The organism is Hoeflea sp. YIM 152468 (assembly GCF_029210485.1).
GTDB lineage: Bacteria > Pseudomonadota > Alphaproteobacteria > Rhizobiales > Rhizobiaceae > Hoeflea.
The window spans coordinates 1-110,274 of sequence record NZ_JARGET010000025.1 but is presented as its reverse complement, the minus strand read 5'-3'; the positions used below and the strand labels follow the sequence as shown (position 1 = coordinate 110,274).

116 protein-coding genes, 1 tRNA gene and 1 pseudogene are annotated in these 110,274 nt (G+C 63.4%); 74 read left to right on the top strand and 44 right to left on the bottom strand.

What is annotated here, in order from left to right:
- Positions 1-153: 153 nt before the first annotated feature.
- From PZ897_RS13375 to PZ897_RS13365, 3 genes are all read right to left on the bottom strand, one after another.
- Entirely contained in the window at positions 154-846 is a 693-nt protein-coding gene (locus PZ897_RS13375; protein ID WP_275752858.1) for a GNAT family protein, read from the bottom strand.
- A gap of 129 nt (positions 847-975) precedes the next feature.
- The gene (gene rpmA / locus PZ897_RS13370) at positions 976-1,245 is read right to left on the bottom strand and encodes a 50S ribosomal protein L27 (RefSeq protein ID WP_275752856.1); all 270 of its coding nucleotides are present in this window, start codon (positions 1,243-1,245) and stop codon (positions 976-978) included.
- A gap of 79 nt (positions 1,246-1,324) precedes the next feature.
- Positions 1,325-1,942: a 50S ribosomal protein L21 gene (locus PZ897_RS13365; protein ID WP_275752855.1), complete on the bottom strand. Its 618-nt coding sequence runs from the start codon at positions 1,940-1,942 to the stop codon at positions 1,325-1,327.
- A gap of 323 nt (positions 1,943-2,265) precedes the next feature.
- Here PZ897_RS13365 and PZ897_RS13360 point away from each other — a divergent pair.
- A tRNA-Ser gene (locus tag PZ897_RS13360) sits at positions 2,266-2,355 on the top strand.
- A 309-nt stretch (positions 2,356-2,664) separates the two neighbouring features.
- On the opposite strand, the gene PZ897_RS13355 is transcribed toward PZ897_RS13360, so the two are convergent.
- The 8 genes from PZ897_RS13355 to PZ897_RS13320 all read right to left on the bottom strand — a co-directional run bounded on the left by PZ897_RS13355 (position 2,665) and on the right by PZ897_RS13320 (position 12,380).
- On the bottom strand, positions 2,665-5,766 hold the full coding sequence (locus PZ897_RS13355; RefSeq protein ID WP_275752853.1) for a type I restriction endonuclease subunit R: 3,102 nt from the start codon (positions 5,764-5,766) through the stop codon (positions 2,665-2,667).
- Positions 5,759-6,919 carry an anticodon nuclease gene (locus tag PZ897_RS13350; protein ID WP_275752851.1) on the bottom strand — a complete coding sequence of 387 codons (1,161 nt, stop codon included), beginning with the start codon at positions 6,917-6,919 and terminating at the stop codon, positions 5,759-5,761. Before PZ897_RS13350 ends, PZ897_RS13355 begins: the two co-directional genes overlap by 8 nt.
- Entirely contained in the window at positions 6,920-8,167 is a 1,248-nt protein-coding gene (locus PZ897_RS13345; protein WP_275752849.1) for a restriction endonuclease subunit S, read from the bottom strand.
- On the bottom strand, positions 8,164-9,711 hold the full coding sequence (locus PZ897_RS13340; protein WP_275752847.1) for a type I restriction-modification system subunit M: 1,548 nt from the start codon (positions 9,709-9,711) through the stop codon (positions 8,164-8,166). Before PZ897_RS13340 ends, PZ897_RS13345 begins: the two co-directional genes overlap by 4 nt.
- Positions 9,708-9,899, bottom strand: a complete 192-nt coding sequence (locus tag PZ897_RS13335) for a helix-turn-helix domain-containing protein (protein ID WP_275752845.1) — start codon at positions 9,897-9,899, stop codon at positions 9,708-9,710. The genes PZ897_RS13340 and PZ897_RS13335 overlap by 4 nt, the downstream gene beginning before the upstream one ends.
- 305 nt (positions 9,900-10,204) lie before the next feature.
- Positions 10,205-10,609, bottom strand: a complete 405-nt coding sequence (locus tag PZ897_RS13330; RefSeq protein ID WP_275752843.1) for a hypothetical protein — start codon at positions 10,607-10,609, stop codon at positions 10,205-10,207.
- The gene (locus PZ897_RS13325; protein ID WP_275752841.1) at positions 10,606-11,928 is read right to left on the bottom strand and encodes a recombinase family protein; all 1,323 of its coding nucleotides are present in this window, start codon (positions 11,926-11,928) and stop codon (positions 10,606-10,608) included. The genes PZ897_RS13330 and PZ897_RS13325 overlap by 4 nt, the downstream gene beginning before the upstream one ends.
- Complete coding sequence (locus PZ897_RS13320; protein WP_275752839.1) at positions 11,925-12,380, bottom strand: DUF2924 domain-containing protein; 456 nt, start codon at positions 12,378-12,380, stop codon at positions 11,925-11,927. Before PZ897_RS13320 ends, PZ897_RS13325 begins: the two co-directional genes overlap by 4 nt.
- A gap of 391 nt (positions 12,381-12,771) precedes the next feature.
- Here PZ897_RS13320 and PZ897_RS13315 point away from each other — a divergent pair, with 391 nt between their 5' ends.
- From PZ897_RS13315 to PZ897_RS13230, 18 genes and pseudogenes are all read left to right on the top strand, one after another.
- On the top strand, positions 12,772-14,967 hold the full coding sequence (locus PZ897_RS13315) for a hypothetical protein (protein WP_123644160.1): 2,196 nt from the start codon (positions 12,772-12,774) through the stop codon (positions 14,965-14,967).
- Positions 14,968-15,051: 84 nt separating this feature from the next.
- A complete protein-coding gene (locus tag PZ897_RS13310) occupies positions 15,052-15,297 on the top strand; it encodes a hypothetical protein (RefSeq protein ID WP_123644161.1) in 246 nt (81 codons plus the stop codon).
- Between the two features lie 99 nt (positions 15,298-15,396).
- The gene (locus PZ897_RS13305; protein WP_123644162.1) at positions 15,397-16,119 is read left to right on the top strand and encodes a sigma factor-like helix-turn-helix DNA-binding protein; all 723 of its coding nucleotides are present in this window, start codon (positions 15,397-15,399) and stop codon (positions 16,117-16,119) included.
- 84 nt (positions 16,120-16,203) lie between these two features.
- Complete coding sequence (locus tag PZ897_RS13300) at positions 16,204-16,398, top strand: hypothetical protein (protein ID WP_018303655.1); 195 nt, start codon at positions 16,204-16,206, stop codon at positions 16,396-16,398.
- A gap of 38 nt (positions 16,399-16,436) precedes the next feature.
- Positions 16,437-16,733: a hypothetical protein gene (locus PZ897_RS13295; RefSeq protein WP_123644163.1), complete on the top strand. Its 297-nt coding sequence runs from the start codon at positions 16,437-16,439 to the stop codon at positions 16,731-16,733.
- A complete protein-coding gene (locus tag PZ897_RS13290) occupies positions 16,733-17,608 on the top strand; it encodes an ATP-binding protein (protein ID WP_272857884.1) in 876 nt (291 codons plus the stop codon). Before PZ897_RS13295 ends, PZ897_RS13290 begins: the two co-directional genes overlap by 1 nt.
- 101 nt (positions 17,609-17,709) lie before the next feature.
- Positions 17,710-18,333 (top strand): hypothetical protein, encoded by a 624-nt coding sequence (locus PZ897_RS13285; protein ID WP_123644165.1) that lies wholly within the window; start codon positions 17,710-17,712, stop codon positions 18,331-18,333.
- 13 nt (positions 18,334-18,346) lie between these two features.
- Positions 18,347-20,035, top strand: a complete 1,689-nt coding sequence (locus tag PZ897_RS13280; RefSeq protein WP_123644166.1) for a DEAD/DEAH box helicase — start codon at positions 18,347-18,349, stop codon at positions 20,033-20,035.
- 207 nt (positions 20,036-20,242) lie between these two features.
- Positions 20,243-20,449 carry a DUF6511 domain-containing protein gene (locus tag PZ897_RS13275; protein ID WP_275752826.1) on the top strand — a complete coding sequence of 69 codons (207 nt, stop codon included), beginning with the start codon at positions 20,243-20,245 and terminating at the stop codon, positions 20,447-20,449.
- The gene (locus PZ897_RS13270; RefSeq protein ID WP_123644167.1) at positions 20,446-21,216 is read left to right on the top strand and encodes a hypothetical protein; all 771 of its coding nucleotides are present in this window, start codon (positions 20,446-20,448) and stop codon (positions 21,214-21,216) included. Before PZ897_RS13275 ends, PZ897_RS13270 begins: the two co-directional genes overlap by 4 nt.
- On the top strand, positions 21,213-23,534 hold the full coding sequence (locus PZ897_RS13265; RefSeq protein WP_246003931.1) for an AAA family ATPase: 2,322 nt from the start codon (positions 21,213-21,215) through the stop codon (positions 23,532-23,534). The genes PZ897_RS13270 and PZ897_RS13265 overlap by 4 nt, the downstream gene beginning before the upstream one ends.
- A gap of 340 nt (positions 23,535-23,874) precedes the next feature.
- Positions 23,875-24,414, top strand: a complete 540-nt coding sequence (locus tag PZ897_RS13260; RefSeq protein ID WP_228189155.1) for a hypothetical protein — start codon at positions 23,875-23,877, stop codon at positions 24,412-24,414.
- On the top strand, positions 24,411-24,611 hold the full coding sequence (locus PZ897_RS13255) for a hypothetical protein (RefSeq protein WP_071796301.1): 201 nt from the start codon (positions 24,411-24,413) through the stop codon (positions 24,609-24,611). Before PZ897_RS13260 ends, PZ897_RS13255 begins: the two co-directional genes overlap by 4 nt.
- Positions 24,604-24,984 carry a DUF6362 family protein gene (locus PZ897_RS13250; RefSeq protein WP_275752818.1) on the top strand — a complete coding sequence of 127 codons (381 nt, stop codon included), beginning with the start codon at positions 24,604-24,606 and terminating at the stop codon, positions 24,982-24,984. The genes PZ897_RS13255 and PZ897_RS13250 overlap by 8 nt, the downstream gene beginning before the upstream one ends.
- Positions 24,985-25,400: 416 nt before the next feature.
- Positions 25,401-26,765, top strand: coding sequence for a ParB N-terminal domain-containing protein (locus tag PZ897_RS13245; protein WP_093359550.1), 1,365 nt, complete (start codon positions 25,401-25,403; stop codon positions 26,763-26,765).
- A gap of 1 nt (position 26,766) precedes the next feature.
- A pseudogene (locus PZ897_RS13240) lies at positions 26,767-27,276 on the top strand (DNA cytosine methyltransferase); the annotation flags it as partial.
- A 202-nt stretch (positions 27,277-27,478) separates the two neighbouring features.
- Positions 27,479-27,961: a hypothetical protein gene (locus tag PZ897_RS13235; RefSeq protein WP_275752892.1), complete on the top strand. Its 483-nt coding sequence runs from the start codon at positions 27,479-27,481 to the stop codon at positions 27,959-27,961.
- Positions 27,958-28,182, top strand: a complete 225-nt coding sequence (locus tag PZ897_RS13230) for a hypothetical protein (RefSeq protein WP_028720220.1) — start codon at positions 27,958-27,960, stop codon at positions 28,180-28,182. Before PZ897_RS13235 ends, PZ897_RS13230 begins: the two co-directional genes overlap by 4 nt.
- A gap of 53 nt (positions 28,183-28,235) precedes the next feature.
- On the opposite strand, the gene PZ897_RS13225 is transcribed toward PZ897_RS13230, so the two are convergent.
- Together PZ897_RS13225 and PZ897_RS13220 are read right to left on the bottom strand one after the other, a co-directional pair.
- Positions 28,236-28,808, bottom strand: coding sequence for a DUF3489 domain-containing protein (locus tag PZ897_RS13225; protein ID WP_028720221.1), 573 nt, complete (start codon positions 28,806-28,808; stop codon positions 28,236-28,238).
- A gap of 95 nt (positions 28,809-28,903) precedes the next feature.
- Complete coding sequence (locus PZ897_RS13220) at positions 28,904-29,176, bottom strand: hypothetical protein (protein ID WP_028720222.1); 273 nt, start codon at positions 29,174-29,176, stop codon at positions 28,904-28,906.
- 111 nt (positions 29,177-29,287) lie between these two features.
- Here PZ897_RS13220 and PZ897_RS13215 point away from each other — a divergent pair, with 111 nt between their 5' ends.
- The 8 genes from PZ897_RS13215 (at position 29,288) to PZ897_RS13180 (ending at position 37,031) form a co-directional block, all read left to right on the top strand.
- Positions 29,288-29,884 (top strand): hypothetical protein, encoded by a 597-nt coding sequence (locus tag PZ897_RS13215; RefSeq protein ID WP_028720223.1) that lies wholly within the window; start codon positions 29,288-29,290, stop codon positions 29,882-29,884.
- Positions 29,832-31,835: a phage terminase large subunit family protein gene (locus PZ897_RS13210; protein ID WP_275752812.1), complete on the top strand. Its 2,004-nt coding sequence runs from the start codon at positions 29,832-29,834 to the stop codon at positions 31,833-31,835. Before PZ897_RS13215 ends, PZ897_RS13210 begins: the two co-directional genes overlap by 53 nt.
- Before the next feature lie 2 nt (positions 31,836-31,837).
- Complete coding sequence (locus tag PZ897_RS13205; RefSeq protein ID WP_177208251.1) at positions 31,838-32,047, top strand: hypothetical protein; 210 nt, start codon at positions 31,838-31,840, stop codon at positions 32,045-32,047.
- Positions 32,047-33,615, top strand: coding sequence for a phage portal protein (locus tag PZ897_RS13200; protein ID WP_275752810.1), 1,569 nt, complete (start codon positions 32,047-32,049; stop codon positions 33,613-33,615). Before PZ897_RS13205 ends, PZ897_RS13200 begins: the two co-directional genes overlap by 1 nt.
- Positions 33,616-33,620: 5 nt before the next feature.
- Positions 33,621-35,684, top strand: a complete 2,064-nt coding sequence (locus tag PZ897_RS13195) for a prohead protease/major capsid protein fusion protein (RefSeq protein WP_275752807.1) — start codon at positions 33,621-33,623, stop codon at positions 35,682-35,684.
- Positions 35,685-35,758: 74 nt separating this feature from the next.
- The gene (locus tag PZ897_RS13190; protein WP_062563543.1) at positions 35,759-36,094 is read left to right on the top strand and encodes a DUF2190 family protein; all 336 of its coding nucleotides are present in this window, start codon (positions 35,759-35,761) and stop codon (positions 36,092-36,094) included.
- Positions 36,094-36,405 (top strand): hypothetical protein, encoded by a 312-nt coding sequence (locus PZ897_RS13185; RefSeq protein WP_062563544.1) that lies wholly within the window; start codon positions 36,094-36,096, stop codon positions 36,403-36,405. The genes PZ897_RS13190 and PZ897_RS13185 overlap by 1 nt, the downstream gene beginning before the upstream one ends.
- On the top strand, positions 36,402-37,031 hold the full coding sequence (locus PZ897_RS13180; protein ID WP_062563545.1) for a DUF6441 family protein: 630 nt from the start codon (positions 36,402-36,404) through the stop codon (positions 37,029-37,031). The genes PZ897_RS13185 and PZ897_RS13180 overlap by 4 nt, the downstream gene beginning before the upstream one ends.
- Positions 37,032-37,081: 50 nt before the next feature.
- Here the strand turns inward: PZ897_RS13180 and merA are convergent, their stop codons facing one another.
- The 4 genes from merA to PZ897_RS13160 are packed head-to-tail and all read right to left on the bottom strand — an operon-like array spanning position 37,082 to position 39,462.
- Positions 37,082-38,506, bottom strand: a complete 1,425-nt coding sequence (merA, locus tag PZ897_RS13175) for a mercury(II) reductase (RefSeq protein WP_228189482.1) — start codon at positions 38,504-38,506, stop codon at positions 37,082-37,084.
- A gap of 4 nt (positions 38,507-38,510) precedes the next feature.
- Positions 38,511-38,744, bottom strand: a complete 234-nt coding sequence (gene merF, locus PZ897_RS13170; RefSeq protein WP_275752801.1) for a mercury resistance system transport protein MerF — start codon at positions 38,742-38,744, stop codon at positions 38,511-38,513.
- 4 nt (positions 38,745-38,748) lie between these two features.
- Positions 38,749-39,054 carry a cation transporter gene (locus tag PZ897_RS13165; protein WP_062563548.1) on the bottom strand — a complete coding sequence of 102 codons (306 nt, stop codon included), beginning with the start codon at positions 39,052-39,054 and terminating at the stop codon, positions 38,749-38,751.
- 18 nt (positions 39,055-39,072) lie between these two features.
- Entirely contained in the window at positions 39,073-39,462 is a 390-nt protein-coding gene (locus tag PZ897_RS13160; RefSeq protein ID WP_062563549.1) for a mercuric transporter MerT family protein, read from the bottom strand.
- Positions 39,463-39,538: 76 nt separating this feature from the next.
- Between PZ897_RS13160 and PZ897_RS13155 the strand changes: the two genes are divergently transcribed.
- From PZ897_RS13155 to PZ897_RS13090, 14 genes are all read left to right on the top strand, one after another.
- Positions 39,539-39,964 (top strand): helix-turn-helix domain-containing protein, encoded by a 426-nt coding sequence (locus tag PZ897_RS13155; RefSeq protein ID WP_062563550.1) that lies wholly within the window; start codon positions 39,539-39,541, stop codon positions 39,962-39,964.
- Positions 39,961-40,377 carry an acyl-CoA transferase gene (locus PZ897_RS13150; protein ID WP_083548833.1) on the top strand — a complete coding sequence of 139 codons (417 nt, stop codon included), beginning with the start codon at positions 39,961-39,963 and terminating at the stop codon, positions 40,375-40,377. Before PZ897_RS13155 ends, PZ897_RS13150 begins: the two co-directional genes overlap by 4 nt.
- Positions 40,378-40,401: 24 nt before the next feature.
- The gene (locus tag PZ897_RS13145) at positions 40,402-41,343 is read left to right on the top strand and encodes a phage tail tube protein (protein ID WP_083548834.1); all 942 of its coding nucleotides are present in this window, start codon (positions 40,402-40,404) and stop codon (positions 41,341-41,343) included.
- Positions 41,343-41,798 (top strand): hypothetical protein, encoded by a 456-nt coding sequence (locus PZ897_RS13140; RefSeq protein ID WP_275752798.1) that lies wholly within the window; start codon positions 41,343-41,345, stop codon positions 41,796-41,798. Before PZ897_RS13145 ends, PZ897_RS13140 begins: the two co-directional genes overlap by 1 nt.
- A 68-nt stretch (positions 41,799-41,866) precedes the next feature.
- Complete coding sequence (locus PZ897_RS13135) at positions 41,867-42,025, top strand: hypothetical protein (RefSeq protein WP_275752796.1); 159 nt, start codon at positions 41,867-41,869, stop codon at positions 42,023-42,025.
- Positions 42,018-44,435 (top strand): phage tail tape measure C-terminal domain-containing protein, encoded by a 2,418-nt coding sequence (locus PZ897_RS13130; protein ID WP_275752794.1) that lies wholly within the window; start codon positions 42,018-42,020, stop codon positions 44,433-44,435. Before PZ897_RS13135 ends, PZ897_RS13130 begins: the two co-directional genes overlap by 8 nt.
- Complete coding sequence (locus PZ897_RS13125) at positions 44,435-45,061, top strand: DUF2460 domain-containing protein (RefSeq protein ID WP_275752793.1); 627 nt, start codon at positions 44,435-44,437, stop codon at positions 45,059-45,061. Before PZ897_RS13130 ends, PZ897_RS13125 begins: the two co-directional genes overlap by 1 nt.
- Entirely contained in the window at positions 45,058-45,942 is an 885-nt protein-coding gene (locus tag PZ897_RS13120; protein WP_275752792.1) for a DUF2163 domain-containing protein, read from the top strand. Before PZ897_RS13125 ends, PZ897_RS13120 begins: the two co-directional genes overlap by 4 nt.
- Positions 45,939-46,385, top strand: coding sequence for an NlpC/P60 family protein (locus PZ897_RS13115; RefSeq protein ID WP_275752790.1), 447 nt, complete (start codon positions 45,939-45,941; stop codon positions 46,383-46,385). Before PZ897_RS13120 ends, PZ897_RS13115 begins: the two co-directional genes overlap by 4 nt.
- Positions 46,386-46,394: 9 nt before the next feature.
- Positions 46,395-50,360 carry a glycoside hydrolase TIM-barrel-like domain-containing protein gene (locus tag PZ897_RS13110; protein WP_275752789.1) on the top strand — a complete coding sequence of 1,322 codons (3,966 nt, stop codon included), beginning with the start codon at positions 46,395-46,397 and terminating at the stop codon, positions 50,358-50,360.
- A gap of 10 nt (positions 50,361-50,370) precedes the next feature.
- Complete coding sequence (locus PZ897_RS13105; RefSeq protein ID WP_275752788.1) at positions 50,371-51,447, top strand: DUF2793 domain-containing protein; 1,077 nt, start codon at positions 50,371-50,373, stop codon at positions 51,445-51,447.
- A 19-nt stretch (positions 51,448-51,466) separates the two neighbouring features.
- Positions 51,467-51,754, top strand: coding sequence for a DUF6127 family protein (locus PZ897_RS13100; protein ID WP_075784372.1), 288 nt, complete (start codon positions 51,467-51,469; stop codon positions 51,752-51,754).
- Between the two features lie 75 nt (positions 51,755-51,829).
- Positions 51,830-52,504 (top strand): D-Ala-D-Ala carboxypeptidase family metallohydrolase, encoded by a 675-nt coding sequence (locus tag PZ897_RS13095; RefSeq protein ID WP_062563563.1) that lies wholly within the window; start codon positions 51,830-51,832, stop codon positions 52,502-52,504.
- On the top strand, positions 52,504-52,758 hold the full coding sequence (locus PZ897_RS13090; protein WP_203561091.1) for a hypothetical protein: 255 nt from the start codon (positions 52,504-52,506) through the stop codon (positions 52,756-52,758). The genes PZ897_RS13095 and PZ897_RS13090 overlap by 1 nt, the downstream gene beginning before the upstream one ends.
- A gap of 192 nt (positions 52,759-52,950) precedes the next feature.
- Here PZ897_RS13090 and PZ897_RS13085 read toward each other — a convergent pair whose 3' ends face one another.
- The 8 genes from PZ897_RS13085 to PZ897_RS13050 form a co-directional block, all read right to left on the bottom strand.
- Entirely contained in the window at positions 52,951-53,430 is a 480-nt protein-coding gene (locus PZ897_RS13085) for a DUF411 domain-containing protein (protein ID WP_045685040.1), read from the bottom strand.
- A 39-nt stretch (positions 53,431-53,469) separates the two neighbouring features.
- Positions 53,470-55,803, bottom strand: a complete 2,334-nt coding sequence (locus PZ897_RS13080; protein WP_062563565.1) for a heavy metal translocating P-type ATPase — start codon at positions 55,801-55,803, stop codon at positions 53,470-53,472.
- 67 nt (positions 55,804-55,870) lie between these two features.
- Entirely contained in the window at positions 55,871-57,181 is a 1,311-nt protein-coding gene (locus PZ897_RS13075) for an APC family permease (RefSeq protein ID WP_045681289.1), read from the bottom strand.
- On the bottom strand, positions 57,178-57,852 hold the full coding sequence (locus PZ897_RS13070) for a VTT domain-containing protein (RefSeq protein WP_045681287.1): 675 nt from the start codon (positions 57,850-57,852) through the stop codon (positions 57,178-57,180). The genes PZ897_RS13075 and PZ897_RS13070 overlap by 4 nt, the downstream gene beginning before the upstream one ends.
- 1 nt (position 57,853) lies before the next feature.
- Entirely contained in the window at positions 57,854-58,240 is a 387-nt protein-coding gene (locus PZ897_RS13065) for a DUF302 domain-containing protein (RefSeq protein ID WP_045681285.1), read from the bottom strand.
- Positions 58,241-58,256: 16 nt separating this feature from the next.
- Positions 58,257-58,385: a hypothetical protein gene (locus tag PZ897_RS13060; protein ID WP_264224588.1), complete on the bottom strand. Its 129-nt coding sequence runs from the start codon at positions 58,383-58,385 to the stop codon at positions 58,257-58,259.
- A gap of 120 nt (positions 58,386-58,505) precedes the next feature.
- Positions 58,506-60,059, bottom strand: coding sequence for a multicopper oxidase domain-containing protein (locus tag PZ897_RS13055; protein ID WP_062563567.1), 1,554 nt, complete (start codon positions 60,057-60,059; stop codon positions 58,506-58,508).
- A 72-nt stretch (positions 60,060-60,131) separates the two neighbouring features.
- Positions 60,132-60,530 carry a hypothetical protein gene (locus PZ897_RS13050; protein WP_045681279.1) on the bottom strand — a complete coding sequence of 133 codons (399 nt, stop codon included), beginning with the start codon at positions 60,528-60,530 and terminating at the stop codon, positions 60,132-60,134.
- A gap of 81 nt (positions 60,531-60,611) precedes the next feature.
- On the opposite strand from PZ897_RS13050, the gene PZ897_RS13045 reads away from it, so the two are divergent.
- Positions 60,612-61,073 carry a cytochrome c gene (locus tag PZ897_RS13045; RefSeq protein ID WP_082724933.1) on the top strand — a complete coding sequence of 154 codons (462 nt, stop codon included), beginning with the start codon at positions 60,612-60,614 and terminating at the stop codon, positions 61,071-61,073.
- Positions 61,074-61,126: 53 nt separating this feature from the next.
- Here the strand turns inward: PZ897_RS13045 and PZ897_RS13040 are convergent, their stop codons facing one another.
- Together PZ897_RS13040 and PZ897_RS13035 are read right to left on the bottom strand one after the other, a co-directional pair.
- Positions 61,127-61,483, bottom strand: a complete 357-nt coding sequence (locus PZ897_RS13040; RefSeq protein WP_208990406.1) for an ion channel — start codon at positions 61,481-61,483, stop codon at positions 61,127-61,129.
- Positions 61,484-61,623: 140 nt separating this feature from the next.
- On the bottom strand, positions 61,624-63,855 hold the full coding sequence (locus PZ897_RS13035) for a heavy metal translocating P-type ATPase (RefSeq protein ID WP_208997431.1): 2,232 nt from the start codon (positions 63,853-63,855) through the stop codon (positions 61,624-61,626).
- A gap of 92 nt (positions 63,856-63,947) precedes the next feature.
- Here PZ897_RS13035 and PZ897_RS13030 point away from each other — a divergent pair, with 92 nt between their 5' ends.
- Both PZ897_RS13030 and PZ897_RS13025 read left to right on the top strand, forming a co-directional pair.
- Positions 63,948-64,388 carry a helix-turn-helix domain-containing protein gene (locus PZ897_RS13030; protein ID WP_045681275.1) on the top strand — a complete coding sequence of 147 codons (441 nt, stop codon included), beginning with the start codon at positions 63,948-63,950 and terminating at the stop codon, positions 64,386-64,388.
- Positions 64,385-64,726, top strand: a complete 342-nt coding sequence (locus tag PZ897_RS13025) for a YnfA family protein (RefSeq protein WP_140197623.1) — start codon at positions 64,385-64,387, stop codon at positions 64,724-64,726. The genes PZ897_RS13030 and PZ897_RS13025 overlap by 4 nt, the downstream gene beginning before the upstream one ends.
- A gap of 258 nt (positions 64,727-64,984) precedes the next feature.
- Here PZ897_RS13025 and PZ897_RS13020 read toward each other — a convergent pair whose 3' ends face one another.
- Positions 64,985-65,983 carry a LacI family DNA-binding transcriptional regulator gene (locus PZ897_RS13020; protein ID WP_275752764.1) on the bottom strand — a complete coding sequence of 333 codons (999 nt, stop codon included), beginning with the start codon at positions 65,981-65,983 and terminating at the stop codon, positions 64,985-64,987.
- A 247-nt stretch (positions 65,984-66,230) separates the two neighbouring features.
- Between PZ897_RS13020 and PZ897_RS13015 the strand changes: the two genes are divergently transcribed.
- The 5 genes from PZ897_RS13015 (at position 66,231) to PZ897_RS12995 (ending at position 71,797) form a co-directional block, all read left to right on the top strand.
- Positions 66,231-67,274, top strand: a complete 1,044-nt coding sequence (locus PZ897_RS13015) for a sugar ABC transporter substrate-binding protein (RefSeq protein ID WP_275752886.1) — start codon at positions 66,231-66,233, stop codon at positions 67,272-67,274.
- Positions 67,275-67,338: 64 nt separating this feature from the next.
- Entirely contained in the window at positions 67,339-68,145 is an 807-nt protein-coding gene (locus tag PZ897_RS13010; RefSeq protein ID WP_275752762.1) for an ATP-binding cassette domain-containing protein, read from the top strand.
- Positions 68,142-69,389 (top strand): sugar ABC transporter permease, encoded by a 1,248-nt coding sequence (locus PZ897_RS13005; protein ID WP_275752760.1) that lies wholly within the window; start codon positions 68,142-68,144, stop codon positions 69,387-69,389. Before PZ897_RS13010 ends, PZ897_RS13005 begins: the two co-directional genes overlap by 4 nt.
- Positions 69,390-69,408: 19 nt before the next feature.
- Positions 69,409-70,137, top strand: coding sequence for an SDR family oxidoreductase (locus PZ897_RS13000; protein WP_275752758.1), 729 nt, complete (start codon positions 69,409-69,411; stop codon positions 70,135-70,137).
- 25 nt (positions 70,138-70,162) lie between these two features.
- Positions 70,163-71,797, top strand: a complete 1,635-nt coding sequence (locus PZ897_RS12995) for an FGGY-family carbohydrate kinase (RefSeq protein ID WP_275752757.1) — start codon at positions 70,163-70,165, stop codon at positions 71,795-71,797.
- A gap of 101 nt (positions 71,798-71,898) precedes the next feature.
- Here PZ897_RS12995 and PZ897_RS12990 read toward each other — a convergent pair whose 3' ends face one another.
- From PZ897_RS12990 to PZ897_RS12960, 7 genes are all read right to left on the bottom strand, one after another.
- Positions 71,899-72,213: an antibiotic biosynthesis monooxygenase gene (locus tag PZ897_RS12990; protein WP_275752756.1), complete on the bottom strand. Its 315-nt coding sequence runs from the start codon at positions 72,211-72,213 to the stop codon at positions 71,899-71,901.
- Positions 72,214-72,324: 111 nt separating this feature from the next.
- On the bottom strand, positions 72,325-73,320 hold the full coding sequence (locus tag PZ897_RS12985) for a TonB family protein (protein ID WP_275752754.1): 996 nt from the start codon (positions 73,318-73,320) through the stop codon (positions 72,325-72,327).
- Positions 73,317-73,724: a biopolymer transporter ExbD gene (locus PZ897_RS12980; protein WP_275752752.1), complete on the bottom strand. Its 408-nt coding sequence runs from the start codon at positions 73,722-73,724 to the stop codon at positions 73,317-73,319. The genes PZ897_RS12985 and PZ897_RS12980 overlap by 4 nt, the downstream gene beginning before the upstream one ends.
- Positions 73,725-73,733: 9 nt before the next feature.
- The gene (locus PZ897_RS12975) at positions 73,734-74,120 is read right to left on the bottom strand and encodes a biopolymer transporter ExbD (protein ID WP_275752751.1); all 387 of its coding nucleotides are present in this window, start codon (positions 74,118-74,120) and stop codon (positions 73,734-73,736) included.
- Complete coding sequence (locus tag PZ897_RS12970; protein ID WP_275752749.1) at positions 74,110-74,826, bottom strand: MotA/TolQ/ExbB proton channel family protein; 717 nt, start codon at positions 74,824-74,826, stop codon at positions 74,110-74,112. The genes PZ897_RS12975 and PZ897_RS12970 overlap by 11 nt, the downstream gene beginning before the upstream one ends.
- On the bottom strand, positions 74,823-75,263 hold the full coding sequence (locus PZ897_RS12965) for a hypothetical protein (RefSeq protein WP_275752748.1): 441 nt from the start codon (positions 75,261-75,263) through the stop codon (positions 74,823-74,825). The genes PZ897_RS12970 and PZ897_RS12965 overlap by 4 nt, the downstream gene beginning before the upstream one ends.
- 17 nt (positions 75,264-75,280) lie before the next feature.
- The gene (locus PZ897_RS12960) at positions 75,281-77,392 is read right to left on the bottom strand and encodes a TonB-dependent hemoglobin/transferrin/lactoferrin family receptor (RefSeq protein WP_275752747.1); all 2,112 of its coding nucleotides are present in this window, start codon (positions 77,390-77,392) and stop codon (positions 75,281-75,283) included.
- 248 nt (positions 77,393-77,640) lie between these two features.
- Between PZ897_RS12960 and PZ897_RS12955 the strand changes: the two genes are divergently transcribed.
- The 12 genes from PZ897_RS12955 to PZ897_RS12900 all read left to right on the top strand — a co-directional run bounded on the left by PZ897_RS12955 (position 77,641) and on the right by PZ897_RS12900 (position 88,397).
- On the top strand, positions 77,641-77,820 hold the full coding sequence (locus PZ897_RS12955; RefSeq protein WP_275752745.1) for a hemin uptake protein HemP: 180 nt from the start codon (positions 77,641-77,643) through the stop codon (positions 77,818-77,820).
- Between the two features lie 8 nt (positions 77,821-77,828).
- Positions 77,829-78,920: a ChuX/HutX family heme-like substrate-binding protein gene (locus tag PZ897_RS12950; RefSeq protein WP_275752743.1), complete on the top strand. Its 1,092-nt coding sequence runs from the start codon at positions 77,829-77,831 to the stop codon at positions 78,918-78,920.
- Positions 78,921-78,967: 47 nt separating this feature from the next.
- On the top strand, positions 78,968-79,834 hold the full coding sequence (locus tag PZ897_RS12945; protein WP_275752742.1) for an ABC transporter substrate-binding protein: 867 nt from the start codon (positions 78,968-78,970) through the stop codon (positions 79,832-79,834).
- Complete coding sequence (locus PZ897_RS12940; RefSeq protein ID WP_275752740.1) at positions 79,815-80,915, top strand: iron ABC transporter permease; 1,101 nt, start codon at positions 79,815-79,817, stop codon at positions 80,913-80,915. Before PZ897_RS12945 ends, PZ897_RS12940 begins: the two co-directional genes overlap by 20 nt.
- Position 80,916: 1 nt before the next feature.
- The gene (locus PZ897_RS12935; protein ID WP_275752738.1) at positions 80,917-81,714 is read left to right on the top strand and encodes a heme ABC transporter ATP-binding protein; all 798 of its coding nucleotides are present in this window, start codon (positions 80,917-80,919) and stop codon (positions 81,712-81,714) included.
- A 136-nt stretch (positions 81,715-81,850) separates the two neighbouring features.
- Complete coding sequence (locus PZ897_RS12930; protein WP_275752737.1) at positions 81,851-82,381, top strand: hypothetical protein; 531 nt, start codon at positions 81,851-81,853, stop codon at positions 82,379-82,381.
- Between the two features lie 83 nt (positions 82,382-82,464).
- Positions 82,465-83,688, top strand: a complete 1,224-nt coding sequence (locus PZ897_RS12925; RefSeq protein WP_275752884.1) for an imelysin family protein — start codon at positions 82,465-82,467, stop codon at positions 83,686-83,688.
- 10 nt (positions 83,689-83,698) lie between these two features.
- Positions 83,699-84,016, top strand: a complete 318-nt coding sequence (locus tag PZ897_RS12920) for a (2Fe-2S)-binding protein (RefSeq protein ID WP_275752736.1) — start codon at positions 83,699-83,701, stop codon at positions 84,014-84,016.
- Positions 84,017-84,062: 46 nt separating this feature from the next.
- Positions 84,063-84,545: a bacterioferritin gene (bfr, locus tag PZ897_RS12915; protein WP_275752734.1), complete on the top strand. Its 483-nt coding sequence runs from the start codon at positions 84,063-84,065 to the stop codon at positions 84,543-84,545.
- A 173-nt stretch (positions 84,546-84,718) separates the two neighbouring features.
- Positions 84,719-86,221 carry a di-heme oxidoredictase family protein gene (locus PZ897_RS12910; RefSeq protein ID WP_343217459.1) on the top strand — a complete coding sequence of 501 codons (1,503 nt, stop codon included), beginning with the start codon at positions 84,719-84,721 and terminating at the stop codon, positions 86,219-86,221.
- Positions 86,218-87,309, top strand: coding sequence for an imelysin family protein (locus PZ897_RS12905; RefSeq protein WP_275752733.1), 1,092 nt, complete (start codon positions 86,218-86,220; stop codon positions 87,307-87,309). The genes PZ897_RS12910 and PZ897_RS12905 overlap by 4 nt, the downstream gene beginning before the upstream one ends.
- Positions 87,306-88,397, top strand: coding sequence for a DUF1513 domain-containing protein (locus PZ897_RS12900; protein ID WP_275752731.1), 1,092 nt, complete (start codon positions 87,306-87,308; stop codon positions 88,395-88,397). Before PZ897_RS12905 ends, PZ897_RS12900 begins: the two co-directional genes overlap by 4 nt.
- Positions 88,398-88,412: 15 nt before the next feature.
- Here PZ897_RS12900 and PZ897_RS12895 read toward each other — a convergent pair whose 3' ends face one another.
- A complete protein-coding gene (locus tag PZ897_RS12895; RefSeq protein ID WP_275752729.1) occupies positions 88,413-89,300 on the bottom strand; it encodes an isocitrate lyase/PEP mutase family protein in 888 nt (295 codons plus the stop codon).
- A 147-nt stretch (positions 89,301-89,447) separates the two neighbouring features.
- Between PZ897_RS12895 and PZ897_RS12890 the strand changes: the two genes are divergently transcribed.
- From PZ897_RS12890 to PZ897_RS12870, 5 genes are all read left to right on the top strand, one after another.
- Complete coding sequence (locus PZ897_RS12890) at positions 89,448-90,869, top strand: dihydroorotase family protein (protein WP_275752728.1); 1,422 nt, start codon at positions 89,448-89,450, stop codon at positions 90,867-90,869.
- A 13-nt stretch (positions 90,870-90,882) separates the two neighbouring features.
- Positions 90,883-91,875, top strand: a complete 993-nt coding sequence (locus tag PZ897_RS12885; protein WP_275752726.1) for a TRAP transporter substrate-binding protein — start codon at positions 90,883-90,885, stop codon at positions 91,873-91,875.
- A 94-nt stretch (positions 91,876-91,969) separates the two neighbouring features.
- Positions 91,970-92,515, top strand: a complete 546-nt coding sequence (locus tag PZ897_RS12880) for a TRAP transporter small permease (RefSeq protein WP_275752725.1) — start codon at positions 91,970-91,972, stop codon at positions 92,513-92,515.
- A 1-nt stretch (position 92,516) separates the two neighbouring features.
- The gene (locus tag PZ897_RS12875; protein WP_275752724.1) at positions 92,517-93,806 is read left to right on the top strand and encodes a TRAP transporter large permease subunit; all 1,290 of its coding nucleotides are present in this window, start codon (positions 92,517-92,519) and stop codon (positions 93,804-93,806) included.
- A 7-nt stretch (positions 93,807-93,813) separates the two neighbouring features.
- A complete protein-coding gene (locus PZ897_RS12870) occupies positions 93,814-94,215 on the top strand; it encodes a nuclear transport factor 2 family protein (protein WP_275752723.1) in 402 nt (133 codons plus the stop codon).
- A gap of 68 nt (positions 94,216-94,283) precedes the next feature.
- On the opposite strand, the gene PZ897_RS12865 is transcribed toward PZ897_RS12870, so the two are convergent.
- From PZ897_RS12865 to kdgD, 5 genes are all read right to left on the bottom strand, one after another.
- Positions 94,284-94,976: an isochorismatase family protein gene (locus tag PZ897_RS12865; RefSeq protein WP_275752722.1), complete on the bottom strand. Its 693-nt coding sequence runs from the start codon at positions 94,974-94,976 to the stop codon at positions 94,284-94,286.
- On the bottom strand, positions 94,973-95,668 hold the full coding sequence (locus PZ897_RS12860; protein ID WP_275752720.1) for a GntR family transcriptional regulator: 696 nt from the start codon (positions 95,666-95,668) through the stop codon (positions 94,973-94,975). The genes PZ897_RS12865 and PZ897_RS12860 overlap by 4 nt, the downstream gene beginning before the upstream one ends.
- A 26-nt stretch (positions 95,669-95,694) precedes the next feature.
- Entirely contained in the window at positions 95,695-96,012 is a 318-nt protein-coding gene (locus PZ897_RS12855; protein WP_275752718.1) for a hypothetical protein, read from the bottom strand.
- Between the two features lie 934 nt (positions 96,013-96,946).
- Positions 96,947-98,506 (bottom strand): aldehyde dehydrogenase (NADP(+)), encoded by a 1,560-nt coding sequence (locus tag PZ897_RS12850; protein WP_275752717.1) that lies wholly within the window; start codon positions 98,504-98,506, stop codon positions 96,947-96,949.
- Positions 98,507-98,576: 70 nt separating this feature from the next.
- On the bottom strand, positions 98,577-99,482 hold the full coding sequence (gene kdgD / locus PZ897_RS12845) for a 5-dehydro-4-deoxyglucarate dehydratase (RefSeq protein WP_275752715.1): 906 nt from the start codon (positions 99,480-99,482) through the stop codon (positions 98,577-98,579).
- 153 nt (positions 99,483-99,635) lie between these two features.
- On the opposite strand from kdgD, the gene PZ897_RS12840 reads away from it, so the two are divergent.
- The 6 genes from PZ897_RS12840 to PZ897_RS12815 all read left to right on the top strand — a co-directional run bounded on the left by PZ897_RS12840 (position 99,636) and on the right by PZ897_RS12815 (position 105,445).
- Positions 99,636-100,340: a FadR/GntR family transcriptional regulator gene (locus PZ897_RS12840; protein WP_275752714.1), complete on the top strand. Its 705-nt coding sequence runs from the start codon at positions 99,636-99,638 to the stop codon at positions 100,338-100,340.
- A 234-nt stretch (positions 100,341-100,574) separates the two neighbouring features.
- Positions 100,575-100,943, top strand: coding sequence for a hypothetical protein (locus PZ897_RS12835; RefSeq protein ID WP_275752712.1), 369 nt, complete (start codon positions 100,575-100,577; stop codon positions 100,941-100,943).
- 59 nt (positions 100,944-101,002) lie between these two features.
- Positions 101,003-102,028: a tripartite tricarboxylate transporter substrate binding protein gene (locus tag PZ897_RS12830; RefSeq protein ID WP_275752710.1), complete on the top strand. Its 1,026-nt coding sequence runs from the start codon at positions 101,003-101,005 to the stop codon at positions 102,026-102,028.
- A 131-nt stretch (positions 102,029-102,159) separates the two neighbouring features.
- The gene (locus PZ897_RS12825) at positions 102,160-102,720 is read left to right on the top strand and encodes a tripartite tricarboxylate transporter TctB family protein (RefSeq protein ID WP_275752708.1); all 561 of its coding nucleotides are present in this window, start codon (positions 102,160-102,162) and stop codon (positions 102,718-102,720) included.
- A gap of 6 nt (positions 102,721-102,726) precedes the next feature.
- Positions 102,727-104,256: a tripartite tricarboxylate transporter permease gene (locus PZ897_RS12820; protein WP_275752706.1), complete on the top strand. Its 1,530-nt coding sequence runs from the start codon at positions 102,727-102,729 to the stop codon at positions 104,254-104,256.
- 238 nt (positions 104,257-104,494) lie between these two features.
- Positions 104,495-105,445 (top strand): 2-hydroxyacid dehydrogenase, encoded by a 951-nt coding sequence (locus PZ897_RS12815; RefSeq protein ID WP_275752705.1) that lies wholly within the window; start codon positions 104,495-104,497, stop codon positions 105,443-105,445.
- A gap of 54 nt (positions 105,446-105,499) precedes the next feature.
- Here PZ897_RS12815 and PZ897_RS12810 read toward each other — a convergent pair whose 3' ends face one another.
- Positions 105,500-106,483: a 2-dehydropantoate 2-reductase gene (locus PZ897_RS12810; protein ID WP_275752703.1), complete on the bottom strand. Its 984-nt coding sequence runs from the start codon at positions 106,481-106,483 to the stop codon at positions 105,500-105,502.
- 54 nt (positions 106,484-106,537) lie between these two features.
- A complete protein-coding gene (locus PZ897_RS12805; RefSeq protein ID WP_275752702.1) occupies positions 106,538-107,284 on the bottom strand; it encodes an SDR family oxidoreductase in 747 nt (248 codons plus the stop codon).
- 445 nt (positions 107,285-107,729) lie between these two features.
- On the opposite strand from PZ897_RS12805, the gene PZ897_RS12800 reads away from it, so the two are divergent.
- Both PZ897_RS12800 and PZ897_RS12795 read left to right on the top strand, forming a co-directional pair.
- On the top strand, positions 107,730-108,575 hold the full coding sequence (locus PZ897_RS12800; protein WP_275752701.1) for a sugar phosphate isomerase/epimerase: 846 nt from the start codon (positions 107,730-107,732) through the stop codon (positions 108,573-108,575).
- 20 nt (positions 108,576-108,595) lie between these two features.
- Positions 108,596-109,027, top strand: a complete 432-nt coding sequence (locus PZ897_RS12795; protein WP_275752700.1) for a heme-binding protein — start codon at positions 108,596-108,598, stop codon at positions 109,025-109,027.
- Between the two features lie 298 nt (positions 109,028-109,325).
- Here the strand turns inward: PZ897_RS12795 and PZ897_RS12790 are convergent, their stop codons facing one another.
- Complete coding sequence (locus PZ897_RS12790) at positions 109,326-110,084, bottom strand: sulfite exporter TauE/SafE family protein (protein WP_275752699.1); 759 nt, start codon at positions 110,082-110,084, stop codon at positions 109,326-109,328.
- Between the last annotated feature and the right edge of the window lie 190 nt (positions 110,085-110,274).

Below are 110,274 nucleotides of genomic sequence, written 5' to 3'. Positions count from 1 at the left end.
CGTCTTGGCGCCGGTCAGCGCCGCGGCAAAACCGACCCCGAACCGGGCAATCGACAGGCGCGCAGAAGGGTCATGAGGCCATCCTGCATGACCCTTCAATGTCGGCCAGGGCCCACCGGAGTGGTGGCTCCGGTGCCTGTGTTTACGACTTGTTTACGACCGGTCCGCCTGGTTGTTCTCGTTCGCCCAACTGATCAGCGAGATCCAGGTCTTGCGGTCGAGCCTGAACCATTCGACAGCCGCAGCGGCGTTGATCGCCAGGATGTTGACCATGCCGCTGCCCTGGAACTGGAAGCCGCTTTTCTGAAGCACCCGGCGGGAGGCCGGGTTGATGACCCGGCAGCTGGCGGTGATGTACTCGATGTCACGGCTGCGGAAGGCCATGTCGACCAGCGCGTGCACCGCTTCGGTGGCAATGCCGCGCCGCCAGAACGGCTCGCCGATCCAATAGCCCAGTTCGAGTGCCTTGCCGCCCTCGGCGCTCTCGAGTGAGCAGCAGCCAAAGAGCTTGCCGGTTTCGGAGTCGGTGATGGCGTAGACGCAATTGCCATTCTCGCGTTTTGACGAGGATCGCACAAAGGTTTCCGCATCGGCGCGACCGTAAGGGTGCGGGATGCGGGACACCATGCTGGCGATCGCCGGATTGTCGGCGAGAATGGCAATTGCGTCGATGTCTTCGGTGTGGGGCGCGCGCAAGACAAGGTTCTTGCTCAGAAGGATGGGGCAGTCATAGCTTGATGCCGTCCGTTCGAAGCTTTCCGCATCCTGTGGTGCTGGACCGCCGCTGAGGCTGTCTCTGGGCGCTCTGGCGCCGAGGCCGGGGCTTGAATCTGGGTCTTGTCTCATGGTCATTCTCCGTTGTGAACAAAAAAAGGGGAGATGGTGTCCCATCTCCCCTTGTCTTTATCCGGTAATCCGGAGGATGCCTGCAAAGGCCGGGTCGATGCGACACCGGCTTGCAAAATGCGATCCGGCTTATTCCGCTGCTTCCGCTTTCGCGATAACGGACACATAGGTTCGGCCGTTGGCTTTCTTGCGGAAGTCAACATTGCCCGGCTGCACGGCAAAAATGGTGTGATCCCTGCCAAGGCCTACGCCGGTGCCTGGATGCCACTTGGTGCCGCGCTGACGCAGAATGATGTTGCCGGAAATGACGGACTCGCCACCGAACTTCTTTACGCCGAGGCGCTTGGATTCGGAATCGCGACCGTTGCGCGTTGAGCCGCCAGCTTTTTTGTGTGCCATGGGTCTGCTCCTGTTCCGCCGCTAGAGGGCGATTGTCTGTTTGCGGCTTTATGCCGCCAGGGCCCGAACGGGCGGTTGATTACTTGGCCACCAGTGCCTTGGCCTGGTCGCGCCAGTCCGAGATCTGGTCGGCGCTGAACGGCATGGCTTCGTCGATGCGGACGATATCCTTGTCGCTGAGCTTGGCGATCTGGGCAAAGGTGGTGATGCCCTGCTCGTTGAGCTGACCGGCAGCGACCGGGCCGATGCCCTTGATCGTGGTCAGGTCATCGGGCTCGCCCTTTGGTGCGGTGAACAGCGACGCGGTCTTGGCCTCAGCCGTCTTGGCTTCCGCCTTGGGAGCGGCGTCCTTCTTCGCGGCAGTCTTCTTGGACGGCTTGGCACCACCCGTCAGAATGTCGGTGATCTTGACGACAGTCTGGTGCTGGCGATGACCGCGAATGCGCTTGGAATTCTGACGGCGGCGCTTCTTGAAGGCCAGAACCTTGCGGGCGCGGCCCTGCTCGACAACTTCGGCAACGACCATGGCGCCCTCGACAAAGGGTGCGCCAACAGTTGCGCCGGCGCCTTCGCCGACCATGAGGATTTCAGCGAACTCGACCGTATCGCCTGCGGCGCCTTCGAGCTTTTCGATCGTCAGGATGTCATTGGCGGCGACGCGGTACTGCTTGCCACCTGTCTTAATGACTGCGAACATCTTTTGTCCTTTCGTGTTCGTCCGGCTCTCACCGTTACAGTGGGCCGTCTTTTTGCCAGTCGGATAAATCGGCCGGTCCGTTGCCGGATGACCGGGTGAAGCCTGGTTGAGGCCCTGTTGTGCGGATACCTCAAGCAAAGGCCAGCGGCGCAGGAACCCCCACGCCGCATTCGGGTCGCGAGATACGTGAGACCGGGCCATGAGTCAAGCCAAATTGGGTGTGCGGGACCCTTCCAGGCCCTGATGGCAAAGTTACCTCTTGTGCAAGCCGCGCTGCGAGGTTATGGAAGCGCCCGCGCACTGATGTTGCGCCGACCAGACGCGGAGAGGTGGCTGAGTGGTCGAAAGTACCGCACTCGAAATGCGGCGTGGGGGCAACTCCACCGTGGGTTCGAATCCCACCCTCTCCGCCACTTGACCCCGCGAAAGCGTTCTCCCGATCCGGCTGAGGCCGAATTTTTTCGTTATATTCAAGGGTTATACGGGAGGGGCTGTTCACCGTCCCCGGAGCGAAGATGGCCCAAAGCGTTCTCTCCAAGCCGATATTCTCCGGACCTGTTGACTGCGCTCAATAGGTACAGTTCTACAAGGTTCTGAAAATTCTACTCTTTTTAGGTCGCTAGAACTGTACCTTTGCCGCGGACAATCGGCATGCGGGCGCGACTCGGATCGAAAACCTCAGCTGGTATGCAGTGGTTCGCGACCATCGATCATGAAAACGCCTAAATTTTTCCGCCAACACCCTTGAACTTTTCAACGAACGCAGAGATGCGTTGGAACACATCTCTTTTTTTGGTCAGGTATTGTGGATTGAGCGGGCTCATTTTTGGAAGGATCGAGTTCAACTCTGTGCCGTTTTCGCTCGCATATTCGCGCTTGATCGACGTCGCGATGTAGCGCTTGGCGGCATCCGCGTTCAATTCTTCATCGGTTATCAGTTCTTCCGCTTCCCGGCGTTGTTCTGCTTGTGCGAAGGCAAAAAATGCCTCAATCACCCCGGCCTTGTCCCCCAGTTCGTCAAGGTTTGTCTGATTGATGAAATCGACGATGAGGCTTTCTTTCGCGCGGTTGCCAATACTGGCGCGAATGGCACGGCGAACTTCGCCAACGAGCTCTGACTTACTCTTCGTTTTTTTGTTGTGCTCGAAGATTAGCTCAAGGATGTAATCCAGATTGATTTCCTGGGACTTCAAGAGGTCGACCTCAAAGACGACATCATCCCAGTCGATCGTTGACTCAACCTGCTCGGCGCTCGCCTTTTCACGGCGAAGCCAATCCCGGATGTCATTGTAGGTCGAACGGTAGTCCTGGACCTTTCGGTCAGCAGGCATCTCGATGCTCTTGAGCTCGTCAACGTCATCATCACTCAAATGATGCCGCTCCTTGAACGCTCTCACCGTTTCGGCGTCACTCTCGTCGATCTCCTGAAGCTCTTTTAGGCTGGAGAACTCATCATAATTCTGAAGGATATTATCAACACGGAGATACTCGCCGAACAGCTTCGCAAAGGCCTTCTTGTCCGCTTCCTTTTCGATGGCGGCGGGGTCCGGGAAACGCTCTTCCAGCTCACGGACGACCTCGATAAAGCCGCGCCGCGCCTCGCCTGTCGTCTGGTCGGTAAAACCTTCCATGTATTCTGAGTAGCTCTTCTCCAGAACGACGTTCTTGGTATTGGCGTTGCCAAAGAGTGTGATCGCCTTGACGGTCGCCTCTTCCAGGTCACGGAAGGTAACGATGTTGCCGAAGGACTTGGTCGCATCATAAATGCGGTTGGTGCGGGAGTAGGCTTGTATAAGGCCGTGAAAACGCAGATTCTTGTCCACGAACAGCGTGTTCAGGGTTGGCGCGTCAAAGCCGGTCAGGAACATGCCAACCACGATGAGCAGGTCGACTTCCTTGGACTTCACCCGTTTCGCCAGATCCCGATAATAATTCTGGAAGCCTTTGCTATCGACGCTGAAATTCGTTCGGAAACAGGCGTTGTAGTCCGCGATGGCGGCGTTCAGGAATTCCTTGGCGCTGCTGTTAAGCGCCGAAACCTCAAAACTCTCGTCAGGAATGTCGCCAATCGCATCCTGTTCTTCGTTGGCTGCGAATGAAAAGATGGTCGCGATCTTCAACGGCTTGTCGCTACCATCCTGCAGCGCATTCAGCTTCTCATAATAGAGCTTGGCTGCATCAACGCTGCTCACCGCGAACATGGCGTTGAAGCCCTTATTGTCTCCATAGAGACGATGCGTCTTGCGGCGGAAGTTATCGAGAATGTACTGGGAAATCTCTGCGATTCGTTCGGGGTGCTGAAGAGCTTGCCGGTTTTCAGCGGCGGTCAGCTTCTTTTCGTCCTGTTCGGTTTCGATCGCTTTGAACTGCGGGCGCACATCGTTGTAATCGACCTTGAACTTCAGCACTTTCTCGTCGCGGATCGCGTCGGTGATCACATAGGAATGAAGTTCGCTCCCGAATACGCTGGCCGTCGTCTCCGCGCCCGAAGCATTTTCCGGAAAGATCGGCGTTCCGGTGAAGCCGAACTGGCAGAATTGTTTGAACTTCCGCTTGAGGTTCTTCTGTGCCTCACCAAACTGGCTGCGATGGCACTCGTCGAAAATGAAGACGACGCGCTGGGTATAGACCGGCAGGTCGCCCTCGCTCTTCATCAGATTGTTGAGCTTCTGGATCGTGGTGACGATGATCTTGTTGTCGTCTTTGGAGAGGTTCCGCTTCAATCCGGCGGTGCTGTCTGATCCATTGACGCTATCGGGCGAGAAGCGCTGATACTCTTTCATCGTCTGGTAATCGAGGTCTTTGCGGTCCACCACGAAGAATACCTTGTCGATGAAATCAAGCTCGGTGGCGAGGCGGGCCGCTTTGAAGCTGGTCAGTGTCTTGCCTGAGCCCGTTGTGTGCCAGATGAAACCACCGCTTTCCGGCTTGCCAAGTGTCTTGGCCTCGAAGGAACTTCTGATCTTCCGCAGAATGCGTTCTGTTGCGGCGATCTGATATGGTCGCATCACAAGCAGCGTGTCGCTGACATCAAAGACGGAAAAATCGAGCAACACCTTCATAAGGGTGCGCTTCTCGAAGAAGGTCGCGGTGAAGTCCTTGAGGTCCCTTATCAGGCTGTTATCCGCCTGCGCCCAATTCATCGTGAAGTCGAAGCTGTGCTTGTCGCGCTTGGTCGTGTTGGCGAAGTAGCGCGTATCCGTGCCGTTCGAGATCACGAAGATCTGGAGGTACTTGAAGAGCGAACTGCCCGAGTTGAAGCTCTCCTTGCTGTAACGGTGGATCTGGTTGAACGCTTCCCGAATGGCGACCCCGCGCTTTTTCAACTCGACCTGCACCAGTGGCAGCCCGTTCACCAGAATGGTCACATCGTAGCGGTTCGCATGAGTGCCCGCTTGCTCGAACTGCTTAATGACCTGAACCTTGTTGCGGCAGACATTGGCCTTATCGACCAGATAGATGTTCTGAATACGGCCATCATCGAAGACGAAGTCAAAAATGTAGTCGTCGTGGATCTTGCGGGTCTTGTCAGTGGCGCTGTCGCTGGGGCGATCCAGATAGGTCTCAACGAACCGCGCCCATTCCTTCTCAGTAAACTGAACATTATTGAGCGCTTGCAGCTGTGTACGCACATTCGCCAGCATGGCGCCCGTTGATTTCAGATCGTCAAGAAACTCATAGCCCTGATTGCGCAGGTCCTGAACAAGCTCGCGCTCCAAGTCGGCCTCAGACTGATAGCTGTCAGCCGCCTCCCAGGCGCGCACGTATTTATCGAGAACGATAAAGCGATTGGTCTCGGCGATCGGGGTCGTCTGCTCAGGCATTCGAGGCGTCCTCCTGCCAATAGCTGTAATTGTTGCGCAGATGATCCAGCAGGAGCTTCACCGTCTGCTTTTCCTGCGGCGAGGGCTCGGCGATGGTCTCACTGGAGAGCGTGCTATGGCTCGTAAACTGAATGATGCGGTTCATGTAAAGTTGTTGGTCGCCCGGCAGCAGCTCTGACCATCGCGGATAGCCCAGAAAGTTCGATGTCTTTTCATAGAGATTTCGCAGCAGGGTGAAGTGATAGCGCTCGATCTTGTCTGCCGCGATTGCCTCCTCCAGCGTCTGCTTGAGGTAAAGGTGATAAGAAAAGCTCTGGTTTGAATCGCCGTTCTTCTCTGTCAGCTCAAACGTTCCATCCTCAAGCCGTTTCAGCATGTAGGAGGTCTTTTTTTTCAGCTCATTGAACAGCACGTTGTAGAAAAGTGGGCTGTGTGTCGTGATGATGAATTTCAGGCCGTTCACCGCATCGCTTCTCTTGATCAGGTCCGCGACGTCGACGGCGAGCTGAATGAGGTGGTTCTCATCAAGCGAACTGACCGGGTCATCAATGAAGACATACTCGAGGTCATTAAACTGATCCGTCTCGCGCTCATCGACTTCAGCTACGTTACGGGTGCTGATGACCTGATCTAGCAGGCAATAAAAAACGCTCCAGATGAAGTTGCTTTCTTCGCCCTTCGATATTTTGAGGCGTTCTGGGTCGGTCTCCGGATCTTGCCCCAGTGTGAAGATCACTTCGGAAAATGCCGGGATGGTAATCTCTTTGTCGTCCTTGTCTTTGGTTTTGTATTCCTCATTGAAGCGGGGCGTAAGATTTGGCTGGGTGTAACGCTGAAACACGGTGATCACATTGAGGTCGAGCCCGAAATCCTCGAAGGCGGATCTGGTGAACGCATTCGGCTGGATACAGAGCTTCCGCTCGGTATCGCCGGTCAGATCATTGTCCCAGTAGAATAGGTCTTCGGTGAAGGCGTTATAGTAGAGCACCTTGGGGCGATAATCGTCGTCCCGTTCCTCGGTCTTCGGGTCGATCAGCTCTCTGAATGCGCGGGACAGCCGCGTCTTGCCGGAGGCGTTGAACGCATAGATCAGCTGCACCTTCTTATCGGCGCTCCGCAGCGTTTCAGCGATTTCGGTCAGCGTCTGTCCCATTTACGCCGCCTCTGCATCAGGCTTGGGAAAGCTCAGCAGCTGATCGCGGTAATAAGCATATTGCTTTTCACGCAGCTCGATTTCGCGGGGCAGGCCTTCGCTGATCGAAGTCGTCAGCGTGTCGAACGTGTCGAGGATTGCGACAATGCGGGCCTGTTCTTCAAGCGATTTTTCGGGGTCGTCGGGATACGGTACAGCAATCAATGTCTTTTTGATGTTGTCATTGTATAGACGCTTGATCACACCACCATCTGAAACGTGCCATTTTGCGATCTGGTAGAAGTAGAAAAGGTACTTGTTCAGAACCTTGCTCTCATCATTTTCGAGCCAAACAATGTTGCTGTCTTGGAAATATGCCTCTTCACCATCAAATATCACTGCTCGACCGATTGTACCGCTGGCAGATATCAAAACGTCGCCAATCTTTGGATAATTATATTTTTTTCTGAACTCCTCGAATAGCTTTCTGGAAATAAAGGCATTTGGCTCTCGACCAAACGTCCCGATTTTGAAGAACGGGATGTCTCCCGCCTCTGATGTTTGGTTCTTCATCACTCGTTTGCACATGCGTACTTCACCAACCCAGCCAAGAGGCTTCCATGCCATTTTCCCAGAAGGGTGGCTTAGAAGCCGGTCGCGGTAGTGGTTGTATTGCTTTTTGCGGGCGGTAAGCTCGGCGGTAAGCTCGGCGGTAAGCTCGTTGAAGCTGTCGAGTATCCGGACAATCTCCCTCTGTATTGCCAGCGACCTCACCGGATCATCCGGGCATGGGATGGGGATTTCAAACGACTTTACCTTGCCGTCTGAGATCGCAGGGTATGCAGCGCCACTCTGGTTCTCTTCGACGTAATTCTTGAACTCTGTTGTACTAAGCCAGTGCAAAATCCACTTGGGTAGAACCTGATTATGCTTTGCTCTGAGCACGCAGTAACCCGTGCTGGCGACGTTTCCGGCCAGTTCCGGGTCGATGAGGCAGTATCGCTGTTGCGCGGGGCGCGTCGTGGCGAAAATGACGTCATTTTCTTCAACGAGTTTCTGCGCTCTGCTTGGCGCCGTCTCGGCTGTAATCTCGCTTGCCTCGGTAACGCGTTTGGCTTTGATGTCGACGGACGTGAGATCGATATATCGGTAAACGCCGTCGGCTTCAGACCATTTGATGTTCGCTGTTGGTTGAGTGACGTCCCCCAGAGGCACCCACTCAACCTCAGCGTCGCCCAGTAGCTTCTCCAGAAAACCCGCCGCGCTCATGCGTTGATCTCCGCAATGATGGCGTCGATGTCGGCGCGCAGCTGATTGATCCGTTCCACAGTGGTGCGGATCTGATCATTCAGCTCTTCAATATTGACGATCTCACGCGTGTCGCGCGGCTCGACATAGGAGCTGACGGAGAGGTTATAGCCCCGCTCCACAATGGTTCCATAGGGCACTGAGGCGGCGACATGTGGCACGTCTTCCTTCGCATCGAAGATGTCCATCACTCGCGCGATGTGATCATCCGTCATCAGATTGGTGTTGGTGGCCTTCTTGAAGAAGTCTTCGCCGGTCGCGTCGATGAACTGGATGGTCGTGTCGGTCTTGTTCTTGGCCAGCACCAGGATCGTAACTGCAATGGTCGTGCCGTAGAAGAGATTGGAGGCGAGCGCGATCACTGTCTCAACATAATTGTTGTCGACCAGATACTGCCTGATCTTCTTCTCTGCCCCGTCGCGATAGAAAATGCCTGGAAAACACACAATCGCCGCGCGGCCCTTGGCCGACAAGTAACTCAGCGCGTGCAGCACAAAGGCGAAATCGGCCTTGGATTTGGGCGCGAGCACGCCCGCCGGAGCAAAGCGATCATCATTGATCAGGGTCGGATCGTCCGAACCGATCCACTTCACCGAATAGGGCGGGTTGGAAACGATGGCATCAAAGGGCTTGTCGTCCTGGAAATGCGGCTGGGTGAGCGTATCGCCGCGCTGGATGTTGAACTTGTCGTAATTGATGTTGTGCAGGAACATGTTCATGCGGGCGAGGTTGTAGGTTGTATGATTGATCTCTTGGCCGAAAAAACCTTCTTCTATGATGTGCGCGTCAAAGTGCTTCTTGGCTTGCAGCAGCAGGGAGCCAGAGCCGCAGGCGGGGTCGTAAATCTTGTTGACCTTTTCCTGCCCATGCATGGCGAGCTGGGCGATAAGCTTCGAGACATGTTGCGGGGTGAAAAATTCCCCGCCGGATTTGCCCGCATTGGCGGCGTAGTTCGAGATCAGGAATTCATAGGCGTCGCCGAAAAGATCAATCTGACTATTGTTGAAGTCTCCGAAATCCAATTCCGCAACACGTTTCAGCACTTTCGCCAAGCGGCTGTTCTTCTCCGTCACCGTATTGCCAAGGCGCGTGCTGGTCGTGTCGAAGTCCGCGAAGAGACCTCTGATGTCCTGCTCGGAGGGGTAGCCGTTGGCGGAGGACTCGATCGCCGCGAAGATCTGCGCCAGACCGGTGTTCAGGCTGTCATTCGTGTTGGCGTCCTTGGCGACATTGGCAAAGAGCTGGCTGGGATAGATGAAATAGCCCTTGGTTTTGATCGCGTCATCCTTGATGTCATCGGTGATGACATCGTCGGGAAGACCAGCGTAGTTGATGCTCTCGTCATCCGCCTCGATATATGCAGCGAAATTCTCGCTGATAAAGCGGTAAAAGAGCGTGCCGAGGACATATTGCTTGAAGTCCCAGCCATCGACCGAGCCGCGCACATCGTTCGCGATGTCCCAGATTTTCCGTTGTAGCGCCGCGCGTTGTTCCTGGCCGGTCATCTCTTTTTGTCCTTCTTCGGGCTGGCTTCACGCTCGATCCAGTCCTCAATATCCACGCGCCGAAACCGCCAGGTGCCGCCAACCTTGAAGCCGGGCAGCTTGCTGTCGGCCGCAAGGCGGTAAGCGGTTTTCTTGTTGATCCTGAGATAGTCGGCGACTTCATCAATGGTCATGATGTCGGTTGCCATGTGAAGTTCTTTCCCAAAATCATCCTTTTTGAGATTTCTATGGAAATTTGCGGATTCCTGCAAGGCGGGAATTCCAAGAAATTTCAGAGTTCTGATGAGATCGGGCTGGCTTTGGGCGTGCCGCTCATTGTATTCAGGTTTTGTCGCTGTCTTCGATGTTCGGGCACCTGAGCCGCGTCACCGCCCAAGTCCTCTAGCTCTGCCCACGGTCCAGTCGATGCTGCCTGCGCGCGCTTTGACGCTTATCTCCGCGCCGCGATACCGCTCTCGCATGCCTCGCGGCCCGGCGCCGGGTGCAACAAAAGTCAGGACTCCAGTGCGTCGCGTCCATTGAATTTGGAAACCTGCGCCGTCCATTCGCCGGGAAAGTGCTGCATTGCGGTCTTTAGGTTCAGGTCTGCGAACTGCGTGCCATCGAGAACCGCCTCGACGATATCCGGTGCCAGCAGGCTGAGACGCAGGACGCGGGTCATGTAGGAAGGGGCAATACGCTCGCGTTCCGCTAATTCTGCGATAGTGGCAAACTCGCCCGACTCCAGCATCCGCTTCCAGCGGAACGCACGAGCCAGCGCCTTGACGAGGGCGCTATCTGTCCGGCGCGGCTGAACAGCACCGTCCGGCATCTGCATCTCCTTGCGCCCACCGCGCTGCACGGCGCGGAACGGGACGTGCAGGGTCACAGTTTCCGGCACTGACTTCGCGCGGGTCATGCTGCCGCCCCAATATCTGTCATCAATTCCTGCGCTAGCGCGGTCAGACCATCCATGCGAATGCGAACATTCAGCCCGTCAATAGCAAGGTCAATCCGTTCGATCACAAGCGCCGCGATGCGGGCCTGCTCGGCGGGGAACAGTTCGTCCCACAGCGGGTCGATCTGCTGCAGGGCCGCTCCGGCGTCGGCTTCGGTGATGTCGTCGGCATGGGGGCGTGCCGCTTTCCATATGCCCGCTACGATTTCGGGTTGGCGAAACACGGTCCGGAGCTGGTCGATGACGGCCGCCTCGATCTCGCCTGCCGGCACGCGGCCGACCGGGCATGATCCGGCGCCATGTTTCAGCACCGTCTGGCTCACGTAGTATCGATATAGCTTGCCCTTCTTGCGCGTGTGCGTCGGCGAGAAGGCCGCCCCGTCGGGGCCGTAGAGCAGACCTTTCAGCAGCGCAGGCGTGTCGGCGCGGGTGCGGGCCGCGCGCTTGCGCGGGCTCTCCTGCAGGATCGCATGGACACGGTCCCAAATCTCGCGGTCGATGATCGCGTCGTGTTCGCCGGGATAGCTGTCGCCCTTATGGACCGCTTCGCCGATGTAAGCGCGGTTCGAGAGCATCCGATAGATGTATTTCTTGTCGATCCTGTTCCCGCGCGGCGTCCGGATGCCGCGCGTGCCGACCTCCCGCGCCAGTTCGGTGCACGACCCGATCTCGAGGAAGCGCTCGAAGATCCAGCGGACATGTGCGGTGGCGTCTTCGTCGACCACCAGCTTCCGGTTCTCGACGCGATAGCCGTAGGGCGGCACCCCGCCCATCCACATGCCCTTCTTTCGGCTGGCGGCGACCTTGTCGCGGATCCTCTCGGCCGTCACCTCGCGCTCGAACTGGGCGAAGGAAAGCAGGATGTTCAGCGTCAGTCGCCCCATGGAGGTGGTGGTGTTGAACGACTGTGTGACCGAGACGAACGTCACGCCGTTCCGGTCGAACACCTCGACCAGCTTGGCGAAGTCGGCGAGCGAGCGGCTGAGGCGGTCGATCTTGTAGACGACGACCACGTCGACCAGCCCGTCCTCGATGTCCTCCAGCAGCCGCTTCAGGCCGGGCCGGTCCAGCGTGCCGCCCGAGATGCCGCCGTCGTCATACTGATCGCGGACCAGCACCCAGCCTTCCGACCGCTGACTAGCGATGTACGCCTCGCAGGCCTCTCGCTGGGCGTGGAGGCTGTTGAACTCCTGCTCCAGCCCTTCCTCGGAGGATTTGCGTGTGTAGACCGCGCACCGCAGCTTGCGGACGACCTTCGACTTCTCGGGCGGCTTCGTCATGGCCGCCCCCTGTGGTTCTTGAGGCCGAAGAAGACCCAACCGTTCCAGCGCGTGCCGGTGATGGCGCGGGCGATGGCGGACAGCGACTTGTAGGGCCGCCCCTGCCATTCGAACCCGTCGGCGGTGACGGTGACGACCTGTTCGACGTCCTGCCATTCGCGCAGAAGGCGCGTACCGGTGATGGGGCGGTCGCGATCGGCGCGGATGCCGCGCTTCCTCTTGTCGCCGCCGTCCAGTTCCTCGCCCAGCCGCTCCAAGCGCCGGATCGTTTCGGGCTTCAGCCCGCCGTAGGCGAGTTCCTGGATGCGGTAAGCCAGGCGGGACTCGAGGTAGCGGCGGTTGAATGGTGGCGGCTCGCTGTCGAACAGGTCGCGCCACTGTTGCTTCAGGTCGGGTGTCGGCGTGCTCTTGAGCGCGGCCAGGCGCGCGGGGATGGGATCGGGCTTGTTCATGCATTTCTCCGGCGAGTTGGAGTTGCATGACGGCATCGGTCGGGCGGATAGTGTAGGCAACGTTCTCCAGTATCGTCAGATACTTCGCCCGTCTCCCGCATCCGCAACCGAAGCAGCCCGAGTGCCAGCAGGCCGCACAGCTCGGCGCGGCGCTCGGCGGCGGTCATCTGGTCGGGCGGGAGCGGATTGGGTCGTTTCATGTCTTGGTAGCCGTGATCGGTGGTGCTGTTACCGATCAAAAGCCACCCGGCCGCCCGGGACGGGACATCTCAGAAGAACGGAATGCAGAAATGCGAACAGGGAGAGAACATCAGGGGTTGCCGATCACGGATATGTCCATGATTATCGTGGGTTGAATCAATCGAGAGCAGTTGTTCATTGAGGTGAGTTCATGGCGCGGAGGAAGAGCGAATTCGGACCGAACCTCGGGAGTATCCTTCAGGGCGCCCCAGCTGCGCTGGTCCGGCAGTTTCTCGCCAGCTTCAAACGGCCCGACGACACTCTTCTCGCTCCGCCGGAAATCATTGATGGCACGACCGATGATCAAGGCAAGGCCGCGCTGAGTGCGTACCTGCGTTCGGAGGACAAGGAAATCATCGGGCTACTTGAGGGCATCGCTGGCGCTCTGCTCGACATGGGCCAGGACAAGGGAGCGACCTCACTCGACACGGTTGCGGGGCAACGGCTGCAGAATGTCGACTACGACCATTATGAGTCCCAGCCTGACCTGCTGTGCAAGAGCATCTGGATGCGCACGGTCTTCCCGATGCACTTTCACGACGCCCAGAGCTTCTATGCCGCGCGGCGCTATCGAGAACGGCGGACGTACTACACATGCTGCGAGGTGGACTTCGACCACGATTCTGTTGCCGACGCAGAGGGAATCCCTGACGAGAAGCTCTGTGACGCTGTTCAGGAAGCTCTGGGACTGAAGGGCAAGGTCACCGCGTCCGTCCTCGAATTGCCCGAGACCGCCAACTACCCGCCGTCCTTCATGGTCGCCCTGCGCCATCCCGGGCCCCTGTCAAGTATCGACAATCATCGCGAGGAAGGGGGCTGGACCGTCCACTACTACAGGCCATCACACGAGGCTGTCCTGATCTACACGCCCAAGCTGAAGAAAATCGAGGTCGCATCAGCCAGCGGCGAGGTTCGCGAAAAAACCTCGAAAGTCTTCGCGGAGGTCGTTCTAGGGCGCCCGCCTTCGGCCAAGCCGCTGACCCGCCGAGAGTTTAACCTCGAACGCTTCAGGTCCTCCTTCGATCTGGATCGCCCGGATTTCGACGATGTCGAGATCACGCTGGCGGCGGTAGTCGAGGCCGAGGTGCGCCTCGGCTCGTGGGGCCGGCGGCTGAACATCAAGGTGACCATAGAAGACACGATGGAGGACGTTGTCCGGAAATACGTCGCCAATTCAGCCACCCTGATCCGGAGTTTCGGCTTCACAAAAATCGCCATCGCAATTGGTTACACCCGTCGATCAGACGGCAAGAAGGGAACCTTCCGGGTCTCGATCTCGAATGGCAGCAGTTCGGACGTGCAGAGCATGCGCGATCCGTTCCTTCGGGACCTTGGGTTCCGACTGCTCGAACACTGGGGTCTTACGCAGAACCTGCGGACGCTCACCGATCAGGAACGGGCGCAGTGGTTCGGCTTTCTTCTGTCGCTGTACGACCTGCCCGGCGACACTGTTGCAGGTGCATTCTTCAACTCCGCGGGCGTCGATCCAGCCCGCTTGGTGAGTGCGAGATTGATTGCCCGCAAAGGGCGGCAGGTGATTGGGCTCGCCGAGGATGACGATGAGGTTGTCGAAGTTGAGCAGGAAACGGGTCCGGAGCCGGGGACGGTTCGACAAACCGGTTCCTTTGGGGAGGCGGACGGATTGCGTCTCGACACCAATGCGATCGAGTACGGGATCGATCGAGCATGGCTCGCCGAAACCATCCACCAGGCGATAGCTGGCTCTCTCGGTATCAGGAACATCGAAACCATCAACGAGTTCCTCGTCTCGCTTGGGCCGATTGCACTGGGTGAGCGAAAGGTCCCGCTTTACCTGGCGCGCCGCCTTGCCGATCTGAAAGCCCGCGAGAATGTCGAGAATGCGCTTCGGTCGCGACATACGGCGGGTCCTGGTCTCGTACTCGCCGTGTCCAATGATCCACCACGATTCCTCGGGCCGAACGTCGTGATCGCGCTACGCGACCTGTTGCTTCAGGACGGAAGCCTCGGCGATCTGGACCAGGAGGAAATGGCTCGGCGATTCGAGGCGAACCGAACGCTGGCGTCCTCCGCGCAAGTCGCCCAAGTTGTACGACACACGCCTCGCTCTGCGACGCTCATCATCCCGGGTCTCGATCCGCTAACGCTTGACGGCGCGGGCCAGATCCAACTCTTCGAAAGCCTTGTTGAAGCGGCGACCGATGGCACAGGCCAGCGGCTGACCAAGGTCCTGATGGACGGGATGGGGTCTGACAATCCCAGACAGCTGTTCTCTTCCGGCGCATGGGCGAAGGCGCATCCGACTTACATCCGGCACGGCTCGAGCAATCGCTATTGGCGTCTCGGCGAGGCGACCGACACCGCGTGATCTAGAGTTCATCTAGGGTTTCGGGCGGGACGGTCTAACAAACCGCTGATTATTGGAAGGGCTCCACATCAGAGGAGCACTTTCATGCCGACTCCCTTCCCCTCGCGCCAGGCAGCCCAGACGAGCTGGTCCGGCGCCGCGAAGACCAAGCCCACCACCTCCAACTCGGAATGGCGCTGCACGCGCTGTGAGAAGCTGCTCGGCGTCTGCCGGGACGGCCGCATGCACCTGCGCTTCGCGCGGGGGCACGAGTATCTCGTGGGCTTTCCGGTTCAGGCCACCTGCCGGGGCTGCGCCACGCTGAATAACGCAACGGCACCCGCGCGCTGACGCGCGCATTCACCCAACCCCCTGAAATCGCAGAGACGCGCGACGTCCTGACCTGGCCACGAGAAGGCGCCGGACGCCTGGCCGCAAGGCAGGCGTCCGATGTCCTTCGCGTGGCACGAGATCCGTGATCACCTCATGCAATCTTCCTCCAATCTTCACTTCCAGCGCAGTTTCGACGCCATCCGGCGCACGCAGGCCGCCCTTGCAGCGTTCCGGGATCCGGCGGCCCTGCTGGACGGGCTGCACCGCACCCCCGGCGATCAGGGCCAGAAGAACCTGATCCTCGCCGCTCTCGTGAGGGCAGCGCAGGGCGACGGGCCCGCGTCCGACAGCGCCCTGACAATGCTGTTGCTGGCGCTCTGGCCCGGCCTCGACGCCATCCGGCGCCGGTCGCTCTGGCGCAGGCTCGGCACCGCTGACGAGGTCGCGTCCGACGTGCTGGCGCGCACTACCGAGGCGGTCCGCGGCCTCGACCTCGGGCGCGTCAACTGGATCGCGGCCACGGTGCTCCGCAACGTCGAGCGCGACATGATCCGCGTGCGCCAGCGCGACACGGCGCGCGAACATCTCGCCAGCGGCGCCGACCCCGACGAGGTGGCGGACAGCGGCGACAGCGGAATCGGCGCGGATGGGTACGCCCGGCTGAACGGCGCCGTGCGGAAGCTGCTCGGCGACGACGCCGTGCTGGTGATCCGCGTGGCGATCGAGGGTTTTTCCCAAGCCGAGGCGGGAGCTGACCTGGGGCTGACCGAGGCCGCCGCCCGCAAGCGGTACCAGCGCGCGATGCGCCGGCTGCACGACGCCCTCGAGGAAATCCCCTGAACCGATGTCCCGATCCGGTCCCGCCGGTGGCTTTTTCCATTCGAGCGCCCCGAGCGCCTTCCCTCAAACCGAAAGCAGACACGCATGAACCGCACTGCCGATCTGTCGCTCGAGGATTTCAGGCGTCTTCCGGGGCTCTATCGCCGCTGGGAGCTGACCGAGGTCTGCGAGCCCAACCGCAACTATCAGATCGAGGACGCCGGCGCCCATGCCGACGGGACGCCGCTGCTGGCGATCTACGTCGCCGAGCCCGCGCCCGACGTCCGCGAGGCCGCGTGATGCGCCTCCTCGATCACATCATCTCACGGAGAACCGCCATGCCGGACCAGTCGGACGCCATCACCCGTCTTCGCAAGGTGAACTACGCCCTCGAAGATCTCCCCGAAACCATCTCCCTCCCGCAGCGTCCCGGAGACGAACCGCGCGAGCCGCTGCCGGTCGTCGAGGCGACCGTCGACGAGATCGCCTTCGCGATCGTGGAAGCGGAGCGCGAGAGCACGGCCGCCTACCGCCGCGCCGACGCGCTGAAGCGCCTCTACAAGCTCGCCCGCGAGGCGGGGTGCATCGGCGCAGATCGCGCCGCCACGGCGGTGATGAAGAAGGAGGGCCAGTGATGGCCCTTCCCATCATCGGCGCCGATGAGCGGCTCGCGCAACGCAAGGGCATCAAGGGCGTCATCTTCGGGCGGTCCGGCATCGGCAAGACCAGCCTGCTCTGGACGCTGAACGCCTCGACCACGCTCTTCCTCGATCTCGAGGCTGGGGATCTGGCGGTCGAGGGGCTGGAGATCGACACGCTCCGGCCCCGCACCTGGAAGGAATGTCGCGACTTCGCGGTGTTCATCGGCGGGCCGAACCCGGCGCTGCGCGAGGACCAGCCCTACAGCCAGGCGCATTTCGACGAGGTCTGCGGCCGCTACGGCGATCCCACGGTGATCGGGAAATACGAGACCGTCTTCATCGACTCGATCACCGTCGCGGGACGGCTCTGCTTCCAGTGGTGCCGTGGGCAGCCCGAAGCGTTCTCCGAGAAGACCGGCAAGCCCGACATCCGCGGCGCCTACGGGCTGCATGGCCGTGAGATGATCGGCTGGCTGACCCACCTGCAGCACACGCGCGGCAAGCACGTCTGGTTCGTCGGCATCCTTGACGAGCGGCTCGACGACTTCAACCGCAAGGTCTTCCAGCCGCAGATCGACGGCTCGAAGACCGGGCTCGAGCTGCCGGGGATCGTCGATCAGGTCATCACCATGGCCGACATCCCGGACCAGGGCGGCCAGCCGCAGCGCGCCTTCGTCTGCCAGACGCTGAACCCCTGGGGTTATCCGGCCAAGGACCGTTCCGGCCGCCTCGACAGGGTCGAGGCCCCGCATCTCGGCCGGCTGATGGAGAAGATCCAGCGTCCCGCGGCGCCAGCCTCCGAACGCCTGACATGGCCGCCGGTGACCCCGGCCGATCCCGCGCCCGCGCAGGAGCCCGGCCATGGCTGAGCGCCTCTCGCCACGCCCGGTGTCCCGATCCGGTCGCTGGGGTGGCTTTTCCCCTCTGACGCCACTGCGCGTCCCATCCTCCAACTGAAAGGAGCCGCGCAATGTCCGGACCCTGGAACGACTTCAACTCCGCCCAATCCAACACCAACGTCATCCCGAAGGGCACGCTCGCCAAGGTGCGGGCCTCACTGCGCCCCGGCGGCTACGACGACCCCTCGCAAGGCTGGACCGGCGGCTGGGCGCGCCGCGCCGCCACCGGCGCCGTCTATCTCGACGTCGAATACACGGTGCTCGAAGGGCCCTATGCCCGGCGCAAAATCTGGTCGCTGATCGGCCTCTACAGCCCCAAGGGTCCAGACTGGGCCAACATGGGGCGCGGCCTGATCCGCGGCATCCTCAACTCGGCGCGCGGCGTGTCGGACAAGGACAACTCGCCGGAGGCGCAGGCCCGCCGCCGCATCAACGGGTTCGGCGATCTCGACGGCGTCGAATTCATCGCCCGCATCGACATCGGCACCGACACCAACGGCGAGGACAAGAACGAGATCCGCAATGCCGTCACGCCCGACCATCGCGACTACGCCGCGCTGATGGGCACGGTCGCGCCGCAGTCCTCTGCTGCCCCGGCGCAGGGCCACGCCCCGCAGCAGCCCACCACGTCCACCCAGCCCAGCCAGCCCGCGTCCGCCCCCGGCGCCGCCGGTCGGCCGAGCTGGGCGCAGTAAGGGGAGACCGGCCATGCGCCTGCGCCCCCGCCAGAAGACCTTCGTCGAGCGCAGCGTGGCTGCGCTCGCTTCCCGCGGCAACACGCTGGGCGTGGCGCCCACCGGCGCGGGCAAGACCATCATGCTCTCGGCGGTCACCGGCGAGATGATCGACGACGGGGCCAAGGCCTGCGTGCTGGCCCATCGCGACGAGCTGACGGCGCAGAACCGCGCCAAGTTTCAGCGCGTGGTGCCAGGCGTCGCTACCTCTGTCATCGACGCAACGGAGAAGTCCTGGGGCGGTCAGGTCGCCTTCGCCATGGTGCCGACGCTGGCGCGCGCCTCGAACCTCGCCGACATGCCGCGCCTCGACCTGCTGGTCGTCGACGAGGCGCACCATGCCGTCGCCGACAGCTACCGCCGCATCATTGACCGGGTGCGCGAGGCCAATCCCGACGCCCGGATCTTCGGGGTCACGGCGACGCCGAACCGGGGCGACAGGAAGGGCCTGCGCGAGGTTTTCGACAACGTCGCCGATCAGGTGCGGCTGGGCGAATTGATCGCCTCGGGCCACCTGGTGCCGCCGCGCACCTTCGTCATCGATGTCGGTGTCCAGGACGAATTGCGGTCCGTCCGCAAGACCATGTCGGATTTCGACATGGCGGAGGTGGCGGGCATCATGGACCGCGCGCCCGTCACCGACGAGGTGATCCGCCACTGGAAGGAAAAGGCGGGCGACCGGCAGACCGTGGTGTTCTGCTCCACCGTCGCGCATGCCGAACACGTCACCGACGCCTTCAGGGCGGCGGGCGTTTCCGCTGCGCTGATCCATGGCGATCTGGCGGCCGAAACGCGCAAGGCAATCCTCGCCGACTACGCCGCGGGCGACATCCGCGTCGTGGTCAACGTGGCGGTTCTGACCGAGGGCTGGGACCATCCGCCCACCTCCTGCGTCGTGCTGCTGCGGCCCAGCTCCTACAAGTCCACGATGATCCAGATGGTCGGGCGCGGGCTGCGCACCGTCGACCCCGAGGAACACCCAGGCATCGTGAAAACCGATTGCGTCGTGCTGGACTTCGGCACCTCCAGCCTGATCCACGGCACGCTGGAACAGGACGTCGATCTCGACGGCAAGACCGAGATCGGCGAGGCGCCGACGAAGACCTGTCCTGCCTGCGAGGCGGAGATCCCGCTGGCCGCCACCGAATGCCCGCTCTGCGGCGAGGCGTTCCCGCGCGAGGATCTGGATGCGGGCGAAGGCGGGGACGCCGCGCCGCTCTCGGGCTTCATGATGACCGAGATCGACCTGCTGAAGCGCTCCAGCTTCGCGTGGGTCGACCTCTACGGTACGGACGACGCGCTGATGGCCACGGGCTTCGCAGCCTGGGGCGGCATCTTCTGGCTGGACGGGGTCTGGTACGCCATCGGCGGCGCGAAGGGCGAACGCCCCCACCTGTTGGGCGTCGGCGAGCGCACCGTCTGCCTCGCGCAGGCCGACGACTGGCTGAACACGCACGAGACCGACGAGAGCGCCTTCAAGACCCGCTCCTGGCTGCGCCAGCCGCCGACCGAGAAGCAGCTGCAGTACCTGCCGCCCGAGTGCCGCCACGACTTCGGCCTGACGCGCTACCGCGCCTCCGCGCTGATGACCTTCGGCTTCAACAAGCGCGCCATCCGCCAGCTGATCGACACGGCGGCCTCTCCCGAACGGAGGGCGGCATGACCCATGGCACCCTCAACCCCCATCACGGCCGAGGACCGGCGGCGACTCTGGCATCCGCGTGGGACGCTTTGTGCTGTCTGCCGGCAACCCACCCGTGGTTTTGGCTGGTTCGATCCGCACCGGTCGAAGCGGCCCCGGCCATCGGTCTGGTTCTGCTCGATGCCCTGCCAGTCCTTCTGGACGCGCTTCGCGCGGGAGCGTTTCGCCATGGTTGACCTGACCGAGGAGGAGCGCGCCGCGATCACCGCCACCATGAAGCGCGTCGCACTGCTGATGGACGAGATCGGCTGGACTACACCGCTCGCCGATCTGACCGAGGCGCAGGTGCGCGCGCTGATCGAGGAGGCCGTCGAGGGCTTCCGCGAGGCCATGTCCGGCATCGCCCGGGCGCAGACGCCGGAGGTGCCGTTTTGACCCTCGATTACAATCACCGGCCGACTTTCGCAGAGCGGGTCAACGCCGCGGTCGATCGGGCGCTGACCGCCGATCAGGCCACGCGGCCGCCCCGCGACTACCTCGGCGGCTCGCGTCTCGGCCATGCCTGCGAGCGCGCCCTGCAGTTCGAGTTCACGGCTGCGCCGAAGGACGAGGGCCAGGACTTCAGCGGCCAGTCGCTGCGCATCTTCGCCATCGGCCATGCGCTCGAGGATCTGGCCGTCGCCTGGCTGCGCGGCGCGGGCTTCGACCTCTACACGCGCAAGGGCAACCGGCCAGATGGCGGCCAGTTCGGGTTCTCCGTTGCGGGCGGGCGCATCCGCGGTCATGTCGACGGCATCATCGCCGCAGGGCCCGAAGGCTTCGAGCTGGCCGTTCCCGCCCTCTGGGAATGCAAGACGATGAACGCGAAGAACTGGCGCGCCTGCGTCAAGGACGGCGTGACGAAGTCGAAGCCGGTCTACGCCGCCCAGATCGCGCTCTACCAGGCCTACATGGAAGGGACGGTTTCCGGCATCTCGGCCGCGCCCGCGCTCTTCACCGCGATCAACAAGGACACCGCTGAGCTTCACCATGAGCTGGTGCCCTTCGACGCCGATCTCGCGCAGCGCATGTCCGACCGGGGCGTGCGGATCCTGCAGGCGACCGATGCGGGCGAGCTTCTGCCGCGCGTCGCCACCACGTCCGATTTCTTCGAGTGCCGCTTCTGCCCGTGGGCCGAGCGCTGCTGGGGGCTGCCGGCATGAGCGACGACGGCATCCTGCATTTCAACCCGTGGATGGATTTCAACGACGGGCCGCCGTCCGAGAACCCGTTCGGCTGCGATCCCGACCCCGAGCAGATCGCCGTGTTCCTCGACACCGTGTTCAGCTGGTGCGAGGGGCTGATCCCGCTCCGGGGCTTCGTCGACAAGGGTCAGGGCCGGGACGGCAAGCCGCACAACATCTGGATCCCCGCCGACGAGACCGCGAACGAGAAGCTCGCGACCTTCGCCGCGTGGGCGAACCGGGAGGGCGCCGCCGTCTACGTCATCCCCGGCACGGTCGAGGAGCAGGGTCAGGCCCGCGCCGCCGATGTGCTGCAGATGCAGGCCATCGTGGTCGATCTCGATGCGGGCGATATCCCGGCCAAGCTCGACCATGTCACGCGCCATCTCGGCCCGCCCACGCTGATCATCGAAAGCGGCGGGCGGACGCCCGAAGGTGCGGCCAAGCTCCATGTCTGGTGGAAGCTGACCGAACCGGCCGAGGGCGAGGACCTGGTGACGCTCTGCCGCCTGCGGGGCGAGATCGCCGTGAAGGTCGGCGGCGACACGCATTTCCGCTCGGCGCATCAGCCGATCCGGGTGCCGGGCACCGTCTATCACAAGCACGGCCACCAGCGCCTCGTGCAGATCCGCGAGCATCGCGACGTCGAGGTCGACTTGGCGGATTTCGCGGAAAAGGTCGCCGAGATGCCGCCGCTGCCAGGCGTAGGCTTCGCCAGCGACGTTGCCGCGCCGACCGCGAAGCCCGGCATCGACGCAGTGCTCACCACGCCGGTGCGCGAAGGCGCGGTTGACGACTGGTCCCGCTTCCAGGGGGCCAGCGCCGCCATCGGCCATTACGTGCGCCTGGTGCACGAGGGCCGCCTCGACCCGTTCGCAGGCTGGGAGGCGATCTGCGGCTACAACGCCGCCATGCTGCGCCCATCCTGGCCGCTCGATCGGCTGATGGCCGAGTCCGAGCGCCTCTGGGCGCTGCATGTGAAGCGCAACGGTCCGCCGCTCCTGCGCGCGGACCACGCCGACGCCCCGGCCAGCCCGCTGCCGACCTTCAGCCTCGGCGCGCTGCTCGAAGACACGAGCCCGATGCCCGAGGACATCATCGGTCCCCGCGTGCTGACGCCGGGCGGGCTCCTGGTGCTTGGCGGCGCGCCCAAGGTCGGCAAGAGCGACTTCCTGATCTGCTGGCTCGTGCATATGGCCGCTGGCGTGCCGTTCCTCGGCTTCACGCCGCCCCGGCCGCTGCGCGTGTTCTACCTGCAGGCCGAGATCCAGTATCACTATCTGCGCGAGCGCATGCAGCAGATCGCGCTGCCCGCCGCCGTGATCGCCGCCGCGCGCGACACCTTCATCGCCACGCCGAAGCTGAAGCTGCTGCTCGACGCGGAAGGCGTCGCCCGCGTGGCCGAGGCGATCCGGGCCGCATTCCCCGACGCGCCGCCCGACATCATCGTCATCGACCCGATCCGCAACCTCTTCGATGGCGGCCCCGAAGGCGGGGGCGAGAACGACAACACAGCCATGATGTTCTTCCTGAAGGACCGGGTGGAGCTTCTCCGCGAGGCGGTCAATCCGGATGCGGGCGTCATCCTCGCCCACCACACCCGCAAGGCCACCAAGCATCAGGTCAAGGACGATCCCTTCCTCGCGCTCTCCGGCGCCAGCGCGCTGCGGGGTTTCTACACCTCCGGGCTGCTCATGCACCGACCCGACGAGGACAGCACCGTCCGCAGGCTGGAGATCGAGCTTCGAAACGGGCCCGCGCTGCCGGGGAAGCTGATCGACAAGGTGAAGGGGGAGTGGGTCGAGCTGAACCCGATGAACGAGCGCCTGGTGCGCAAGGAGGTCGGCGCCAGGCTCGATGCCGAACGGCTGCGCAAACACGATGTCATCCTCGGCATGCTGCTTGATGAGGCGGCGAGCGAGCGCCTCTACACCGCCATGCAGTTCGCCGAGACCTTCGAGAACCGGGGCGGTCTGGGCAGCAAGCACACGATCCGCGAGCGCCTCAGCGTGCTGGCGACCAAGGGCTTCGTGAAGTTCCTGCGCGACCCCTCGGGGTTCGGCTTCCCCGTCACCCGGTCGCGGTTCGGCTATCTCTGCGTCGAGGGCATGCAGTTCGGCGCGCACGTAGAGCATGTCGATCCAGACACCGGCGAGGTCACCACACCCGCCCGTCCGGTCCTGCCCAGCCACTTCAAATGCCCCCAATCCGGGCTCTGCCTGCAGGTCGAAAACCCCGCCGTCTGGGTCTACCCGGAGGGGCTGGAGGACGACCTAACTCATATGAGTGAGGCCTGACTCATATGACAGCGCCAACTGTGCACTCAACGAAATCAACGGGTTACGGGCAAATAAGAGTTAGGTCCCTAACTCATGCCCGAAGACTTCATGAAGTCTTATTCCGCAATGATTTCAGCCACTTGAACGCCTCGGAACAGTTAGGTGTCAAACCCCCATACTACGTATGGGAGGGCTACCCCACAGGGTTGGCCACTCCTCCCATACGTCCGGGTCAGCCGCGCGCGCCGCCGTGACGGTGTGTTGTGCTTTCCGATCCGACGACGCCGGCCCCGTACCGCCAAGCACCAGACCGCCGTCGTCTTCCACCACCACAGGCCACCGGCAAAGGAGACCCATCATGGCTCAGCCGACTCTGATCCCGAATTGCGACGGCGCAAGGTTTGAATCGCTGCCGCTCGACACACCCCGCAACCGCTGCATCCTCGCGCTCGACCTCGGCACCTCGACCGGCTGGGCGATCCGCGGCCATGACGGCCTGATTACCAGCGGGACCGTCTCGCTGCGCCCCGGCCGCTTCGATGGCGGCGGCATGCGCTACCTGCGCTTCACCAACTGGCTGACCGAGATCGACCGGCTGTCCGGGCCCGTCGCCGCCATCTGGTTCGAGGAAGTCCGCCGCCACGCAGGGACCGACGCGAGCCACATCTATGGCGGGCTGATGGCCACGCTGACTGCATGGGCCGAGCTGCGGGGCGTGCCCTATGAGGGCGTCCCGGTCGGTACGATCAAGCGCCACGCCTCGGGCAAGGGCAACGCCGACAAGGCCGCCATGGTCGCCGCCGTCCGCTCCCGCGGCTTCAGCCCCGCTGACGACAACGAGGCCGACGCCATCGCCATCCTGCTCTGGGCGATCGAGACGAAGGGAGGTGTCGCATGAGATGGCACCCCCATGGCTACGGCGGTCGGCGCCGCGATCCCGAGCAGGTCAAGCGTGAGGGCTGGCGGGAACAGGGCGTCCTCGCGGTCTCCGCCGATGACGACCGCCTCACCTGGCCCGAGCGTGAACTGGTCCGCCAGCTGGGCGAGAAGCTCTACGGCCCGCGCCCGTCCGACAGGGAGGCGCGTCATGGCTGATCGGGAATGGACCGCGGACTGCGTCGCCGATCATTTCGAGGAGGCGTTCCGCACCCTGCGCAAGCTGCCGCCGGTGAAGGCGCAGGGCTATTTCAACACCTGGCCCGACATCGTGCGGACCAGCCGCGAGATCGCGGCGATGGAACCCCAGCCGATGCGGGTCTGGCCCTCGGCCGCTGCGATCACCCGGCTCGAGGAGACCTTCGACTGGGTGCTCTGGATCGAGGAGGCGGAGCGCAAGCTGGTCTGGTCGCGTGCGGCCCGGGTGCCGTGGAAGCAGATCAGCGGCGAGCTGGGGTGCGACCGCACGACCGCCTGGCGTCGCTGGCAGCTGGCGCTGACCAAGATCGCTTCGCGCCTGAATGCGCAGTGACTCCAATATGTTGCAACACTTTTTCCTTCGACATCTGCAACATGATCATGCTATTCCGAAGGCAAGATGGGGAGAGTGCGCTGGAAAGCTCGCTCTCCCCTTTGCGTTGACGGGGCTCTTCTGGACCCCGGTATCCAGCGAGGGTCCGGCGGGGGTCCATCCCACGGCAGTTTCCGGTTCCTTCCTGGCGACATTCGTATGCTGGCGGGCGAAGCGCGGAACATCGCCAGCGACAGGGCCGGATTTTTGGGAAGCCACCCGGAAGCCGGAGCCACGCGCGCCCCGCGCAAACACCAATGAACGCTGGCCTTCCGACCGGACACCGCTGGTGGCCGCTGGACCCCGTGTGGAGTCCGGCCCGGCATCCGGAGTCCGGAAGCCACCGGCATCCACCCGACCGAGGAACCGTGCCCATCATGACGTTGAGCTTCGCCCCGGACGCGATCGAGACGTGGCCGCTGTCGCGCCTCCAGCCCTACGCGAAGAACGCGAAGGCGCATGGCGCGGATCAGGTCGCGAAGATCGCCGCCAGCATGGCCGAGTTCGGCTGGACCGTGCCCTGCCTCGTCGGCGAGGACGGCGAACTGATAGCAGGCCACGGGCGCGTGCTGGCCGCGACGCAGCTCGGGCTGACCGAGGCGCCGGTGATCGTGCTCGGGCACCTGACCGAAGCGCAGCGCCGGGCGTACCGGATTGCGGACAACAAGCTGACGGAACTCGGCACCTGGGACGAGGCGCTGCTGTCGGCGGAACTGAACGACCTGCTGGCCGAAGACTTCGACCTGTCGCTGGTCGGGTTTTCCGATGGCGAACTCGACAAGCTGCTGGCCTTCGATCTCGACGGTGGCGGCGAGGAAGAGGGCGCCGGGGGCTCCGTGCCGCCGGTGACCATCCCCGAACCCCCACGCAATCCGGCGTCGCGGACGGGCGATCTCTGGATCCTCGGCGATCACCGGCTGCTCTGCGGCGACAGCACCAGCGCGGCCGATGTGCGCCGCCTGATGAACGGTGAGCGCGCGATCCTTTTCGCGACCGATCCACCGTATCTCGTCGACTACGACGGCTCGAACCATCCGACCCGCAACAAGGACTGGTCGGCGTCCTACGGCACGACTTGGGACGACAGTTCGCAGGGCGCGGAACTCTATGACGGGTTCATCGCTGCAGCCGTGGCGGAAGCCATCGCCGAGGATGCTGCCTGGTACTGCTGGCACGCCTCGCGCCGCCAGGCGATGCTGGAAGCCTGCTGGGAGAAGGCAGGCGCCTTTGTGCATCAGCAAATCATCTGGGTGAAAGACCGGGGCGTCCTGACCCGGTCGCATTACCTCTGGAAGCACGAGCCCTGTTTCATGGGCTGGCGTCGCCCGAACCGCCCGCCGAAGGTGGCCGAGGAAACGCTGCCATCGACATGGGCGCTTCCCAGCTTCGCCAAGGACGACCGGCCTGACCATCCGACGCCGAAGCCGCTCGACGCCTTCGGGATCCCGATGCGCCAGCATGTGGCGCGGGGCGGCCTCTGCTATGAGCCGTTCTCCGGCTCCGGGTCGCAGATCATGGCGGGCGAGGCCAATGGCCGCCGCGTCTTCGCAATGGAGATCAGCGCGGCGTATGTCGATGTCGCCGTGGAGCGTTGGCAGGCCGAAACCGACAAGGACGCGATCCTCGACGGCGACGGCCGGACCTTCGCGCAGGTGAAGGCGGAGCGGCTGGGCGACGTCACCGATACGCCGGACACGGACGCCGAACCCGAACCCGCGCGAAAGCGCCAGACCGCCGCGTGACATGCATGACCTGGCTCTACCTTCCTCCGGAGACGCTTCCGGAGCCGGAGACGCATGTCTGTTCGGCCTCTCCCTCTGCTCCGGCGCGGGCGGTATCGACCTCGGGCTCACCATCGCCATCCCCGGATATCGTGCTGTGGGCCATGTCGAACGGGAAACCTTCGCCGCAGCCACTCTCGTGGCGCGGATGGAAGACGCGTCCCTGGATCAGGCTGTTGTCTGGGACGATGTTGCAACTTTCGACGGCCGCCCGTGGCGCGGCGCGGTGGACATCGTCACTGCGGGCTATCCGTGCCAGCCGTTCTCCGTCGCGGGCAAACGCCGGGGCGCCGACGACCCGCGCCACCTCTGGCCGCATGTCGCCCGCATCATCGGCGAGGTCGAACCGCCCTTCGTCTTCCTCGAGAATGTCGCCCATCATCTCCGCCTCGGCTTCCCCGAAGTCGCCGCAGGACTGGTCGGCATGGGCTACCGCCTTGCGGCAGGCCTCTTCACGGCGGCGGAAGTCGGCGCGCCCCACAAGCGCGAGCGGCTCTTCATCCTCGCCATCCGCGAAGGGGACGAGCTGGCCGACCCCGCGCGCCTGCTCTGGCACCCGGTCGAGTGGCGGGAACCGGACGGAACTGCTGCGGCTCTGGCCGACGCCAAGGGCCAGCGCCAACGAGAACAGGCAGACAATACCGACGCCGTCGCAGAAAGCGGGCCAGCACGGCATGAACCTGGCGACCACGGCTGCGATGTGGCCCACGCCGCAGACCGACAGTTTCCGCAGCCGGGGCGGCGAACGACGAGACGAGAAGGGTCTGGACCGCATGGCGCGGGACTGGCCGACGCCGATGGCGAACGACGGCTGCAAGCCGAGCGCGGGCAACCGCAAGACGGCCGATCTGACCCATGCGGTGGGATTGTGGATGACGCCGACGGCGCGGGATCACAAGGACGGGGCGACGACACTCGCGAACACGCCGGTGAACGGCCTGCTTGGCCGCAAGGTCCTGGTGACGCCGATGGCTGGGAGCGATACCTCCGAGCCGCGCCGGACCTTGAACCCGCTGTTCGTCGAGGCACTGATGGGTTGGCCCACCGGGTGGACCGGCTTCGCCTCTGTGGCAACGGCGTGGTCCCCTTGGTTGCGGCGCATGCGCTGCGAACTCTCGCGGCTGAACTGCTGGCCGATGGATGAGGCAGCGGCATGAAGCAGACCCGCCTCATGTCGCTGGTCGAGTCCGTCGCCAACGTGATCGTCGGCTACGGCGTCGCGGTCGTGACGCAGATCCTGATCTTCCCGATCTTCGGGCTGCACACGACGCTGGCGCAGAACCTGAAGATGGGCGCCATTTTCACCGTCGTCTCGATCGCCCGTTCCTTCGCCTTGCGGCGGGTGTTCGAGGCGATCCGGATGCGGAGCGCCAAATGATCGACCGCCGCCCCGTAGGGACGGCGGTCATCAGCTTGTCGGGGTCCGGCGCGTCAGGCGGCGGGGAGTTTGTACACGCGCCCCCGATCCTCGACCTTCTCCGAGGTCACCTCGAGCCCGAGCTTCTTCTTCAGCGCCCCCGCCATCGCGCCGCGCACCGTGTGCGACTGCCAGCCCGTCGCGGCCATGATCTCCTCGATGGTCGCGCCGTCCGGTGCGCGCAGCATGGCGATCAGCGTGGCCTGCTTGGTGCCCTCGCGCGGTGTGCGCGTCTTGGGCGCGGTTTCGGCTACGGTGGGGGTGTCCGGCGCGGCCTCCTCGGTAGGCGCGTCCGTCGCGCCCGCAGGCGCGGGGTTCGCGTCCTCGGTCTCGATCCCGATGGCGGCAAGGCCCGCGTCGGTGGCAACCAGCGTGACGCCGTGGCCGTCTCCGGTCTCGCGCCACATAAGCTCGCCCTTGCGCGTGTCGGCGTCGACCTCCTGCAGGAAGTTCTTCGCGAGCATCGCGCCGACCACCTTGGCAGCGGCGCCGCCGCGCAGGCTCTCGGGCAGCGGCAGTGCGATGCGGTCCTCGCGCTGTGCGGCGGCGCTGAGGATGATGGCTTGGGTGTCAGAAAGCTTGGTCATGGGATCGTCTCCGTATTCGGGCCCGCGTCATGCGGCGCCTCCTACGACCCCGAGCCGCGCAGGGCGCGCGGCGGGAGTTCCGGCAGTGCCGGAGATCAGCGGGCGTGCTCGCCCTCGCCGAAGGCGCTGTCGGTGATGCGCTTCAGGAGGCTGGCGTAGTGTTCGAGGGTGCCGACATGGCCCCAGTTGATCTCGTCGGGGTGGGCGTTGAAGTGGTCGTCGCTCAGCGTCTGCAGCCGGGCGAGCATCTCGTCGATCTCGGCCTTCTTGCCGATGAAGGCCGCGAGCGCGGCTTCCTTATTCCGGCGCGCCTTCTCGGCGCGGAGTTCGTGGCGCGGGGTGGTGATCGGGTTCAGGCGCGTGGTCATCGTGATGGCTCCTTGGTGAGTTGCATCGTCCTTCTGAACGGACGTTCGCTCCGGTCGCGCTGCTTATCAACTCGATAAGAACATGATTTCGATAGATAATCGGAGCCGTCGATGCAGGGCATGAGCGAGCGCCAGTACGCCGCGCATGTCGGGCTGTCGCGGGGCGCGATCCAGAAGGCCAAGGCCGCCGAGCGGCTGGTCCTCTATCCCGACGGCAGCATCAACGCGGCCGCCAGCGACGCCAGACGTGCCGAGACGACCGACCCGTCCAAGACCCGCAAGCCGCCCACGCCGAAGCTGAAGCCCGTCCCCGAGGCGGCCGTGGCCGCTGTTGGCGACACGCTGCGTGAACAGGGGCTGGCAGTCCCGGCCGTCGGCGGCGGCACGACCTTCCTGCAGGCGAAGACCGCGAACGAGGTGCTGAAAGCGCAGGAGCGGCGCATCCGGCTCCAGAAGCTGAAGGGGGAGTTGATCGAGCGGGCCCGCGCGCTGGCGCTGGTGTTCCGGCTGGCGCGGGAGGAACGGGACGCGTGGGTGAACTGGCCTGCACGCGCGGCGGCGCTGATGGCGGCCGAACTGTCAGCCTCGTGCGCCGACGTGACCGGCCAGCAGATCACCGTGGAGCCAGCCGCGATGCAGAAGGTCCTGGAGAAACATGTACGCGCCCACCTCGACGAACTCGCCGAGGTCCGGCCCGACTTCCGGTGACGATGATGGCCTGATCGACTTCGACGGCGCGGGCGAGATCCTCCGCGCCTGGGGCAACGGGTTGCGGCCCGACCCGGACCTGACCGTTTCGGAATGGGCGGACCGGCACCGGATGCTCTCGGGGCGGGCTTCAGCCGAACCGGGGCGGTATCGCACCGTGCGCACGCCCTACATGCGCGAGATCATGGACCGGCTGTCGCCGGGGGATCCCACGCAGCGGATCGTGTTCATGAAGGCGGCGCAGGTCGGCGCGACCGAGGCGGGCAACAACTGGATCGGGTTCGCGATCCACCAGGCGCCGGGTCCGATGCTGGCGGTCCAGCCGACCGTGGAACTGGCCAAGCGCAACTCGCGCCAGCGCATCGACCCGCTGATCGATGAAAGCCCAGAGCTGCGGGAGCGGGTGAAGCCCGCGCGATCCCGCGATGCGGGCAACACGATGCTCTCGAAGGAGTTCGCGGGCGGCATCCTGATCATGACGGGCGCGAACTCGGCGGTCGGGCTTCGGTCCACCCCGGCGCGCTACATCTTCCTCGACGAGGTCGACGCCTATCCCGCCTCGGCCGACGAGGAAGGCGATCCGGTCACGCTCGCCGAGGCGCGCTCCCTGACCTTCGCCCACCGGCGCAAGGTGCTGCTGGTCTCGACGCCCACGATCCGGGGGCTGTCGCGCATCGAGCGCGAGTACGAGGCCAGCGACCAGCGTCGGTTCTTCGTGCCGTGCCCACAATGCGGCCACGCACAATGGCTGAAGTTCGACCGGCTGCGCTGGCAAAAGGGCCGCCCGGAGACGGCCGAGTATCACTGCGAGGGCTGCGACGCGGCAATCGCGGAACACCACAAGACGGCGATGCTGGAGGGCGGCGAATGGCGGGCGACCGCCACGGCCGCCGATCCGACCACGGTCGGGTATCACCTTTCGGCGCTCTATTCGCCGATCGGCTGGCTGAGCTGGGAGCGGATCGTGCGGTCATGGGAAGCAGCCCAAGGGTCGGACGAGGCGATCAAGGCGTTCCGCAACACGATCCTCGGCGAGACATGGGTCGAGACCGGGGAAGCGCCCGACTGGCAGCGGCTCTACGACCGGCGCGAACGCTGGACATCCGGCACGGTGCCAGCAGGCGGGTTGTTCCTGACAGCCGGAGCCGACGTGCAGAAGGACCGGATCGAGGTCGATGTCTGGGCCTGGGGTCGCGGCTTGGAAAGCTGGCTCGTCGATCACGTCGTCATCGAGGGCGGGCCCGACCGGCACGACGCCTGGTCGGAGCTGACCGCGCTGCTCGACCGGTCCTGGCCGCATGAACGCCGCGCGCATCTCAGGATCGCGCGGCTCGCCATCGACACCGGCTACGAGGCCCCGGCGGTCTATTCCTGGTCGCGGGCGCAAGGCTTCGCGCAGGTGTCGCCGGTCAAGGGCGTCGAGGGGTTCAACCGCTCGAGCCCGGTGTCGGGGCCGACCTTTGTCGACGCGACCGAGGGTGGGAAACGCCTGCGGCGCGGGGCGCGGCTCTGGACCGTGGCAGTGTCGACCTTCAAGGCCGAAACCTACCGCTTCCTGCGGCTGGCACGCCCGACCGAGGAGGAGATGGCCGACGGGGCGGCGTTCCCGCCCGGCTCGGTGCATCTGCCGCACTGGGTCGAGAACGAATGGCTGAAGCAGTTCGTGGCCGAGCAGCTGGTGACGGTGCGCACCAAGCGCGGCTTCGCCCGGCTGGAATGGCAGAAGCTGCGCGAGCGCAACGAGGCGCTGGATTGCCGGGTCTACGCCCGCGCAGCCGCCTGGATCGCGGGCGCGGACCGCTGGCCCGACGAGAAATGGCGCGACCTCGAGGATCAGCTCGGGGCCGCCCCCACCGACACCGATCCCGCCGGGCAGATCAACCGGCCGGGACAGGCCCCGCAGGGCAAGCGCCGCTCCGACTGGCTCGGGCGGCGGGAGGGATGGTTCTGAACATGATCGACTGGACGGAAACCGAGCTTTCGGCGCTGCGCCGGGCCTATGCCAGCGGCACGACGCGCGTCAGCTATGACGGCAAGTCGGTGGATTACGGCTCGGCCGAGGATCTGCTGGCCCGCATCCGGACCATCGAGCGCGCCATCGCGGGCTTCAGCCGCCCGCTGCCCGTGGCGGGGCTCGCTGGCTTCTCGCGCGGGGATCGCTGATGTCGGCGACCTGGTTCGACCACGCCATCGCCACGGTGGCGCCGCGCATGGCGGCTCGGCGCGTGATGGCGCGTCAGGCATTCGAGACGCTGACGCGGGGCTATGACGGCGCCGCGCGCGGGCGACGGACGGACGGCTGGCGCGCGCCGGGATCCTCGGCCGACACCGAAATCGGCGTCGCCGGGGCGCTGCTGCGCGACCGCATGCGCGATCTGGTGCGCAACAACCCGCATGCGGCCAAGGCCGTGGCGGTGCTGGTCAACAACATCATCGGCGCGGGCATCATGCCCCGCGCCGCTAGCGGCGACGACAAGCTGGACCGGAAGGTCGATGCGCTCTTCGAACGCTGGACGGCGGACTGCGACGCCGATGGCCAGCTTGACTTCTATGGCCTGCAGACGCTGATCTGCCGGGAGATGGTCGAGGCGGGCGAGGTTCTGGTGCGCCGCCGCCTGCGGCGCGCGAGCGACGGCCTGCCGGTGCCGCTGCAATTGCAGGTGCTGGAAGCCGACTTCCTCGACGCCACCAAGTCCGGAGCCCTCGGCGCAGGGCGCCTCGTGCAGGGGATCGAGTTCGACCCGGTCGGGAAGCGCCGGGCTTACTGGCTGCATGCCGAGCATCCGGGCGACGCCTACGGGGCCTTGCAGAACGGGTTGCAGAGCCGCCCGGTCCCCGCGACCGAGATCGCCCATGTCTACGAGAAGCAGCGCACGCAAGCGCGCGGCGTCCCCTGGGGCGCGCCGGTGATCCGCAGCTTGCGCGATCTCGACGACTACGAGGTGGCGGAACTGGTCCGCAAGAAGACCGAGGCCTGCGTCACCGCCATCGTCTTCGGCGATGACGAGGCGCAGCAGGGCATCGCGCCCTCCGTGGTCGATGCCGACGGCAACCGGGTCGAGCAGTTCGAACCGGGGCTGATCGCCTATGCCCGCGGCGGCAAGGACATCCGCTTCAACCAGCCCTCGGCGACGGGCGGCTACGGCGAATACAAGCGCGCGAGCCTGCACACGATCTCGGCAGGCTTCCGCGTGCCCTACGAGCTGCTGACCGGCGATCTCAGCCAGGTGAACTATTCCTCGATCCGGGCGGGGCTCGTGGAGTTCCGCCGCCAGATCGACGCCGTGCAATGGCAGCTGTTCATCCCGATGGTCTGCGCGCCGGTCTGGCGCTGGTTTACGGAAGCGGCGTGGGCGGCGGGGCAGATCCCGTCGCCAGTCGTGCCGGTCGAATGGTCGCCGCCGAAGTTCGAGGCGGTCGATCCGCAGAAGGACGCGATGGCGAACCTGCTGTCCATCCGCTCGGGCACCATGACGCTGGCCGAGGTGATCGCCCGGCAGGGCCGCAACCCCGACGCCGTGCTGGCCGAGATCGCGGCGACCAACGCCAAGCTCGACGCGCTGGGGTTGGTCCTCGACAGCGACCCTCGCCGCGTCACCAAGACCGGCAGCGCACAATCCAAAGACGGGGCCAGCGATCCGGCGAACGATCCGGCCGCCGACGAGCCGGACGCCGACGACCCGACCGCCGACGCGGATACAGACCCGGCGCAGGCCGACCAACAGGACTGACCTTCATGGACACGATGATCGAACTGCCGGCCATGCGCCGGTCGGCGGAGCTTGCGCCGAACACGGCCGATGCCGACAACCGCACCGTCGAGGTGGTCTGGTCGGCCGGGGCTCGCGTCCGCCGTGCCACCTTCTTCGGCGAGCCTTATGACGAGGAACTCAGCCTCGACCCGGCCCATGTCCGGCTCGACCGGCTGAACGCGGGCGCGCCGTTCCTGAAGGTGCACGAGCTCGACACGCTCGACGCGGTGATCGGCTCGGTCGTGCCGGGCTCGGCCCGGATCGAGAACGGCCGCGGCATCGCGCTGGTGCGGATCAGCGAGCGTGCCGATGTCGAGCCGATCTGGCGCGACATCCAGGCCGGGCACATCCGCGCGGTCTCCATCGGCTACCAGGTCCACCGCTTCGAGGTCTCGAAGCCCGAGGCCGCCCGAGAACTCTGGCGCGCGGTGGACTGGACGCCCTTCGAGGTCTCCGCCGTCGCGGTTGGAGCCGACCCGGCAGCGGGCTTCCGCGCACAGCACCCCCTTCACGACTGCGTCCTCCACCGCCGGGACGCCCCCACAGAGCAAGGAGCATCCCCGATGACGGACAAGACCGAGACCCCGGCGCGCGACGCCGCAACCCCCGCCACCACCCAGCCGACCGAGCCGGTCGAAACCGAGGACACCACCATGACCGAGCCGAAAGCGGCTGCGCCCGAAACGAAGGCTGCCGCAGCGGAAACCCGCACCCAGCCGAAGCTTCAGAATACCGATGCCCCCGCTGCGCCCGACACCGACGCCGTCGCGACACGCGCCCGCGAGGCCGAGCGCGACCGCGTGTCCACCATCTACGATCTCGCGGGCCGCCTGAACCTCGAGCGCGGCTTCGCCGAGGATCTGGTCAAGCGCGGCGTCAGCGTCGACGAGTCCCGCCGCCTGATCCTCGATCAGGTCGCCGCGAAATCCGACGAGACCCGGACCTTCGGCCATGTCTCGGTGCCGCTCGGCGGCCGGGACGAGCGGATCACCCGTCGCGATGCGGTGGCGAACGCGCTGCTGCACCGCTACAGCCCGACGCTGTTCCAGCTGGAGGACGCCGCACGCCAGTACCGCGGCATGACGCTGCTGGAACTGGCTCGCGAAAGCCTCGGCAATGCCGGCGTCAACACGCGGGGTCTGTCGCGCGACGAGGTGGCGACGCGCGCGCTGCACTCGACCTCGGACTTCCCCGAGATCCTGTCGGCGGTCACCAACAAGACCCTCCGGCAGGCCTACGAGGCCTATCCCCGCACCTTCATGCTGTTCTGCCGCCAGGTGCTCGCCACCGACTTCAAGGCGATGCACCGCGTCCAGCTCGGCGAGGCGCCGCAGCTGCTGGAGGTCGGCGAGAGCGGCGAGTTCAAGCGCGGCACGCTGGGCGAGAGCAAGGAGAGCTACAAGGTCAAGACCTATGGCCGGGTGGTCGCCATCACCCGTCAGACGCTGATCAACGACGATCTCGACGCCTTCACCCGCATCCCGGCGATGTACGGCAACTCCATCGCCCAGCTGGAGTCGGACGTGGTCTGGGGCATCATCACCGCCAACCCGGCGATGGCCGACGGCAACGCGTTGTTCCACACCACCCACAAGAACCTGGCAGGCACCGGCGCGGCGCTCGATGTCAGCAGCGTCGGAGCGGCGCGCGCGGCGATGGCCAAGCAGACCGGCCTCGACAAGAAGACGGTGCTGAACGTCCGGCCTGCCTTCCTGATCGTGCCGGCCTCACTGGAACTGAAAGCCGAACAGCTGGTGGCCCAGAACCTCGTGCCCGCCGCGACGTCCAGCGTGGTGCCGCAGTCGATCAGGACGCTGGCGCCGATCAGCGAGCCCCGGCTCGACGCCGCCAGCGAGACCGCCTGGTATCTGGCGGCCAGCCCGAACCAGATCGACACCATCGAGTACGCCTATCTCGAGGGCCAGCAGGGCGCCTATATCGAGACGCGCAACGGCTTCGACGTCGACGGGGTCGAGATCAAGTGCCGCCTCGACTTCGGAGCCAAGGCCATCGACTGGCGCGGCCTCTACAAGAACCCGGGCGCGTAAGGCGCGCTTCCTGAACCCTGACACACGGGCGGTCCTGACGGGCCGCCCTTCGTCTTTCCACGAGGATCCCCATCATGAAAACCTACGTCCAGCCCGGCAACACCATCACCCTGACCGCGCCCTATGCCGTCGCCTCCGGCGATGGCCTGCTCGTCGGCTCCATCTTCGGCATCGCCGCGGGTGCCGCCGCCATTGGCGAGCCCGTCGAGACCGCGCTCGTCGGCGTGTTCGACATCACCAAGGTCGGCTCCCAGGCGTGGACGGTTGGCGCCAAGGTCTATTGGGACGACACCAACAAGCGCACCACGACCGTCGCGACCGACAACACCCTCATCGGCGCGGCCGTCGAGGCGGTGGCGAGCGGCGCCGGCGACACCATCGGCCGGGTGCGCCTGAACGCGACGTTCTGATGTCGGCCTTCGCCGCCGCCATCGGCGCGCTCTTCGCCGATCCGAACATCGGCCGGGACGCGGTCTACATCGCCGACGGCGGTACACCCGTGCTGGTGCGTGCCGTCGCCCGTCGCGCCGACGCGGTCACCGACTTCGGCGACGCGCGGCTCTGGTCCGAAACCACCCGGATCGACCTGCGCGTGGCCGAGGTGGCGAACCCGCGTCCCGGCGACCGCATCGAGATCGACGGCGACGCCTTCCTCATACAGGGCGAGCCGGTCCGCGACCGCGAGCGGCTGGTCTGGACCGTCGACCTGAGGCCCGCGTGAAACTGAAGCTCGACATCGATCCCGACATCGTCGCGATGATGGCGGCCGAGGTCGCGGCGGGTGAACGGGCCGTCACCGCCGCCATTCGCGAGGCCGGGACTGGGCTGAAGACGGCGTGGCGGTTGCAGATCACCGGCGCGGGGCTTGGTACACGGCTCGCCAACTCGATCCGGAGCCAGAACTTCCCGAGGTCGGGCGAGAGCCTTGAGGCTGCGGCGCTGGTCTGGTCGAAGGCGCCGGTAATCGTCGGTGCGCATGACACCGGGCCGCTGATCCGATCGAAGAACGGGTTCTGGCTGGCGATCCCGCTGCCCGCGGCGGGCAAATCCCTGCGCGGCGGCCGGATCACCCCCGGTGAATGGGAGCGGCGACGCGGCCTCCGCCTGCGTTTCGTCTATCGCCGGACGGGCCCCAGCCTGCTGGTCGCCGAGGGGCGGCTGAACACGAAAGGCCAGGCGGTGGTGTCGCGGTCGAAGACCGGGCGCGGAAAGGTCACTGCGCCGATCTTCCTGCTGGTGCCGCAGGTCAAGCTGCCGAAGCGGCTGGATCTGGCGCGGGATGCAGACCGGGCGTTGGACAGCGTGCCGGGGCTGATCGTGGCGAACTGGGTGGGGGGTAGGTTGTGATCGCATCGATGCGCAATCTTGCTCGGCAGCCACGAAACCGACGGCTCGGGTTACCCCGCGCAGCACGACAGCTTCGCGACATCCTTGTCGAAGGTCTGCGCGGCGAGCTTCAGCCCCTCTACCGTGGTCAGATAGGGGAAGATCGTCTCGCCGAGCGCCTTTGTCGTCATGCCGAACTTGAGCGCCATGGCGAGCGTCTGGACACTGTCGGCTCCCTCCGGCGCCATGATCACGCCGCCCAGGAGGCGGTCGGTCGCCCGGTCCGCGACGAGCTTGATCAGGCCGCGCGTGTCGCGGGCGGCGAGCGCGCGGGGCACGTTGTCGAGCGTCAGCACACTGGTCTTGACGTCATGACCCGCGGCGCGCGCCTGCGCCTCGGTCAGCCCGACGCCGGCGACCTGCGGATCGGTGAACACCACCCACGGCATCGCGGCGTTGTCGTAGCGCTCCGCCCCGCCCAGAACGGCGTTGCGGGACGCGAGCTTGGCGCCATAGGCGGCCATGTAGACGAACTGGTCGCGGTCGGTCACATCGCCCGCCGCGAAGATGCCGGCCTTCGTGGTCTGCATGTCGTCGCCCACCCGGATCGCGCCACGCGCGTCGGTCTCGACGCCCATCTCCGCGAGGCCCAGCCCCTCGGTGTTGGCTGCGCGTCCCGTCGTCAGGACGAGGCGGTCGGCCGTCAGATCGCGGTCTGCGCCGTCCACCGTCACCGTCAGGACCGCACGGGCCCCGTCGCGCCGTGCGGCGTCGTAGGTCGCGCCATCGACAACCGCGACGCCCTCGGCGCGCAGCGTCTCCGTCAGCGCCCGGGACACCTCCGGCTCTGTGCGCGGCAGCAGGCGCGAGCGGCAGACAATGGTGACGCGGGTGCCCATCCGCGCCATCATCTGCGCCAGCTCCACGCCGATGTAGCCGCCGCCGAGGAAGATCAGGCTTTCGGGCAACCGGTCCAGCTCCAGCAGCGACGTGCTGTCGAGCGTTGGTGCGTCCTGGATCCCAGGGATGTCGGGCACGGCGGGTCGGCCACCGGTCGCGACGATCACCTTGGGAGCCGTGATCCTGCGCCCGCCGACCTCGACCCCGCCGAGGACGAGACGCGCCGGACCCTCGTCGAGATAGGTCACACCGCCGTAGCCCGGCAGCAGATCGGCGTACTTCTTCTGGCGCAGTGTCGCGACAAGATCGTCCTTGGCCGCAATCAGCGCCGACCAGTCGGCGACCTGCGCCTCGCTGTTCAGGCCCGGGAACCGATGTGCTGTCTGCGCACCGTGCAGGGCTTCCGCGGCCCGGATCATCGTCTTGGAGGGCACACAGCCCACGTTCACGCAGGTCCCGCCGATGGTGCCATGGCCGATCAGCGCGACGCGCTTGCCTCCCTCGGCGGCGGTGATCGCGGCCGAGAACCCGGCCGATCCGGCGCCGATCACGGCAAGGTCGAAATCGCCCTTGGGCGCGCAGCAATCGTCTTTCATCAAGTCATCCATCCGTTCGAGTGGTCTGGCGCCGCTGCCGTCTCCAGACCGCGTACACGGTCAGCGCGACGAAAAAGGCGAGCGCGGGCAGCAGAACGTAGTCGAGCCAACCCAGCCAGGGCGACAGGCCCACGGCACCCAGAAGCACCACCAGCACCGGAGTGAAGCAGCAGAGCGCCGCGATGACGGTGCCGACGATCCCTGTCGCGATCAGCTTGCGGTCGGACTGCTCGGTCATCTCGTCAGCCCGCGACACGCGCCGGGTAGCCTGCATTGGCCGACGCGGTCGCGATGGCGTCGGCGCTCGTCGCGGCGGTGTCGAAGATCACCGTGGCGGTGCGGGCATCGAAGTCGATCTCGACGGCGCGCACGCCCGCGACGCCCTCCATCGCACGCTTCACGGTGACTGGGCAGAGCGCGCAGGTCATGTTGTCCACCGCGAAGGTGACGGTCTGCTCGGCGGCGACGGTCTGCGCGGCAACAGGGATGGCGGTGATCGGCACAACGGCGGTCAGGCCGAACAAGGCGAGTGCAAGGATCTTCTTCATGTGGATGTCCTTTCGGGGTCAGTAGAGAAGCGGGGCCCACCAGTCGATGGTGAGGGCTGCGAGAACGAGGATCAGGGAGGCCCAGAGAGCCGACTTGGTGATGCGCGCCGATGCTGGCCTTGCGCAGTAGGAACCGGGTTCGCAGACGGTTGGCTTGCGGAAATAGACCTGCCAGAAACCCGCCGCGATGAAGCCGAGCGCGATCACGGCGAAGATCGGCTTGTAAGGCTCCAGAGCCGTCAGGTTGCCGATCCAGGCGCCCGAGATGCCGAGAGTCAGAAGCACCAGCGGCCCGATGCAGCAGGCCGAGGCGAGAAAGGCGCCCACCACACCGCCCGCCGCGAGCCAGCCCTTTCGGGCGGGGCGATCCGCGCCCGTGCTGTCCGTTCTGTCGTCTGTCAGCGCCATGTCGCGCACCTCTCGTCTGTGATTGACGATGGGTGTAGGGTCTGTAGCAACTACAGGCTCAAGAGGAAACTTGCCCATGACCGATCACGAGCGCGAGAGCGGCTTCACACGCGGCGACCTGGCCCGGGCGACCGGCTGCAACATCGAGACGATCCGCTATTACGAGAAGACCGGCCTGCTGCCCGACCCGCCCCGCACGGACGCCGGCTACCGGGTCTATTCCGCCGCACACGCCACACGCCTCCGCTTCATCCTGCGCGCCCGCGAACTCGGGTTCTCGATGGAGGACATCCGCGGGCTGATGGGGCTCGGCGACGGCGCCGCGCCGACCTGCGCCGAGGTCAAGGAACGGACGGAGCGGCACCTTGCCGATGTCCGCGCGAGGATCGCGGATCTTCGGCGTATCGAATCCGTCCTCGCTACAACTGCATCCAGGTGTTCGGGCGCCGAAGTCCCCGATTGTCCGGTGCTCGACGCGATTTCCAACTCGGCCGACCCATGACACCTCGCGAAACCATCCTCGTCGCGCTGCACGCGCGGCTCTCGGCGCTGCCCGCCACCGCTCTGCGCGGGGACGTGCTGCCCGAGCGCATGCCGGTCGAGGGCCTGATGATCCTGCGCGATGGCGAACCAGGTGCGCCCGAAGTCACGCTGTCGCCGCTGCGCTATCACTACCAGCACCGAGCCGAGATCGAGGCGGTCGTTCAGGGTGCCGATCGCGACGCCGCCTTTGACACGCTGACCGCCAGCATCGGCGCAGCGCTCGCCGCCGACCGGACGCTGGGCGGGTTCTGCGACTGGGTCGAGGCCGAAGCCCCGCGCCCGGTCGATCTGCCGGTCGAGGGCGCGGCGAGTCTGAAGGCCGCCGTTATCCCGGTCGTGCTGCACTATTCCACGGCCGACCCGCTGGCCTGACCCAACCGACCACAGGAGACGAACATGGCACGAGCCCAAGGGGCGCGAGCGCTGATGGCGCTTGCGTTCGAGACGACCTATGGAACGCCGCCCGTCAGCGGCTTCACCCGCATGCCCTTCGCCAGCACGTCGCTCGGCGCGGAGCAGCCGCTGCTGAATTCGGAGCTTCTCGGCTACGGCCGCGATCCGCTAGCGCCGATCAAGGACGCCGTGACGGCCGACGGCGACGTCGTCGTGCCGCTGGACGCCGAGGCGTTCGGCTTCTGGCTGAAGGCAGCCTTCGGCGCGCCCACGACCACGGGCGCGGAGGCCCCGTACAGCCACGAATTTCAGTCGGGGTCCTGGACGTTGCCCTCGATGTCGATCGAGACCGGCATGCCCGAGGTGCCCCGCTATGCGATGTACTCGGGCTGCGTGCTCGACCAGATCACCTGGCAGATGCAGCGCTCGGGCCTGCTCACCGCGACCGCGCGGCTGGTGGCGCAGGGCGAGACGGTCGGCACCACGACCAGTGCCGGAACGCCCGCCGCACTGGAGTTGAAGCGCTTCGGCCATTTCAACGGGGCGATCACCCGGAACGGCACCGCCCTCGGCAATGTGGTCTCGGCCGAGATCACCTACGCCAACAACCTCGACCGGATCGAGACCATCCGCTCGGACGGCCGCATCGATGGCGCGGATCCATCCATTGCCGCGCTGACGGGCCGGATCGAGGTGCGCTTCGCCGACCAGACGCTGGTGACGCAGGCGATCAACGGCGAGGCCTGCGAGATGGAATTCGCCTACGTCCTGCCTTCAGGCGAAAGCTTCTCCTTCACCGTGCACGCCGTCTACCTGCCGCGTCCACGGATCGAGATTTCCGGGCCGCAGGGCGTCCAGGCGACATTCGACTGGCAGGCCGCGCGCGACAGCGTCGTCGGCCGGATGTGCACCGCCACCCTCGTGAATGACGTGGAGACGTATTGATGCTGACGCTCGACCTGACCAACGCGCCGCGCTGGCATGACCTCGCCCCCGGCGTCCGGGTGCAACTGCGCCCGCTGACGACCGCCCTGATGGTCGCGACGCGCAGCGACCCCGCCGTCGAGGCGGTGCCCGAGGAGGCTTCCGACGAGGAGCGCGCCGTCGCCTTCGCCAAGGCGCTGGCGCGACGGGCTGTGCTCGGCTGGGAGGGCATCGGCGATGCCGACGGCAACCCGATCGATCCCACCCCCGAGGCCATCGACGCGCTGCTCGACGTCTGGCCGATCTTCGAGGCCTTCCAATTGACCTACGTGTCCAAAGGCCTGCTGCTGGAACGGGAAAAAAACGCCTCCGCGCTCTCGCCGAATGGTCCTTCGGCGGGGGCGAGCGCTACTGCGAAGTCTGCGCACCCTACGAGGGCCGCGAGCAAGCCTGCCCGGACTGCCCGGCGCGGCTGAACCGTCCGGAAACGCCGGAGGGTTGGCAGGTCTGGGACCTGGTCGGCCGCCTCGGCGGTCAGCTCCGTGTGCTGCCCGGCGCGGTGATCGGCTGGGACATGTCGGCGGCGCTGGCGCTCGGTGACGCGCTCGGCGTGCCGCCGCTCGCGATGGCCGAACTGCTGCCCGTCATCGAGGCGGTGATGGTCTCCAAACTCAACGAACAGATGGATCACTCCCATGGCTGAGAAGAGGGTCAGCGTCCGCCTCGCGGCTGTGGGCGGACGGCAGGTGCGCGCCGAGCTTGAAGGCGTGGGCGAGGCCGGCACCCGCGGCTTCGGACGGCTGAGCCGGGAGATGGAGGCGGCCAACGCCCGGCTCGCGGCCTTCTCGCGGCGGGTGCGGGTCGCGGCCGCTGCCGCCGTGGCAGCCGCTGCAGCCGCGGGCGTGGCGATGATCCGCTCCGGGCTTCAGACGGTGGATGCGCAGGCGAAGCTGGCGCAGTCGCTCGGCACCACCGTGGCCTCGATCCAGACGCTGGAACGCGCGGGCGAGCTGGCGGGCGTGTCGATGTCCGGCATCGAACAGGCCACCAAGGATCTGACGCGCCGTCTCAGCCAGGCGGCCGCCGGGACCGGTCCCGCGGCCGATGCGCTGGACCGGCTGGGGCTCTCGACCAACGAGCTGATCGCATTGCCGCTGGACCAGCGCGTGGGTGCGATCAACGCGGCCATCGAGAACTTCGTGCCCGCCGCCGAACGCGCGGCCGTCGCGGGCCAGCTGTTCGGCGAGGAAGGCTCCATCGCCATGAGCCGGATCGACACCGCGACGCTGCGCCAGGCGACGGAGGACGTGCTTGCTTTCGGTGTCGTGGTCTCCGAGCAGGACGCCGACCAGATCGAGCGGACGAACGATGCGATCTCCCGGCTCGGACTGATCTGGCGCGGGCTCTCCAACCAGCTGGCCGTCGCCGCAGCCCCGGCGCTGGAAGCGGTCGCGAACGCCATGGCTGTTGTCGCCAGCCGCACCGGGCCGCTCGGCATCGCGATCCGCGGCCTCTTCGACAACATCGGCCGCCTGACCACCTACGCCGCGACCTTCGCGGCCTTCCTCGCGGGCCGCTGGGTCGCCGGCATGGCCGCTGCTGCCCTTTCTGTCCGTGGTCTCGCCACGGCGCTCGTCGTCCTGCGCGGCGCGCTGATCCGCACCGGCATCGGCGCGTTGATCGTCGGCGCGGGCGAGCTCGTCTATCAGTTCACACGCCTCGTCTCTGGAGCGGGCGGCTTTGGTGAGGCGATGTCGCTCCTGAAGGACCTCGCTGTCGAGGTCTGGGAGCGGATCAGGATGGGTGCGGCGGCGGCGGGCGCAGCCGCCACGGCGTTGTTCTTCGACCTGAAAGCCGATGCGGCGTCGGGCATGCAGAGCGCTATCGAGAGCGTCGTGGCTTTCGGCAACACGGCCGCGAACACGTTTGAAGGCGCGTACGAAGCCATCAAGGCGATCTGGGGTCTGCTGCCCGCCGCCATCGGCGATCTGGCGTTTCAGGCCGCGAACAGCCTGGTCGATGGCGTAGAGGCGATGCTGAACGGCGTGGTCTCGCGCATCAACGGCTTCATCGGCGGCATCAACCAGGGGCTCGAAGCGCTCGGGTCCGAGCGGCGCATCTCGCTGGTGCCCGACCTCGACCTCGGGCAGATCGAGAACCGCTTCGACGGTGCGGCCAGCGCTGCCACGACAGCGGCGCAGGCGGCGTTCGACCGGGCCTTCGAGGACAACCCGCTGAGCGCGCCCGATCTCGGCCTGACCGAGGCGGCGAACCGGGCGCTCGAGTCCGCGAACCTCTACCGTGGCGCCGCCCGCGATCTGGCCGCAGGGGCACGCGCCCCTCTGGAAAGTTGGCAGGCGTTGCGCGATGCCGTGCGCGGCACCGACGAGGCGAGCGCGGATGCCCTGACCGAGGCCACAGGCGCGGCCGAACGGCTGGAGACGGCGCTTGGTGAAGCCGGACGCGCTGCGACAGGTGCGGGCGCGGCGGCCGGAGCCGCCGCCGCTGCCGCGGAGCCCGCGACCGAGGCCGCCGTCACAGGCTGGCAGGCGGTCACGGCGGCGCTCTCCGACTATGCCAGCAAGGCCCGCGACATTGGCGGAGATATCGGCCAGAGCCTCGTCGGCGCCTTCCAGTCGGCCGAGAACGCGGTCGGCGAGTTCGTGAAGACCGGCAAGCTGAACTTCCGCGACCTGGTAACCTCGCTGCTGGCCGATCTCGCCCAGCTCGCGGCGCGGCGGTTCATCCTCGGGCCGATCGCAAACGCACTCTCCGGCGTGTTCTCCGGGGCGGGCGGCATCTTCGCCAACGTCCTGCATGCGGGCGGGATGGTGGGATCTGCCGGGCCCTCGCGCATGGTCCCGGCGATGGCCTTCGCCGCCGCGCCCCGGATGCATTCAGACGGCATGGCCGGGCTTCGTCACGACGAGGTGCCCGCGATCCTGCAGCGCGGCGAGCGCGTGCTGTCGCGGCGGGAGGCCCAGACCTACGGCGCAAGCGGTGGCGTCAACGTCACCATCATGGCCCGCGACGCCGAGAGCTTCCGGCAGTCCCGCACGCAGGTCGCGGCGGACATCGCTCGCGCCGTGTCGCTCGGGCGGAGGGGCATGTGATGGCGTTTCACGAGGTCCGGTTTCCCGACAACATCAGCCGGGGCGCACGGGGCGGGCCCGAGCGGCGCACCCAGATCGTCGAACTCGCCTCGGGCGACGAGGAGCGCAACGCCAGCTGGGCCAACTCGCGCCGCCGCTACGACGTCGCCTATGGCATCCGCCGCGCCGACGATCTGGCGGCGGTCGTCGCCTTCTTCGAGGCGCGAAACGGTCGCCTGCACGGTTTCCGCTTCAAGGACTGGGGCGATCACAAGTCCTGCCTGCCGTCAGCCACGCCGTCGCCCACCGATCAGTCGATCGGCACCGGCGACGGCACCGCCACTGCGTTCCAGCTGGTGAAGCGCTACGCATCCGGGGCGCAATCCTGGACGCGCGCCATCGCCAAGCCGGTGGCGGGCAGCGTGCGCATCGCGCTGGCGGGCGTCGAGCAGCTCTCCGGCTGGTCGGTCGACACCGCCACCGGCGTCGTCACCTTCAGCGCTGCGCCGGGTGCTGGCGTCGCCATCACCGCGGGCTTCGAGTTCGACGTGCCGGTCCGCTTCGACACCGACGTGCTCGACGTGACGCTCGATCTCGAGCGGCTCGGCTCGATCACCTCCATCCCGCTTCTGGAACTGCGCCGATGAAGTCTCTCTCCCCTGCCCTTCAGGCTCATCTCGACGATGGCACGACAACCCTCGCCTGGTGCTGGCGCATCAGCCGTGCGGACGGCGTGACCTTTGGCTTCACCGATCACGACCGAACGCTCGGCTTCGACGGCACCGACTTCGAGCCGGAGAGCGGGCTTACGGCGTCCGAAGTCCGCTCAGGGACCGACCTCTCCGTCGATGCGCAGGATGCCGAGGGCGTGCTGACCTCGGACCGCATCACCGAGACCGACATCCTCGACGGCCGCTGGGATAACGCCGAGGTCGAGGTCTGGCGCGTGAACTGGGCGGACACGAGCCAGCGCGTGCTGATGCGGCGCGGCGCTATCGGCCAGATCCGGCGCGGGCGGCTGGCCTTCGTCGCCGAAGTCCGCTCGCTCGCGCATGTGCTTGGCCAGACGATCGGGCGGACGTTCCAGGCGACCTGCGATGCCGCGCTCGGCGATGCGCGCTGCGGCGTCGATCTGGAGAACCCGGCGTTCAAGGGCACGAGCGTCGTGATCGACCTTCTACGCGACCGCGCCTTCACCGCTTCGGGCCTCGGCGGCTTCGCCTCCGGCTGGTTCACCTTCGGGACCATCGAATGGACCAGTGGCTCCAACGCGGGGCGTCGGGCCGAGGTTCTCGGCCATGATGTGACGGACGGCATCGCCGTGCTGACCCTTCTCGAGGCGCCGGTGCGCGAGATCTCCGAGGGCAATGCCTTCACCATCCGTGCGGGCTGCGATAAGCGGATCGAGACCTGCGGCGCCAGGTTCGCCAACACGGCCAACTTCCGGGGGTTCCCGCACATCCCCGGCCAGGATGCCGTGCTGCGCTACGCCACCAAGGATGGCGGCCACGAGGGAGGCGTGCTGTGACGCAACCTCTCGCATCGGCCGACCCCGCACGCGTCATCGCCGTCGCACGCTCCTGGCTCGGCACGCCTTATCACGACCAGGCCAGCCTTCGAGGCGTCGGTTGCGATTGCCTCGGGCTGGCGCGGGGCGTCTGGCGCGAGGTCGTCGGCCCCGAGCCGTTCCCGATCCCGCCCTACAGCCGCGACTGGGGCGAGACAGGCCCGCGCGAGGTTCTGGCCGAGGGCGCACGGCGCATGATGATCGAGGTGCCTCCCACAGAGGCCGGTCCCGGCGCGCTGGTCCTCTTCTGCATGAGGCCCCGCGCCATCGCCAAGCATGTCGGGATCCTCACCGGTCCTGCCACCTTCCTCCACGCCTATGAGCGGCTCGGCGTGATCGAGGAACCGCTCACCAATGCCTGGCGGCGGCGCATCGCCTTCGCCTTCCTCTTCCCGCAACGCTGAGACCCCGACATGGCAACGCTTGTTCTCGGTGCAGCCGGCGCCGCCATCGGCGGTTCGATCGGCGGGGCGATCCTCGGCGTGAGCGCCGCGACCATCGGCGGCTTCATCGGCTCGAGCATCGGCTCGGTCGTCGACAGCTGGATCATCTCGTCGCTGGCGCCGACCCAGCGCATCGAGGGCGCGCGGCTCGACACGCTGCGCATCACCTCGGCCACCGAGGGCGCGGTGATCCCGCGGCTCTATGGCCGGATGCGGATGGGCGGCAACATCATCTGGGCGACCGATTTCCGCGAGGAGACGAAGACCACGACGCAGGGCGGCGGCAAGGGCGGCGGGGGCGGCAAGGTCAAGACCACCGAGTATCTGTACTACGCCAGCTTTGCGGTCGCGCTCTGCGAGGGCCCGATCACCGGCATCGGGCGCATCTGGGCCGACGGCAAGCCGATGGACCTCTCCGGCGTCACCTGGCGCTGGTATCCTGGCGGCGAAGCACAGTCTGCCGATCCGTTCATCGCGGCGAAGATGGGCGCGGCCAGCACGCCCGCCTATCGCGGCACCGCCTATGTGGTCTTCGAGGAGCTGGCGCTCTCGACCTATGGCAACCGCCTGCCGCAACTCTCCTTCGAGGTCTTCCGGCCGCTCGCCGATCCCGACACCGCCGAGGGGTTGACCCGCGCCGTCACCATGATCCCCGCCTCGGGCGAGTTCACCTACGCCACGCAGGCGATCCGCAAGACCGATGGCGGCGCGACGGTGCCCGAGAACCTGAACGCTCTGGCCGACTCCACCGACATGGTGGAGGCGCTGGACAGGCTCAAGGCGATGGCCCCGGCGGTCGAAAGCGTCAGCCTCGTGGTGGCCTGGTTCGGCGACGACCTGCGCGCGGGATCGTGCAAGGTCCGGCCGGGCGTCGAGGTGTCCGCGAAGTCGACCACGCCCGCCAGCTGGTCGGTGAACGGCGTCAACAGGGCCAGCGCCTTCCTCGTCAGCCGGGATGCAGAGGATCGTCCGGTCTATGGCGGCACGCCGTCCGACTTCGCGGTGGTGCAGGCGATCCGGGAGATGAAGGCGCGCGGGCTGCGGGTGACGTTCTATCCGTTCATCCTGATGGACGTGCCGCCCGACAACACGCTGCCGAACCCGTATTCCGACAACGCCGCCGAGACCGGCCAGCCTGTATTCCCCTGGCGCGGCCGGATCACCTGTTCGCCTGCCGCAAGCTACGCCGGGACCGTGGACAAGACCGCCACGGCGGCGAGCCAGGTCGCGGCGTTCTTCGGCAGCGCTAGCCCCTCCGACTTCGCGATCTCGGGCGAGACCGTCTACTGGACCGGCCCTTCGGGTGACTGGAGCCTGCGCCGCATGATGCTGCACTACGCCCATGTCTGCGCCGTGGCGGGTGGGGTCGATGCCTTCCTGATCGGCTCGGAGATGCGCGGCCTGACCACCATCCGCTCGAGTGCCAGCAGCTATCCGGCCGTTACTGCGTTCAAAGCGCTCGCCGCAGATGTGCGCGCCATTCTCGGGGCGGGTACGGACATCGGCTATGCAGCCGACTGGTCGGAATACTTCGGGCATCACCCGGGCGACGGCAGCGGCGACGCCTTTTTCCACCTCGACCCGCTCTGGTCGGATGCCAACATCGATTTCGTCGGCATCGACAACTACATGCCACTCTCGGACTGGCGCGACGGGTTCGAGCATGCGGATGCCGCTGAGGGCTGGCCTGCGATCTACGACCGGGCCTATCTGCAGGGGAACATTGCGGGCGGGGAAGGCTTCGACTGGTTCTATGCCAGTGCGGCTGATCGGGTGGCACAGGTGCGCACCCCGATCAGCGATGGCGCGGCGGGCAAGCCATGGGTTTTCCGCTACAAGGATCTTCGCGCCTGGTGGTCGAACGCGCATTACGACCGCCCGGGCGGGGTGGAGAGCGGCACGCTGACGGCGTGGGCGCCGGAGTCGAAGCCGATCTGGTTCACCGAGCTCGGCTGTCCCGCCATCGACCGGGGCACGAACCAGCCGAACGTCTTCTTCGACCCGAAGTCGTCCGAGAGCTTCACGCCGCATTTCTCGCGGGGCTGGCGCGACGACGCGATCCAGCGCGCCTATCTCGAGGCGACGTACCTCTGGTGGGGCGTCCCGGCGAACAACCCGGTGTCATCGGTCTACGGCGGCCGGATGGTGCATGTGCCGGAATGCGCCGCCTGGACCTGGGACGCGCGGCCGTACCCGTTCTTTCCGGCGCTGACCGATGTCTGGACGGACGGGGCGAACTGGCGGCTGGGGCACTGGCTGACCGGACGGCTTGGCGCGGTGTCGCTGGCGGCGCTCGTGCGGCACCTCTGCCTGCGCGCCGGGCTGCCCGAGTCCCGGATCGACGTCACCGGCCTCTGGGGCGCGGTCGAAGGCTACGCCATCACGGCGCTGGAAAGCCCACGCGCCTCGATCACAACGCTGTCGCGGCATTTCGGCTTCGACGCCGTCGAGACAGAGGGGGGGATCCGCTTTGTCATGCGCGGCCGGGCCTCCGTCGCCACCCTCGCGCCCGACGATCTGGTGGCCACCCGCGAGGGCGATGTGCTGGAACTGACGCGCGGCCAGGAGACCGAACTGCCGCAGGCCCTGAAATGGCAGGTCGCCCGCGCCGACGAGGATTACGACGCGGCCCTCGTCGAGGCCCGGCGCATCACCGTGGACACGACCCGGATCGCGTCCGAGTCCTTTCCAATGGCGGTGCCGCCCGAGGAGGCCGAGAGGCGCTGCCGCCGCGCGCTGATGGAGGCGTGGGTGGGCCGCGAGACGGCGGCGTTCCGTTTGCCACCCTCGCGCCTCGCGTTCGATCCGGCCGATGCGATCCGGCTCGCGCATGACGGGCGTCTGGTCGATCTGCGGCTCGTCTCCATCGCCGACGCGGCAGCGCGCGGCATCGAGGCGGTGCGGCAGGACCGTGCGACTTACGATCTGCCGCCCGGCGATCCCCGCGCGGCGTCGCTGACGCGGGCCGTGGTGTTCGGCGCGCCGGACGCGGTGCTGATGGACCTGCCGCAGCTGACCGAGGACCAGCCCGCGCATCGACCGTTTGTCGCGGCGCACGCTCTTCCCTGGCCGGGCGAGATGGCGGTGTTCCGCAGCCCCTCGACGGACGGGTTCGAGTTGCTGACCACGTTCGGCAGCCGCGCCCGGATCGGAGCGCTGGTCTCGGACTTCTATCCGGGCCCCACCTCACGCTTCGACCACGGCAATGCGCTTGTGGTCGATCTGCTCACCGGCACGCTGGAGAGCGTCACCGACCTGACGCTGTTGGGCGGCGCCAATGCGCTGGCTATCGAGAGCGCGCCCGGCACCTGGGAGATCGTGCAGGCGGGCGCGGCCGAGCTGCTGGCGCCGGGTCGATACCGGCTGACCCGGCTCCTGCGCGGCCAGCGCGGCACCGAGGGCGCGATGGGCAATCCGGCGCCCGCTGGCGCTCTTGTCGTGGTGCTGGACGCGTCGCTGGCGTCCCTGCCGATTGCCGAGGCCGATCTCGGATTGCCGTGGAACTGGCGCATCGGTCCGGCGAGCCGCCCCGTCAGCGACGAGACCTATGTGGCGCAATCCTTCACGCCCGCGGGCGTCGGGCTGCGGCCGTTCTCCGGCGCCCATGTCGAGCAGCCGTGGCGCAGGCCGCGCACGCCCGGCGATCTGACGATCCGCTGGACGCGCCGGTCCCGAGCTCTCGCGGCCGACAGCTGGGGCGGGCTAGAAGTGCCGCTCGGAGAAGAGCTCGAAGCCTACGAGGTCGAGATCCTTGATGGCGCGACCGTTAAGCGGGTGCTGAGCACCGCCACCACCAGCGCGGTCTACACCGCCGCAGACCAGACCGCCGATTGGGGCGCGCCGCTCGGCCCCGGTGACACGCTCGACAGCCGCATCTACCAGCTCTCCGCCCTCGTCGGGCGGGGCGCGCCCAAGACCCTCACGCTGATACTCTGAAGGCCATCCCATGTCCGACGCCACGACCCATCTCCTGCTGCCCTACATCCTGGCGGCGCAGGCCCAGAAGCACGTCACCCACAACGAGGCGCTGCGGCTGCTCGACGGGCTCGTGCAGCTCTCCGTGCTCGACCGCGATCTGACAGCGCCGCCCGGCAGTCCCGCCGATGGCGATCGCTACATCGTCGCCTCGGGCGCGACGGGCGAATGGTCCGGATGGGACCTGAACGTCGCGCTCTGGACCGATGGCGCCTGGCTGCGACTTCCCCCGCGGATCGGCTGGCGCGCATGGGTCGAGGACGAGGGCCTGCTGCTGGTCTACGATGGCGCGGGCTGGCTCGGGACCACACCGGCGGCGCTGCAGAACATGGCGCTCCTCGGGGTTGGCACCACGGCGGATGCATCGAACCCGTTCTCGGCCAAGCTCAACGCCGCGCTCTGGACGGCGAGGACCGTGGCCGAGGGCGGCACCGGCGACCTGTTCTACACCATGAACAAGGAGGCGGCCGGCGACGATCTCGGTTTGACCCTCCAGACCGGCTTCGTGACCAAGGCGCTGGTGGGGCTGTTCGGGTCGGACCGCTTCCGGCTCGCGGTCTCCGCCGACGGCAGCACCTTCTTCGACGGGCTGAGCGTCGACAACGCGAACGGCATCGTCGATCAGCCGCAATTGCCGCGCTTCAAGGCGTACACCAACTACGACAACTATGTCGGCGTCGGGAGCTGGACGAAGATCGGCCTCAACAACACCGACTATAACGATCAGGGTGCCTTTGATGCCGGGACCAACCTGTTCACAGCGCCCGTGGACGGCACCTACCTCTTCGGCGCGACGCTGCTCTACAAGGTCAATTCCAGCACCTCGGCCCGGATGCGCGGGCGGCTCGTGCTGAACGGCACGACCGAAATCCGCGGCTCCCTCGGCGAAATCTCCGCCACTCATGTCTCGCTCGCTACCGCGATCTGGCTTCAGACCATGGTGCCGCTGACGGCAGGCGATACCGTCGAGCTGCAGGGGTATTTCCGGGTCGCGGACGGCTACTTCGCCGCCGACCACACGTCCTTCTGGGGCTGCAAGGTCGGCTGAGCGGCGGAAGGAGGATCCGATGAACCCACCCCGATCCGAGGGCTTCGTGCGCATGCCCGACGCCGAGTTCGAGGCGATCTTGACCCGGGCGGCGGAGGAAGGCGCCAAGCGTGCGCTGGCCGATGTCGGCCTCGACGGCGACGAGGCCGCGCTCGACATCCGCGATCTGCGCTCCCTGGTCGACTGCATCCGGCTGGTCCGCCGCACCGCGATGCAGACCGCCGTCCGCATGATCACCACCGGCGTCATGCTGGCGCTGCTCGCGGGTATAGCGATCAAGCTGAAGATCTTCGGCGGCGGCCCGTAGCCGCTCAACACCCCCGTTCACCAGCCCAACCGCACCCGCCCTCGAGGCGGTTTTTTTTCGTTTCGGAGGACCCTCATGACCACGACCTTCCACCGCCATTGGCGTGATGTGCCGGAGAGCGCCTGGCGCTGGCCGAATTTCTCGCCCGCCGAGATTGCATGCCGGGGCACCGGCAAGCTGCTCGTGAACGAAACCGCGCTCGACAAGCTGCAGGCGCTGCGCGACCGGCTGGGCAAGCCGCTGATCGTCCGCTCCGCCTACCGCAGCCCAGAGCACAACCGTGCCGTGGGGGGCGCGGGCCGGTCGAAGCATCTCGACGGCGCCGCCTTCGACATCGCCATGGCGAACCACGATCCGGTGGCCTTCGAGGCTGCGGCGCGCGAGGTCGGATTCCTCGGCTTCGGCTTCTACCCGCGATCGGGGTTCATCCATGTCGATCTCGGGCCCGCGCGGCAGTGGGGCGAGCGGTTCCCGGTCCGGGCGACGGCATTTGCAGCCGAGACGCCGCCCGCGCGCGAGGTGCTGGCTGACAGCCGCACCATGAAGGGCGGCGGGGCAGCCGGTGTGGCGACGCTGGGCGCGGCGGGCGTCGAGGTGGCGCAGCAGGTGCTGGCCGAGACCCAGACCGCGATCTTGCCGCTTGTGCCGTATCTCGACACGTTGCGTTGGGTATTCATCGCCGTGGCGCTTGGCGGCATCGCGGTCACGATCTACGCGCGTCTCGATGACTGGCGCCGAGGGCAGCGGTGATGGCCCCGCTCCTGATCGGGTTCGCCGCCAGCCCATGGATGCGGGCCGCTTTGCGCTACGGCGCCATCATCCTCGCCCTGCTCCTGTTCCTGCTTTCGCTTCGGCGGTCCGGCGAGCGAGCGGGACGCCTCGCTGAACGCCTTCAGACCACGGAGAAAGCCAATGATGTCCAACGCCAGATGCTCGAGGCGACGGCTCGTCGTCCTAGGTCTCGCGACGAGCTTGCTGAGCGGCTGCGCAACGGTCGGTTCTGAGCCCGGCATCGCGACCGTCTGCCCGCCCGTGGTAGAGTACAGCCGCGAGTTCCAGGCGCGCGCAGCCGAGGAGCTCGCGCGGCTGCCGCACGGGTCGGCCATCGCCGAGATGCTGAGCGACTACGCCGTGATCCGGGATCAGGTCCGTATGTGTTCTCGCCCCTGATCAAGAGCCGAATTGGAGCCTCAAGGTCAGGCAGCAGCGTAGCTGGTAAAGACCTCGTTCGATCCGTCGCGCCGGATCAGAAACACGTCGTAGGCCTCGCGCTGGCTTTCCGGTCCCATCCCGGGCGAGCCGTAGGGCATGCCTGGCACTGCGAGGCCGACCGCGTCGGGGCGTTCCAGCAGGAGACGGCGAATGTCGGCAACAGGGACGTGACCCTCGATAATGTAACCATCCACACGACCCGTATGGCAGGAGACCATCTCCTGCGGGATGCCGTTGTCCAGCTTGTAGCGCATCAGAAGCGTCCCGGCGCTCGCCTCGGTCGTGACGGCGAAGCCGTCGTTCTCGAGGATCTCGATCCAGGCCGAGCAGCAGCCGCAGTTGGGGTCCTTCATCACGTGGATCGCCGGACCGGCGCCTTGCGCCAGAGCCCTCAAGGGCGACGCAGCCGCCAGCGCAGCTGTACCGATCAGGAGCTTGCGGCGGGAAAACATGTCTTGGGTCATCTGATGTTCCTTTCGAGGTTGGATGTGTGGGCTGGCAGATCAGAGGTCGACCCGCCTGAGCCGCAGGGCGTTGGTGATCACCGAGACCGACGACAGGCTCATCGCCGCCGCCGCGATCATCGGCGAGAGCAGAAGTCCGGTGACAGGGTAAAGCAGCCCGGCGGCGATGGGGACGCCAAGCGCGTTGTAGGCGAAGGCGAAGAACAGGTTCTGCTTGATGTTCCGCAGGGTGGCGCGGGCGAGCTTGCGCGCCCGCACGATGCCCATCAGGTCGCCGCCCAGCAGGGTGATGCCTGCGCTTTCCATCGCAACATCGGCCCCGGTGCCCATGGCGATGCCGACATCGGCGGCGGCGAGCGCGGGGGCGTCGTTCACCCCGTCGCCCGCCATGGCGATCTTGTGGCCGTCGCGGCGCAACTGGTCGATCAGGTCCTTCTTGGCCTCGGGCAGGATGCCTGCGCGCACCTCGTCGATGCCGAGCTTGCCCGCCACCGCCTGCGCCGTGCGTTCGTTGTCGCCCGTCGCCATGATCACCCTTAGCCCTTGGGCATGAAGTTCCCGAATGGCCTGCGCGGTACTCTCCTTGATCGGGTCGGCGACCGCCACGATGCCGACGAGCGCGCCGTCAAGCGCGACGAACATCGCCGTCTTGCCCTCGGCGCGCAGGGTGTCGGCCTTTGACTCGGCCTGCGCGGTGTCGAGCCCCATCTCCCGCATCATCGCCGCGTTGCCTAGCGCCACCGCGCGCCCACCGACCCGGCCCTGTACGCCCTTGCCAGTGACGGCGTCGAAGTCCGTGGCCTCCTGACGCGGCGCACCCTGCGCCTCGGCTCCCTCGACAATCGCCTCAGCCAGCGGGTGTTCCGAGCCACGCTCCAGCGCTGCGGCCAGCGACAACAGGTCGGTCTCGGTGACGTCCCCGAGCGCAACCGTATCGGTCAGCTTCGGCTTGCCCATGGTCAGCGTGCCGGTCTTGTCGACGATGAGCGTATCGACTCCTGCCATTCGCTCCAGCGCCTCGGCGTCCTTGATCAGCACGCCCGCCTGTGCGCCGCGCCCCGCCGCCGTGGTGATGGAGATCGGTGTCGCCAGCCCCAGCGCGCAGGGGCAGGCGATGATGAGGACCGACACGGCCGAGGCGATTGCGAAGACCAGCGCGGGCTCCGGGCCGAAGATCAGCCAGACCACGAAGGCGACGATGGCGATGACCACCACCGTCGGCACGAATATCGCCGACACCCGGTCGGCCAGCCCCTGGATCGGCGCGCGGGACCGCCGCGCGTTCGACACCATCGCCACGATCTGCGCCAGCACGGTATCGGACCCGACCTTGCCTGCCTCCATGACCAGAGAGCCGTTCTTGTTGATCGTGGCGCCCGTCACCTCATCCCCCGGCCCCTTTTCCACCGGCATTGACTCGCCGGTCAGCATGCTTTCGTCCAGCGACGAGCGGCCCTCGATCACCGTGCCGTCGACCGGAATGGCGTCGCCGGGACGGACCCGCAGCCGGTCGCCCTCCATGATGTTCTCCAGCGGCGCATCGTATTCAGTGCCGTCCGGCAGGATGCGCCGCGCGGTCTTCGGCGCCAGATCCAGAAGCGCGCGGATCGCATCCCCGGTGCGTTCTCGCGCTCGGAGTTCCAGCACCTGGCCCACGAAGACCAACGCGACGATCACCACCGCCGCCTCGAAATAGGTGCCGACGCCGTGGCCCATCCGGTACTGTTCCGGAAACACCCCCGGCAGGAACGTCGCGACGAGCGAGTAAAGGTAGGCCGCCGCCACGCCGATGCTGATCAGCGTCCACATGTTTGGGCTGCGGTTCACAATGGAGTCCCAGCCGCGCCGGAAGAAAGGCAAGGCGGCCCAGAGGATGATCGGCGTTGCCAGCACGAACTCGAGATAACTTGCGGTCTGATGCCCGATCCAGTCGCGCACTGGCAGCGCGACCAGTTCACCCATCGTCAGGATGATGAGCGGCACCGCCGCCGCCGCCGAAATCCACATCCGACGCGTGAAGTCGGTCAGCTCCTCGCTGGGCTCATCCGACGGCACCATCGGTTCCAGCGCCATGCCGCAGATCGGGCAGGACCCCGGCGCATCGCGGACGATCTCGGGATGCATCGGACAGGTGTACTGGACGTTGGCCGGAGCAGCCTTCTTCTGTCCGGCGGCCCGGCCCGAGGCGTAGAACCACGGATCCGCCTTGAACTTCGACTGGCATTTCTCCGAACAGAAATGAAAGGTCTCTCCCTGGAACTCGGCGTGACGCCCGTCCGGCTTGACCGCGACCGTCATCCCGCAGACCGGGTCCTTTGCGGTATTCGCCCCCGCCGGAATGTCGGGCGCCGCGTGATGGTGATCGTGCTCCATAGTCTGCCAGCCTTTCGATCTCTTGTTTCAGCTTGCCGCTTCCAGCCGTTGGAAGCTCAAGCTCTTTTCAATGGTGGTCGTGAGCGCCTTCCAGGGCGGGATTCCGTGCGAGGAAGATTCCGACGAACAGGAACACCAGCGCCATGCCGATCGCACCCAGGACGACGATCAAGGGGTCGGACTGCCATTTCATCGCGGCGAAGGCGGCCAGCACCACGGCATCAAGTGCGATTGCCGTCAGCAACACCCAGCCCCGAGCGCCGATTTCTTCGCGCAGATGCCGGAACACGCCGAAATGGATGATCATGTCCATCACCAGATAGAAGAAGGCCCCGAGCGAGGCGATGCGGCTGAGGTCGAAGAAGACCGTCAGGAAGCCTGCGATCACGACGGTGTAGACGAGTGTGTGGTCCTTGATCGTGCCTGGCATCCCGAAATGGCTGTGCGGGATCATCTTCATGTCCGTCAGCATCGCCAGCATCCGCGAGACGGCAAACACGCTGGCGATCAGGCCCGAGGCAGTTGCCACCAGCGCAAGCGCCACCGTCAGGTAGAAGCCGGTTTGCCCGAGGGCTGGTTGGGCCGCTTCAGCCAGCGCGTAGTCCTTCGCCGCCACGATGCGATCGAGCGGCAGGCTGGAGCCGACCGCGAATGCGACCAGCAGGTAGACGACGACGCAGATGGCGATGGACAGGACTATGGCCCGGCCCACGTTCCGATGCGGATTGGTCACCTCGGCGCCGCTGTTGGTGATGGTCGTGAACCCCTTGAAGGCGAGAATGGACAGCGCGACCGACGCCACGAACCCACCCGCACGAAAATCTCCGCCCGACGCTTCGAACGAAATGCCGCTGGCCCACAGACCGGCCGCCCCGAACAGCGCAATGCCGCCCACCTTGAGAATGGCCATGATAATGGACAGCAGCCCGACCGACCGGTTGCCAGAGACGTTCACGAGATAGGCGAAGACGATCAGCCCCACGCCGAGGACCGGCACGAGAATGCTGTCCGGATCGCCGCCGAAGGCTCGCAGGGTGTAGGTTCCGAAGGTGCGAGCGACGAGGCTTTCGTTGATGACCATCGACAGCGCCATCAGGAGAGCTGCGCCCGCCGCGACCGTCGTCGGTCCGTAGGCTTTCTTCAGGATCATCCCGATGCCGCCCGCAGACGGGTATGCGTTCGACATCTTGATATAGGTGTAGGCGCTGAAGGCGGTCACGATGGCGCCGACCACGAACGAGAGCGGGAAGAGAGGCCCGGCGAGTTCGGCGATCTGGCCGGTCAGCGCGAAGATGCCCGCGCCGATCATCACGCCGGTGCCCATGGCTACCGCACCGGAAAGGGTGATGCTGTTCTTCTGGTACTCGCTTCCGGTCATGGATTTCCCTTTTCAGGCTTTTGCCGCATGGCTACCCAAAGCAGTGGCAGGCCCGTCAAGAGGCCGAGGCCAAGTACTGCCCATGTCGCCCGGCCCAGATCTCCGCTCACCGCCTCGCCGCCGAAATGGGCCAGCAGGAAGCTTGCCGGAATGATCCCCGCCAGTGTTGCCAAGGCGAAACGCCAGGCGTGCAATCGGCTCAGTCCGGCCGCGTAGCTGATCATGTCGAAGGACACGAAGGGCATCAGGCGGCTGGCAAGAACCGTCGCCGTCAACGCGTTCTGCGAGCCGAGCAGCCCGGCATCGACGCGGTCCCCGAACACCCGCCGCAGGACGTCATGCCCCAGAACCCGTGCGAGACCGAAGGCGATCAGCGCCCCGAGCTCGGCGCCGATGACGACCTGCACGGTCCCCCAGAGATGTCCGTAGGCCGCTCCGGCCGCCAGTGCGATGGGTGCACTCGGGATTGGGCTGGCCACGACCGCGATGGTCATAAGCGTGACGATCAGGACCGGCCCCCAGAGACCCGCACGCGCCACCAGCGTTTCCAGACGCTCGGGCTCCAGGAGGCTGCGCGCCTCGGCGAACACCGAAGGCGCGAACTGCCAGACAGCGAGCAGTCCGATGCCGAGGATCGCAAGGCCCGCGAGAATGGTGACGCGCAGGCTCATCTCAGACCGCCGCGACGGCCTTCGCCAGGAGGTCGCGCACCTCGCCCGCCACGGCCGTCAGTTCGGCGTTCTCAATCGCCTGCATCGACGCCACAGGATCGATGGCGCTGACTTCCACGCCACCGTCGACCTCGCGCAGGATGACGTTGCATGGCAGCATCGCACCGACGCGCGGTTCGATCCCGATGGCCTGATGCGCCATCTTGGGGTTGCAGGCGCCGAGGATGCGGTAGGCGGGCATCTCGACATCTAGCTTCTTCTTCATCGTCGCCTTGACGTCGATCTCGGTCAGGATGCCGAAGCCGTGGTCGGTGAGGGCCTTCCGCGCGCGAGCGTCGACGTCGTCGATACCGGCGTCGGGGAACATTCGATTGATCGTGTAGGTCATTGCCAACTCCTTTTTTCTATTTCCGAAGATACTTGATCAGCGCTGCTATGGCCAAAACCAGCAGCACGAGGATCAGCAGGCCGAAGAGCCAGCCAAACCCCATTCCGAAACCCATTCCGGGGCCCATGTCGTTCCAGTTCATCATCTCATCCTCCTGATTTTTACCCGCAGGGTGCGTCTTTTGGCCGGCCCTCACGACAACATGGGGCAGGACAGACCAGGATCGGTGCCGGGCGGGGCGCCATGTCCGGACGACCCGCTGGGATCAGACGGACGCCGTGACCGCGAATTCGGTCATCATCCCCGTCGTAAGGTGCGGCATGTGGTGGCAATGCAGCATCCATCGGGCGGCCTCACCGACATCGAGGGCGACATCGACCATCGACATCGGTGGCACGTGAACCGTGTCGCGTAGTGCACCGGCGACCCGACGCCCGTTCAGCCCGACGACCTGGAACACATGGCCGTGCAGATGCATCGGGTGCGCCATCATCGACATGTTGTGGAACGACAGCACGACCCGCTCACCGCTGCGTGCGGTGATCGGCTGGTGCTGGCCCCAGACTGCCCCGTTTATCGTCCAGACGTACGGCTGCATCGAACCGCCCAGCATCAGCATCTGGCTGCGGTCCACGGGTCGATCCGGCAGAGCGTCCAGCGCGATGAGGCGCGCCTCCTGCGCCAGATCGGTGTCGAACGCGGGCGCTTCGGCATCCGCCATTGCATCGAGACGCCGCACTTCGGCACCCTGCGTGGCGAGGATCAGGCCGGTGCGCTCGCGCGCGCCTTCGCGCAGGGCGAGGATCGGCCAGGCGCCGCCTTCGTGCGGCAGGTCGATCTCGATGTCCAGACGCTGGCCCATTGCCAGACCGAACCGCGTGCCGGCGAGAGGTTCGACCGCGTGCCCATCTACCGCGACCAGCCGCGCCTCGGCACCGCCGGTCTCGATCCAGAATACCGTCGCCGCAGCGGCGTTGATGACCCGAAGCCGGATACGGCCACCGCGCTCGACCTGGACCACCTCCGGGTCCGACAGGGTCCGGTCATTGGCGAGATAGGCGTCCCAGTCATAGTCGTTCAGGTCCATGGCCATGCCGCCCATCTGGCCGCCCATACCCATCATCCCGCCCATTCGGGGCATGTTGCCCATCGGCATGCCGCCCGTGGCGCCATGGCCCATGGCCCCGTGATCCATGCCCTGCATCGCCCCCATGCCTCCCATGGGAGCGCCCTGATCGGGCAATGCACCGGCACCATGGCCCGCGCCGTGCCCGCCGCCATGACCTGCGCCGATCTCGGCCAGAACCTCCTCGGGGGCCTTGAAGGAGAAGTCATGAAGGAACATCACGACGTCTTGCCGGTCGGCAGCAACGTCCTCGGCCGAGCGCACGATCAGCGGCGCGGCGAGCAGCTGCATCTCCTGGGTGGGCACATGGCTGTGCATCCAGTGCGTGCCGGGCCGTGCCTCGAAGTCGTAGGATCGGGTTTCACCCGGTGCGAGGAGGGGCATCGGCATGTCCGGCACACCGTCCTGCGCGTTGGGCGGGATCTGTCCGTGCCAGTGGATGATGGTACCGACGTCCAGGTCGTTGGTCAGATCGACCCGGAACCTCTGGCCGGGGTCGAGGATCAGTCCCTGACCGCCGGGGCCGGCAAGCCCGAAGACCGTGGCAGCGCGACCGTCGATGTCGAGCGTGCGCGTCGCAGCGGAGAGGCTGATCGGCGCCACCCCTTGCGCGAAGGCGATGCGGGGCAAGTGTGCAGCGCCAATGGCGGCCGCACTTGCGGCAAGAAAGCCGCGTCGAGAAAGCATGTTCATGGTCGTCTCCTCGGGACTTCCGTCCCGTTCATCAATACCGATGGGGCGCCTCGGGCGTCTGCCCGGGCGCGCTCAGAGGAGACGGAGCTTGGGAGGTCGTTCGTTCAGTCCCGGCGCACGGCTGACGTGGATTGCCGCGGACGGGACGTCATGACTGGCGGCGCCGTAGGCGTGCCCGGCTTCCTCGCCTGCCGACGTCAGGAAGGCAGAGAGGCCTGCGCATACGAACTCGCACATCTCGGCATCGGCCGATCCACAGTGCTCTCCAGCGTCACAGTCGAAGCCCGAAATGACCGGAGAGTGCATCATGTCGGCGACATGCATCGCGTGATCCACACCGGAATTCATGCTCATGCGTGTCGCATGCGCGGAGGTCACCGTCGTCACCACGGTGATCGCGAGTATGGCAAGCATGGTGACGACACGTTCGAGCATGCTGCAAAGATAGGCATTGCTCACGAGAATGTCCATTGTCGCAGGCGCCTCGCCGCTGGCACAACGTGGTCTCGACCAAACGCGAATGTTATTCCGCAGTGATCGGCGATAGACGTCTTGAAAAAAGCTCTCCGAAATACTGTCGTGATCGGTCTGGTCGTCGGAGGTGTGATCCTCGCGGTCTTTGCTGGCTGGCGTTATGCCGGTACCGCATCCACCGCCGTGGCGTCGGCGGACATCATCGCGCAAGGACGCCAGATCTATGCGGATCAGTGCGCCGCCTGCCACGGCGCGGAACTGGAGGGCCAGCCGGGCTGGCGCTCGCCGCTTCCGTCCGGCCGGTTGCCGGCGCCACCCCACGACGCCAGCGGCCACACCTGGCACCATCCTGACGATGTCCTGTTCCGCATCGTTAGGGAAGGCACCGCCGCCGTGGTCGGCGGCGGATACGAGAGCGACATGCCCGGCTTCGCAGACGTGCTGAGCGACGCGGACATCCGCGCCGTTCTCGACTACATCAAGAGCACATGGCCAGAGCGCGAGCGCCGATACCAAGAGAGGGTGTCGGAGGCAAACTGACATTCCCCATGGTCGTCGGCTGCTACTCGCGCCAGGCCAGTTCGCAGACCGAGTTAGAGGAACGTCGCCGACCAGGTCAGCACCATGAAGCCGCCGAGCGACTGCATCATGTTGACCATCCGTATCGGCCCGGTTGCCTCGATCTGCGTGTACCCGAGCGTGGCGAAGTTGACGCCGGAGAAGTAGATCAGGCCGCTCCAGCATGGGTCGTAGCTGCCGTCGAAGCCTCCCACGCCCCAGCCCTGCAGCGCCCTGTAGACTGCGGCGAAAGCCAGGATTTCAATCGTGTGGAGCGCGAGCAGCCCGACGAACGCCACCATGATCGCCGCCTGCGGTCTCTCTTTCGAGTTCGGCTTCACGCCCCGGACGGCCAATAGCCCCGTAGTGGTGCGCGACCAGATGGCGGCCACCAGCGCGAAACCGAGCAGAAGCCCGATTCCAGTTGCAGCATGTTGAGCACTCGCGGCGGAACAGTACCCCGAGGTTTATGTTCTCAGCGCTCGGCCCTGCGGCATGGCAGCGGAACCATCGCCCTGCCGATGATCTGATCTCAGGCCTCACGTTCCGGATCAAACGCAAGAAGCCGCAGCGCGTTCAGTGTGACGAGCACCGTCGCGCCGGTATCTGCAAGGATCGCGATCCACAGCCCGGTAATGCCGAGGATCGTCGTCACCAGAAACACCGCCTTAAGGCCGAGCGCGATCGCCACATTTTGCCTGATGTTCGCCATGGCTGCGCGAGCAAGGCGAATCTTGCCGGCCACATCGGTCACGCGATTGCGCAGGATCGCGGCGTCGGCGGTTTCAAGCGCGACGTCCGTTCCGGAGCCCATGGCAACTCCGATGTGGGCGGTGGCGAGCGCAGGGGCATCGTTGATGCCGTCGCCCACCATCATCACGCGGTCTCTGGCGGTCATCTCACGGATCGCGGCGACCTTGCCTTCGGGCATCAATTCGGCGCGATGGTCAATGCCCAGCCCAGCGGAAATGGCTGCTGCCGTGCGCCGGTTGTCGCCGGTCAGCATCACAGACGCGATGCCAAGCGCCTTGAGTTGCTGCACCGCGCGGGCGGCATCCTCTCGGGGTTCGTCCCGGAGCGCTACGAGTCCGACCAACTGGCTCCGGCGGAAGACCGCGACGACTGTCTTGCCTTCATCTTCCATGCCGACCACCGCCCGGAGCGCGTGGTCGTCCAACACACCGCGCTCCCCGGCGAACCGTGGAGAGCCCACCCAGGCGGTTTCACCCTCAACGACTGCTTCGGCCCCTTTGCCCGGAAGCGCTTTGGCGGCGGTCGCGGCCAGGAACGGCGCTCCCGCAGCTTCCGCGCGGGACAGGATCGCCTCCGCCAGAGGATGGCTCGACCCCGCTTCGACGGCGGCAGCCAGCGCCAGCACCTCTGTCTCCGATCCCGAGATCGGCACCACGTCCGTGACGCGCGGCCGTCCGTGGGTCAGGGTTCCGGTCTTGTCGAATGCGACATGCGTGGTGGCCGCCGCGGCCTCGATCACGGCGCCTCCTTTCATCAGCAGCCCGCGACGCGCGCCTGAAGAAAGCGCAGAGGCGATGGAAGCCGGTACCGAGATCACCAGCGCGCAGGGGCATCCGATCAGGAGAAGCGCGAGCGCCCGGTAGATCCACGTATCCCAGCCTTGCCCGAACGCGAGGGGCGGGACGATGGCCACCAGCACCGCAACTCCGACGACGGCCGGCATGTAGATGCGGCTGAAACGGTCGATGAAGCGCTCGGTCGGGGCCCGGGCGCTTTCCGCTTCCTCGACCAGCCGGATGATACGGGCAATGGTGTTGTCCTCGGCCGACTTGGTGACCCGAACACGCAGCGCCGCCTCGGAATTGATGGAGCCGGCAAAGACGGAGGCACCGGGTTCCTTCAGCTTCGGCACACTCTCGCCCGTGACGGCGCTCTCATCGACGCCCGAGGTGCCCTCGATAACTTCGCCATCTGCCGGGACCCGGTCTCCCGGGCGCACCAGAACGATCTGGTCCACCTGCAGCTGGTCGGCTGGTATCACCCGAGTCCGGCCGCCGATCTCCAGGATCGCGGTCTTCGGTACCAGACGAGCGAGCGCCCGGATCCCGTCGCGGGCCTTGTTCGCCGCAACACCTTCGAGAACCTCCCCGACGGCGAAGAGGAAGACGACGAGCGCCGCTTCCTCGGCGGCGTCGATGACGAGCGCGCCGCTGGCGGCGATTGTCATCAGCATCTCGATCGTGAACGGCATCCCCGCTCTGGCGGACGCGACGGCGCGGCGTGCGATAGGGGCGACACCAATGAGCGTCGCGAGGATGAATGCCCACGTTGCCACATCCTGGGAGGCGAGCAGTTTCACGGCCCATGCCGCCGCGAGGAGGAGACCGGTGCCGATCACCAGTCTGCCCTTCGCGGTCTGATACCAACGCGAACCGGGTCCGGGACCGCTCTCGGGCCCTGTCGATCCAGCGTTGGGCTCGAGTCCTGCGGCATCTCGCGAGCCGTCCGCACGGGACGCTTGCTCATCGTCCGGCAGCACGAAGCCTTTCCGATCGGGGCTCGATCCTTTCGCCGCGATCCCGTAGCCGAGCCGCTTGACGATTGCTTCGATCTGGTTGCGAGGGGTCTGCCCTTCATCCAGAGTCAGCCGAAGCCGCTCGGTCATTAGCGCCACATCGACGTCGCTCACGCCAGGCAGGCGTTCGACCGCACCCCGGACCTTGCCGGCGCACGACGCACAGTCCATCCCGGAAACCGTCCATTCGTAGGTTGCACTGTCGTTCGCCGTCATCACGCCCTTCCAACCCGCCCAGCGGGCAACATTGTATTTGCTGAGTCGGGAACCTAAGGTCTCTAGTAGCTATAGCTTCAAGAGGAAATCTGATGCTCACCATCGGAAAATTGGGCGAAGCGGCCGGCGTGAAGGTTCCGACGATCCGCTACTACGAGCAGATCGGGCTCCTGCCGGAGCCAGATCGCAGTGCCGGGAACCAGCGGCTCTATGGGCAGTCGGCACTGGATCGGCTAGCCTTCATCCGCCATGCGCGGGAGCTCGGTTTTCCGCTGGACGCTATCCGAGACCTTCTGAGTCTCTCTGACAGACCCGATCAATCCTGCGCAGCCGCCGATGTCATCGCCAGGGCGCAGCTGGCCGAGGTTGAAAGCCGCCTTGCGCGCCTGACTGCGCTGAAAGGCGAACTTGAGCGCATGGTCGTGCAATGTGCAGGCGGTCGGATTGCCGATTGCCGGGTCATTGAAGTTCTGGGCGACCATTCGCTATGCGCAACCGATCACCAGCATCCGGAGAGCGAGGCGGCATCGTGAACGCACCCGGCACCCTCGCCATCTACATCGGTGCCGCTCTGGCCGAGATTGCGGGCTGCTTTGCGGTCTGGGCATGGATGCGGCAAGGCGCGAGCGCGCTCTGGCTGGTCCCCGGCCTCCTGAGCCTGGCCGTCTTCGCTTGGCTCCTGACCCTTGCCCCCTCCGATTTTGCGGGGCGGGCCTACGCAGCTTATGGCGGGGTCTATATCGCAGCCTCGCTCCTCTGGCTGTGGCTCATCGAGAAGCAGCGCCCGGACACTTGGGACCTGACAGGTGCCGCAATCTGCCTCGCCGGTGCGGCCGTCATCCTGTTGGCGCCGAGGGCGGCTGGTGGATGATCGGGGGTGCTCTCCAAGATCAAGGCAGCCGACTGCCGCTCATCGTTGCCGACATCACGATAGAGCCAACCTTTGCGGACGGACTCCCGCTCTTCCAGCGTAGCAGCTGTGCGCATCAAATAAAATCAATGACTTATACTGGAGAAGGTTGGACGTCAGACCCATCCCCTCCGCCATTTGTTTTCTTAAAAATCTGATTTTATGAAATAATTCTTGATTTCGGTGGCAATCAGCGGCTCAGACTCGGGGATCGGAAATCTAGAAAGCCCGAAGGATGCAGGGGATCAATATTCGTTCCTTCGATTCGGTTTGCGTGCCGATCAGCGCGAAGGCAGTGTCCAGCATGGCGGTGACATCCTGTTCGACCATTCCGACATTGCCCGGGAGGAACGAGCCGAACGGGTCCCAGTCAAAACAGCCATATCTTATCCAGCCGGCGCCAGTCGCCAGTTCGCTGTGCCAGCGGACAACGCCCTCAAGCGAAATGGTCGAGTTGACGAACAGGCCGGAAGGGCCATCGGGCACGAAGCCTGCGAGGGCTTGCGCTGCTTTCTCGGCTGAGTAGCCGGATGCCATGATATACGCATCGGGAACCGAAATGCCGCGGGCGCTCTGGGCCGCCAGAAAGCCTTCGAGGCGCGCAGCCGTATTGTGGTCGGTCAATCGGCCACCGAGGAATTTCAAGGGGCCGCTCCAGCCCAGGTCCTTCTCACAACGATCAAGAATGAGATCGGTCAGATCTCGGGCCGCGGTGTAGTTGTCCGAGATCACCGAAGGCGCGTCGCTGCCCGGCAAATCCAGATTGATCGATTGCACGCCCGATGCCCGACAAAACGCGGATATGCGATCCGGGTCGGTTGCGCCGGTCGAGATAACGCATTCAGCCCGGTATGAAACGAGTTCCTTGGCGGCTTCGAATTCCAGTTCCGGATCGCGCTGTGTGCAGGTGATGACCGGAAAAAGCTCGTGCTCGCGCGCGACCTGTTCGAATTGCTCTGCAATCTTGCCAAAATAGCGGTTGTCGTATTTTGGAACGATCATCCCGACAATGTTGGACCGCTCCCTTCTCAGCAGACTGGCCTGAACATTGACAGCGTATCCCTGTTCTTCCGCAAGCCGGATGACGCGATCAGCCAGCTTCTGGCCGATTCTTCGCTTCTTCCAGGTCCCGTTGAGGATGGAACTGACCGCGCTCGGAGAGGCGCCGGCCAGCGTCGCAAGATCGTAAATTGTTGTTCTTTTTGTATATTTATCCATCTCGTCCTTCTCGGCCTGACGCTGTTTACCGGCGGTTTGGAAATGCATCTTGACTCAGATAAATCGATGGAGCAATGTTTGCTCAATCGAATGAGCACGCTGTTCATTCGATTGCGCACCTGAATATGTGCGGGGGAGGACATCAATGCGAGCCGCAGCAACCCGTTCCGACGGGCGGTCAGAGCTGCGGCATCGCCTTTGTCATCCGTCCTCCGCACAAGATTCGCTCACATGTTTTTGGAGGAAAATTCACATGACCAGGACCACTTTGCTTGCGGCCGCATCGACGCTCGTCGCGGCCATGTTCGCCACGCCGGTATATGCGCAGACGGTTGCTTTCCTTATGCCCGATCAGGCTTCGACACGTTACGAAGAGCACGATTGGCCCGGCTTTCAGGCGGCCATGGCCAAGGCATGCCCGGACTGCACATTGATCTACCAGAACGGCAACGCCGATGTTGCGCTTCAGCAGCAGCAGTTCAACTCAGTCATCACCCAGGGTGCGAGCGTGGTCGTTCTTGACCCGGTGGATTCGGCTGCCGCCGCTGCGCTGGTGCAGATCGCCCACTCCCAGGATGTCAAGGTTATCGCTTACGACCGTCCGATCCCGGACTCGCCGGCGGACTTCTATGTGTCGTTCGACAATGAAGGCATCGGCTACGCCATTGCACAGTCACTGGTCGAGCATCTGCAGGCCGAGGGTGTGCCGGAAGGCGCAGGGGTTCTTCAAATCAACGGTTCGCCCACCGATGCGGCAGCCGGCCTGATCCGTGACGGGATTGATCGCGCGCTAGATGCGTCGCCCTACAAGACCTTGTCCGAGTTCGACACACCCGATTGGGCCCCGCCCAGGGCACAGGAGTGGACTGCTGGTCAGATCACCCGTTTTGGCACCGACATCAAGGGTATCGTTGCAGCCAACGACGGAACCGGCGGTGGCGCAATTGCAGCTCTGAAGGCTGCGGGTGTGGATCCGCTTCCGCCCGTCACCGGCAACGACGCGACCATTGCCGCACTGCAGCTGATCATTGCCGGCGACCAGTACAACACGATTTCCAAGCCGTCTGAAATCGTCGCCGCTGCGGCTGCCGAGATTGCCGTGATGCTGCTCAAGGGTGAAACCCCCGAAGCCAGCACGACCCTGTACAACACGCCGTCCAAGCTGTTTGTGCCGGCCGTGGTGACCAAGGAGAACATCAAGGCGGAGATCTTCGACGCGGGCATCCAGACCGTTGCCGAAGTCTGCACGGCCGAATATGCCGACGCTTGCGCCGCTCTCGACATCAAATAAATTGGAGCTCATGCGTGGCGCCTGAAGATGGCGCCACGCAACCATTCTTTGGGAGAGGAACGTCATGACACAGCAACAGACCGGCCCGGACCGTGGAGAGCCGATTCTTCGCCTGCGGGGTATTGGCAAGCAATTCGGTGCCGTGACTGCGTTGGAAGACATCGAACTCGATGTCCATTCAGGTGAGGTTGTCGCTCTGGTGGGAGACAACGGCGCGGGCAAGTCGACGCTGGTCAAGGTACTGGCCGGTGTGCACCAACCGACCTCCGGCACCATCGAGTATCTCGGAAAGCCGGTGACGCTGGATACGCCCGGCAAAGCGCTGGAGATGGGCATTGCCACGGTTTTCCAGGATCTGGCGCTGTGTGAGAACCTCGATGTTGTTGCCAACCTCTTTCTCGGCCATGAAATTTCGCCGTGGCGCATGGACGAGGTGCAAATGGAAGTCCGCGCCTGGACGCTGCTGAAGGAACTGGCAGCCCGCATCCCGTCAGTGCGCGAGCCGATCGCCTCTCTTTCGGGTGGCCAGCGGCAGACGGTGGCGATCGCGCGCTCGTTGCTGCTGGATCCCAAAATCATCATGCTGGACGAACCGACTGCAGCACTGGGTGTGGCGCAGACCGCAGAGGTCCTCAATCTGATCGAGCGGGTCCGTGATCGCGGTCATGGCGTCATTCTGATTTCGCACAATATGGAAGATGTCCGCGCTGTCGCAGACCGCGTCGTCGTGTTGCGGCTGGGGAAAAACAATGGCGTCTTCACCGCCGAGACATCGCATCAGGATCTCGTGGCGGCCATTACCGGCGCCAGCGAAAACTCGGTCTCGCGCCGTGCAGCCCGCCAACTAGAGCCCGTGAGTGAAAACCAATGACACAGGAAACCCAATCCACTCCGCAACTTGATCGCGCCGACACGCGCCTGCGCCATGACGCGGGCCTGTCAGGTGCACTGCGCGGCTTTACCGACCGGGTTCGCTCGGGTGATCTTGGAATGCTGCCGGTCGTCGTCGGTCTGCTGCTGATTTCGGTGGTTTTCAGCACCCTCAACCCGATCTTTCTTGCACCCAACAACCTTGTGAACCTGCTGTTTGATGCAGCAGCCGTGGGCTTCATTTCGCTCGGCGTCGTCTGCGTTCTCTTGCTTGGAGAGATCGACCTGTCGATCGGCTCGATGAGCGGTCTTGCCTCCGCCATTACCGGTGTGCTCTGGATCAATATGGGCATTCCCTTGCCTGCCACGATCCTTGCCGTGCTGCTCTCTGGCGCGGTGGTCGGGCTCGTGTACGGCTTTTTGCGCAACCGCTTCGAGATGCCAAGTTTCGTGGCAACCCTGGCAGGGCTGCTGGCGCTCCTGGGAATGCAACTCTATATTCTGGGGCCGACCGGATCGATCAATATGCCCTTCACCTCGGCGCTCGTGCGGTTCGGACAGATCATGATCATGCCGGCATGGCTCTCCTATCTGGTTGCCGTCATTCCCGGCGCGCTGATGGTGATTGGCGGCATCCGCACCAATCAACGACGAACTGCGGCCAACCTCTCCTCTTCCGGGATGAGTGTGACGGTCGTCAAGGCCGCATCTCTGACAGCCGCGCTGGTCCTGGCAGTGTTCTATTTGGAGCAGGGGCGCGGCGTGCCCTGGATGTTCGGCGTTTTCGTGCTTTTCGTCATGATGCTTGATTACGCCCTGACCCGGACCCAATGGGGCCGGTCGATGTTTGCCGTGGGCGGGAATGCCGAAGCCGCCCGCCGCTCGGGGATCAACGTCCAGCGCATCCGGCTGTCGGCCTTCGTGGTGTGTTCGACCTTGGCGGCCCTGGGAGGCGTGTTCGCCGCCGCCCGCCTTGCGTCTGCCAGCCAGCAGGCCGGGACCGGTGACGTCAACCTCAATGCGATCGCTGCGGCGGTGATCGGCGGCACGTCACTGTTCGGTGGGCGCGGGTCGGCCTGGTCTGCCTTGTTGGGTGTTCTCGTCATCATGGCAATTTCCAACGGTCTGACACTGCTCAATCTGAGCTCGTCACTTCGCTACATGATCACAGGTGCCGTCCTTGCCATTGCGGTCATCGTTGACTCGCTCGCACGCCGGTCGCGCGCAAGCCACGGTCGCGCCTAGGGTCCCAGGAGAAAATGCAATGAACAAAAAGATGGAAAACAAAACCGCAGCCATCACCGGTGCGGCCTCGGGGATCGGACTCGAATGTGCCCGGATCCTGGTAGAAGAAGGTGCGCATGTGGTGCTGATCGACCGGGCGAAAGACCGGCTGAACGAACTCTGCGAAGATTTGGGCGAGACTGCAAAACCGCTCGTGATCGATCTTCTCGACGGTCCCGCAGTGTCAGCGATGGCGCCGCAGATCGAAGCATTGGTCGGCCCGCTCGATATCTTTCATGCCAATGCGGGCGCCTATGTCGGCGGGGCTGCCGCGGAGGGAAATCCGGACGAATGGGACCGGGTTCTCAATCTCAACATCAACGCGGCGTTCCGAAGTGTGCAGGCCGTTTTGCCGGGCATGATTGCGCGCAAAAGCGGTGATGTCATATTTACCAGCTCTGTCGCGGGCGTTGTTCCGGTGGTCTGGGAACCGATCTACACGGCGTCGAAATTTGCGGTGCAGGCGTTTCTTCACGCCACGCGCCGCCAGGTTTCGCAACACGGCATCCGCATGGGTGCCGTCCTCCCCGGGCCAGTCGTCACGGCTCTGCTTGACGACTGGCCCAAGGAAAAAATGGAAGAAGCGCTTGCCAATGGGTCGCTGATGCAGCCGCGCGAAGTTGCCGAAGCCGTCTTGTTCATGCTGACGCGTCCTCGCGGTGTCGTGATCCGCGACATGGTGATTCTGCCAAACAGTGTTGATCTGTGACCGGTTCAAGCATTGGAGGGAACCCATGACCAAATTGGACAATGGCTCAGGCGGTTATGTACTTGGAATAGATGTGGGGACAGGGAGCGCCCGCGCAGGTGTCTTCACGACAGACGGACGCTTGGTTGGTACCGAAAAATCTCCAGTGCCGATTTACCGTGAAGGCGCCGATGTGGTCGAGCAATCGAGCGAAGACATCTGGCAGGCAGTTCTAACGTCGGTGCGCGGTGCGGTGGCCGCAGCAGGTGTGGCGCCAGAACAAATTCGCGGCGTAGGTTTTGATGCCACATGTTCACTGGTGGTGCTCGGCGAGAACGGCACACCCCTGCCTGTGGGAAACCCGAAACAGCCTGATCGCAATATCATGCTGTGGATGGACCATCGGGCGGTAAAGCAGGCCGAACGCATAAATGCGAGTGGCCACAAGGTCCTCGCCTATGTGGGCGGCCAGATTTCGCCCGAGATGGAAACGCCGAAACTGCTGTGGCTCAAGGAGAACCGTCCGGACATTTTCGCCAAGGCCTGGCAATTCATGGATCTGACCGATTATCTGACCTGGAGAGCCTCGGGCGATCTCTCCCGGTCGATCTGCACATTGACCTGCAAATGGACCTATCTGGCGCATGAAAACAGATGGGATCCTGACTATTTCAACGCCATCGGACTGCAGGAGCTGGTTGACGAGGGCTTTGAGCGCATAGGCACGAATGTGGTTGCCGCCGGCTCATCGCTGGGGTCGGGCCTGACCAATCAGGCTGCAAACGATCTGGGGCTTCTGCCCGGAACGCCCGTGGCGGCTGGCCTGATCGACGCCCATGCAGGTGGTATCGGATCTGTCGGGGCAGAGGGAGGCGGCGGCGCCGAGGCCAATCTCGCCTATGTGTTCGGAACGTCCTCATGCACCATGACCACCACCCGCGAACCGGTCTTCGTGCCGGGCGTATGGGGGCCGTATTTTTCCGCGATGGTCCCGGGCCTTTGGCTCAATGAGGGCGGCCAGTCCGCGGCCGGGGCAGCCATCGACCAACTGCTTGATTTTCATCCCCATGCTGCGGAAGCCCAGGCGGAAGCTGCGCGCGAGGAGCTGTCCCTGCCGGCCTGGCTGGCGCAGCGCGCCGACGCCATGTTGAATGGCAGTTCCAATGCGGGCGCACTGGCTGGCTCCGTCCATGTGGTGCCGGAATTCCTGGGCAACCGGGCGCCGCATGCAGATCCGAAAACCCGCGCGGTCATTGCCGGCCTGGGGATGGAACGAGACATCGACAGCCTCGTAGCGCTTTACATCGCCGGCCTGTGCGGCATTGCCTATGGCTTGCGCCAGATCATCGATGCGCAAGCCAGGGCGGGAGCCAAGGTGGACCGCATCGTCATCAGCGGCGGCGCGGGCCGCAGTGATCTGGTCCGGCAGTTGCTGGCCGATGCAACAGGGGTCGAGATTGCTGCGCCTGCAACCGAAGAACCCGTTCTTCTCGGGGCGGCAATTCTGGGAAGTGTTGCCGCTGGAATTCATGACGATATTCACAAGGCGATGGCCCGGATGTCATCCTTTTCATCGCGCTATCAACCGCAGACAGGGGCTGTTCGCGACTTTCACCACGCCCGGTTCGACATATTCGAACAGTTGCAGGCGGTTGCAAGAACGGCTGCGGACACCGCCTGACGAGGCTTGCCGATCGTTGCTGAGCCGGTTTGCTTCCCACCCCGCCGCATGCGGCCATCTTGCGGCGGGGTTATGCCGTCTCGGATCAGGAGACCTTGTCCTTATGCGTCCAGGATTGCGGTGAAACCTTCGAATGTCGGGTGCCCGGCATACATGCCCTTGTTGGAGCCCGCATTCCTGTGGGAATTGCGGAAGCTTTCAGACCTGGTCCAGTCAAGGAAATGCTGGTGCGACTGCCAGACCGTGTGTGACGCATAAAGCGTCTGCCGGGTTTCTTCGTTGCGCGGCCCTTTCAGCAGATGGAAGGTCTCGAAGCCTGGCATTTGCTTGAGGCTGGAATTCCGATTGCGCCAGAGGTTCTCAAACGCCGTCTCGTGGCCTTCGTTGACGATGAAGCGGTTCATGGCGATGTACATGGTGGTGTCTCCTGGGTTTACGGTTTGAGGTTTAACTTCTGCGGGTTTGATCGCCCTGCAGTTTTGGGGTGCCCGCCGCCCGGAGCGGGTGTCTGGATCGCGATCACCTGACTATCTCCGGAACTCGACGGGAATGACAAAGCTGGTTTGAGCACCCGCGGGAGGCTTGGGGAAGGGTGAGGCCCGCTTGATGTGGGCGATGGCGGCGCGGTCGACGCGTGAGTTGCCGGAACTTCGTGACACCGAAACCGACGATGCCTTGCCGCTTGATGCCACCTTGAAGCGGACATAGGCAACACCGCGGCCTCCGGAATTTGTCTGGCGGGTTCGGGCAATCCTTGCATACACCTTGCCCGGGTAATTCGCGGCAGCAGCATTTCCGGTGGCGCCGGTTTTCGATGTTGACCTGGCCTTGCCGCCGGGTGCGGCCTTTGCCGATGCCCGGCCTTCGTGCGATCCGGCTTTGCTGTCGATCTTCGCGTTGGCGACCTTCTGGCCCGTGTCCGGCTTATTCCTTGCCGGTTTGCGAACGGGTTTTGGTTTTGGTTTGGGTATCCGTTGCAGACCCGGCTCCGGCGCTGGCGCTTGGATCGGCTCGATCGTTCTTGCCGCTTTGGCCGGCGATAGCTTGTCCGGCTCGTCGGCGGCTTGCACCGGTTTGACCGGCGTCGACGCGGGCGGGACGGATTTGGGCGTGACCGGCCGGATCAGCGCGGGCAGTGCCGCTTCGGGATTCTTCGTCAACGGTACCGGTAAACCAGGCGCCGGAGAGGCTGGCGCCGCAGCCAGAGCGGTCACCGGACTGGACGCGGCAACGGTCACGCTGGGTTGGAGCGGCGGCACGGACCCGGTTGCGGTTTCAAGCGGCGGTTGCTGTGCCTCGACAAGACGCGAGTGCTCGACAGGGACAGCAGGTTCAAACCTGTCTCCCGCCCTGACCAGATCGGCAAAGCTGCTGCCCAGCGCTGCCATCTCGGTGGCCTGGCTGCCTTCGATCTGCACAGGGGCCTGGCGCGAAGGCGCGATCGCCATCGCGGCAACGTGGAGAATGGCCGATCCCGACAGGGCCAGGAGTGCCGCCAGACGCAGTTTCGACATACCGGTCATTTCATCTCCAGCCCCTGCTCGGTCACCAGCATGATCTTGCCGGCCCCGAGGGCCTTCAGTTCAGCGCTGATCTGAATGAGTTTGACCGCACTGAGATCCCGGTCCGGCACCAGCCGGATGATGTCGAGATCATCGGGGCCGGCTTCCTGCTTGATGGTTACATAATGCGCCGGTGTGACCGAGGCGCCGCGATACGTCATCAGCCCGTCCGCCATCACCACCAGCGCGTCCGGCGGTTCGCGGTTGTCCAGGTCCGTTGTCGAGACCAGCTTGACGCCCTGCTCAAGCGGCGGCGCGATCTGGGCAGCCACAAGAAAGAAGATCAGCATCAGGAAAACGATGTTGATCAGCGCGATCGTCGGTTCGGCTTTGCTCCGGCGGGTTTGGCTGGAGGACAGGTGCATCGGATCGGCCTATTGAACGATTTGCAGGCCAAGGCCCGGCAGTTTGCGGGCAATCAGCAAAATGTCGACCAGCTGTTGGGAATTCGCCGTGGCATCCACGGACACAATCAACACATTGATCCGGTTCACAGATTGCTGGTGCGCAAGCTCGCGGGCGAGATCGTCGACAGGCAGCGGAGCGCCATTGAGGGAAGTTCGACCCTCCGACAGCTTGATGAAGGCCGGAACCAGATCAGCGGCAGCCGCACCTGTGCCGCCACGTGTTCCCAATTCGACATCGGCAAACCGCGAGAATGTCGATGACAGCATGAAAAACAGCAAAAGCAGGAAGATCACATCGATGAGCGAGGTCATCGAGATCCGCCGCCTGTGTCTGCTTGATGCTTCAAACCGCATGGGCGGATACCAAGGGCGAGCCAGCCGTTTGAGGTGTTCTCTGCGGCTCGTTCAACGCCTCATAGATCGATGGGTTGAGAACGTGCGCCACTGCCGTTTCAAGCGCCAGCTTGTGCCTTTCAACCCGGCTTTCAAAATAGGTCAGCGCCATGCTTGTCGGCATCGCCACGCCGAGCCCGACCGCCGTGGTCAGCAGCGCGACCCAGATGCCGCCGGCCAGGATCGAAGGATCGACATTGTTGCCCGAGTGCTGCAGCGCCTGAAACGCGGTGATCATTCCCAGAACCGTGCCGAACAGGCCGATCAGTGGTGCGGTCTGGGCGATGGACTCGAGGATCCGGAAACCCGACTGAATGCCATTGATCTGGGTGGAGGCCGAGAGCATCAGTTGCTCCTCCAGCGCGCCGCGTGAAATGCGGTTTTCATCGTGCAGATGCTTCAACCGGCTTGCCAGCTCGACAATGTCGCGCAAACCGGCCGGCATCCGGTCAAGCTGCACGCGGTCGCCACGCCCGCTGTTGCCCTTCAGGCGTATCGGCGGATCAACCCGTGGCCGGGCGCCAACATCGAGGGCGCTGAATTGCCAGAGCTTGAACAAGATTGTCGCCACGGCGATGAGCGAGAGCGCCAGCAACAGCACGACAACGGGTCCGCCAACGCTGATGAAGTGCTGGAACCGCTCAAGCGGGTTTTCAAAAATGGTCATCCTGCGATCTCCGTCCTGGTTGAGCTTTTGACATCCAGATGATCGATGCACTCCGTGCCTGTGAGACCTTCGCCCTTGCACGAGGCAGCGCCATTGATCAGAATCCGGGCAACCGCGGCGCAGTGGGTGTCCGGCAGATCAAATTGCCGAACCCGTGGCTTGCCTTGCGGCAATGCCTTGAAATCGAACAGGGTGAAGCGGCTGACCTTGCCGCCCTGATCGAACAGGACGGTTTCAAGGGTCATTTCCTCAATCGACTTCCCGGTCGTATTGGTCACAACAAACACCAGCCGGCAGGCCTGCTCGATCTGCTCGACCGCGTTGAGGTCGAGCGAAAGCCTGGCCTGCACGCCGGTTTCGGAGTGTGCAGGCGAAGCGGCAATCGCAAGACCCAGGATGACGGCCCGGATTGCGGACCCGGAACTGGCACATTTCATGTTCATCGCCTCGGGATTTACCAGCCGAACTGCTTGGCAAGGGTGAGCTTGAAGGTTCGGCCCTTGCCATTGTCGTTGGAGAGGAAGTCGCGGTACTTGGTGTCAAACAGGTTCTCAACCCGGAACGAGGCTTCCCAGCCGGCAAACCGGCTTTGCTGATCAGGTCGCCAGTTGAGGTAGAGATTGTGGGTGTTGAAGGCTTCCCGGCGCAGGGCTTCGGCAACCAGATCAGTGGCTGTGGCGGATACCGGGACCCGGCTCTCGGCAAAGACAAAGCGGCCTTCCCAGCCGACGGTCATCCCCCGGTCGGGCATCCGGTAGCCGAGACCGAGATTGAACTCGGGCGGCGCCACCGTGGTCAGGCCGGTGCCGGAGCTCAGGTCTGTGCCCACTGTCACTCCGAGGCTCGCGTCTGCGAAAAAATTGTCCCTGGTGTATCCGGCCTCGAATTCGACGCCGTAGATCTCGGCACGGCCAACATTGACATATTGCGGATACAGGTTTCGCTGGCGGATGATCAGGTCGTCAATCTTGTTGTAAAATCCCGTGGTCTTGAAATCGAGACTGTCTCCGTCCTGCATCAGGCCGGTGGTCGAGACGACAAATCCCATTTCATAGTTGTTTGATTTCTCTTTCTTCAGATCCGGGCTGTGGTTGGGCGCTACGCCCGCGCCATAATCATTGGAATAGATCTCGTCTAGGGAGGGAAAACGCTCGGTATGGGCGTAGGAGCCGAAGATCGAGAAACTGTCTGAAATCTTGTAAAGGGCGGCAAGTTTTGGCGAAAAGGCGACATCCGTCTTGTCAGCGGGCATCAGGCCGCCGGCCAGCGCAGCAACCGAATTGTTGCTGCTGAGCTTCTGATAATCGATCCGCACACCCGGAATCAGGGTCAGTCTTTCATTCCAGATGAATTCGTTCTGGACAAAGACGCCGGCCTGGAAATCCGTCCCTTCAGGATGGTGGCCGAGTGGGTCGGCCGTGGCCGTGGTGCGTTCCTGCTGGATCAGCTGGCCACCGACGGTGAGGTAGTTGTCGAACCTGTCGCCGCTCCATTCGAAGGTGTTCTGGCCGACGAACTGATAGCTCTCATAGCCATAGGTCGAATCCTGACCGATATTGCTGGACGTGCCGAGCGAGGCGTTCGACTGTTCATTGGTGATGTTGTTGTAGGACAGCGTCAGCTTGAGATCGAGCCAGGGATTGTCTGTTGCAGCATCCTCATAGGAAATCTGCGCCTGCCTGTTGTTGACGACACGGTCGACGGTGCCAAAAAATCCGGTCGGCTGAAGTTGCGAATAGGCCTGATTGTCCTGGTCGCTGGTAAACTGGCTGTAGCTGAGCTGAACTTTGCGCTCCTTGTTCTCGTCGAGATAGAATGTGCCCTTGGCGAGACCGTTCGGGGTGGTGAAGTCCGAGCCCTCGATCGCCATGCCGTCGCCATCGCTGAACTCGTCGGCGGTGCGGTAATTGCCCGACACCAGGAACTCGGCATAGTTGCTCAGACGCATGGCGAGAATGCCGCTGGCCAGATACCCGTTGGCGTTGGAATCATAGCTGCCCTTCAGCTTGAGCGCGCCATTCTGACCGTCAGCGAGATAGTCCGAGGCCTCCTTGGTGGTGAAGTTGATGACGCCACCCAGGGCGCCGGAACCATACAGAGTTGACGAGGCCGGTCCGCGCAAGACCTCGACCCGCTTGAACAATTCCGGGTCATTGAAAAAGCCGCCCATGCGGTATTGCTCGAAGAATTGCGGCACGCCGTCGACGTTGACAACAATGCGGCCTTCCTCGCTGGCCGATTCACCGGCGCCAATACCGCGTATGTTGAAGGTCTGGCCAAGGGCACGATTGGCTCCGCCGACCACACTGACATTGGGAACAGCCTTGAGGATATCGGTGACGGTAGAGGCCTGCTTGTCGTCGATATCCTCCTGCTCTAGGGCAGTGACCGCTTGCGGAGTGTCGACGGCAACCTTGGCGCGGCCTGCGCCAAGGATCAGCCTTTGCAGCAGTGTGAATCCGTTGCGGGTTTCCCCCGTCTCGGTGGCTTCCTGCGCCTGCGCGGCCGGAATCGCCGTCAGTGCCGTTGTCGCACACAGTGCCAACGTCACTGCAGTGCGGGTCATTCTCATCTTGAAAACAGTCATAACGCCCTTACCCTGATCCATTTTGATTGAATGGCTGGCTGGCGATACGCTTGCTTGCCGCTTTGGTGGCTTCGTCAGTTTGATGCGATTTTCAAACTTGACAGTTTAACTCACCTTATGCGAGACGTCGTTTACTAAAACTTGAGTCCAGTAGTCAAGTTAAAATCGTAGCGACGTTAATGCCCAGCCAGCGCGCAGCAAGCCAGGCCAACAAACGGATGTTGACCATGGAAGATTCCCAACACGCGCCGCGTCGGCCGCCCGACCTGAAGCATCCATCCTTGAACGACCGGGTGATCGCCTCGCATGCCTTGTTCGGCGAGCGCAAGGAAGTGGCCATCGAGCATGATGGCGCCGTCTACCGGTTGAAAATCACCAAGCAAGGCAAACTGATCCTCAACAAGTGAGCGGCGAGATGAACCAACAAATTTCCATCAGCGCTGCGGCCATTCGGACCGCGCGCAAAGACAACCCGAAAATGCGTGAACGCGATCTCGCCAGCCAGATCGGCGTCTGCGAAGCGGCCGTCCTCGAAGCCTGCATCGGCGACTACGTCGAGCCGATCGATCCTGATCTGGATGTCTTCTTGCCAATGCTGGGTCAGGCTGGCGAAGTCATGGCGCTCTCGCGCAATGATGCCGCTGTGCATGAAAAGACCGGTGTGTACGGCGGCTACAGGTCCGGCCAGCATGCCTCGATTGTTCTGGGCACGGACATCGATTTGCGGATTTTTCCGCGCCACTGGCGTCACGCCTATCATGTCGCCAAGCCGCTCGATGACGGATCGGTCCAATACAGTTTCCAGTTCTTCGATGCCTTTGGGGATGCTGTCCACAAGGTCTTTGCCCGCGCGGCCACCGACATGACCAGATGGACCGCGATCCGGGACCAGCTACGTGTTGCCAGGCAGCCCGCCACGTTTGCAAAAAGGGCTGCGCCAGGCACGCGCGCCACGCCCGCCGGCCATGATATCGTGGCGTTGCGCCAGGCCTGGGCCGGCATGCAGGACACCCATCAGTTCCAGTCCATCCTGCGCAAGTCACGGATGACCCGTCTTGCTGCCATTGAGGCGATTGGCACCGACTTTTGCTGGAAGCTTTCCGAGGATGCGGCTGATCTGGTGTTGCACCAGCTCGGCTCTGATCAACTGCCCGTCATGATCTTTCTGCGAAACGCCGGCACTTTGCAGATCCACTCCGGTCCGGTTCACACCATCAAGCAGGTTGGCCCCTGGCTGAACGTGCTCGATCCGGGGTTTCACCTGCATCTTCGCGCCGACCAGTTTGCGGCAATCTGGCTCGTGCGCAAGCCGACCAAGGCCGGCGATGTCTATTCGCTGGAGATCTTCGGTCCCGGCGGCGAGCAGACGCTGATGATCAATGGCTACCGGCGCGAGGGCGACAGCACCGATGCGGTGGCACAGTGGAACCGGCTGGTTCAGGCGCTGCCGCGCGCGGGTGCCCTGGAGCCCGCCAGAGCCGGCGTGACGGTGGAGGAAGTGCGTTGACTTTTCCTCTTGAACAAACAGCCCGGCCTGTGATGAGCCGGCGGGTCATGACGTCTTTTCTCGTGGCTGCCGCGGCGACACTTGCGGTTGGAGCATCCACGGCAAATTCCGAGCAGCTGCGGGCACAGCGCGTTCTGGCAATTGGCGGCGCGGTGACCGAAATTGTCTACGCGCTGGGCGAACAAGACCGGCTGGTGGGCCGGGACTCGACCTCGACCTATCCGCTCGAGGCGGCCGATCTGCCTGACGTCGGCTACATCCGCGCCCTGTCCCCTGAAGGCGTCTTGTCGGTCAAGCCGGACCTGGTCCTGGCGCGCGAGAACAATGGTCCGCCCGAGGCGGTCGAGGTTCTCAAGAGCACCGGGATCCGATGGGTCGACGTGCCCGACGACTTCACCCTGGACGGCGTCGACGAGAACATTGCAATTATCGCTGCAGAACTCGGGGTGCCGGAAAAGGGCAATGCTCTTCGCACAAAGGTCGCCGCCGATATTGCCAGGGCCCGGAAGCGGCTGGCCGCCATCGACGACAGGCAGAAGGTCATGTTCGTGCTGACCGTGGAGGATGACAAGATCAACACCTCCGGCACCGGTACGGCCGCGAATGGCATTATCGAACTGGCGGGCGGTACAAATGTGATCGCCGATTTTGCCGGTTACAAGCAGATCAGCGATGAAGCGGTCATCGAGGCCGCGCCTGACATCATCCTGATGATGAACGGGCGCGGTGAAGCCGCCGATCATGCCGCGCCCAACGCGCTGCTCGAGGCGCATCCGGCGCTGTCCACCACGCCTGCGGTCAAGAACGGCAGGATCATCCGCATGGACGGTCTCCTGCTGCTCGGATTCGGACCGCGGACCGGCGAGGCAGTGTCGCAACTTGCCCAGGCGTTTTATGGCCATGAGCAGCATTAGCCTCGACGCCGGCGCGCCCCCTCGGGCAGGCATGCTGGCGGGGGACCGCTCGGCTTTTGCCCGGCGGATACTTCTGGTGCTGGTGGTGTGTTTGCTGTTCACCGCGGTGTTCAGCCTCGCATCCGGCGCCACTGACACGTCTGCGCTCCTGGTTGCCTGGGCGCTCTTGTCCGGGCAGGACAGTTTGATCACCGCCGTCGAGCGCGTGGTCATTCTCGACATCCGCATGCCGCGCCTGTTGCTGGGGATGATGATCGGCGCCTCGCTGGCTGTTTCGGGCGCCACCATGCAGGGGCTGTTTCGCAACCCGCTTGCCGATCCGGGCATTGTCGGCGTTTCCGCCGGTGCAGGCCTGGGGGCGGTGACATTCATCGTGCTTGGAGCCGGTGTCCTGTCCCCCGTTGCGGTCTTGCTCGGGCTCTATCACGTCCCGTTTGCCGCGTTTGCCGGCGGACTGGTGTTCACCTTCGCGCTGTACCGGATTTCAACCCGCAACGGCAGGACCTCGGTTGCTACCATGTTGCTTGCCGGCATCGCGCTTGGCGCAATGGCCGGAGCCTTCACCGGTCTGCTGGTCTTCTGGGCCGACGATCAGCAATTGCGGGATCTGACCTTTTGGGGCCTGGGCTCGGTTGCTGGCGCGACATGGCCGAAGGTTCTCGCGGTCGCGCCCATCATCGTGCCGATTTTGCTGCTTTCGCCTTTCATGGCCCGCGGCCTCAATGCGATGACCCTGGGTGAGGCAACCGCGCAGCATCTTGGCGTCAATGTTCAGATCTTCAAACGGGTCGCGATCGTCCAGGTTGCCGCAGCGACCGGCGCGTCGGTTGCCGTGTCGGGCGGGATTGGCTTCGTCGGCATCGTTGTGCCGCATCTGTTGCGCTTGCTGATCGGTCCCGACCATCGCTATTTGCTGCCGGCCTGTGCATTGCTGGGTGCCATCATGCTGTTGTTTGCCGACGCCATCGCCCGGCAGATCGTGGCGCCCGCCGAGCTGCCGATCGGCATCATTACCGCAACCATCGGGGCTCCGTTCTTTCTCTGGATCTTGCTGCGTCGTCGCGGCCTGATGGATATCTAGAATGCTCGAAGCGCACAATATTCAGGTTCGTCTTGGCAAAACCGACATTCTGCAAGGCATTGATATGTCGGCGGCAAAGGGGCAGTTCACGGTGATCATAGGGCCCAACGGGTCCGGCAAGACCACCTTGATGCGGGCCCTGACTGGCGAGATAAAATTCGACGGAAGTGCTCGTCTCAATGGCGTCGATATCGCCCATGCGCGCCCGGCTGACCTTGCCGGCATGCGCGGGGTGCTGCCGCAATCGACGGATCTGTCATTTCCCTTTACCGTGCACGAGGTGGTGCGGCTTGGCCTGACCATGGGGGTTCACTCCCATGTCGATATTTCCGGCCGGATTGACGATGCTCTGAGCGCCGTAGACATGAACGGGTTTGGCGGGCGGTTTTACCAGGAATTGTCGGGCGGCGAACAGCAGCGGGTGCAACTCGCGCGGGTTCTGGCACAGGTGTGGGAGCCGGTTTTCCAGCACGCGCCCCGCTGCCTGTTTCTCGATGAGCCGATTTCCAGTCTCGACATCAGGCACCAATTGCAGATCATGCAGATCGCCCGGCGCTATGCCGCTGCGGGCGGTGGTGTCGTCGCCATCCTGCACGACCTCAATCTGACCGCGCAATTTGCCGACCATGTGGTCTTGATGCACCAGGGGAGGGTGCATGCGTCCGGCCCGCCGAGACAGGTTCTGACCTCAGCCAATCTCGAGGCGGTCTATGGCTGTCCGATGGCCGTCAGCGATATTCCCCAGGGCATGGATTTCTTCGTGCTGCCGCTGATTGCCGCAATTCGTGAAACTTCGTGATTGCGGCAGGCAGAACCACTGCAACGTCAGGCGTGCGGTTTCCGACACTGGTTTGGAGTCATTCTAAACTATACTGTTTGACTCCAGTTTGAAGATATATTACCGAAAACCTCATATTTAAAGCCACGGGGATGAAATGGCGCAAACCGAACACGACACATCCGGAGACTGCCCTGCTGCGGTCTATCTGCGTCAGCAGCCGGAAAATCTTGTCGTCAATGGCTATCGCAACTGGATTGCGGGCCTGATGCATTCCGACTCGCGCTACTGGGATGCGGCCTGGTCGGCGCACGCCAAACTGCTGGGCACCGTCGACGGGCAGATCGCGCTGGATGCGATGTCATCCCTGGTGCGTCAGCTCGGGGCCTGCGCAACCTGCCCGCTGCGCTTCTACAAACCCGGCGCAGGCCATCTTTGCCGGGATGAATGTCTGGTGCTGGGCATGGTGTCGGGTGCGCAGCATGGCGACGAAGACAGTCTGGTCCAGTCGGCCAAGCTGCTCACCTGTTCCGATCGCTGCATCGAAATTGTTGATCTGGCCAGTGCCTATGCGGCGGTTCTGCTCGGCCACAGCCAGAAGCTGTCGCACATTCCACTTAGCGTCATCGTCGACATCGACAGGAGATCCGCCTTCGCTGCCGTGCAGTCGAGTGGCTCTCTTCACTAATTGAACCGAAACAAATTGGAGTACCGCAGACCATGAATCGTTTCGCATCTCTCATCGGGCTCGGCCTTCTGGCGTCCACCAGCATGACCGGCATCGCTGTTGCCGACGTGACTCCCGAGGCCGTTATCGCCCACTATGCCGATGTCGCGGAAGCCAAGTTCGGTGACGCGTTGACCAGCGCCAGGTCGCTCGATGGCGCCATCGAGCAGTTTCTTGCCGATCCCACCGACGAAACTTTGGCCGCGGCCAAGGCTGCCTGGCTCGCAGCCCGGGTTCCCTATCAGCAGACCGAAGTCTACCGCTTCGGCAATGCAATAGTTGATGACTGGGAGGGCAGGGTCAACGCCTGGCCGCTGGACGAGGGTCTGATTGATTATGTCGATTCGAGCTATGGCTCGGAAAGTGACGAGAATTCGCTGTTCACTGCAAATGTGATCGCCAACCCGTCCATCGAGATCAACGGCAAGGTGATTGACGCAGGCACGATCACCCCGGAGCTGATTTCAGGGACGCTTCAGGAAGCCGGCGGTATCGAAGCCAATGTCGCCTCCGGCTATCACGCCATCGAATTTCTGCTGTGGGGCCAGGACCTCAATGGCAACGGCCCGGGCGCCGGCAGCCGTCCGGCGACCGACTACAGCCTCGACAATTGCACCAACGGCAATTGCCAGCGCCGCCGTGACTATCTCGGCGCAGCATCCGACCTGCTGCTGGCCGATCTTGAAGAGATGGATGCCAACTGGAAGGCCGGCGGCGCAGCACGGCTTGCGCTTGAACAGAGCGGTGTTGCCGGCGGGCTGTCGACCATCCTCACCGGCATGGGCTCGCTGTCCTATGGCGAGCTTGCAGGCGAGCGCATGAAACTGGGGCTGCTGCTTGGAGATCCGGAAGAGGAGCATGACTGCTTTTCCGACAACACGCACAATTCGCATCTCTACGACGCGGTGGGCATCCGCACCGCCTTCAGCGGCGCCTATACCAGGCCCGATGGCACGGAACTCACCGGCCCGTCATTGGCCGATCTCGTCGCGGCCAGGGACCCGGCCATTGCAGACGAACTGTCCGCGGATCTTGATGCCACGGTCACAGCCATGGAAGCGATGGCTGAGCGTGCGGAAAATGTCGAGGCTTACGATCAGATGATTGCCACCGGCAATGAGGCGGGCAATGCCACCGTGCAGGCGGCGATTGACGGTCTGATCAAGCAGACGCGCTCGATCGAACGCGTCATTGCTGCGCTGGATCTGGGATCGATCGACCTGGAAGGGTCGGACAGTCTCGACAGCCCCAACGCTGTGTTCCAGTAAGGGCAAGACCATGATCGTCTGCAGCTGCAACGTTATCTCGCGCACGGACATTGAGGAGGTCATCGTCGACTTCCTCAATGCCGACGAATGGCAGTTGATCACGCCGGGGAAGGTTTACCAGGCGATGAACGCCCGCGGCAAATGTTGCGGCTGTTTTCCGGGCGTGATCGATATCATCGTCGAAACAACTCAACGATACCATGCGCTTATGCAAAGTCCCGAGCCGAGGGTCGTGGATTTGCTCAACCGCATCGCCGACCAGCGGCTGCGTCTGGAAAACGCAAACAAGAGGAGTGCTGCCAAACGCCAATCGAACATGGTGGCCTGATGGTGTTATATGCAGGGCATTGATCACCGCAGGGACAAGGAAAATCATGAAAAAGAGCAAGAAAGTCATCGACTGCCTCAACCAGGCGCTTTTCCTCGAGCTGGGCGCTGTCAACCAGTACTGGCTGCATTACCGGTTGCTGGAGGATTGGGGCTATACCAAACTGGCTGCCAAGGAGCGGGCGGAAAGCATTGAGGAAATGCAGCACGCCGACAAGCTCATCGAGCGCATCATCTTTCTCGACGGCTTCCCCAATCTCCAGACAGTGGCGCCACTCAGGATCGGTCAGAACATCAAGGAAGTGCTGGAAGCCGATCTTGCCGGTGAGCAGGAAGCCTGGAGCGCCTACACCAAATCCCGCGACGTTTGCGAGGAAGAGGGTGATTATGTCAGCAAGAACCTGTTCGAGGCGCTGATCGCTGACGAGGAAGGGCACATAGATTTTCTTGAAACCCAACTCCAGCTTCTCGGCAGTCTGGGCGAACAGAAATATGGTCAGTTGAACGCATCACCGGCCGATGCGGACTGAACACGCAAGAGACAGTAATGGTTGCTGCAAACTTGAAGGCGGAGTCAGGCGTGATCCCGCACCGCGATTTTTGTACGCCCGCTGGTGTTAAACCGGTGCGGCGTCGTATGACGGATTACTTTTCATTACCTATCCCTGGGCGAGGCGGGGGTGCCGGTTTGCGCTGCATGCTGATGGCGGGCTCTCTCGTGATGTCACAGGGTGCGGCGCTGGCCGGTGATGCCGCTGGATTGCCAACCAGCCGCGACGATCTCAGCGCAAAAGACCGCAAACGGGTCGAACGCGTTGTTAAACCCGCTTCACGGTTTGATGCGCCGGAACAGTTCGAGCGGATGCAGGGCGGTGCCGGCACGTCGACCAAGCTGATCAACCGCGATTCCCTGTCTCATTTCAACACCAACCTGACCTTCAAGGAGGAGGAAACCTTCAAGCTCGGCAATGCGCTGTTTCGCAAACTCTGGGTTTCCTCTCCCGCCTCGACGCTGGCGTCGGACGGACTCGGCCCGCTGTTTAATGCCCGTGCCTGCCAAAGCTGCCACATCAAGGATGGCCGCGGGCACCCGCCGGAAGGCGCCGCCGACGCCACCTCGATGTTCCTGCGGCTTGCCCGCCCGGCCAGAACCAAGGAAGAGCGTCAGGCGCTCGAGGATTTCCTCGTCGCCACGCTGCCGGACCCGGTCTATGGCGGGCAATTGCAGGATCTGGCGGTGCCCGGCCTCAAGGCTGAGGGCCGGATGGTGATCGCGTATCAGGAGCAGCCGGTCGAGCTGGGCGATGGCTCGGTTGTGTCCTTGCGCAAACCGGCCTACAGCGTCGCCGATCTGGGGTTCGGGCCGCTGGACCCGGAAACCACGCTGTCGCCGCGAATGACGCCGCCGATGACGGGCATGGGCCTGATCGAGGCCATTCACCCCGCCGATATTCTTGCCCACGCTGACCCGGACGATCAGGATGGCGATGGAGTGTCCGGTCGTGTTGCAATGGCGATCGACCCGGCCACCGGGAAACCTGCCATTGGCCGTTTCGGCTGGAAAGCCCAGACTGCGAGCGTGCGCCAGCAAACCGCAAGCGCGTTTTCGGGCGACATCGGCATTTCCACGCCGGATGCCCCGGCGGGGCATGGCGACTGCACACCCAGCCAGGTCGCGTGCATGAACCTGCCCATCGGTGCTCAGGCAAACCTTGGCGAGACCGAGGCGCCCGACCCCGTCCTGGACCTGGTGACCTTCTATTCGCAGAATCTGGCCGTTCCCGCGCGCCGCGCCGTCGATGATGCCGCGGTGCTGGCCGGCAAGCAGATCTTCTATTCTCTGGGCTGTGCCACCTGCCATGTGCCGAAATTCGTCACCTCGCGCCGGGCCGAGACCCCGGCGCACCGGTTTCAACTGATCTGGCCCTATTCGGACTTTCTGTTGCACGACATGGGTGACGGGCTGGCCGACGGCCAGCAGGTGGGGCGTGCCAGCGGTCAGGAATGGCGCACGCCGCCGCTCTGGGGCATCGGCCTGACCGAAACCGTCAACGAGCACAGCTTCTTCCTGCATGACGGGCGGGCGCGCAATCTGAGCGAAGCCATCCTCTGGCACGGTGGCGAGGCACAGCGCGCCCGCGATGGCTTTGCCGGGCTGGCAAAGGCCGACCGCGACAATCTGGTGCAATTCCTGGAAAGTCTATGATGAAGCGTCTGCTGCTCTCCGTTGTGATGCTGATGGCCGGTTCGGGCGCCGCTGGGGCGGATGTGACCAGCCCGCGTCCGCCGATCGAACCCGTGCTTGAGCGAATGCTGGTGACCTATATCCGCCCCGGATATGCCGGGTTCAACCTGTCCGTATCCGGGTTAAGCACCGCGACCAGGGCTTTGTGCGAGACTCCATCCGGCGACAGGCTGGGTGCGGCACGTGCAGCCTTTCGCGCCGCCGCCGACAGTTGGGCGCGGATCGAATGGTTGCGGCTTGGGCCGGTGATGTCGCACAATCGGCTCGAGCGTGTGCTGTTTTTCCCCGATCGCAAGGGCACCGGCCGCAAACAGGTGCAATCGGCCATCGCGCAAAAGGACGCGAGCGTCACGGACGCCGGTTCCCTGGCGGGTCAAAGCGTCGCCATGCAGGGGCTAGGGGCCATCGAGTTCCTTCTGTTCGGCAGCGGCAGCGATGCGCTTGCGCACTCGAAGGCAAGTCACCGCTGCGCTTTTGCCCATGCCGCGGCTGACAATCTCGTCAATCTGTCCAACGAGATCATCACCGGCTGGGGGCCAGACAGCACTGCAGTGCCGGTTTTCCTCAAACCCGGCGCGGATAATCCGCTCTACAGAACCGACACGGAAGCGCTGAATGTGCTTCTGGGGCAGATGATCCACGGCCTGGAAGCGATCCGCGACACCCGCATCGGTGCCTTTCTCGACACTGAAAATCCGGATCACGATCGTCCGAAATCGGCATTGTTCTGGCGTTCGGAGATGACCCTGCCGACCATCCGCGCCGGCCTGTCCGGTCTGGAGGCGCTGTTCAATGCCAGCGGCATCGAGGTGGTGGCTGAGGACCAGGCCCCGAAGCTTGCCGCAATGATCCGTTTCGAGTTCAGCCAGGCAATCCGCACTGCCGACAGTCTCGATGCGCCGGTCGCCGAGCTGCTGGCCGATCCGCAAACCCGGGAAAAGCTGGCCTATCTCGCCTATGCCATCAAGATCATTATCGCACGTCTTGATCAGGAATTCGCGCAGGCGGGAGGCCTGGCGGTCGGCTTTTCATTCGGAGACGGCGATTGAAACCGCTTCTGATCGAACGCCGGACATTTCTGGCCGGTGCCGGTGTCGCCTGGCTTGGCAGTCTGGCACCGGCCGCCGCTGAAAGGCTGGCCGGGTCGGATATCCTGTTTGCCGCAGCCTATCGGGATGCCCAAGACGGCTATGGAATGGCCATCCTCGATGACAAGGCGGAGATCGTCTCGGCGCATGCATTGCCGAGCCGGGGCCACGGCTTTGCCACCCATCCGGACGCTGACTGGCTGGTAGCTTTCGCCCGTCGTCCCGGCAATTTTGCGGTTGCGTTGCCCCGTCAACGGACAGGCCAGCCGGTCGTGTTCCACACACCTCCGGATCGGCACTTTTACGGCCACGGCGCCTTTTCGGCCGATGGCCGGATTCTCTGTGCCGCAGAGAATGCGTTCGAGACCGGCGATGGTGTGATCGGGCTCTATGATGCCACTGACGGGTTCAGCCGTCTCGGCGAGTTCGCCTCCCACGGCGTAGGGCCGCACGAAATTATCCTGATGCCGGATGGCAAGACGCTGTGCGTCGCCAATGGCGGCATTCGAACCCATCCCGATCAGGGCCGTCAGAAGCTTAACCTGCCCACCATGGCACCATCGATTGCGTTCATCGAGATGGCCACGGGAACATTGCTCGCGTCGCATGCCTTGCCAGCCAACCTGCACCGGCTGTCATTGCGGCACATGGCGGTCGACGGCAGAGGTCAGGTCTGGATAGGCGGGCAATATGAGGGAGACGTGATGGATGAGATCCCTGTGCTGGCGAAATTGAGTGCGGATCGTGGCCTGGTGCCGGTCGATCTGCCCGGCGATGGCGCCATCGCCCTGGGCAAATATGCCGGCTCTGTCGCCATCAGCAGGGATGGCGCGACCCTTGCGGTTGCATCGCCAAAGAGAGGGGCCGTGGTTCTCCTCGACACCCTGACTGGCAAAGTCCGCAGTGTCGAGATGAAGCCTGGTACATGCGGCGTGCAGGCATGTGGCGATGGATTTGTCAGCTCCAGCGAAACCGGCCGCTTCGGCTCCCGCCATCACAATGTTGCCTGGGACAATCACATCGCGGCTTTGCTGGTCGCGCCTTCGTGAGTGCCGGTGCAGCGGTCATTTTACCGCTTCTTCGGTGGTGGCATATCGCTGCTCCATGTCCTTGATGTCGGCCATGCCGACCATGCGCTGGCGCTCGGCGAAACTTGCCACCAGACCATCATTTTCGGTCAGTGCACCCTGAGTGCGCAGATGCGTCAGCGCATCATGCATGCCCTTGATCGCACCCTGAAGCGAGGCGTTGGCATATAGCACGAGACCGACACCCAACTCCCGGAAGTCCGAAAGGCCGACGCTCGGGGTCTGACCGCCGATCACCATATTGACGAGTTGCGGCACCGGCAGCGTTTCCACGACCCGCCGTATTTCGTCAATCTGGCGCGGCGCCTCCACAAAGGTGATGTCGGCACCGGCCTCGATAAAGAGCTCGGCCCGCCGCATCGCCTCGTCGAGACCATGGGTGGCATAGGCGTCGGTCCGTGCAATCACCAGGAAATCGCCGGACTTGCGCGCTTCGACCGCCGCCCGGATCTTCTCCGCCATCTCCGCGCCGGGGATGACTCCCTTGCCTTCGAAATGGCCGCACCGCTTGGGAAATACCTGATCCTCGATCTGGATTGCATTGGCGCCGGCGCGTTCGAAACTGCGGACCGTGTGCCAGACATTGATGGCGTTGCCGAAGCCGGTATCGCCGTCGACGATAAGCGGCAGCTCGGTGATATTGCGAATGACGCCGATTGTGTCGCTCATCTGGGTCGGGCTGATCAACCCGACATCCGGCAAGCCGAGGTGCGCGTTGGTGACGCCGGCGCCAGTTATATAAAGCGCCTCGAAGCCGACATCCTCAGCCACGCGTGCGGCCAGAGCATTCATCACTCCAGGCACCAGCAGCGCCCGGCGTGCCTCAACCATTTCTCGCAATCGCCTGCCTGCGGATTGTTCCATGTTCGTCTCATCCTTCTGTCTGGGTTTTTCGCACAATAGCAGAGGCGCGCCTTGCGTCAACTGTTGACAGTTTCCAGATTACATGCACAGATACGACAATGGACCAGGGTCTGGCCAGGCAGCAGAACCGACATCAGGGGGTGCCCATTGACACGCAAGTTTAGCAAGCATCTAACCGGGGCAACCCTCGTCGTGCCCGGCACCGGCGTGATCGAGGCGGACCTTGTCATCGATGGCGAAAAGATCGCCGGGCTCGTCGAGCGCGGGGCCGCTGTCGAGGCTGACGAACGCATCGACCTGACTGGCCTGACTGTCTTCCCCGGCGGGGTCGACGTTCATCTGCACCTGGGTCACGGCAATGACATATCGCGCCCGCGGGTCCCGTCGGACGCGGCCAGCGAGACCGCTGCAGCGCTGCTGGGCGGCGTCACCAGCTTCATTCCCTATGTCATGAGCGGTGATCCGTACGAAAGCTTTTTCACCGACATGAAAGCGGTGACCGAAGCCGGCGCGCGGATCGACTTTAGCTATCATTTTATCATCGCGAGCGAAGCGCAGCTCGCCTCGCTGCCGCACTACGTCAATGATCTCGGTGTGCCCACGGCAAAGCTGTTCATGAACATCCGTGGCGATGAAGGCAAGCGACTGGGCCTGCCGGGTATCGATGACGGCTTCATGTTCCGGCTGCTCGAAGCGCTGGGGCCACTGGGCGGAATGATGTGCCCGCACCCGGAAAACATCGAGATCGGCTGGGCGCTGAGCGCAAGAATGCGGGAGATCGACCCGGAGGGGCACGGCGGCCTGAGCACCTGGAATGCCGCACGACCATCCTTCATCGAGGCAGAGGCGATACGGAGAGCGACCTATTTCGGCAAGGTCACCGGCACACCGGTCTACTGCGTCCACACCTCGTCAGCCGAGGCCCTGCAGGCCGCACTGGCCATGCGGCGCGACGGGTGTCCGGTGTTCATCGAGACCTGCAGCCATTATCTGGTTCACGACGTCGATTCCGATATCGGGATGGCTGGAAAGATCAACCCGCCCTTGCGTGAAAGCGCCGACCGGGAAGCGCTCTGGAAAGCTGTCGCTGACGGTCACGTGGATACGATCGGGACCGATCATGTGCACCGGACCATGGCATCGAAGCAGGGCGGGATCTGGAGCGCATCGCCGGGCTGCCCCGGGCTCGATACCTTCCTGCCCCTGCTGGTCAGCGAAGGCCACCACAAGCGCGGCATCCCGCTTGAACGCATTGCCGCGCTTACGTCGGCCAATCCGGCCCGGATCATGGGTCTGGGCGAGCGCAAGGGCGGCATCGCGGTCGGTCTTGATGCCGATCTGGCGATCGTGGACCTGAACGAGGATTATGTCGTGGGGCCGGAAACGCGGGCCACCGACGCAGGCTACTCACTCTACGACGGGATGACCCTGCGCGGCCGGGTTGTCCACGCGCTGACACGCGGGCGGTTTGCCTTGCGTGACCATCGCCTGCTGGACGAAGCCGTTGGCACCGGCAGGTTTCTGCGGCGCAGACTGCCGCCGCATCCAATCAAAAACACTCACCAATGAAGGAGGATAAGATATGAACCTACTGCAGAAAGTAATTGCTGCGGGTGCGATCACTGCTTTCTCGGCGATCGGCGCCCAGGCTGCGGAATTCAACTGGAACCTCGCGAACGCCTATCCGGCAAGCGAATTCCAGAGCCAGGCGATGCAGATGTTCGCCGACAAGATGCGGGACGTTACCGCAGGCGAACTGGACATTACCACCCATCATGGCGGATCGCTGTTTGCCAACCCCGTGGTTCTGGAATCAACCCGTAACGGTCTGGTCGAGATCGGTTCGGAACTGATGACCAATCTCGGGCGCGAGAACCCCTTGTGGGAACTTGACGGCATCCCGTTCCTCGTTACCTCCTATGCTGATGCAAAAGTGCTGTGGGACGTGACCCGCGAGCCATTGACCGAAGAGCTGGCCAAGAGCGGTGTGCGCCTTCTTTATGCGGTGCCATGGCCGTCACAGGGCTTCTTTTTCGATCGCGAGATCACCTCGCTCGACGATGTGAAGGGGCTGTCGATGCGCGCCTACAATCCGTCGACGACGCGTCTGGCCGAGCTGATGGGCGCCGTGCCGACAACGGTGCAGATCACCGAGATGCAGCAGGCCTTCGCGACGGGCCTGATCTCCAGCTTCAACACCGCCCCAACGTCCGGGGTCGTGTACAAGGCCTGGGAATACACCGACTACTATTACAAGACCGATGCCTGGCTGCCCAAAATGATGGTGTTCGTGCGCGAGGATGTCTACCAGACGCTTCCGGCTGACATGCAGCAAAAGATGCAGGACGTGGCGAAAGAGGTCGAGGCCTGGGGCTGGGCGCAGAGCGAAGCCAAGGTGACCGAGGCTGAAAAGGTGCTTGCCGATAACGGAATGAGCATTGTTGTGCCAAGCGCCACGCTTGCCGAGGAACTGAAGGAAGTCGGCGAGGCGATGGTAACAGACTGGCTGGCAAAGGCGGGCGATGCAGGCAGCGCCGCCATCACCGAGTTCCGCGAAAAGGCCGCCGCCAACTGAGTATCGCCGACACGGCTTAATGGCTAGACTATCCGTCCACGGTGTCCGCCCGTGGACGGACCTTCCAATCCGGCAAAACGGAGAAGCATTCTAGATGCACGTACGGAACCCTCAACTTGCGCACCTCATGCACCGGATCCTGGTCTGGGTCGCGCGCATCTCGATGGTGCTGGCCTGTCTTTCGCTGGCGTTGCTGGTCCTACTGTTCATTGCAGTGATCGGATTGCGCTTCTTCGGAATATCGGTGCCCTCGGCCGATGACATTGCCGGCATCCTGCTTGGCGGCACCTTCGCACTGGGCTTTGCCGCCGCCGTACCGGGCGACCAGCACATCTCGGTCGATTTTTTCATCAACAGAATGAAGCCGTCGGCCACCGCCCTGCTGAAGGTTGTGGCTTACGTCGTGACCATCGCAATCATTGGCTATCTGCTGCTGGGATTCTCACGGATCTGGTATGCGGCTTACCAATCGGGCATCACCATGCTGGGGACATTGCCGATACCGCGTGCGCTGCCGATGGGCATCGTCATGGCCGGGCTTGCGATGCTTGAACTGGCGCTGGTGCTGCGTTTTCTCGAGCGCATGTTCGGGACCGGCTTTGCGCTGGATGAGCGCGACCTACCATCCGGAGCGCACTGACATGGATCGTGACCTTATCGCCATCTTCTTCGTCGTCGGGCTGTTTCTCCTGCTGCTCCTGGGCATACCGATCGCCGCCACCATTCTGCTGCTGACGGCAATCGGGATCTTGCTTGTCGCCAATGCCGACCCCGCCACGGCCATGGCCACAGCCTATTTCGGCCAGATGACCAATTGGGGCCTGACCGCCCTTCCACTGTTTGTGCTGATGGGTGAAATGCTCTCCCGGTCGGGCACGGCGCAGAAACTGTTTGACGCCTTCGCAGTGCTGGTCGGGCGCATGCCGGGTGGTCTTATCCAGGTCAACATTTTCGCCAGCACGCTGTTTTCAGCCTTGAGCGGCTCTTCAACCGCAACAGTGGCGACAATCGGCCAGCTCAGCCTGCCGCAACTCAAGGCACGGGACTATCCTGAAAAACTGGTGCTGGGATCGATTGCAGGCGCCGGCACACTGGGCATTCTGATCCCTCCTTCGGTCGCGCTGATCCTTTACGGATTCACCTTCAACGTGTCGATCGGCGACCTGTTTCTGGCAGGCATCCTCCCGGGCATGATGATCGCGACAATGTTTTGCGGCTATGTCGCGTTTCGACATCGTGGAACCAGGCAAGCGGCAGGTGCGGCTGTCCATGTCCGCGGCTCCAGACGCCGCGCCGTCCTTTCGCTGTTGCCGCTCCTTGTGCTGATTGTTCTCGTTTTCGGCGCGATCTATGGCGGCTATGCCACACCGACCGAAGCTGCCGTCATCGGTGTTGCCGGCGCCCTTGTCCTGGCGCTCCTGGACAACAGGCTCAACGCTGCGCTGATCATCGATTCGCTGAAGGCGACGGTTCTGTTCTGCGCTGCAATCGGGCTGATCCTTGGCGCGTCCGCTGCACTTCAGGTTGCGATGGCCTATACCGGAATCCCGCGAACCGTGGTGTCCTGGATTCAGGAAGTGGAGCTCGGCTATTACGGCTTGCTGCTTGTCATCGCGCTCATCCTTGTCATTCTCGGCTGCTTTATGGACGGTCTGTCGATGATCGTGCTGACCGGATCGGTGCTTCTGCCTGTCGCGCAAAGCGCGGGTTTCGACCTGCTCTGGTTCGGCGTGTTCATGGTGGTCCTGGTCGAGATCGGGCTGATCACGCCGCCGATCGGCTTCAACCTCTTTGTCTTGCAGCGAATTTCGGGACGTCAGCTTCCCTTTCTCGCATCGGCCGCTTTCCCCTTCCTCGTGCTGATGCTGATCGGACTGGTGATCCTGACCGTCTTCCCCTCCATCGTCACCCTCCTGCCAAAACTATTATGAGGAAGCCATGAGCTCGAACAATCCTGACCCGGTCAGGCTCGCACGTACCTATCTGGATACAATGGAAGCCAGGGATCTGGACACGGCCCGCAGCCTGCTGGCACCAGATTTCACGGCCATATTCCCTGGCCCCCGCATCTTCAACAAACTCGAGGATCTGGTCGCATCAGGGGCCGCGCGGTACCGGTTCGTGCGCAAGACCTATGCCCGGACCTACCAGACCACCGAGGGCCGGGACGGCATTGATGTCGTCATCTTCTCGGGCACGCTCCGGGGCGAATGGGCGGATGGCACGGCGTTTGACGGCATCCGCTTCACCGACCAGTTCCGCATTCGCGACGGGGTGATCACGGAACAGCAGGTGTGGAACGATATGGGGGAAGCGCTGCTTGCCCGCAGCACTGGCTGATCCGGAGATTTGAAGCCGGGATTGCGGCTGAAACGGGGAGTGCGGCGGGAGAACCCGCCGCAACTCAGTCAGTCAGCCTTGCCGGCGGCAAGCCGCGATAGCGCGGCGATGGTTTCGTCCGTGCTCATCACATCGGCATATTTGGCGCCCATGTCGAACAGATTGACGGCATGAGACACCCTGCTGCGATCGTAGACAGCATCATGCGGCACGTTGATGCGCCAGTTATAGGCAAAGCCGTCAACCACACTGCTGCGCACGCAGCCCGACGTGCTGCATCCGGTCATCACCAGCGTATCGACTCCCAGATCAATCAGGTAGCTTGCCAGCGGCGTGCCAAAAAACGCGCTCGGGTGCTTCTTGGGCAGCAGGATATCCTTGTCTTGCGGCGCTAGCTCGGCAACGAATTCATACCCGCTTCGCTTCACCGTCATAAGTGCCGGCACCTTGTCGGCAAGCCGTCCTGCGTCGAACCCCTCTTTGGGCGCAACATGCGGGTACAGGACCGGCCAATCATTGGCGCGAAAGGTTTCCAGCAGCTTCTGAATGTTTGCGACGGCATCCCAGCCGACCTGGCCGCAGGAGGTCGGAAACTCCTTGATCGCTTCCGAGAACGGCAGTGGCTTCGTGCCAACCGTACGGTATTGGACATCGATGATGATCAAGGCGGGGCGCTTCCCGAGACCGGTCGGCTTGCCGAAACCCGCTGCAGCGTAGGCGCGCTGCTCTTCTTCCGAGACGATTCCATCCCATGGCTTCATGTTTGACTCCTGTTTGTTTCCTTCTCGCTGCGTTCCATTTGGCTGACCGCAGCGGTAATCGCATTGCGAATATGCCGTCGCATCGCGGCTTCTGCGTCATCGGGATTGCGGCTGGCAATCGCCTTGACGATTTCTCGGTGCTCTTCAAGCGCCTTTTGTGCCCGGCCCGGCTTGCTGCTCATGCGGTAGCGGTAGAGCTTGAGCTTGAAGTACAGCTCTTCCAGAAGCATCAGTTCCAGTTGCTCGTTGCGGGCCGATCGCACGATCCGGAAATGGAAGTCGTCGTCCTGGCCGGCCTGATAGTAGCCCGAGTCCGATGCGACATCCTGGTTGCCGCCATGCTGCTCGAGCAGCATATGGAGTTCCCTGATTTCCGGATCCGTGATGTGTTCGGCTGCAAGCCGCGCCGCCATCCCTTCAAGCGCTTCCCGCACGGCAAACAGTTCGACAAGCTTTTCGGTCGACAGATCAATGACGCTCACACCCAGGCGCGGCGTGCGAACAACCAGCTTTCCTTCCAGCCGTCCGAGCGCCTCGCGGATCGGGCCACGGCTTATGCCGAAACGTCGGGCGAGTTCGGCTTCGGACAACCGCTCTCCCGGCGCAAACTCGCCCGAGACGATTGCCTGGGTCAGCTTGTGGAATGCTTCTTTTGCGATCGAGGAGACCGCGATTGGTTCAAGAAAGCTCATACCAACTCCTGCTTGGGGAAAAGCCGTTAAATGCCTGCAGCTTCCCATAGCGCATATTTCCAGGCCGCGCTCTGTCGTTGGACAATCTGGTCGTAGATTGTCTCTGTGCGCTTGCGCTGAAACAGCTCGATCAGATGGTCGGGATAAGACGGGCTGCCTCCGGTCGAGACATGAATGCGGTCCGCAAAGCGTATCCGTCGGGCCAGTGCATCGCGCCAATCACCCTTGGCTGTGCCGTCCTCCACTTGCCCGGTCAGGTCTTCCAGGCCGGCTGCGGACTTGCGGATATTGTTCGGCAGGATTTCCACCTCGGGAAGGTCATTCCAATTTACGATGTAGCCCATTCTGATCTCCAAAGACTGCACGGCGTGGCACGGTCAGCGCGCGTTGAAAACGCGGCCGGAAAACACGGCCGACAAGCCCGGCCTGCCAGCCACAAGCAGGCGCCGGCCAATCGTGCCGGAAGCATGGCGCCAAGGCCTTGTTGAAGGTGCGATCGCGTCCGCCCGATAGTCCGCACGCGATCCTCATCGACACATCGAAGGGCGGCACGATCAGCCCGGTCATCAAGGCGAGGACCGCGACGCGGATAGGACCCGGATCGACGCCGAAGACCTGCGCTTGGGCCAAAGACAGTGGGACCACGACCAGCATCGCGGATACCGATTCCAGCAAACAGCATGTTCTACCCCACCAAGGATGACGTCCTGGCAGCCTATCGGCATCACCTGTAATCTGTCAACAGTTTTCGATTGTCCGACGCCATTGTCAGCGACCGAGAGAAGTATCAAGGGATGCAAGCCGCGGCTTTGGGCAGGGATCAGAAGTCAGACGCTTGCGGCTCGGATAACGGCTGTGTGGCCCGGATCTCCCACCGATTGATCAGGCCCAGGACGCATCGATAGGTCCAGAAGATGGGGGTTGCTGCGAGTGCGAGGATTGAGATGGAAAGCGTGAGCGCACCGGTCAAAGCGGGTGTGGGTGTGCGGCCAGTCGTTGAGTTTGCCAGTCATGCTCTCGATTTTTGACGGCGTTTGAAAAGCGACTTGCCGAACGGAATCGCGGATTTGCGATTGGATTCGGGCGGAATGCCAGGCTCTCTGCCGCGTCTCGTGCGGGCCTGCCGGACGCATCGTATTCGGTGTCATTGAGGGGCTTTGCGGCCGGGATGGCGTCAACATCCATGCCATGCCCGTTCTCGATGCTTCGAGCCGGGTTGGATCCCGCCAGCGCAAGTCGTTGCGGATGACGAAGCTGGCGCCACCGAGGCCCCGCCGATCACCCGCCCGGCATCATCCGGTGCTTCCCGATGCAACAATGATGAACGGATCCGCGAAGATCGTCCGGCAGAAGTGCTTCGGGGACGCCTTGGAAGCAGACCGGGCGTAAAAAGCGACGGATCGCCATTGTGCCGACGGATGTGGCGCCGAAATTGGTCGAAGCTGGGTAGGGCCCACCATGGACCATCGCGTCGCTGACCTCGACCCCTGTCGGGAAATTGTTCGCCAGCACCCGGCCTGCCTTCCGCTCCAGGATCGGCATTAACCTGCGTGCCAGCTCCGTGTCGGCGTTGTCCAAATGCAATGTGATGGCCAGCTGGCCTTCAAGGTTTCTGGCGATCTCCAGCATCTCGTCGGGGTTGCTGGCTGTAACCAGGATCCCGGTCGGACCAAAAACCTCTTCGCTCAATGCGGGATTGGCGAGGAAATCCGTGCCCGAGACAACAAACAGGTTCGGTGCGGCGTTCTGCGCTTCGCTGTTGGAAGACATAACTTCGTGCACGCCCTTGGTTGTTTTGATCTGATCAACCCGCGCGTGATAGGCTTGCGCGATGCCGTGAGTCAGCATGATCTGTTGCGCAACGCCCGAGAGTGCCTGACGTGCGGCGTCGGCAACGGAGGTGGCGTGGTCCTGAAGCGCCACCGCGATACCGGGATTGGTGCAAAACTGGCCGACGCCCATTGTCAGCGACGCAGCCCAACCGCGCCCCAGCTCGTCGCCGCGATTTTTCGTGGCTTCGGGGAGCAGGAACATTGGATTGACAGCGCCCAGTTCGCCGAAGAACGGGATTGGTTCAGGGCGAGCGGCGCACAGATCGAACAGCGCCCGTCCGCCGGAAAGGCTTCCTGTGAAGCCCACGGCCTTGATCAGTGGATGCCGCACCAGAGTGGTGCCAATGTCACGTGATCCTCCATGAATGTAGCTGAAGACGCCAGGGTGGATGCCGCATCGCTTGGCGGCGGCGGCAATCGCATCGGCCACCAACTCGCCGGTGCCTGGATGGGCGTCATGGCCCTTGACGACAACCGGACAGCCAGCAGCCAGCGCAGAGGCCGTATCGCCACCTCCGACAGAGAAGGCCAGCGGGAAATTTGAGGCACCAAAGACGGCTATGGGTCCGATTGGACGCTGGATCAGGCGAAGATCAGGTCGGGGCAGGGGCTTGCGCTCCGGCAGGGCTTCGTCGTGACGACGATCGAGATAGTCGCCCTTTCGAATGTAGCTGGCGAAAAGACGCAACTGACCGTTCGTGCGCGCCCGCTCGCCTTCGAGCCGGGCGGTAGGCAGGCCGGATTCTTGCGAGCCTATTGCGGTGATCTCGGTGCCGCGCATGTCGATTTCTTCGGCAATCGCTTCGAGAAAGGTCGCGCGCTGCTGGCGAGAGCAATGGGCGTAGGGTTGAAAGGCTTGTTCGGCAGCCTGCGCGGCCCGGTCCACAAGTTCGGCCGATCCGGCGGAAAATTCATATGATGACCCAAGTGCCGGAGACGAGGTGAAGGTTCGCGGTCCGTCGCACCATTGGCCTGCGATAAGGTTGCCTTTGGGGGAAAAGCTCATGCTTTAATCCTTTCAAGATCGAGCGCTGCCACAAGGGCAGCCCTCCTGTTCTATTGCTGGCGCGGGGGCGTTAGCGACGGTGGTCACCGATCAGTTTTTCCATCATTGCCTCTTCTTCCTTGGTCAGGTCGGCCAAGGGCGGCCGGACCCTGCCAGCCGCAAAGCCTTGCAGGCGCACACCCGCCTTGATGGCCGAAACTGCGTAACCTTTCTGGCGGTTGCGAATTGACATGAAGGGATAGAAGAAATCTCTGAGAAGCCGGTCGCATGTCGCGCGGTCGCCGCCACGCAGTGCCATGTAGAATTCATTCGCCAGGCCCGGCACAAAATTGAACACTGCCGATGAGTAAGTGGTGAAGCCCGCGCCCAGATAAGCTTCGGCGAACAGTTCGGCAGTCGGCATGCCGCCCAGATACATCAGGCGGTCACCGGCGCGTGCGGTGATCTCACGAATGAGGCCGATATCTCCAGTGCCGTCCTTGAAGCCAATCAGGTTCGGGCATTCGTCACAAAGCCGCAAAAGCGTATCGGCCTGCAACACCGCATTGTCCCGATTGTAGACCATGACGCCAATACCGACCGATTGGCAGATCGCTTTGACATGAGCGAAAAGCCCAGCTTGCGGAGCGTCGATCAGGTAATGTGGCAAAAGCAAAAGGCCGTCAGCGCCGGCTTTCTCGGCCGATTTGGCGATTTCTATGGCAATGTCAGTGCCATAGCCGCAGCCCGAGACGATAGCAGTCTTGCCCGCTGCTTCCTTTGCAGCCGAGACAACGGTCGGAATTTCAGAGGGTTTGAGCGAGAAGAATTCGCCCGTACCGCCAGCGGCAAAAAGGACCGGAGCCTTGAAGCCCGTCAGCCATTCGATATGCGCCTTATAGCTGTCGGCTGCGAAGTTACCCTCGTCATCAAAATGTGTGACGGGAAAGGAAAGCAGCCCGGATCCAAGGGCAGTTTTGATTTGTTCGGGGGTCATGTTGCGGTTCCTGGTTTGGGTTGGGTGTTCCTGATGTAAAATTGTTTTCAACAAAAAGCAATATTAATAGTATGAATTGATATGATGAGTTTACGAGCCGCTTGGCATTCGTCATGAATCTTGTCATGAGATGTGAAAAGACAGGAGCTTGAAGTGACCGAAAATGCTTTGGGAAAGCCCAGCCGCGTTTCCGAATTGGCCGCAGTGCTGCGTGGCAAGATCCGGCGGGGCGAGTACCGACCAGGTGACAAGCTGCCGACCGAGGCGTTGCTCTCGTTGGAGTTCGGTGTCAGCCGGACAGTGCTTCGCGAAGCCGTGGCGGCACTGAGAGCCGATGGACTTCTGCTGTCTCGACAGGGGTCTGGTGTGTTCGTGCAGGAGCCACCGAACTCCAAATACCCGCCACTGCGCGATCTAGATCAGACGCGGCTGTCCTCGGTGTTGGAACTCCTGGAGCTGCGGCTTGCTATCGAGGGGGAGGCTGCAGCACTGGCTGCACTGCGGTGCAATCCCGAGCAGGAAGAAACCATGCTCTCTGCCCTCAGGCTGGTACGCACCGAAATCGAAAGCGGGCGTATGGCCGCAAAGGCGGACTTCGCGCTGCACATGGCCATTGCTGCCGCCTCTGGCAATCCACGCTTTGGCGAAATGCTGGCCATGTTCGGTCCCGATTCGATACCACGCACCATGATTGGTGCACAGATGACCCGCGATCCATCCTATCTGGCGACCCTGGATGCTGAACATACGGCGATCGTGCAGGCGATCCAAGATCACGACCCCGAGGCCGCCCGGCGTGCCATGCGCGAACATCTGGGCCACAGTCAACGGCGTTATCGTGCCTTGCAAATGACGTAAAGCACTGTGCGATAAACAGGGCAAATGGGGACTTTTGCTCATCGATGCCAGCGAGCACGCGACAATCCGGCGCTTGAGCATGACCTGGAGGCCAGCCGAATTGCGTTTGATGCTCTCCATCAGTCTTTGGTTTGCTTCTTCAACCTGTGGCCCCTGATAGCCACGATTGCCGCAGGTTTTCCCTATGAAAGAAAAGCCGTTGGCGATCGCGAAGCGGTGTGAAATCTGGCCGAAATGGACAGCCGCGACAGGCCGGGAAAATCCCGCCGCTGGCGCAAACCTGGACTGGGTCTGCACGAGATATCGGGACTGAACATCTGGACTGCAAAATACCTGGTTGCGGACGCAGCCGCTGCACAGGGTTCGAACATCCTCAACAGGTGGGTGCTGATGGCGACGAACATTGACGGCTGCCTCGGCTGCCTCGGTTGCCTCGCAACCAATGCCGCAATTGGTACGCAATCCGCCTATCCATCGAAGCAGGAATGCCGATATGCTTTTCCTCATTACCAAGAGATAGAAGGGGAGGAGTTTGATAGTTGTGCGCTCAGTAGATTGGGCATCGACGCATTGAAACACCCCGCTAAGCGATCCGAAGAATAAGCGATCGTTCCGAGTGATGATCGGGGACCAAGTCAAATCAATTGGAGGAGAATATCAAAATGAAATTTCTGCCCAGAAATACGCAAAGAATTGCTTCTGCCGCTGCGCTCGTTACAGCAACGACAGCCATGGCGTTTGCGACAATAGCGACGGCGCAAGAAGCTGATTTTCCATCAAAGCCGGTTGAACTTGTCTGTACGACATCGCCAGGTTCAGGAACATCGATCTGGTGCGAAATGCTGGCTGGTGAACTGGCCAAAGAAGGGTACCTCGGGGTTCCGATCAATGTCACCTACAAGAACGGTGGGTCAAACCTTGAGCCGACGGTCTATCTGGCTGAGCAGCCTGCTGACGGCTACACGATCATGCATATGAGCCGGAGCTTTACCAGCTATTTCAATTTGCCGCATTTCACAAAAACACCGGATGATTTCCACCTGTTGGCAAAGTTCGAGCAGACAGTGTACGGCGTCGCTGCGCGCTGCGATGATCCCGATCTCAAGAGCTGGGCGGATCTGGTCGCGTACAACAAGGCGAACCCGGACAAATTGACCATGGGGTCGAACAAGGTCGGTTCGACGCAGCACCTTCAGCACACCATGATCGGCCGTGATCCGGCCGGGGCAGAACTCGGATTCGTGCCGTACAAAGGCTCCGGCGATGTCGTCAAGGACGTGATTGGTGGGCATTTGCGCGTAGGCTTTGGACCAGCCGGTGTGTGGAATACCCATATCGAGGCGGGGACAATCTGCCCGATTCTAACCCTGAATGAGGAGCGACTGGACGATCCGCTCTGGGCCGATGTTCCATCAATCCGCGACGTTGGTATGGTATACAACGTGCCGCACCAGTGGCAGGGGTTCATGGTCAAAGCGGGCACGCCGCCTGAGGTGATGGATAAACTCGCCGCTGCGTTGGAAAAGGTGACCAAGTCCGATCATTACCGGAATGTCTACATGGTGCAAAACCCGCATGTTGTGCCTGCGTTCGATGCTGCAGATCGCGACAAGTTGATGGCTGACTTCAAAGATGCCGTTGCCGAGACCCGGCTCTTCCTGATCAAAGTCGGAATGATCGAGGGCTAATCAAACCAGCTTCCCGGGGGCGAGCCATATCTCGCCCCCGATCAGGCGTACCGCATGATCGGATTTGGACGACTTTCGACACGGTCGGCCCCAACGTGCACAACGAAACGCTGAAATTTGGAACTGCTCCAATGCTTTCACGACTCAGAACACTTGTACTTCCGCGGCGGCGCAGCTTCATGGTCTCGGTTTTCGCAATGCTGGTTGGCGCCGCCTACCTCTATTGGGAGGCTACCCAATTGCCTGCCTCCATCTTGAAAGGCTATCCCGGTGATGGCTTTTTCCCGCGTATCGCGCTTGCCGTAATTCTTGTCTGCGGAATCGCCACGCTGATCCGTGAAGCTGTTTCAAAGCAGCTTGTGACACCGCCCGCGCCGGAGCACACGGACATTGACGCGGCCGACGACGATAAGGATGCGCCGATCAACCTTGACGCGGTTGAAGCTTTCCTGATTGTTGCTTTGTCGTTGCTGTACATGCTCCTGCTTAAACCGCTGGGTCTGGAGATCGCGACGTCCCTCTTTATGTTCGTCCTGCTGTTTCCACGGCTGCCGATGCGCTGGCCAAAAGCGGCCTTGATCGCGGCGCTGGGTGCGGTCGCCACCACGCTGGTCGTTTACAGCGCGTTTGTCCTTGGCCTGAAGGTGGCGCTGCCGCTGAAGTTTCTCCCCCAATATTTAAGTGGGTACTGAACGAAGATGGAAAACATATTTGCTAATATCGGCCCGGTCCTCCTGGATATGGGCAGCCTGCCGGTGGTTCTCGCCATTGTCGCTGGCGTCACTCTGGGGGTCGTGCTCGGAGCACTTCCCGGCTTTGGCAGTTCCCAGTCTCTTGCTCTTCTGTTCCCCCTGACATTCACAATGCCTGCTGATGTAGCGATCATCTTTTTCCTCGCGGTCTATTCCGCAGCGGAATACGGCGGCTCGATTCCGGCGATATTGATACGTACTCCCGGAACGCCAGCGCAGGCTGTGACGGTTCTGGATGGTTATGCCATGGCGCAAAAAGGGTTTCCCAACCGCGCGTTGAAGATTTCACTCATCTCAGGCGTGCTTGGCGGGCTCACCAGCACCATCATTTTCATCCTCGTGGGCGGATGGATTGCCAGTGTCGCGCTGGAATTCGGGCCTGGCGAGATGTTTGCGCTTGGCATTTTCGGACTTTCGATCATCGGCAGCTTCTTCGGGCGGGACCCCACCCGAGGATTTCTGGCGGCGGGTCTGGGCCTGTTTCTCTCAACGATCGGGACTTCAGATTTCGGCGGTATGCGTTTTACCTTCAATCAGGGTTTTTTGGCCGATGGCATCCCGCTGGTGGTGGTGATCATCGCGTTTCTCGCTGGTCCCGAAGCGCTCCGCCTGCTCATCAATCACCGCAAGACGATCGAAGAGCCAAAGACCGTTCTGCAAATCAGCACGCAAAAAGCAGATGATCGTTTCCTCAAGTCCGATATTCGCAGACTGATACCCACCTGGATCAGAGGAAGTCTGATCGGAACTGCCATCGGTGCGCTCCCCGGCGCGGGTGCTTCGATAGGCTCGCTAATCGCCTATGGAGAGGAAAAGCGGTGGTCACGACGGTCCAAAAGCGAATTTGGTACGGGCATCGCCGAGGGCATTGCCGCTCCCGAGACAGCCAACAACGCGGTTGTCGCCGGCACGCTCGTTCCGTCTTTGGCGCTCGGTATTCCGGGTTCGGGCTCCGCAGCCATCCTGTTGAGCGTGCTGATCAGCAAAGGGGTCGTTCCCGGACCTCTGCTCTTCGAAGCCGAACCAAGACTGATCACTTCGATCTTCATCGGCCTGATCTTTATCAACCTCTGGCTGCTGCTTCTGGGCCTGATATACACGCGTGGTTTCGCCCATATCTCGAAAGTGTCGCGGCGTATTCTGGGCCCTTGCGTCTTCATCGTCATCTTGCTGGGCACCTATGCTTACGCAAATTACACGGCGCATGTGATGATGGTCATCGTGCTCAGTCTGGCGGCGTACTGGATGGTAAAGATCGATATTCCCGTGGTTCCCGTCGTTCTCGCCTTCGTGATGGGGCCGATCGTCGAGTCGAACCTTGCCCGTGCGATGACGATCCATTCGGGCGATTTCAGTGTGGTGCTGACGCGGCCTATTACTCTCATTATTCTGGGATTGGCGCTGGCGACGTTTGTGTACAGTGCCATAAGCAGCATGCGGAGCAGCGTAGCCAGCACTAACGAAATGAAAGAATAAAAAGAGAACGAACGTCAGCGCTGCCTGGCCAAAAGAACGGGGCACCCCGGCATCGCTTGGAAAAAACCTCGCCGGGCCAACCGCCGAGGGGCAGGGGCAAAAGCCACCTCTAAACTTGCCGCCCGAATGATGCTGACCGCTGGCGTGAAACCGACCTGGCCTCAAGAGCTTTGGGATGTCAGATCCGCATGCGGAACACGTGTAGGCAAATGGGATGGAATCAACGAAAGAGGCAACCATGGCCATAGAGATTCTCCTGGCGGGAAAGATTCCTGCCGACGATGCCGCCGCGCTCAAAGCCCACTTCAAGGTGCACACCTTGGCTGATGCCAAGGACGCTGTCGCGTTTCTCGCCGAAATTGGGTCCAGGATCCGGGGCCTCGTGGTCACCGGATTTCGCGGTTACGACAAGGCGCTGCTGAATGCGTTGCCGAATGTCCAGATTGTTTCGGTCTGGGGGGCGGGTGTCAGTGAACTCGATCTTGAGGCGGCAAGAAACAGGGGTATTGCCGTGGCTGTCACACCGGACGATTCCAAGGTCGCTGTCGCCGAGTTGGGTCTTGGCCTGATGCTGGCATCCGCTCGCTGGATTCCCGACAGTGACCAGCATGTCCGGTCGGGCAAATGGGAAGCCGAAGGCTATCCTCGCATGGGGATCGGTCTGGCCGGCCGGACATGCGGCATCGTAGCGATGGGCACAATAGGACGCTATGTCGCCGAAAGGGCAAAGGCGTTTGGCATGCACATCTCCTATTTTGGCCCGAGAGAAAAGAAAAATGTACCTTATCTCTACCAGCCGGATCTGCTCGAACTGGCGCGTAGCAGCGAGTTTCTTGTCCTGTGCTGTCCCAACACGCCCGAAACTCGAGGTCTGATCAACGCTGATGTCCTTGAAGCGCTCGGTGCAGATGGAACGCTTGTGAACATAGCGCGCGGACCGGTGGTGGACGAAGATGCGCTTGTCCTGGCGCTGCAGGAAGGCACGATCCGGTCTGCGGCACTTGATGTCTACGCCGAGGAACCACACGTGCCCGAAGCAATCCGCTTATCTAAGCGAACTGTTTTGGTGGCTCATATCGGCACCCAGATTCACGATGTACGGGAAAAGCGAAAGCAGTTTTTCATCCAGAACCTTGAAGATTTCTTCAATGGCCGGCCCTTGCCGGATGCAGCGCGCATCCTGCCCTAACGAGGCTCTCTCCTTGCTGGACGAGATAATGTCGTTTCGGCTATCCGGGTGATGTTATTGGGCGGGAATGAGCCCGGCTGCTTCGGCCCGCAGGCTGGCAAGCGCCACCATGAGTTCGAGTGTCGGCGTCTCGACTCCGGCCATCTCCGCCAACCGCAGAATGATGGCGTAAACCGACTCGATCTCCATCATTCTTCCCTGCTCCAGATCCTGCAGGATGCTCGGTTTGTGGGCGAGTGCGTGCATATGGGCCATGACCTTGTCGACATCACGCGACGGCGCCCGTCCGAGCGCTTCGGCAACTTGGATGGTTTCATTCAACAGGACACGCATGGTTGTCGAACAGGGTGGTTTTGCTGCAATCCGGTCGACAGTGCACTGCGTCAGGATGGCCATGAGACCCGATGCAACATTGCTTTGCAGCTTAGACCAGATCACGTCGCGAATTGTCTCGGTTACTGTGGTAGACAGGCCGCCACTGGACAAAATATCGGCAATCGCAATCGTGCGTGCCGACATATTGCCATCCGGCTCGCCAATGGTCAGACGGCTGTTGGCCTGTGCAAGTCGAACCACACCGGGTGATACGACCTCGCTCGGGGCATGGACGACGCAGCCAATGGCACGCTCGGGTCCAACCGCGTCCCATACGGTTCCGTTCGGGTCGATCGTGGGAAGACGGGTGCCATCCATTACGCCGCCATGGTTGTAAAAATACCACCACGGGATTCCGTTCATCGCAAAAACAACTGCCGTATCCGATTTGAGCAAAGGTCCAATTGTCTGCGCGACTGAGGCCAAGGAAGCGGCTTTGACTGCCACAATCACCACGTCTTGAGGACCCAGTTCGACGGGATTTTCCGAAACCGAGACCGATGCAGTCAGCGTGCCGTCCGGAGCCTGTACGGTGATCCCCGAATCCCGGATCGCTTCAAGCTGCGCTCCGCGCGCGACGACGGACGTCGTGGCGCCGCCCAAGTGACACCGAGCCGCGACGTGGCTTCCAACAGCGCCGGCCCCAAATATACAAATTTTCATCGTTGAGGCCCCACCATAGCAATTTCTACCTGTTGCAGCAGATGCAAATAGTGCCTACCCGCGACCTAGGAATGGCATCTGCGAAGACATAACCATTACCGATGGTATGTTGGCAGACAGATCCATGCTGGCCATCATCAGGATTGTGGCTCCAACATTTGCTGCATCCATCGTCGGCTCGGGCATCATCGTACCGTTCGGCTGCAACACTCCACCGGCCATCCGTGCCGTCATCGGAGTTGCGGCGTTGCCTATATCGATTTGTGATCCAACAATATTGTATTCGCGTCCATCAAGCGAGATGCATTTCGTCAGACCAGTTATGGCGTGTTTGGTCGTGGTGTAAGGCGCAGACCCAGGTCGTGGGGTATGCGCCGAGAGGGAGCCGTTGTTGATAATCCGCCCACCCTGAGGCGACTGATCCCGCATCACCCGGTAGGCTGCGTTGGCACAGAGAAACATTCCATTGAGGTTCACCTCCACCACGCGACGCCAAGTCTCGTAGGTAACATCACCGAAGTTCGTACTTGGGGCGCCGCCGCCGGCGTTGTTAAAGAGGGTGTTCAGACATCCGAATTTCGCCGTGACGGCTTGGAACAGCGCCTCTACCTCGTCCGGCTTCGTGACGTCTGTCGGGACCACAAGGGGTGTCCCCGCCTTGGCCATCGATGCGGTCTCTTCCAGCGCGTCGGCTCTGCGGCCGGCGAGGCCAACACACCATCCGGCATCCAGAAGCGCAAGCGCCGCCGCGCGCCCGACTCCGCTGCCTGCCCCAGTGATCACCGCAACACGTTTGTCCATCGATTTCTCCCTTACAGCGTATCCGCGCACTTTTCCGCATGGCACGTTTGCGCCAGCCGGTTTTTCAACCTGTTTATGCCTGGCAACATAGATGTACGGCTCCTGCAACGGAACTCTTGTAGGTGACCCAATCGGTGAAATGGTTCTGCTTTGAAATTTCTTCCAGCCAGTTATCGACCTATCCTAGGCGGACGTTGAGCCTTGGTGATCTCCGCGCTGCGTCGTGCAGTTCGCGGACAAAGGCACACCTAAACGGCTGGCACCGCAGAGCTTGCGACACCAGTCAGGACAACAGCCGGGATGAGTTATTGGGAGTTGATAATTTGATCATGAGCACACGCAGTTTAGTTCGAGGGATGCTCAACCCACAGCATTGGCAGACGGTCAGCGCCGCAGGCGCGCCACGTTTCGGATGCCTGCACCTTTCCCATAGCGAGTTTGCACCATGACCAACCCGCGCAAGTCCTTCAAGACGGCTCTGCACACCTGGACGATTCATACCACACCGCTTGATATCTGTCTGGATGCTACTGCGAAGGCGGGTTTTGATGCTATCGAGATAAGGCGCAGCGACATCGTCGATTGTTATGACCGGGGCATGAACAAAGACGAAGTCATTGCCATGATGCAGAACAGCGGCGTTCTCATCGGCGTTCTGGGTACCGAATATGGTTGGTTCTTTACACCACCTGAGGAACAGAAAAGACTTTTTGGCGTCCTGCATGAAACCTGTGAAATCGCAAAGGCCGTTGGCTGCGACATGATCATGAGCGCACCAGGCCAGGTGACGGGGACTGTCGAGGACGCGATAGCGGCGACGCGAATTGCCGGTGCCATCGTCGCCGAATATGGACTTAAACTTGCTCTGGAATTCAATTCCCAACATCCAGTAGTGAACCGGACCGCCGTCCTGCGTCAGATCATCGAAGGCGCGGGCCACGCCAATTGCGGTATGCTACTGGACGCCTATCACCTGCACAGAAGCGAAGGCGTTTCCGTAGGTCTGGATGGAGTCAGCCGAGAGGAACTGTTTGCTTTTCAGTACAGCGATGCGCCCCAGCACCCGACGCCAGGCGTTCGCCGCCCGATCGATCGGCTTGTTCCGGGAACGGGTGTAATCGACTGGTGCACTCTCTTCGATCGCTTGAGCGAAATCGGATACGACGGTTACCTCAGCTACGAAGCCCCCAACCCCACCCTTTGGGAACGTTCGCCCTACGACGTTTGCGCCGAAGCGGTCGAGATCACCCGCGCCCTGCTGTTGTCTGCAGTGTGCGATGATAAGAGTTAATCGAAGAAAGGACAAAGAACATGGCTAGTATCTCTCTCAAGGATGCTTCTATCGTTGTTGATGCCGTAATTGCGAAGGGACGCGAGAACTCCTTCGAGCCGCTGACGGTTGCGGTTCTGGACGCCGGTGGTCATTTGGTGGCCGTTAAACGGGAGGATGGCAGCGGCATTTTGCGAGTCGAATTGGCAACAGGAAAGGCATATGGCGCTTTGGGGTTCGGATTGGGTTCACGCGAACTTGCAAAGCGTTCTCAGAAAGTGCCAGGTTTCATGAGTGCGGCTTCGGACGCATCAGGAGGACGGTGCGTGCCCGCACCGGGCGGTGTCCTGATCAAGAATTCCGCTGGGCACATCATAGGCGCGGTTGGGATTTCCGGTGATACCGGCGAAAACGACGAAGTCTGTGCGATTGCCGGAATTGAAGCGGCCGGCCTGACACCTGACGGCGGCTGACGCGCGCCGTAGCCACAAACAGGCTGTGTGCACGAGATCTGGGACAAACCGCAGCGAAAGGATGCAACCGTCTGACGACAAGGCTGATGCGGCGGGGGAATTGAAAAGCCCACCACTGATCTCTGCAAGCTGCACGAACTAACCCGCCGGGAGGTTCGAAAAAAGCCTGCCGCCGCGCATCGGCGTCAGGCTCCTTCGAATTGCCGCACGCTTTGTCAGTTGCGCGTATGTGGCTTTGATTTACTCACCTGCTTCCCTAAACTCACTCGATGCCAGTTCGCAGGTCATTTCACCACTGTCACGGGCCTGCACCAAGCAGGGCTTTTGCCAGGAGGCCGATCGCGCTGGCACTGATCATGATCAGAACGAACAATCGAAACATGCGTTCGTCAATCCTGTCACGCACCCAATTGCCGAACCACATGCCCGCCAGTGCCGGAACGACGCCTATTCCTGACTGGATGAACAGCGCCCCATCGACGATACCCCAGTAGAGCATAAACACGGTCGTGGGGATGGTGATTGATAAATAGCATAGGCTTATCGTAGCAACGAACTGGTCCTTTGGAAGCCGCAGCGACATGAGGTAGGGGATAAGTATCGGTCCGGCCAGTGACGACATGCCCGCACATATTCCTGCCATTGCCGCTGCCGGTATGCCGATGGGCAAATGCAGAGGCGGCGCAAGGGCGAAGTCCGGTCTGTGCACCAGAAAAACCGCGGAAGCAAAAGTCAGCCCTGCCATTATCAAGAACAGGGCCGCCGGTGGCGTCACGCGGAGCAATCCAACCCCAACAATTGCAGACAGGAACAGAATCGTGACGATAGGCCAAAGGGGGAGCAGAGCATGTGGTGTCTGTGAGCGTGGTCGGGATTGGATAATGTTGATCGCCATGCTGGGAATCTGAACAAGAGCAATGGCAGTTGGCGCGTCGGTCGTCAGCGCGAGCAAAGGTACTGCGATCTGCGGGAGCCCCGAACCGGATATCCCTTTTACAAGTCCGCCAAGAGCGCAGCCGGAAAGCATTAGCCAGAAAACAGCCGGGTCGACAATCATGCTGGCATGGTTCCGGCCGGGACCGGCCTTTCGGTTGCGTCAGGGTGGGAGAGTGGGGTCAGCTTCCTGCCCATTGTCCTGATTCGGTCGTCCTCGATTCCCACCGCCGCTGTGGCTCGGATTGTCCCGAAGTTTCCGTCGACAGGTTCTCCGACTTTGGTTGTGACCTGAGACCCGAGTTCCCTCCAAT

What these genes read in the sequence shown, in the direction of transcription:
- PZ897_RS13030 (WP_045681275.1), top strand. Translation starts at nt 63,948, where the DNA reads ATGCTCACCATCGGAAAATTGGGCGAAGCGGCCGGCGTGAAGGTTCCG.
- PZ897_RS13190 (WP_062563543.1), top strand. Translation starts at nt 35,759, where the DNA reads ATGAAAACCTACGTCCAGCCCGGCAACACCATCACCCTGACCGCGCCC.
- PZ897_RS13095 (WP_062563563.1), top strand. Translation starts at nt 51,830, where the DNA reads ATGACCACGACCTTCCACCGCCATTGGCGTGATGTGCCGGAGAGCGCC.
- PZ897_RS12880 (WP_275752725.1), top strand. Translation starts at nt 91,970, where the DNA reads ATGCACGTACGGAACCCTCAACTTGCGCACCTCATGCACCGGATCCTG.
- PZ897_RS13325 (WP_275752841.1), bottom strand. Translation starts at nt 11,928, where the DNA reads ATGACGAAGCCGCCCGAGAAGTCGAAGGTCGTCCGCAAGCTGCGGTGC.
- PZ897_RS13195 (WP_275752807.1), top strand. Translation starts at nt 33,621, where the DNA reads ATGGACACGATGATCGAACTGCCGGCCATGCGCCGGTCGGCGGAGCTT.
- PZ897_RS13150 (WP_083548833.1), top strand. Translation starts at nt 39,961, where the DNA reads ATGACACCTCGCGAAACCATCCTCGTCGCGCTGCACGCGCGGCTCTCG.
- merA (WP_228189482.1), bottom strand. Translation starts at nt 38,506, where the DNA reads ATGAAAGACGATTGCTGCGCGCCCAAGGGCGATTTCGACCTTGCCGTG.
- PZ897_RS12920 (WP_275752736.1), top strand. Translation starts at nt 83,699, where the DNA reads ATGATCGTCTGCAGCTGCAACGTTATCTCGCGCACGGACATTGAGGAG.
- PZ897_RS13120 (WP_275752792.1), top strand. Translation starts at nt 45,058, where the DNA reads ATGAAGTCTCTCTCCCCTGCCCTTCAGGCTCATCTCGACGATGGCACG.
- PZ897_RS13145 (WP_083548834.1), top strand. Translation starts at nt 40,402, where the DNA reads ATGGCACGAGCCCAAGGGGCGCGAGCGCTGATGGCGCTTGCGTTCGAG.
- bfr (WP_275752734.1), top strand. Translation starts at nt 84,063, where the DNA reads ATGAAAAAGAGCAAGAAAGTCATCGACTGCCTCAACCAGGCGCTTTTC.
- PZ897_RS12950 (WP_275752743.1), top strand. Translation starts at nt 77,829, where the DNA reads ATGAACCAACAAATTTCCATCAGCGCTGCGGCCATTCGGACCGCGCGC.
- PZ897_RS12865 (WP_275752722.1), bottom strand. Translation starts at nt 94,976, where the DNA reads ATGAAGCCATGGGATGGAATCGTCTCGGAAGAAGAGCAGCGCGCCTAC.
- PZ897_RS13000 (WP_275752758.1), top strand. Translation starts at nt 69,409, where the DNA reads ATGAACAAAAAGATGGAAAACAAAACCGCAGCCATCACCGGTGCGGCC.
- PZ897_RS12895 (WP_275752729.1), bottom strand. Translation starts at nt 89,300, where the DNA reads ATGGAACAATCCGCAGGCAGGCGATTGCGAGAAATGGTTGAGGCACGC.
- PZ897_RS13290 (WP_272857884.1), top strand. Translation starts at nt 16,733, where the DNA reads ATGGCCCTTCCCATCATCGGCGCCGATGAGCGGCTCGCGCAACGCAAG.
- PZ897_RS13235 (WP_275752892.1), top strand. Translation starts at nt 27,479, where the DNA reads ATGAACCTGGCGACCACGGCTGCGATGTGGCCCACGCCGCAGACCGAC.
- merF (WP_275752801.1), bottom strand. Translation starts at nt 38,744, where the DNA reads ATGACCGAGCAGTCCGACCGCAAGCTGATCGCGACAGGGATCGTCGGC.
- PZ897_RS13065 (WP_045681285.1), bottom strand. Translation starts at nt 58,240, where the DNA reads ATGACCTACACGATCAATCGAATGTTCCCCGACGCCGGTATCGACGAC.
- PZ897_RS12925 (WP_275752884.1), top strand. Translation starts at nt 82,465, where the DNA reads ATGACCGGCATCGCTGTTGCCGACGTGACTCCCGAGGCCGTTATCGCC.
- PZ897_RS13215 (WP_028720223.1), top strand. Translation starts at nt 29,288, where the DNA reads ATGCAGGGCATGAGCGAGCGCCAGTACGCCGCGCATGTCGGGCTGTCG.
- PZ897_RS13155 (WP_062563550.1), top strand. Translation starts at nt 39,539, where the DNA reads ATGACCGATCACGAGCGCGAGAGCGGCTTCACACGCGGCGACCTGGCC.
- PZ897_RS13050 (WP_045681279.1), bottom strand. Translation starts at nt 60,530, where the DNA reads ATGGACATTCTCGTGAGCAATGCCTATCTTTGCAGCATGCTCGAACGT.
- PZ897_RS13110 (WP_275752789.1), top strand. Translation starts at nt 46,395, where the DNA reads ATGGCAACGCTTGTTCTCGGTGCAGCCGGCGCCGCCATCGGCGGTTCG.
- rpmA (WP_275752856.1), bottom strand. Translation starts at nt 1,245, where the DNA reads ATGGCACACAAAAAAGCTGGCGGCTCAACGCGCAACGGTCGCGATTCC.
- PZ897_RS12850 (WP_275752717.1), bottom strand. Translation starts at nt 98,506, where the DNA reads ATGAGCTTTTCCCCCAAAGGCAACCTTATCGCAGGCCAATGGTGCGAC.
- PZ897_RS12795 (WP_275752700.1), top strand. Translation starts at nt 108,596, where the DNA reads ATGGCTAGTATCTCTCTCAAGGATGCTTCTATCGTTGTTGATGCCGTA.
- PZ897_RS12835 (WP_275752712.1), top strand. Translation starts at nt 100,575, where the DNA reads ATGGACAGCCGCGACAGGCCGGGAAAATCCCGCCGCTGGCGCAAACCT.
- PZ897_RS12995 (WP_275752757.1), top strand. Translation starts at nt 70,163, where the DNA reads ATGACCAAATTGGACAATGGCTCAGGCGGTTATGTACTTGGAATAGAT.
- PZ897_RS12810 (WP_275752703.1), bottom strand. Translation starts at nt 106,483, where the DNA reads ATGAAAATTTGTATATTTGGGGCCGGCGCTGTTGGAAGCCACGTCGCG.
- PZ897_RS13200 (WP_275752810.1), top strand. Translation starts at nt 32,047, where the DNA reads ATGTCGGCGACCTGGTTCGACCACGCCATCGCCACGGTGGCGCCGCGC.
- PZ897_RS13130 (WP_275752794.1), top strand. Translation starts at nt 42,018, where the DNA reads ATGGCTGAGAAGAGGGTCAGCGTCCGCCTCGCGGCTGTGGGCGGACGG.
- PZ897_RS12805 (WP_275752702.1), bottom strand. Translation starts at nt 107,284, where the DNA reads ATGGACAAACGTGTTGCGGTGATCACTGGGGCAGGCAGCGGAGTCGGG.
- PZ897_RS12800 (WP_275752701.1), top strand. Translation starts at nt 107,730, where the DNA reads ATGACCAACCCGCGCAAGTCCTTCAAGACGGCTCTGCACACCTGGACG.
- PZ897_RS13365 (WP_275752855.1), bottom strand. Translation starts at nt 1,942, where the DNA reads ATGTTCGCAGTCATTAAGACAGGTGGCAAGCAGTACCGCGTCGCCGCC.
- PZ897_RS13225 (WP_028720221.1), bottom strand. Translation starts at nt 28,808, where the DNA reads ATGACCAAGCTTTCTGACACCCAAGCCATCATCCTCAGCGCCGCCGCA.
- PZ897_RS12790 (WP_275752699.1), bottom strand. Translation starts at nt 110,084, where the DNA reads ATGATTGTCGACCCGGCTGTTTTCTGGCTAATGCTTTCCGGCTGCGCT.
- PZ897_RS12910 (WP_343217459.1), top strand. Translation starts at nt 84,719, where the DNA reads ATGGCGGGCTCTCTCGTGATGTCACAGGGTGCGGCGCTGGCCGGTGAT.
- PZ897_RS13230 (WP_028720220.1), top strand. Translation starts at nt 27,958, where the DNA reads ATGAAGCAGACCCGCCTCATGTCGCTGGTCGAGTCCGTCGCCAACGTG.
- PZ897_RS12820 (WP_275752706.1), top strand. Translation starts at nt 102,727, where the DNA reads ATGGAAAACATATTTGCTAATATCGGCCCGGTCCTCCTGGATATGGGC.
- PZ897_RS13310 (WP_123644161.1), top strand. Translation starts at nt 15,052, where the DNA reads ATGCCGACTCCCTTCCCCTCGCGCCAGGCAGCCCAGACGAGCTGGTCC.
- PZ897_RS12855 (WP_275752718.1), bottom strand. Translation starts at nt 96,012, where the DNA reads ATGGGCTACATCGTAAATTGGAATGACCTTCCCGAGGTGGAAATCCTG.
- PZ897_RS13260 (WP_228189155.1), top strand. Translation starts at nt 23,875, where the DNA reads ATGGCTCAGCCGACTCTGATCCCGAATTGCGACGGCGCAAGGTTTGAA.
- PZ897_RS12945 (WP_275752742.1), top strand. Translation starts at nt 78,968, where the DNA reads ATGACGTCTTTTCTCGTGGCTGCCGCGGCGACACTTGCGGTTGGAGCA.
- PZ897_RS13220 (WP_028720222.1), bottom strand. Translation starts at nt 29,176, where the DNA reads ATGACCACGCGCCTGAACCCGATCACCACCCCGCGCCACGAACTCCGC.
- PZ897_RS13305 (WP_123644162.1), top strand. Translation starts at nt 15,397, where the DNA reads ATGTCCTTCGCGTGGCACGAGATCCGTGATCACCTCATGCAATCTTCC.
- PZ897_RS13105 (WP_275752788.1), top strand. Translation starts at nt 50,371, where the DNA reads ATGTCCGACGCCACGACCCATCTCCTGCTGCCCTACATCCTGGCGGCG.
- PZ897_RS13275 (WP_275752826.1), top strand. Translation starts at nt 20,243, where the DNA reads ATGGTTGACCTGACCGAGGAGGAGCGCGCCGCGATCACCGCCACCATG.
- PZ897_RS13205 (WP_177208251.1), top strand. Translation starts at nt 31,838, where the DNA reads ATGATCGACTGGACGGAAACCGAGCTTTCGGCGCTGCGCCGGGCCTAT.
- PZ897_RS12955 (WP_275752745.1), top strand. Translation starts at nt 77,641, where the DNA reads ATGGAAGATTCCCAACACGCGCCGCGTCGGCCGCCCGACCTGAAGCAT.
- PZ897_RS12975 (WP_275752751.1), bottom strand. Translation starts at nt 74,120, where the DNA reads ATGCGGTTTGAAGCATCAAGCAGACACAGGCGGCGGATCTCGATGACC.
- PZ897_RS13280 (WP_123644166.1), top strand. Translation starts at nt 18,347, where the DNA reads ATGCGCCTGCGCCCCCGCCAGAAGACCTTCGTCGAGCGCAGCGTGGCT.
- PZ897_RS13160 (WP_062563549.1), bottom strand. Translation starts at nt 39,462, where the DNA reads ATGGCGCTGACAGACGACAGAACGGACAGCACGGGCGCGGATCGCCCC.
- PZ897_RS12960 (WP_275752747.1), bottom strand. Translation starts at nt 77,392, where the DNA reads ATGACCCGCACTGCAGTGACGTTGGCACTGTGTGCGACAACGGCACTG.
- PZ897_RS13005 (WP_275752760.1), top strand. Translation starts at nt 68,142, where the DNA reads ATGACACAGGAAACCCAATCCACTCCGCAACTTGATCGCGCCGACACG.
- PZ897_RS13350 (WP_275752851.1), bottom strand. Translation starts at nt 6,919, where the DNA reads ATGGGACAGACGCTGACCGAAATCGCTGAAACGCTGCGGAGCGCCGAT.
- PZ897_RS12980 (WP_275752752.1), bottom strand. Translation starts at nt 73,724, where the DNA reads ATGCACCTGTCCTCCAGCCAAACCCGCCGGAGCAAAGCCGAACCGACG.
- PZ897_RS13210 (WP_275752812.1), top strand. Translation starts at nt 29,832, where the DNA reads ATGTACGCGCCCACCTCGACGAACTCGCCGAGGTCCGGCCCGACTTCC.
- PZ897_RS12970 (WP_275752749.1), bottom strand. Translation starts at nt 74,826, where the DNA reads ATGACCATTTTTGAAAACCCGCTTGAGCGGTTCCAGCACTTCATCAGC.
- PZ897_RS12935 (WP_275752738.1), top strand. Translation starts at nt 80,917, where the DNA reads ATGCTCGAAGCGCACAATATTCAGGTTCGTCTTGGCAAAACCGACATT.
- PZ897_RS13315 (WP_123644160.1), top strand. Translation starts at nt 12,772, where the DNA reads ATGGCGCGGAGGAAGAGCGAATTCGGACCGAACCTCGGGAGTATCCTT.
- PZ897_RS12940 (WP_275752740.1), top strand. Translation starts at nt 79,815, where the DNA reads ATGGCCATGAGCAGCATTAGCCTCGACGCCGGCGCGCCCCCTCGGGCA.
- PZ897_RS12870 (WP_275752723.1), top strand. Translation starts at nt 93,814, where the DNA reads ATGAGCTCGAACAATCCTGACCCGGTCAGGCTCGCACGTACCTATCTG.
- PZ897_RS13060 (WP_264224588.1), bottom strand. Translation starts at nt 58,385, where the DNA reads ATGATGAACTGGAACGACATGGGCCCCGGAATGGGTTTCGGAATGGGG.
- PZ897_RS12860 (WP_275752720.1), bottom strand. Translation starts at nt 95,668, where the DNA reads ATGAGCTTTCTTGAACCAATCGCGGTCTCCTCGATCGCAAAAGAAGCA.
- PZ897_RS13335 (WP_275752845.1), bottom strand. Translation starts at nt 9,899, where the DNA reads ATGGCAACCGACATCATGACCATTGATGAAGTCGCCGACTATCTCAGG.
- PZ897_RS13085 (WP_045685040.1), bottom strand. Translation starts at nt 53,430, where the DNA reads ATGACCCAAGACATGTTTTCCCGCCGCAAGCTCCTGATCGGTACAGCT.
- PZ897_RS13075 (WP_045681289.1), bottom strand. Translation starts at nt 57,181, where the DNA reads ATGACCGGAAGCGAGTACCAGAAGAACAGCATCACCCTTTCCGGTGCG.
- PZ897_RS13035 (WP_208997431.1), bottom strand. Translation starts at nt 63,855, where the DNA reads ATGACGGCGAACGACAGTGCAACCTACGAATGGACGGTTTCCGGGATG.
- PZ897_RS13055 (WP_062563567.1), bottom strand. Translation starts at nt 60,059, where the DNA reads ATGAACATGCTTTCTCGACGCGGCTTTCTTGCCGCAAGTGCGGCCGCC.
- PZ897_RS13345 (WP_275752849.1), bottom strand. Translation starts at nt 8,167, where the DNA reads ATGAGCGCGGCGGGTTTTCTGGAGAAGCTACTGGGCGACGCTGAGGTT.
- PZ897_RS13340 (WP_275752847.1), bottom strand. Translation starts at nt 9,711, where the DNA reads ATGACCGGCCAGGAACAACGCGCGGCGCTACAACGGAAAATCTGGGAC.
- PZ897_RS13070 (WP_045681287.1), bottom strand. Translation starts at nt 57,852, where the DNA reads ATGAGCCTGCGCGTCACCATTCTCGCGGGCCTTGCGATCCTCGGCATC.
- kdgD (WP_275752715.1), bottom strand. Translation starts at nt 99,482, where the DNA reads ATGACCCCCGAACAAATCAAAACTGCCCTTGGATCCGGGCTGCTTTCC.
- PZ897_RS13250 (WP_275752818.1), top strand. Translation starts at nt 24,604, where the DNA reads ATGGCTGATCGGGAATGGACCGCGGACTGCGTCGCCGATCATTTCGAG.
- PZ897_RS13165 (WP_062563548.1), bottom strand. Translation starts at nt 39,054, where the DNA reads ATGAAGAAGATCCTTGCACTCGCCTTGTTCGGCCTGACCGCCGTTGTG.
- PZ897_RS13265 (WP_246003931.1), top strand. Translation starts at nt 21,213, where the DNA reads ATGAGCGACGACGGCATCCTGCATTTCAACCCGTGGATGGATTTCAAC.
- PZ897_RS13080 (WP_062563565.1), bottom strand. Translation starts at nt 55,803, where the DNA reads ATGGAGCACGATCACCATCACGCGGCGCCCGACATTCCGGCGGGGGCG.
- PZ897_RS13300 (WP_018303655.1), top strand. Translation starts at nt 16,204, where the DNA reads ATGAACCGCACTGCCGATCTGTCGCTCGAGGATTTCAGGCGTCTTCCG.
- PZ897_RS13320 (WP_275752839.1), bottom strand. Translation starts at nt 12,380, where the DNA reads ATGAACAAGCCCGATCCCATCCCCGCGCGCCTGGCCGCGCTCAAGAGC.
- PZ897_RS13295 (WP_123644163.1), top strand. Translation starts at nt 16,437, where the DNA reads ATGCCGGACCAGTCGGACGCCATCACCCGTCTTCGCAAGGTGAACTAC.
- PZ897_RS13100 (WP_075784372.1), top strand. Translation starts at nt 51,467, where the DNA reads ATGAACCCACCCCGATCCGAGGGCTTCGTGCGCATGCCCGACGCCGAG.
- PZ897_RS12905 (WP_275752733.1), top strand. Translation starts at nt 86,218, where the DNA reads ATGATGAAGCGTCTGCTGCTCTCCGTTGTGATGCTGATGGCCGGTTCG.
- PZ897_RS12830 (WP_275752710.1), top strand. Translation starts at nt 101,003, where the DNA reads ATGAAATTTCTGCCCAGAAATACGCAAAGAATTGCTTCTGCCGCTGCG.
- PZ897_RS13245 (WP_093359550.1), top strand. Translation starts at nt 25,401, where the DNA reads ATGACGTTGAGCTTCGCCCCGGACGCGATCGAGACGTGGCCGCTGTCG.
- PZ897_RS12990 (WP_275752756.1), bottom strand. Translation starts at nt 72,213, where the DNA reads ATGTACATCGCCATGAACCGCTTCATCGTCAACGAAGGCCACGAGACG.
- PZ897_RS12815 (WP_275752705.1), top strand. Translation starts at nt 104,495, where the DNA reads ATGGCCATAGAGATTCTCCTGGCGGGAAAGATTCCTGCCGACGATGCC.
- PZ897_RS13010 (WP_275752762.1), top strand. Translation starts at nt 67,339, where the DNA reads ATGACACAGCAACAGACCGGCCCGGACCGTGGAGAGCCGATTCTTCGC.
- PZ897_RS12985 (WP_275752754.1), bottom strand. Translation starts at nt 73,320, where the DNA reads ATGACCGGTATGTCGAAACTGCGTCTGGCGGCACTCCTGGCCCTGTCG.
- PZ897_RS13020 (WP_275752764.1), bottom strand. Translation starts at nt 65,983, where the DNA reads ATGGATAAATATACAAAAAGAACAACAATTTACGATCTTGCGACGCTG.
- PZ897_RS13355 (WP_275752853.1), bottom strand. Translation starts at nt 5,766, where the DNA reads ATGCCTGAGCAGACGACCCCGATCGCCGAGACCAATCGCTTTATCGTT.
- PZ897_RS12885 (WP_275752726.1), top strand. Translation starts at nt 90,883, where the DNA reads ATGAACCTACTGCAGAAAGTAATTGCTGCGGGTGCGATCACTGCTTTC.
- PZ897_RS12930 (WP_275752737.1), top strand. Translation starts at nt 81,851, where the DNA reads ATGGCGCAAACCGAACACGACACATCCGGAGACTGCCCTGCTGCGGTC.
- PZ897_RS13255 (WP_071796301.1), top strand. Translation starts at nt 24,411, where the DNA reads ATGAGATGGCACCCCCATGGCTACGGCGGTCGGCGCCGCGATCCCGAG.
- PZ897_RS13375 (WP_275752858.1), bottom strand. Translation starts at nt 846, where the DNA reads ATGAGACAAGACCCAGATTCAAGCCCCGGCCTCGGCGCCAGAGCGCCC.
- PZ897_RS13185 (WP_062563544.1), top strand. Translation starts at nt 36,094, where the DNA reads ATGTCGGCCTTCGCCGCCGCCATCGGCGCGCTCTTCGCCGATCCGAAC.
- PZ897_RS12875 (WP_275752724.1), top strand. Translation starts at nt 92,517, where the DNA reads ATGGATCGTGACCTTATCGCCATCTTCTTCGTCGTCGGGCTGTTTCTC.
- PZ897_RS13140 (WP_275752798.1), top strand. Translation starts at nt 41,343, where the DNA reads ATGCTGACGCTCGACCTGACCAACGCGCCGCGCTGGCATGACCTCGCC.
- PZ897_RS12965 (WP_275752748.1), bottom strand. Translation starts at nt 75,263, where the DNA reads ATGAAATGTGCCAGTTCCGGGTCCGCAATCCGGGCCGTCATCCTGGGT.
- PZ897_RS13125 (WP_275752793.1), top strand. Translation starts at nt 44,435, where the DNA reads ATGGCGTTTCACGAGGTCCGGTTTCCCGACAACATCAGCCGGGGCGCA.
- PZ897_RS13285 (WP_123644165.1), top strand. Translation starts at nt 17,710, where the DNA reads ATGTCCGGACCCTGGAACGACTTCAACTCCGCCCAATCCAACACCAAC.
- PZ897_RS13090 (WP_203561091.1), top strand. Translation starts at nt 52,504, where the DNA reads ATGGCCCCGCTCCTGATCGGGTTCGCCGCCAGCCCATGGATGCGGGCC.
- PZ897_RS12825 (WP_275752708.1), top strand. Translation starts at nt 102,160, where the DNA reads ATGCTTTCACGACTCAGAACACTTGTACTTCCGCGGCGGCGCAGCTTC.
- PZ897_RS13330 (WP_275752843.1), bottom strand. Translation starts at nt 10,609, where the DNA reads ATGACCCGCGCGAAGTCAGTGCCGGAAACTGTGACCCTGCACGTCCCG.